Source organism: Pseudomonas fjordensis (genome assembly GCF_976987115.1).
This window is the reverse complement of the sequence record NZ_OZ336860.1, coordinates 516,628-631,970: the sequence shown is the minus strand read 5'-3', so window position 1 is coordinate 631,970 and position 115,343 is coordinate 516,628. Positions and strand designations below refer to the sequence as shown.

The window sequence follows — 115,343 nt, the reverse complement described above, 5'->3', positions numbered from 1 at the left end:
CTGCGGCACCGCCAGGTAGCGCGAGCGATAGGTGATGCTGCTGTTGCCCAGCTCCAGCAACCATTCCAGCCCGGCCTGATCGAACACCGCCACACCACGCAGGAACGCCGCAAGGCTGCTGCTCAGAAACTGCAGACGCTCGATGCGCCGGCCCATCATCAAAAAGCGCCAGCCTTCATCGCGAGTCATGTCGTCCAGGGCAAACCCGGACAGCGCCGCCAGGGACATCACCAGGCGGTTGAGAAAGTCGAGCAGCTCGCCAAAGTCCGCAGTGTCGCTTTCCAGCTCCATGGCTTCACGCTGCAGCTCCACCAGGGCCTGCCAGTTTTCCCGGGACAACTTGCCGCGCACCTGGGACGCCGCCCACTGCAAGCGCTGCAAATTGGCGCGCAGGCTTGAAGGCCAGTCATCACCCAGCAAGGCCGCGAGCAGACGCTCCGGCAGCTCGCCCTCTTCCGGCAACAGGCGCAGGCTTTCGCCCAGTTCGACGGCGGCCTGCAGCGCCAGCGGATCATCGCCATCGACATACCGCGCCAGCACCACGCGCAGCCAGCGCGCACTGTCATCGCAGCGCTCGCAGTAACGCCCGAACCAGAACAGGTTTTCCACCACGCGCGAGGGCAGATAGGGATCGCGGCGCACCAGGTCATAGGCGCCAATGGTGCGTTGGGCGCGCCACTGCTCGCCACCCGGCGCGCGTTCGCCGAGCACCCAGGTGTCCTTGCTCGCCCCGCCGCGCTGCATCGACACCACCTCGGCATCGGCGTCGGCCGCCACGCGGGTCAGGCCGCCGGGCAGTACCCGATAACCGTCATCACTGGCCACGGCGTAGACACGCATGCCGATGGCGCGGTGTTGCAGATGGTCATCCACGGTGTGCCAGACCGGCGCCTGAGACAACTGCGCCAGCTCCTGGGCGACATAGGCATAGGGCCGCGCACGCATGCGTTCGGCCAGGGCCTGGCGCTGTTCGTCATCAAGGTCGCGACCAAACACCGGGGCGAAACTTTGTGAGGGAAATGCCGGCTTGATCAGCAGCTCCGGGAGTTTTTCCAGGGCTTCGGCAAGCACCGGCGCTTCGCCGCACCACCAAGTGGCAATCGACGGCAGGATCAAGGCTTCACCGAATAAAAATTCGTTGATCTTGGGCAAAAAGCCCAGCAACCCCGGCGACTCCAGCACACCGCTGCCCAAGGCATTGGCCACCAGCACATTGCCTTGGCGCACGGCATCGAGCAGGCCCGGCACGCCCAGCGCCGAGTCGGTGCGCAGCTCCAGCGGGTCGCAGAAATCATCATCAAGGCGACGCATGATTGCGTTTACCCGGCGCAGGCCGCTGAGGGTTTTCAGGAACACGGTGCTGTCGCGCACGGTGAGGTCGCCGCCCTCGACCAAGGGGTAGCCGAGCTGGCGCGCCAGGTACAGGTGTTCGAAATAGCTTTCGTTGAAACGCCCCGGCGTGAGCAGCACGATCAGTGGCGGCTGGTCATCACCCGGAGCCTGGCGCGCCAGGGTTTCCTGCAAGGTGCGAAAGAACCCGGTGAGGTGCTGCACCTGCATATCCCGGTACAGGTCCGGGAAGGCGCGGGACACGATGGTGCGGTTTTCCAGGGCATAGCCGGCGCCCGACGGGGCTTGGGTGCGGTCGGCGGTGACCCACCAGCGGCCATCCGGGGTGCGCGCCAGGTCGACTGCGTACAGATGCAGGAACGCACCGTCAGGCGGCTGGATACCCTGGCACGGCCACAGAAAATTGTTATGCCCGAACACCAATTCGGCCGGCAGCAAGCCTTCCTTGATTAGGCGTTGCGGGCCATACAGGTCGGCCAGCACCGCATTGAGCAAACGCGCACGCTGGGCGATGCCGGCCGACAGTTGCTGCCACTCCTCGGCCGCCAGCACATGGGGCAACAGGTCCAGCTCCCAGGGGCGGTCGGCACCCTTGGGGTCGGCGTAGACGTTGTAGGTCACGCCGTTTTCCTGGATCTGGCGCGTCAACAACGCCTGGCGCTGGGCCAGTTGTGCGGGCGTGCTGCGTTGCAGGTGATCGAACAAGCGTCGCCAATGGGCACGCACCGCGCCGCTGGCATCCAGCAGTTCGTGATAGGTGCCCGCGGTGAGCGGGTAACGGTCGAGCAAGTCGGACATGGAACGCTCGGCAGAGGCAAGGGAAGTCAGGTTAACTCAAATTCACTACGATCCAATGTGGGAGCTGGCTTGCCTGCGATAGCGGTGTGTCAGTCACCAGAACTATCGACTAAACCACCGCTATCGCAGGCAAGCCAGCTCCCACACTTGGATCATGTTCATTCCTTATTTTTTGTGAAACGCCGCAAATCCAGGGTCATTGGCAACTCATCGTTTACCGTTACAGTCGGCACTGCCAGCTTGCCCGGGCTATGCCCCAAGCGGAAAAACCGCGCCATGCGCCGGCTCTCCGCCTCATTGGCATTCACCGGCAGGCTGTCGTAATTGCGCCCGCCCGGGTGCGCCACGTGGTATTGGCAGCCGCCCAACGAGCGCTGCATCCAGGTGTCGAGCAGGTCAAATACCAGCGGCGCATGCACGGGGATGGTCGGTTGCAGGCAGTTGGCCGGTTGCCAGGCGCGGTAACGCACGCCCGCCACGAACTCGCCGACGCGGCCGGTGGGTTGCAGCGGCACCGGCACACCATTGCAAGTCAGCAGGTAGCGTTGCGGCGGCAACCCGCTCAACCTCACTTGCAGGCGCTCCAGGGACGAATCCACATAGCGCACCGTGCCCCCCACCGCGCCTTCTTCGCCCAGTACATGCCAAGGCTCCAAGGCCTGGCGCAGTTCCAGTTCGATACCGCTGACGGCGTAGTCGCCCACCTTGGGGAAACGGAACTCCAGATGCGCCGCGAACCATTCGGCCCGCAATGGGTAGCCGGCCGCGTTCAGCTCGACGATCACGTCGGCAAAGTCCTGCTCGATAAAGTGCGGCAACAGGAAGCGGTCATGCAGTTCAGTGCCCCAGCGCGCCAGCTTCGGCGGCGCATAGGGCTCGCGCCAGAACCGCGCGACCAGCGCCCGCAGCAACAACTGCTGAGTCAGGCTCATGCGCGCATGGGGCGGCATTTCAAAGGCGCGCAGTTCCAGCAGGCCCAGGCGGCCCGTGGCGCCGTCGGGTGAGTAGAGCTTGTCGATACAGAATTCGGCGCGATGGGTATTGCCCGTCACGTCGATCAGCAGGTTGCGCAACAGGCGGTCCACCAGCCAAGGCGGGCACTCCTCGCCTGGCTCAGGCATCTGCGCAAAGGCGATCTCCAGTTCATACAGCGCATCGTTGCGCGCCTCATCTACCCTGGGGGCCTGGGAGGTGGGGCCGATAAACAGGCCGGAGAACAAGTAGGACAACGACGGGTGGTTGTGCCAGTAGCTGATCAGGCTGCGCAGCAGGTCCGGACGGCGCAGGAACGGCGAATCCTTGGGTGTCGCGCCGCCCAGCACGAAGTGGTTACCGCCGCCGGTACCGGTGTGGCGCCCGTCGATCATGAACTTCTCGGTGGTCAGGCGGGTTTGCCGGGCCTCTTCGTAGAGGAATTCGGTGCGCTCCACCAACTCATCCCAGGTGGCGGACGGCTGTACGTTGACCTCGATGACACCAGGGTCTGGCGTGACCCGGAAATTGCTCAGGCGCGTATCCGCTGGCGGCTCGTAGCCTTCGAGCAGTACCGGGCAATGCAGCTCTTCGGCGGTGGCCTCGATGGCGGTCACCAGTTCCAGGTAATCCTCGACGCGCTCCAGCGGCGGCATAAACAGGTACAGGCGCCCTTCGCGGGCTTCGGCACACAGCGCGGTGCGGGTCAGCCAGTCGGCGGACTCGTCCACCTTGGGCACACGCTCATCACTGCGTGCGGGCTCGCCATGGTTTTGCAACTGGGCACTGGTCGGTAGCTCCGGCTGATCCTGGTTAGGGTCGGTCGGGTGCACAAACGGATACTCCGCCGCCGTCACCCAGGGCTGGGAAGCGAGCGGCAGGCGATAGCCCAGCGGCGAATCCCCCGGCACCAGGCGGCAATGGTTGTCGCGCAGGTACCAACGCCCACTCTGCCAGCGGTCATTGGCCGCCGTGCGTGCCAGCGGCAGCACCTGGCCGATGACTTTATCCAGGCCCTGGCTGAACACTTTGCGCAGGCGCTCACGCTCCAGGTCGTCGCTCAGGCGCGAGTCCTGGGCGGTGACGTTCTGGGGCAGCGCCCCTTCGCGCCACAGGTAGTAGAAATTGTCCTCGAACGCCGGGAACACGAAGCGCGCCGGCAGTTTCAGGCGCTCGGCGATGCTGGCCAAGAAACGCCCGGCCATCACCCCATCGGCGCCATAGTCCTCTTGCTCATCGGCGATCAGCGCGCTGTTGTGCCAGATCGGCACGCCATCGCGGCGCCAGTAGCAATTGAGCGACCAGCGCGGCAATTGCTCGCCGGGGTACCACTTGCCTTGGCCGAAATGCACCAGGCCCTTGGGCGCATAGTGCTGGCGCAGGCGCTGGAACAGCTCGGCCGACAGGCGTCGCTTGTCCGGGCCCAGGGCAGCGGTGTTCCACTCGGCGCCGTCGGGGTCGTCGATAGAAACGAAGGTGGGCTCGCCGCCCATGGTCAGGCGTACGTCGTCCTTGAGCAGGTCGCTATCAATCTGCCGGCCCAGGGCCTGGATCGCCAGCCATTGTTCTTCGGTATAGGGCTTGGTCACCCGTGGCGCTTCCCAGATGCGCTCCACCGACATCTCGTGGGTAAATTCGCACTCGCACGGCTCCACCAACCCACTGATCGGCGCGGCGGACGATGGATCGGGACTGCAGGCCAAAGGGATATGCCCTTCACCGGCAAACAACCCGGACGTGGCATCCAGGCCAATCCAGCCCGCGCCAGGCAAATACACTTCACACCAGGCGTGCAGGTCGGTGAAATCCACCTCGGTACCGGACGGGCCATCGAGGGCTTTGACGTCAGCGGTGAGCTGAATCAGGTAACCGGAGACAAATCGCGCCGCCAACCCGAGGTTGCGCAGCAATTGCACCAACAACCAGGCCGAGTCGCGGCAGGAGCCGGACGCATTTTCCAGCGTGAATTCCGGCGTTTGCACGCCCGGCTCCATGCGAATCAGGTAACCGATATCGGCGGCCAGGCGCTGGTTGAGGCCCACGAGAAAATCCACGGCGGGTAGCGGCGTGCGGTCGATACCCGCCAGGTACGCAGCCAACCTTGGCGTCAGCGGCAAGGTTTCCAGGTACGGCGCCAGCTCGCGCTGCTCATCGGCGGCGTAGCTGAACGGGATATTTTCGGCGTAGGGCTCCAGGAAAAAATCGAACGGATTGAACACCGCCATCTCGGCGACCAGGTCGACTTCGATGCGCAACTCGTCAGTCTTTTCCGGGAACACCAGGCGCGCCAGGTAATTGCCCTGCGGGTCTTGCTGCCAGTTGATGAAATGCTGCTCGGGCAGCACCTTCAGCGCGTAGGACAGTATCCGCGTACGGCTATGGGCCGCCGGGCGTAGCCGCACGATCTGCGGGCCAAGTTCGACAGCACGGTCGTAGCGGTAATGCGTAACGTGGTGCAACGCGACATGAATCGACACGGCGGCCTCCTGCGAGCCAGGGCATAAGCACAACGCGCGCAAGACTTATGCCACAGCAGCAGTCATTGCACTAAAACGTCGGGCCCGGTGCAGTACAGCACCAAAACGGCGCCAACGTTGTGGCTATGGTGCAGGCGCTGCACACATTTGTAGCGCCGGGCTGAGTGCAGGTGGTGAATCTACCCAGTTAAGGCGTAGTACGCCTGGTATTCAGGGCTTGGCGCAGTTGGCGAATTTGCACAAGTTTTGCGCGCATCTCTCGCTGCCCACTGCTGTTGAGCACCAGCAGGCCGAACAGCGGGAAAATCAGCGACAGGCTATAGAGAACCCTGTGTGGGTTGTACTGAATCATTGGGAGCACAAACAAAAGACAGGCAGCGTAGATGGCGACCATCACCCATGCCCACGAAGGTTTGCCCCGCAGGATCATAAAGTTGCTATGGACCGTCAACACGATAAGCAATGCACCTGCAAGCAGGATCTTGAGCCCGACTTGAGCAAGGGGCGCATCACGAAAATAGGTGACGAAAGCCAGCGCCACTGCAAGCGCTAGTGAAAAGTAGGCAGCAAATACGCCGCCCAGAAACGTCAAAAAGTGATGCCTGAAGAAGTCGCGCAGCGTCATCAACTCACTCATTCGTTTATTTCCTCGTACAACCCTATCGCAATGGTATTGACGTTCCCAGAGTAGGCGCTGCCTGCGAACCCGACGGTCGCGCCCAGGATATCTTTGATCTGAGTACTGGTGCTTTGCTTGAGTTGCGTCGGGGTGAAACGTTTGGAGAGCTCACCCGATGCCTGCCTGAGCTTGAGCATCTTCGCGGTCAGGCTGGGATCATTGATACTCAGTAGTTCCTTGGTCAGCTTGGCCCTCTCCTGACGGTTCAAGCCTCGTAGCACTTCCCGCAGGCTTTTGCCCGTCGATGCCTTGGCGACCTTGACCAGCTTGACCGTCGTCAGGGCTGAAGCGCCCACACCGGCCAACGATGCCGCGTCCAGCACAATGGATGCATTCTGGTACCAACCTTCACTGTCGAGCCAATCGTTTACCTCAGGCTTGGCCACCTCAAGGGTCGTTCGGGCAATGCCATTGAAGCACTGGAGCGAACTCGCGCCTGCGGCCGCGTACCCCACCACCACAATGACCGAGCTCGCGCCGGCACTGAAAGGAACCAGAATAGTGCCGCTGGCAATCGCAGCCCAACTGATGACGGCGCCCAGGCAAGAAATTCCGGTATTTACGGCCTCGCCGATCAGCCTGGATTCCCGGGGATTGTTTACTACGTGATCAGCGAATTGTGTCGGCGCGATGTATTTCTGCGCCTCGCGCAGGATGACACGCTTTGGCTTGATGCTGCAGATGGGCTTGAATTCGCGCAGAGTGACGACATTAAAATCGGCATCGATATACACCACGCCAGCACCTACAACGCCGGGGTCGGCATCGATGGCGGCGAACAGCCGTGGCAGGTTGATCAGGCTCTCGATACGCTGGCGCGCCATAAATTGAGAGCGGTTGGAATCCATGCCGATGTTGAACAAGGAGCTGCCCATAAGTGTTCTTCCTTGAAATTGAAAGTGCCCAGACCGGCCTCATCGCAGGCAAGCCAGCTCCCACACTTGAATGCATTCCCCTGTGGGAGCTGGCTTGCCTGCGATAGCAATCTGATGGGCGCCACCCTAACAAACAGGCCACCTACCGCCAATAAACCTACCTAATCAACGGGCCTTGCGTTGCGCAATCGCCGCCCGACGCAGGTGACGTATTTCGAGTAATCGCTGGCGCATTTCACGATGGCGCTTGCTGTTGAGCAGCAACAAACCCAGCAGCGGAAACAGCACCGCCGAGCCGTACACCAGGGTATTGAGGCCGTATTGAATCATCGGCAACACGAACAGCAGGCAACACACCAGGTAGCCCGCCACCAGCCGGGTCGCCCAGGGGTACCCGCGTGCAATCATTACATTGCCAAACACCAGCACTGCCACCAGCACCAGGATTGCAGCCCCGGAGTAGTTGGCCTTGAGCGCCGGTTCAACCCCACGCAAATAGGTTACGCCTGCGGTGGAGACCGCCACTGAACCGGAAAAGATCGCCATGAAGATGGTGCCCATGAACACCGGAAAATAACGCGCAAGGAAACTGCGCCTATCGGGAAACCCCTTCATTCCGTCAGTTCCTCATACAGGCCAATGGCAAGCGTCGACGCCGAGCCGACGTGGCCGGTTCGATAGCTGCCCCAAATACCCAACATGCCGCCCAAGGCGTCCTTGAGTTGGGTGAGCGTGGCATGGCGGATTTCCGTGGAGCTGTAGCGCTTGGGCAACGTGCCGGCGCGCTGCTGCAACTTGAGCAACTTGGGGGTCAGGCTCGGGTCTTTGAGGCTGAGCAATTCCTGGGTCAACTTCTTGCGCTCCTGGCGATTCAAGCCCTTGAGCAACTCATACCAACTCTTGCCCAACGCAGCGGCCTTTTTGGCCTTGAGCAGCCTTAATGTGGTGAAGGCACCCGTTCCGATCCCCACCAACGACGCGGCATCGAGAATCGGTGACACCGCGCCGTACCACTGGGCGTCGTCCATGCGGTCGTTGGCCTCCGGGTCAAGGATCTCGTTATAGGTACGGGCCACGCCAAATCCGCACTGAGCACTGCTGGCCAGCGCGGCCGTGACGCCAATACCCACCACAAAAGCACTGGCACCGGCGGTGAAGGGTACGGCGACGCTGCCACTGAACACCACGATCCAGCCAATGACTGCCGCCCCGCAGGAAAGGCCCATATCAAAGGCCTCCTTCTGGAGGCGCCCTTCACGGGGGTCGGTCTTCACCTGCTCGACAAACTGCGCCGGCGAGATGTACTTCTGCGCCTCGCGCAAAATGACGCGCTTGGGCTTGATGCTGCAGATGGGCTTGAATTCGCGCAGGGTGATTACGTTGAAGTCGGCGTCGATATACACCACGCCAGCACCGACGATGCTGGGGTCGGCGTCGATGACGGCGAACAGCCGTGGCAGGTTGATCTGGCTTTCAATGCGCTGGCGCGCCATGAATTGGGAGCGGTTGGAGTCCATGCCGATATTGAGCAAGGGGTTGCCCATAAGTGTTCTTCCTTGAAATTGAGAGTGCCCAGACCAGCCTCATCGCAGGCAAGCCAGCCCCACAGGGGAATGCATTCCAAGTGTGGGAGCTGGCTTGCCTGCGATAGCAATCTAATGGGCGCCACCTTACCAAACAGACTCAGCACCGACCAGAAAGCAAAACGCCAGCACGAGGCTGGCGTTTTGCATTTCAGGCGTCGATCAACGCGGCACTACCGGCTTGCGCGTAGGCTTGCCGCCCTTGCCCTTGGCCGCATCACTGCGCTCTTTGGCCGCCTGCTTGTTGCGCGCCTGGGCCGCAGCCTTGGCTTGCTCGCGTTTGTCCCACGGGTTGCTGCCGTCGCTGCCACGAGGCGGCAGGCCGGTGTGCTGGGTGAGGATCTTGGTGGTGGTTTCCTTGGCGACCTTATGGCTGCCCGCCGGCGTCGAGTTCTTGCGCCGGGCACTCTGGTAGCTGTCGGTGGAAGGCTGGTGCAGCGGGATCAACTGGTCCTTGCCCGACCCGATCAGGTCGGCACGGCCCATGCGGGTCAATGCTTCACGCAGCATCGGCCAGCCCTTCGGGTCGTGGTAACGCAGGAACGCCTTGTGCAGGCGGCGCTGCTCCTCGCTCTTGACGATGGTTACCGCGTCGCTCTTGTAGGTGACCTTGCGCAGCGGGTTCTTGCCCGAGTGGTACATCGCGGTGGCGGTGGCCATCGGCGACGGGTAGAACGCCTGCACCTGGTCGGCACGGAAGCCATTGCCCTTGAGCCACAGGGCCAGGTTCATCATGTCTTCATCGGTGGTGCCAGGGTGCGCGGCGATGAAGTACGGGATCAGGTACTGCTCCTTGCCCGCTTCCTTGGTGTACTTCTCGAACATGCGCTTGAACTTGTCATAGCTGCCAATGCCCGGCTTCATCATCTGGTTGAGCGGACCTTCCTCGGTATGTTCCGGGGCGATCTTGAGGTAGCCACCGACGTGGTGGGTGACCAGCTCTTTGACGTATTCCGGCGACTCGACGGCCAGGTCGTAGCGCAGGCCAGAAGCGATCAGGATCTTCTTCACACCCGGCAACGCACGGGCACTGCGGTACAGCTGGATCAACGACGAGTGGTCGGTGTTCAGGTTCGGGCAGATGCCAGGGAACACGCACGATGGCTTGCGGCACGCGGATTCGATCTCCGGGCTCTTGCAGGCGATGCGGTACATGTTGGCGGTCGGGCCGCCGAGGTCGGAGATCACGCCGGTGAAGCCCGGCACTTTGTCGCGGATCTCTTCGATTTCGCGAATGATCGACTCTTCGGACCGGTTCTGGATGATGCGGCCTTCGTGCTCGGTGATCGAGCAGAAGGTGCAGCCGCCGAAGCAGCCACGCATGATGTTCACCGAGAAACGGATCATGTCGTAGGCCGGGATCTTCTCCTTGCCATACGCCGGGTGCGGTACGCGGGCGTAGGGCATGCCGAACACGTAGTCCATTTCTTCGGTGGTCATGGGAATGGGCGGCGGGTTGAACCACACGTCCACTTCACCGTGCTTCTGCACCAGGGCGCGGGCGTTGCCTGGGTTGGTTTCCAGGTGCAACACGCGGTTGGCGTGGGCATAGAGCACCGCGTCGCCGCGGACTTTTTCCACCGACGGCAGGCGGATCACGGTTTTGTCACGGGTCATGCGCGGGCTGGCCAGGATCTGCACAACCTTGGCTTCTTCCGGATCGTCCACCGGGCCTTTTTCTTGCTCAATGGCGCAGGCCTGGGTGTCCTGGGTATTCACGTACGGGTTGATGATCTTGTCGATCTTGCCCGGACGGTCGATGCGCGTGGAATCCACTTCGTACCAACCGGCTGGGGTATCGCGGCGGATGAACGCGGTGCCACGCACATCGGTGATGTCTTCGATCTTGTGGCCCCACGACAGGCGCTGGGCAACCTCGACGATGGCCCGCTCGGCGTTGCCGTACAGCAGGATATCGGCGGTGGCGTCGATCAGGATCGAGTTGCGCACGCGGTCTTGCCAGTAGTCGTAGTGGGCGATGCGGCGCAGGGAAGCTTCGATGCCGCCGAGTACGATCGGCACGTTCTTGTAGGCTTCCTTGCAACGCTGGCTGTACACCAGGCTCGCACGGTCTGGGCGTTTGCCAGCCATGCCGCCGGGGGTGTAGGCGTCGTCGGAGCGGATTTTCTTGTCGGCGGTGTAGCGGTTGATCATCGAGTCCATGTTGCCGGCCGCGACGCCGAAAAACAGGTTCGGCTCGCCGAGCTTCATGAAGTCGTCTTTGGACTGCCAGTTCGGTTGCGCGATGATCCCGACGCGAAAGCCCTGAGACTCCAGCAGCCGGCCGATGATCGCCATGCCGAACGAGGGGTGGTCAACATAGGCATCACCGGTGACGATGATGATGTCGCACGAATCCCAGCCAAGCTGATCCATCTCCTCCCTGCTCATCGGCAGGAATGGCGCAGGACCGAAACATTCGGCCCAGTACTTGGGATAGTCAAATAACGGCTTGGCTGTTTGCATGACGGTGACCGGTGTGAAGATGAAAAATCGCGGGCGCGGAATATAGCACAAAATTTGACCAATTCCGACGGCAGTAGTCGGAATTGTGGTGGCCTCATCGCAGGCAAGCCAGCTCCCACAGGGGAATGCATTCCAAAGGTGGGAGCTGGCTTGCCTGCGATGAGGCCCTTACAGGTGCTTGAAACTACTCGTCGTCGTCGAAGTTGTAGCTACCCGGCGCCAGATTCTCGAAACGCGTGTACTTGCCGATGAACGCCAGCCGGATAAACCCGATCGGGCCGTTCCGCTGCTTGCCGATGATGATTTCGGCAATGCCTTTGTGTTCCGTCTCGGGGTGGTACACCTCGTCGCGGTACACGAACATGATCACGTCGGCGTCCTGCTCGATCGCTCCGGATTCCCGCAAGTCGGAGTTCACCGGACGCTTGTTGGGACGTTGTTCCAAGGAACGGTTGAGCTGGGACAGCGCCACCACCGGGCAGTTGAATTCCTTGGCCAGCGCCTTCAGGGAACGGGAGATTTCAGAAATCTCGTTCGTACGGTTATCGCCGCTGGAACCGGGAATCTGCATCAACTGCAGGTAGTCGATCATGATCAGGGCGATATCGCCATGCTCACGCACCAGGCGGCGGGTACGTGCGCGCATTTCGGACGGGCTGATACCCGCGGTGTCATCGATGAACAGCTTACGGTCGTTGAGCAGGTTGACCGCCGAGGTCAGGCGCGGCCAGTCGTCGTCTTCCAACTGACCGGAACGCACCTTGGTCTGGTCGATACGGCCCAGGGAGGAAAGCATACGCATGATCAGCGATTCGCCTGGCATCTCGAGGGAGTACACCAGCACCGCCTTGTCGCTGCGCAACACGGCGTTTTCCACCAGGTTCATCGCGAAGGTGGTCTTACCCATGGACGGACGGCCGGCGACGATGATCAAGTCGGACGGCTGCAGGCCGCTGGTCTTTTCGTCGAGGTCGGTGTAACCGGTGGAAATACCGGTAATCGCGGCATCGGTGTTGAACAAGGTGTCGATGCGGTCGATGGCCTTGGTCAGCAGGTCGTTGACGCTGACCGGCCCGCCGGTTTTCGGGCGGGCTTCGGCGATCTGGAAGATCTGGCGCTCGGCTTCGTCAAGGATCTCGGCGGCAGTGCGGCCTTCGGGGTTGAAGGCGCTGTCGGCGATTTCGGTGCTGATGCCGATCAACTGGCGCAGCGTGGCCCGCTCGCGGACGATCTGGGCATAGGCCTTGATGTTGGCGACGGACGGCGTGTTTTTCGCCAGCTCACCGAGGTAGCCCAGGCCGCCCACTTGGGAGGTCTGGCCTTCCTTGTCCAGCTGCTCGGCCAGGGTGACCACGTCGATCGGTGAGTTCTGGTCGGCCAGCTTGGCGATGGCGCGGAAGATCAGGCGGTGGTCATGGCGATAGAAATCACCGTCCGAGACTTGATCCAGCACGCGTTCCCAGGCGTTGTTGTCCAGCATCAAACCACCGAGCACGGCCTGTTCGGCCTCGATGGAATGCGGCGGCACCTTCAGGGCAGCGGTTTGCAGATCGTATTGCTCAGGAGCGGAGATTTCGTTCATGGCCACTTGGAATTTGGGGTGTGTAGAAAAACAAAAGGCACGACCTGTAAACAGGATCGTGCCCGATGTTAACCGGCTGACACGCGAGGTGCCAGTCAGTTAGGTGCGACTTAAGCTGCTACCACGACAACGCGTACGGTGGCTTCAACTTCGGCGTGCAGGTGCACGGCTACGTCGAATTCGCCTACGTTGCGGATGGTGCCGTTCGGCAGACGAACTTCGCTCTTCTGCACTTCAACGCCGGAGGCGGTCAGTGCATCAGCGATGTCGTGGGTGCCGATCGAACCGAACAGCTTGCCTTCGTCACCAGCGGTGGCAGTGATAGTCACTTCCAGCTCAGCCAGTTGGGCAGCGCGAGTTTCGGCCGACGCTTTTTTGTCTGCTGCGGCTTTTTCCAGCTCAGCACGACGCTCTTCAAACGCAGCCAGGTTGGCAGCGGTTGCAGCGGTGGCTTTGCCGTATGGCAGCAGGTAGTTACGACCGTAGCCGGCCTTAACGTTCACTTTGTCGCCCAGGTTGCCCAGGTTGGCGACTTTTTCCAGAAGGATCAGTTGCATGTGAAAATCCTCTAACTTTTAACCTTCACCGTTCGCGTTATCGGCGTCTTTCGACGCCAGACGACCGCGAAAATCAATCAGGCTGTCAACAATGGCCAAGACCACGAGTAACGGATAGATCAGCTGCATGAACAGCACCAGCGTGACGTACAACCCCACCAGCCAAAACTTGGCCAGTCGCTTTTGCGCAGCAAGCCCATGAATCAGGGCCAGCCCGGCAAACACCAGCGGTACGCTGCAAATCGGCGCCAGCAAGGCCATCTGTGGGCCGAAGTTCGGCCCGACAACCATGCACGCCAGCAGCAACATCGCCGGCCCCGCTGGGATTCTGATGCTGCGAAACTCGCGACCAAAACCACCCGGGTTGTACAACAACGCCTGCCAATAACGCCCAAGAATCAGGCTCAGCACGCTGACGACCTGCAACAAAGCCGCAATCAGGCCGGTCAGGACCGGAGCAATCAGTGACGCAAACCGCGCTCGCTCATCTACCGACAACTGCTGGTAGAGATCCCCGAGGGCCAACGGCAGGATCTTGACGATCTCCTGCGCCAGCGCCTCGATTTGCGGGCGGAAAGCCGCGCCAAGCATCACTGAGTACACCAACCCCAATGCCACGCTGACCAGCAGCGTGCGGACCCAGGACTCACTTGCGCGCAAAACCAACGCAAGGCTCGATGACCCCAGCAGTACCAGAAGTACCCGTGGATCACCCATTTGCAGCCACCAGATCAAGGCCGGCAACAAACCCAGGGCAAGAACGCCAAGGGCGTCCTTCAAACCGCGCCGCAGCAGCACAAGGCAACCTGCGGCAGCACCCAACCAATAAAGCAACGGCAATGCCGCACATCCAGCCACTACCAGAGTGGCCTGCACGCGACCGCGCATGATGAACTCAGCTAAGGCGCGCATGCATTCAATCCCTTACTACTTGTCGACTGCCCGGTCTCAGCGGCCGTGGCTGTCGGTGTAGGCCAGCAGGGCCAGGAAGCGGGCGCGCTTGATAGCGGTGGCCAGCTGACGCTGATAACGTGCTTTGGTACCGGTGATACGGCTTGGAACGATTTTGCCGGTCTCGGATACGTAGGCTTTCAGAGTGTTGAGATCTTTGTAATCGATCTCTTTCACGTCTTCAGCGGTGAAGCGGCAAAATTTACGACGACGGAAGAAACGTGCCATTTGATAGGCTCCTTAATAAGGTCCGTGGATTACTCGTCAGCGTTATCGCTGCTGTCACTGTCATCAGCGCTATCATCAGCACCTTCTTCAGGACGATCGCGACGCTCACGGCGCTCACTGCGGTTTTCTTCAGCCTTGAGCATCTCGGATTGGCCGGTAACGGCTTCTTCGCGACGGATGACCAGGTTACGGATCACTGCATCGTTGTAGCGGAAGTTGTCTTCCAGCTCGGCCAGGGCCTTGCCAGTGCACTCAACGTTCAGCATCACGTAGTGAGCCTTGTGAACATTGTTGATTGCGTAGGCCAGTTGACGACGGCCCCAATCTTCCAGACGGTGGATTTTGCCGCCGTCTTCTTCGATCAGCTTGGTGTAACGCTCAACCATGCCGCCGACTTGCTCGCTTTGATCCGGGTGGACCAAAAAGATGATTTCGTAATGACGCATGAATGCTCCTTACGGGTTGTAGCCTGCCGCTCAAAAACGGTCAGACAAGGAGTGAATGACACTTATGGATCTTGCCGCAGGGGAGGCACATCGGTGCCTGCCAGGAAGGCAAGGGGCGCAATTGTAGAGAAGGGGGAGAAGCGGCGCAAGGTAATTGGTGATTATTTGAACAACCCCAAGCACCACAAAAACAAATGTAGGAGCGAGCTTGCTCGCGAAAAAATCACAGACACCGCGCTCATTCAGGAAACCCGCGTTATCGTTGACGTTTTTCGCGAGCAAGCTCGCTCCTACATTAGGATTGAGGCATGCCCCACACTGCAATTACTTCTTGGGCTTGGCCTTAGCCTTGGCACCACGCTGACGCTGGGCCTCGAACAGGCAAACACCCGTCGCCACCGATACGTTCAGGCTGCTGACGCTACCGGCCATCGGCAGGTGTACCAGGTAATCGCAATGCTCACGGGTCAGACGGCGCATGCCTTTGCCTTCGGCGCCCATGATCAGGATGGTCGGGCCGGTGAGGTCCTGGTCATAGATGCTGACCTCGGCCTCCCCCGCCGTGCCCACGACCCACAGGCCGCGTTGCTGGAGCTTCTCCAGGGTGCGCGCCAGGTTGGTCACGGCCACCAGCGGAATCACTTCCGCCGCGCCGCAGGCGACCTTGCGCACCACCGGCGTCAGGGTCGCGGACTTGTCCTTGGGCACGATCACGGCCAGCGCACCGGCAGCATCCGCCGAGCGCAGGCAGGCGCCGAGGTTGTGCGGGTCGGTCACGCCGTCCAGCACCAAGAGCAACGGCGCGCCTTCGGTACGGTCGAGCAGCTCGTCGAGCATCGCCTCGCCCCACACCTGGCTCGGGCTGACGTCGGCCACCACGCCCTGGTGAACGCCTTCGACCCACACGTCCATTTCACGACGTTCGGCCTGGCCGATGGCAACCTTGTTTTGCGTAGCCAACTCGACCAGCGCCTGTACGCGCGGCTCGCTGCGACCTTCGGCCAACCACACCTGCTTGACGCGCTTGGGGTGGTGACGCAGCAGTGCTTCTACGGCGTGCACGCCGTAGATTTTTTCCAGACTCATGACTTGGCCTTAGGTTTGCGCGACCCGCCGCTTTTTGCGGGAGCCGAACCCGCTTTTGGCGGGCCTTTACGGTGTTTACTTGGCTTGCTCGACGGTTTTTCCGCCCCTTGGGACTTTCCCCCAGACGCCGCTTTACCACCGCTTTTGGCTTCGTTGAGCAACTGCTGCTTCAACTCGCGGCTCTTGCGCAGCTCGGCGTTTTTCGCCGCGGCGTCGCTTGGGCGGTAGGCTTCAGGGGCCTTGTCCTTGGCGGAAGAGCGACGACCGGCCTTGGCAGGTGCAGGCTCAGCCGTGGTTTTCGCCGCGGCCGTTTTGCCTTTGGACGCAGGCGCTGTGGTTTCACCACGCTTTTTGCGACCCGCAGGCTCAGCTGGTTTGTCAGGCATGCCGAAGTCGATCTTGCGCTCGTCGAGGTCGACACGCATGACCTGCACTTCAACGGTATCGCCCAGGCGGAAGCTGCGACCGGTGCGCTCGCCCGCCAAGCGGTGATGCACAGGATCGAAGTGGTAGTAGTCACCCGGCAATGCGGTGACGTGCACCAGGCCCTCGACGTAGATGTCGGTCAGCTCGACGAACAGGCCAAAACCGGTCACGGCGGTGATCACACCCGGGAACGACTCGCCCACGCGATCCTTCATGAACTCGCATTTGAGCCAGTTCACCACGTCGCGGGTGGCTTCGTCAGCGCGGCGCTCGCTCATGGAGCACTGCTCGCCCAGCTGTTCCAGGGCCGCTTCGTCGTACGGGTAGATCCGTGCCTTCGGAATGGTCATGGCACCGGCGCGCTTGACGTGCGGGGTGTTCTGCTTGGAATGGATCACGCTGCGGATCGCCCGGTGCGTGAGCAAGTCCGGGTAACGACGAATCGGCGAAGTGAAGTGGGTGTACGCCTCGTAATTCAGGCCGAAGTGGCCCTGGTTATCGGCGCTGTACACCGCCTGGCTCAGCGAGCGCAGCATCACGGTCTGGATCACGTGGTAATCCGGACGGTCTTTGATGCTGGCCAGCAGGGCCTGGTAATCCTTCGGCGTCGGGCCGTCCTTGCCTTTGTGCAGGGACAGGCCGAGTTCGCCGAGGAAAGCACGCAGTTTTTCCAGGCGCTCCGGCGGCGGGCCGTCGTGCACACGGTACAACGCAGGAATTTCGTGCTTCTTGAGGAACTCGGCAGTGGCCACGTTGGCCGCCAGCATGCATTCCTCGATCAGCTTGTGCGCGTCGTTGCGAGTGGTCGGGGTGATCGCCGCAATCTTGCGCTCGGAGCCGAAGACAATCCGGGTTTCCTGGGTTTCAAAATCGATCGCGCCACGGGTATGGCGAGCGCCCAGCAACACCTTGTACAGCGAGTAAAGCTGCTTGAGGTGCGGTACCACGCCAGCGTATTCGGTACGCAGGGCCTTGGCTTCGCTGGTCTTCGGTGTTTCCAGGATGGTGCTGACCTTGTTGTAGGTCAGGCGCGCCTGGGAGTGGATCACCGCTTCGTAGAATTGGTAGTCGGTCATTTCGCCGGTTTTGGAGATGGTCATCTCGCACACCATGGCCAAACGGTCGACTTTCGGGTTCAGGGAGCACAGGCCGTTGGACAGCTGCTCAGGCAGCATCGGGATCACGCGCTCAGGGAAATACACGGAGTTGCCGCGCACCTGGGCTTCGTTATCCAGGGCCGAACCGATCTTCACGTAGCTGGAGACGTCGGCAATCGCCACGTACAACTTCCAACCGCCGGAGAACAAGCGCAGCTTGCCTGGCTTGGCTTCGCAGTACACCGCATCGTCGAAGTCGCGTGCATCTTCGCCGTCAATGGTGACGAACGGCAGATGGCGCAGGTCGATGCGTTTTTCTTTGTCTTTCTCTTCGACTTCCGGCTTGAGCTTGGCGGCTTCTTTGAGCACAGCCTCAGGCCAGACGTGAGGAATATCGTAGGTGCGCAAGGCAACATCGATTTCCATGCCCGGCGCCATGTAGTTGCCGACCACTTCAACGATATCGCCCTGGGGCTGGAAGCGCGCCGTTGGCCAGTGGGTGATTTTCACCTCGACGAACTGGCCGACCTTGGCTGCGCCATTGCGGCCCGGGGTAATCAGCACTTCCTGCTGCACCTTCGGGTTATCCGGCACAACGAAGCCGATGCCGCCTTCTTCGAAGTAACGGCCGACGATGGACTCGTGGGCACGGGACACCACTTCGACGATCACGCCTTCGCGGCGGCCGCGGCGGTCCAGGCCAGAAACCCGCGCCAGGGCACGGTCGCCATCGAACACCAGGCGCATTTGCGCAGGGCTCATGAACAGGTCGTCGCTGCCGTCGTCCGGGATCAGGAAGCCGAAGCCATCACGGTGGCCGGCAATGCGACCCAGGATCAGGTCCAGCTTGTCGACCGGCGCGTAAGTGCCACGACGGGTGTAGATCAATTGAGCATCGCGCTCCATCGCACGCAGACGGCGGCGCAGGGCTTCGAGCTGGTCTTCGGTGGTCAGACCGAATTCTTCAACCAACTGCTCGCGGCTAGCAGGCGAACCACGATCGGCGAGGTGCGCCAGGATCAGTTCGCGGCTAGGAATAGGGTTTTCATATTTTTCCGCTTCACGAGCGGCCTCGGGATCGAGGGACTGCCAATCGGCCATTAGAGAGTTTTCACCTTGTCTATATGCGGGTTAGTTTGGCATACGCGTATTGAAACGGGAAATTTCAGGTATCAACAAGCGTTTAAAAGCTCTTTGCGACCCCCGGCGCGCACCTTGCACGACCACTGGCGAAATTTTCCAGGCTTTTTTCATGGCAGGGGTTTACAGCTCAAATATCGCTCCGTATAGTGCGCGCCATCGACGACGGCAACGTTGTTGATGCTGCCCAGGTGGTGAAATTGGTAGACACGCCAGCTTCAGGTGCTGGTGATCGCAAGGTCGTGGAAGTTCGAGTCTTCTCCTGGGCACCAAATTCAGATCAAACCCGCGAAAGCGGGTTTTTTCGTTTCAGGCCTTTGATTTTTAACGGAAAAATTGATTTATATTTTTCGAATCAGGGGTTTACAGATCAAAAGCCCCGCCGTATAGTTCGCCCCATCAACAGCGGCAACGTTGTTAGATAATGCCCAGGTGGTGAAATTGGTAGACACGCCAGCTTCAGGTGCTGGTGATCGCAAGGTCGTGGAAGTTCGAGTCTTCTCCTGGGCACCAAATTCAGATCAAACCCGCGAAAGCGGGTTTTTTCGTTTCCGGGGTTTGAAAACTTCCCCAGTGATTTCCCCCTCATCCGCACTTGAGAAGATTTATCGTTTATCCTTGCAATGATTTGTTGCATATAAGCGAGGAACACTTCGGATGATGATCCGTGACAACCGACTCAAGACATCCCTTCTGCGCGGCCTGACCCTCACCCTACTCAGCCTGACCCTGCTCTCGCCCGCCGCCCATTCTGCCGACAAGGTCTCCCTGACCTTATACAACGGCCAACACAAAGAAGTCGGCGATGAACTCGCCAAGGCCTTCGAAGCCAAGACCGGCATCCACGTCAACGTGCGCAAAGGCAGCAGCAACCAGCTGGCCAGCCAGGTCGTCGAAGAAGGTGAGCGCTCCCCTGCCGACGTCATCTACACCGAAGAATCACCGCCCCTGAATAAACTCGGCGAGCAAGGCCTGTTGGCAAAAATCGATGCCAGCACCCTCGATGTTCTACCCAAGGATTACGTGGGCAAAAACGGCGATTGGATGGGCGTGACCGCACGCACCCGCGTCGTGGCCTTCAACCCGAAACTGGTTGCTGAAAAAGACTTGCCCAAATCGGTGTTGGATTTCGCTGACCCCGAGTGGCAAGGCAAGGTCGGCTTCGTGCCCACCAGCGGCGCGTTCCAGGAACAAGCCGTGGCGATCATCAAGCTGCACGGTCGCGAAGCCGCCGAAGAATGGCTGACCGGCCTGCGCGCCTTCGGCAAGGTGTACAGCAACAATATGGTAGCCCTCAAGGCCGTAGAAAACGGCGAAGTGGCCACCGTGCTGGTGAATAACTACTACTGGTTTGCCCTGAAAAAGGAAAAAACCAATCTGGATTCCCAGCTGCATTACTTCACCGATGGCGATGCCGGCGGCCTGATCACCGTGTCCTCCGCTGCCGCACTCAAATCCAGCAAACATCCCAAAGAAGCTCAGCAATTGTTGGCATTCATGGCCAGCGAAGAAGGCCAGCGCGTGATCACCAACACCTCGGCCGAGTACCCGCTGCGCAAGGGCATGGAATCGAACCGGGGCCTCAAGCCATTTAGCGAGTTGCAGCCGCCGAAAGTCACCCCCGCAGACCTGGGCAACGCCGAAGAAGCCCTGGAACTGGAACGTGACGTTGGCCTGAACTGATGAACCCATCGCTTTCCGTCGCGGGGTTCACCCCCCGTCGCAAACGTCCGTCGATCTGGCTGCTACTGCCCGTGCTGTTGCTGGTTGGCCTGAGCCTGTTGCCGCTCGTCTATGTCGGGCTCAAAACCTGGCAGGCGGGCTGGACGGAGGCGGTGCATCTCCTGTGGCGGCCTTATGTGTTCGGGCTGCTGCGCAACACCCTGGCGCTGATGGTCGGCGTGACTCTGAGCTGCGGCGTGATCGGCCTGTGCCTGGCCTGGCTGCTGGAACGCAGCAACCTGCCAGGTCGGCGCCTCTGGGGCGTGATTCTTTGTCTGCCGTTTGCGGTGCCGGCGTTTGTCAGCAGTTTTACCTGGGTGTCGCTGAGTGCCCAGTTCGAGGGGCTCGGCGGCGCGATCCTGGTGATGAGCCTGTCCAAATACCCGCTGGTGTTTCTGCCGGTGGCGGCAACGCTGCGCAATCTTGACCCTTCCCTGGAAGAATCGGCCCGCACGCTGGGGCTCAACCGCTGGGGTGTGTTCTTTCGCATCACACTCCCACTGCTGTGGCCATCGCTGCTGGCTGGCTCACTATTGATCGCACTGCACATGCTGGTTGAATTCGGCGCGCTGTCGATCATCGGCTTGCAGACCTTCACCACTGCGATCTATCAGCAGTTCGAACTGGAATTCAGCAATGCCAATGCGGCGATGCTCTCGGCAGTGCTGCTGCTGATGTGCCTGACGCTGCTGTGGCTGGAGCTGCGCGTACGCGGCAAAGGCCGGCACGTGCGCATCGGCCAGGGCGCGGCGCGACACGCCGAGCAGGTTCGACTGGGCCAGTGGGCGCCATTGGGCCAGGTGTATTGCCTGGCGCTGGCGATCATTGGCAGCGGCATTCCGCTGGGGATGCTCGGGTATTGGTTGGCAGTCGGTTCGTCGGCAGCGTTTCCGATGGCCGAGATCGGTGAGGCACTGCTGTCATCCCTGGCGCTCTCGCTGGGCGGCGCCGCACTGTGCCTGGTACTGGCCGTGCCGGTGGGGTTGCTGGTGGTGCGCTACAAAGGGCAACTGGCGATCTGGGCCGAACGTTTGCCGTACTTACTGCATGCCCTGCCCGGCCTAGTGATTGCGTTGACCCTGGTGTATTTCGCCCTGCATTACGTGCCGGCGCTGTACCAAACCTCGGCGTTGTTGCTGATTGCTTATGCGCTGCTGTTTTTGCCGTTGGCACAGGCGCCGATTCGTACAGCGCTGAACAAGGCGGCTCCACAACTGGAAGAGGCTGCGCGCACATTAGGCGCATCGTCGTTCAGTGCGTTTTGCAGAGTCACCCTGCCGATCATATTCCCGGCATTGGGTGCGGCGTTTGCGTTGGTGTTCCTGGATGCGATGAAGGAACTGACGGCCACGCTGCTGCTGAGCCCGACCGGGTTGAATACCTTGGCGACGGCCGTCTGGGCGCATACCTCGAATGTGGAATTTGCAGCGGCGGCGCCGTATGCAGCGTTGTTGATTCTGGTGTCGGGGTTGCCGGTGTATCTGCTTACGACGCGGATGTATTTGAGCCGCTGAAACAGCTATCGCAGGCAAGCCAGCTCCCACAGTTGACCGCGCTCCAACTTTGGAATGCAGTTGAATGTGGGAGCTGGCTTGCCTGCGATGAGGCCAGTCCAGGCAACCTCAAGCCCTGAACTGCCCCAAACTCGCCTTCAACTGCGCTGCCAACCCATCCAGCACCTTGCCACTGGCCGTCGTCTCCACCACCGCCTGCGCCGCACGCTCGGCCTGGGCATGGATCACCTCCACGCGCCCACGCACCGCATGCGCGCCCTGAGCCTGATGCTCAGCCGCACGCGTCGCCAGGCCGATGGCAGCATGCACCTGCTCCACCGAAGCCTGTACCGTCTGCTGCAAGCGCACGCTGTCGCGCAGCACCAGCAGCCCCTCATTGGCCTGACGTCCGGCCTTGCCGATGGTTTCCACCGCCTCACGCGCGCCCTGCTGCAACGCGACGATATGCGCCTGGATATCGCCCGTGGAGCTTTGAGTCTTGCTGGCCAGCGCACGCACTTCGTCAGCCACCACCGCAAAGCCGCGCCCAGTCTCGCCAGCCCGCGCCGCTTCGATGGCCGCGTTGAGGGCAAGCAGGTTGGTTTGCTCGGCGATGCCGTGGATCACGGTCAACACCACTTCAATCTGTTCGCTTTGCTGCGCCAGCCGTTCGATCACCTGGGAGCCGGCCTGCACCTGCCCCGCCAACGCCTCGATCAAGCTGCCGACTTCGGCCGAGGTCCGTGAGTTTTCATCCGTGGCCTGGCGAATATCCACCACCTGCTGCAAGGCCGCCTGCATGGCGTGGCTTTCGGCCTGGGCCTCGTCGGCCATTTGCGACAAGGCGCGCAGACTCTCGGCCACTTCATCACGCTGCAAGCCCGCCGCCGCATCGGCGCCGGCATTGCGCAACGTCATGGCGCCGATTTCCACGCCGGTACGCTGGGCCACGTCGCCAGCCTCGCGCACGATGGGCTGCAACTTATCCACAAAGCGATTGACCGCCGAGGCCATATCGCCGATTTCGTCCTTGCTGTTGATCTGCACGCGCTTGGTGAGGTCGCCCTCGCCGGCCGCCAGGTCATCCATCGCGGCAATCAGCAGCTTCAGGCGATTGACCACGCGCCGGCCCAGCACGATAGCGATCAACAGCAATACGCCAAGCCCCACCAGTGCCAGGCCCATGCCGATGCGCCAGCGCAGGGTGCCCGCCGCGTCTTGCACGGCGCTGGCGGTATTGGCCGTCATTTGCGTGGCAGTGGCTTGCGCCGATTGCAGCCGGGCGCCCATGGCGCTGGCGCTGTCAGCTGCGGCGCCCTTGAGGCTGTCACCCACCAGTTGGTCACCGCTGGCGATCAGCGCGGCAAAGCGCTTATCCAAGGCTTGCAGGTCGGCCTCAACCGCTGCGGTCGACACACCCATGCGCACTTTGCCGATTTCCACACCGTTGGGGCTGATGGAGGCTTCGACGTAATACACGGACGGGTCTGTCTTGGCCGCGTCCAGCACCTTATCCAAGGCACGCTCCCCCGCGCCCTTTGCCAGCAGGGCCTGGTTGATCAGGTTTTCGCGGTTCAGGTATCGGGTCAGGTGCTCGCCTGCGGCGTCGTCGTACACCACGAACAGCACATTGGGGTTGCGCTGGGCCCGGCGGGCGAACTCCGACAGCGTGGGAACATCGCTGTCCCACATGGCACGGGGCGCGACCGACGCTAGCAGTTGCGCCATGTCATTGGCGGAGTCCTGCAGGTCTTTTTCCAACGTCGCACGCAACTGCTTTTGCTCTTCCTGCAAGCGCGTGGAAAGCCCGGCTGTCAGACGCTGGCGCGTGCTGGCAGACAGGCTGTCCAAACTCGACGTGACTTCCTTGCCAGCCTGGGCCAGCTCGCCAGACAACTTCTGGCTATCAATGCCCAGGCGATTGCCCAAATCGGCCTCCAGCGCCGTCACCGTGCTCCGCGTCAGCGCGACGGCCACCAGCACTTGCACCAAAAGAGCGATACCAAGGGTAACGAACACCGGCCGCAACAGACGGCTTTGTAACAACGAGAGAACGGCAGACACTGGAAATCCCTCCACCACGGGTGCCACTAATTTGATAGCACCTCGAAAGAGGGAAACACAGCAAGGGTCGTGCCGCTTGCCAGGCAGAAACGACAAAGGGCTCCCGAAGGAGCCCTTTGCCTGTTACATCAACAGCTTATTACGCGAACGGGTGACGCAGAACGATGGTCTCGTTGCGGTCCGGGCCCGTCGAAATAATGTCGATCGGTGCGCCAATCAGCGCTTCGACGCGCTTGATGTAGGCACGAGCGTTGGCTGGCAGCTCTTCCAGGGTCTTGGCGCCCACGGTCGATTCAGTCCAGCCCGGCACTTCTTCGTACACAGGCTGCAGGCCCACGTAGCTGTCAGCGTCGGTCGGGGCAACGTCGTTACCTTCAGCATCTTTGTAGCCGGTGCAGATGTTGATGGTTTCCAGACCGTCGAGTACGTCCAGCTTGGTCAGGCAGATGCCCGAGATGCTGTTCACATCGATAGCGCGACGCAGGATAACGGCATCGAACCAGCCGCAACGACGAGCACGGCCAGTGGTGGCGCCGAATTCGTGACCTTGCTTGGCCAGGTGCGCACCGACGTCGTCGAACAGTTCAGTCGGGAACGGGCCCGAACCTACGCGAGTGGTGTAGGCCTTGGTGATACCCAGGATGTAGTCCAGGAACATCGGGCCAACGCCAGAACCGGTGGCAACGCCGCCAGCGGTGGTGTTGGAGCTGGTCACGTACGGGTAGGTACCGTGGTCGATGTCCAGCAACGAACCCTGGGCGCCTTCGAACATGATGTCTTTGCCAGCGCGACGCAGGTCGTGCAGCTCGGCCGTCACGTCCAGCATCAGCGGCTTGAGCAGCTCAGCGTATTCCTTGCACTCGGCCAGGGTCTTTTCAAACTCGATGGCGGGCTCTTTGTAGTAACCGACCAGCATGAAGTTGTGGTAATCCACCAGTTCACGCAGTTTGTCTTCAAAGCGCGGCATGTTGAGCAGGTCGCCCACACGCAGGCCACGACGTGCAACCTTGTCTTCGTAGGCCGGGCCGATGCCGCGACCGGTGGTGCCGATCTTCAGCTCGCCACGCGCCTTTTCACGGGCCTGGTCCAGCGCAACGTGGAAGGACAGGATCAGCGGGCAGGACGGGCTGATACGCAGGCGCTCGCGCACCGGTACGCCTTTCTCTTCCAGCTTGGTGATCTCGCGCAGCAGGGCGTCAGGTGCGACCACCACGCCGTTGCCGATCAGGCACTGCACGCCTTCGCGCAGGACACCCGACGGGATCAGGTGCAAGACGGTTTTTTCGCCATCGATGACCAGGGTGTGGCCAGCGTTGTGGCCACCTTGGTAGCGCACTACGGCGGCAGCATGTTCGGTCAGCAGATCAACGATCTTGCCTTTGCCCTCATCACCCCATTGGGTGCCCAGGACTACGACATTCTTACCCATAACACTTGTCCTCATTCGCGCAAACTTGGTGCCGGCGATGGCCGGCAGGAAAACTCAAGAAGCCAGTGGCGATACTTGCCAAAGCCCGTTCTGCTGAATCAATTGCCGGTCGCAGTCCGCTTCACGGGCGGCGGCCAATGGCTGCCCAGGCAAGGCCTGGACTACACGCTGACCCTCACGGCGTAACTGGCAAACCTGCTGCCAGAGCGCTGCGTCCGTACTGTCGGGCATCCAGATGCCACCAGACGGCAGCTCGACCTCAGCACGCCCCAGGGTCACCAGGGTTTTCAAATCGGTGGAAAAACCAGTGGCCGGACGCGCACGACCGAAGTCGGCGCCGATATCGTCATAGCGACCACCTTGGGCGATGGCCTGGCCAACACCCGGAACGAACACCGCGAACACCACACCGGTGTGGTAGTGGTAGCCGCGCAATTCACCCAGATCAAAATACAGCGGCAGCTCCGGGAACCGCGCCGACAAGCGCTCGGCAATCGCCAGCACATCATCCAGTGCCGCCAATACCGGTGCCGGCGCATTGGCCAGGCGCTCACGCGCAGCCGCCAGCACTTCACGACCGCCGCACAGGTCTACCAGCGCCCGCAGCATGCCAGCCAGCTCAGCAGGCACACCCTCGGTGAGGGCGATCACTTCATCGATCGCCTTGCGCTGCAGGGCATCGAACAACTGTTGCTCCACTTCACCGGACAACCCGGCGGCGCGCGCCAGGCCACGGTAGATACCGACGTGGCCCAGGTCCATGTGCACATCCGGCACATCTGCCAGTTGCAGCATGGCCAGCATCAGGCTGATCACTTCAACATCGCTGCTTGGGCTGGCATCGCCGTACAACTCGGCGCCCAACTGGATCGGGCTACGGGAAGACGACAAAGCGCGTGGCTGGGCATGCAGTACGCTGCCGGCATAGCACAGGCGGCTCGGGCCTTCGCGACGCAGGGTGTGCGCATCGATGCGCGCCACTTGCGGCGTTATGTCGGCACGGAACCCCATTTGCCGGCCCGATTGCGGGTCGATGACCTTGAAGGTGCGCAGATCCAGGTCCTGGCCCGCGCCGGTCAGCAGGGATTCCAGGTACTCGATATGGGGAGTCACGACAAACTCGTAACCCCAGCTCTGGAACAGATCCAACACCTGGCGACGCGCTACTTCAATGCGCGCAGCTTCTGGTGGCAGTACTTCTTCGATGCCATCTGGCAGCAGCCAGCGGTCTACCGTTGCCATTACGCCATTCCCCTTTGATCCGGGCGGCCAGCCCTCGGCCGAGCCTTGAGTGAAGCAGAAAATACCCGCCCCTTGCATAAACCACGCGCAAGAGCGACGTGACGAACGGCCTGCAAACGGCCTCGTCGGGCACTTTCCTCGAAAAACCTGTCACGCCTGCCGAATCAAACATGCAGACGCAAAAAAGCCGGGAATTTCCCGGCTGCCGCATCATACACCCGTTTTCTGAAAGGATCACCCCGCCAGGCATTTTAGCCGCCCGACGGAGTGCGCCTTACAGAATCACGGGCTGGTTACTTGGACTTTTCCAGGTAGCGGAAGAAGTCGCTGCTCGGGTCCAGTACCAGTACGTCGGTTTTGTTCGCGAAGCTTTCACGGTAGGCGCGCAGGCTACGGTAGAACGCGTAGAACTCCTGGTCCTGGCCGTAGGCCTTGGCGTAGATCGCCGCAGCTTGAGCATCGCCATCACCACGCGCCTCTTCAGACTCACGGTAGGCTTCTGCCAGCAGTACACGACGCTGACGGTCGGCATCGGCACGGATACCTTCAGCCAACTCGTTACCCTTGGCGCGGTGCTCACGCGCTTCACGCTCACGCTCGGTGCTCATACGCTCGAACACGCTGCGGTTCACTTCCTTGGGCAGGTCAATGGCCTTGACGCGAACGTCGACCACTTCAATACCCAATTCTTTTTCCGCCATGGTGTTCAGCGAACGGGTGATGTCAGCCATCAGCGCATCACGTTCACCGGATACCACCTCGTGCAGGGTGCGCTTACCAAACTGGTCACGCAGGCCCGATTCCAGACGACGGGACAAACGCTCGTCGGCAATCTGCTTGAGGCCGGAAGTCGCAGTGTAGAAGCGCTCGGCATCCTTGACGCGCCACTTGGCGTAGGCGTCAACCATCACGGCTTTCTTTTCCAGGGTCAGGAAGCGCTGTGTCGGTGCATCCAGGGTCATCAGGCGGGCGTCGAACTTGCGCACCTGGTTGACGTAGGGGACTTTCACATGCAGGCCCGGCTGGACATCCGCCTGGACCACGCGACCGAATTGCAGCAGCACCGCACGCTCGGTCTGAGCGACGATGTAGAAGCAGTTCCAGGCAGCGATGACCACGACGACGCCCACAATCAGGGCGGTCAGCGATTTATTGCTCATCAACGGCTCTCCCTGGTACGTGTTTGCTGTTGCAGCAAGTCAGCGGCCGCACGGGCGCTCGCTTCGTTGGCAGCGGCATTCGAACCGGTGGACGGTGCGCCAGTGCCGCTACGACCACCTTCGATCATCTTGTCCAGCGGCAGGTACAGCAGGTTGTTCTGCCCACCTTTGCTGCCGGTCACGAGAACCTTGCTGGTGTTGCTGAAGACTTCCTGCATGGTGTCCAGGTACAGACGCTCGCGGGTCACTTCAGGTGCCTTGCGGTACTCGGCGACCAGCTTGGTGAAACGATCTGCCTCACCCTTGGCGCGGGAGACCACTTCATCGCGGTAACCGTTGGCATCTTCAAGGATGCGCTGGGCCTGACCACGGGCTTCCGGCACAACGCCGTTGGCATAGGTTTCAGCTTGGTTGCGCGAACGCTGCTCGTCTTCACGGGCACGGATCACGTCGTCAAAGGCTTCCTGCACTTCACGCGGTGCCGCTGCGCTCTGTACGTTCACCTGGGTAACGGTGATACCGGTACGGTAAGTGTCGAGGAAGCGTTGCAGACGCTCCTTGATTTCGCTGGCCATCAACTCACGACCTTCGGTGAGCACCTGGTCCATGGCGGTGGAACCCACCACGTGGCGCAGGGCACTTTCGGTTGCGTGTTGCAGGCTGATTTCCGGCTGATCAACGTTCAGCACGAAGTCTTGCAGGTTGCTGATCTTGTACTGCACGGTCAGCGGCACTTCGACGATGTTCTCGTCTTCGGTCAGCATCTGGCCCTGCTTGGTGTACGCACGCTCACGCGTCACGTTCTCCATGTACTTCTTGTCGATCGGCGGGAAATAGATATTCAGGCCCGGGCCTACAGTCTCGTAGTACTTGCCGAAGCGCAGCACCACGGCTTGCTCCTGCTCGTCCACCACGTACACGGCACTGTAGAGCCATACGGCCGCCAGCACGACAAGACCCAGGCCCAGCAGGCCATAGCCACCGCCCTTGCTTGTGCGACCGCCGTCGTCACCACCACGTTTTTTCCCACCACCGAACAACCCATTCAGGCTTTCCTGCAGCTTTCGGAAGGCCTCGTCGAGATCCGGTGGCCCCTTGCGGTCGCCATTATTGCGGCGCTTACCACCCCAAGGATCCTGATTATTCGAGTTGCCACCCGGCTCATTCCAAGCCATAGCGCTCTCCATCTGATAAAGCAAAGACGCACCCACGGCGCGCCGACCAATGCTACAGAATGCCTGCTACTGCGGCACAACCGCTTTCTCAGGCTTTTATTGCAAAGTGTGTTGTTCGATGAACTCTGCCGGTACAACACCCTCTCGGCTGACCAGCCGATTGAGTTCCGAGCGTGGCAATCGAACAGCCAGCAAGCTGACACCTTCTTCGTCGTGTTCTTCTTTCTGTACCGCGCCCAGCTCGAAAAACTGTGCACGCAGTCGAGCAAAACGCTGCGGCAAGCGCAAGGTGCCGACGAACAAATCGCTGCCGAGCAATTCGGCAATGGCTTGTTCCAGCAGCTCCAAGCCACTGCCGTCACGCGCCGACAGCCATACCCGCTGGGGCTTGCCGTTCTCGTCGCGCTGGATCTGTGGCTCAACGCCTTCAAGCAAATCGAGTTTGTTATAGACCTCGAGGATCGGCAAGTCCTGGGCACCAATCTCGCCCAGCACCACCATCACCTGTTCAATCTGCAGCATGCGATCCGGTTCGGCCGCATCGATCACGTGCAAGAGCAGGTCGGAATTGCTCGACTCTTCGAGCGTAGACCGAAATGCCTCGACCAGCTTGTGGGGCAGGTGACGAATGAAACCCACGGTATCGGCCAGCACAATCGGCCCCAGGTCGTCGATATCCAGACGGCGCAGGGTCGGGTCGAGGGTGGCGAACAGTTGGTCTGCCGCGTACACGTCCGACTGGGTCACGTTATTGAACAATGTGGATTTGCCGGCGTTGGTGTAGCCCACCAACGACACCGTCGGGATATCCGCACGGGAACGGCCACGTCGCGACTGTTCACGCTGGCTGCGTACTTTTTCCAGGCGGCCCTTGATCTGGCGCAGGCGAACCCGCAGCAGACGCCGGTCGGTTTCCAACTGGGTTTCACCCGGGCCACGCATGCCGATACCGCCACCCTGGCGCTCAAGGTGAGTCCAGCCGCGAACCAGGCGCGTGCTCATGTGGTCAAGCTGGGCCAGTTCAACCTGGAGCTTGCCTTCATGGGTGCGGGCGCGTTGGGCGAAAATATCGAGAATCAGACCGGTACGGTCGATCACGCGACACTCGAAAACACGTTCGAGGTTACGTTCCTGACTGGGCGTGAGGGTGTGATTGAAGATCACCAGATCGGCTTCTTCGGCATGAACCAGGTCGCGCACTTCCTCGACCTTGCCGCTGCCAATCAGGTATTTGGCGGTTGGCCGATGACGCGGTACGTTAAAAAACGCAACGGTCTCGGCGCCGGCCGAATTTGCCAACTCCTGAAACTCCTGCGGATCTTCGCGCGCCTCAGGGTCCTGTCCATCCAAGTGAACGAGGATTACTCGCTCACCACCACCGTGGCGCTCAAAGAACAAAGGAGACTCCTATCAGGCGTTACCTGGCTCAGCGTCACCCTGTTCATCACCTGCTGCGCTAGGCAGACGGATTGGACGAACTGGAACGACTGTCGAGATAGCGTGCTTGTAAACCATCTGGCTGACGGTGTTTTTCAGCAGGATAACGAATTGGTCGAACGACTCGATCGTACCTTGCAGTTTGATGCCGTTGACCAGATAGATGGAAACCCCAACTTTCTCTTTACGTAAAGTATTCAAGTAAGGGTCTTGTAGCGAATGCCCTTTTGACATGTGCCGCACTCCTTTAAGGATCAATAATAAAAAATCGGAAAATAGATAGCTTATGGCCGTCACACCCCCAAGGATAGACGGCAATTGCAAGGACTCAGCTCAATATGGAGACCGTTCCCAAGTATTTCAAGGCGCGTGACAGATTGTCGCTGTCCAGGCTGTCCAACCAGTGCAACTCGCTCCAGCTGCGCAGCCAGGTGAACTGGCGCTTCGCCAATTGGCGCGTGGCAATGATGCCGCGCTCCTGCATTTCGGCTGACGTCAGCTTGCCATCCAGATGATCCCAGACTTGGCGGTAGCCTACAGCACGTATCGAAGGCAGCCCTGCATGCAGGTCACCTCTTGAACGCAATGCTACGACCTCGTCCACAAACCCCTGTTCCAACATTAGTGTGAATCTTTGTGCAATTCGTTCATGCAACACCTGGCGGTTTGCCGGAGCGATGGCCAGATTCGCCACAGTATAGGGCAATTGTGACTGTCCAGATGCGCCTGCGTCAGCACTTTGCGCACTTTGTTTCAGCCGATGTTCAGTCATGGTCTGACCACTGACGCGCCAGACTTCCAGGGCGCGGGTGAGCCGCTGGGGGTCATTGGGGTGAATACGTGCCGCAGACACCGGGTCTACCGCCGCCAACTGGTCGTGCAGGGCTTGCCAGCCAAGGCGCGCAGCCTCTTCCTCCAGCGCTGCACGCACCTGGGCATCGGCAGGCGGCATATCGGCCAGGCCTTCCTGTAGCGCCTTGTAATAAAGCATGGTACCGCCCACCAGCAGCGGGATATTGCCCCGTGCGGTGATCTCGGCCATGGCCGCCAGGGCGTCGGTGCGAAAATCCGCCGCCGAATAGCTCTGCGCCGGGTCGATAATGTCGATCAACTGGTGCGGATATTGGGCCAATAGCGCTTTCGACGGTTTGGCGGTGCCGATATCCATGTCCCGGTAAACCAGGGCAGAGTCGACGCTGATCAGCTCGCAGGGCAGCACCTTGGTCAGCTCGATGGCCAGGTCGGTCTTGCCGGCGGCCGTGGGGCCCATCAGGAAAATGGCGGGGGGCAAGGCGCTCATCAACGGCCGCGCAAGAACAGTTTGTCCAGATCGTCCAGGCCCATCTGGGTCCAGGTCGGTCGGCCATGGTTGCATTGACCGCTGCGCTCGGTGTTTTCCATGTCGCGCAGCAGGCCGTTCATTTCCGGCAGGGCCAGGCGGCGGTTGGCGCGGATGGCGCCGTGGCAGGCCATGGTGCCGAGCAATTCGTTGATATGCGCCTGGATACGATCACTGGTGCCGTACTCCATCAGGTCTGCCAGCACGTCGGCCACCAGGCGGTTGGCCTCGGCCTGCTTGAGCAGCGCGGGAATCTGGCGGATCGCCAGGGTTTCCGGGCCCAGGCGTTGCAGCTCGAAGCCCAGCTTCTGGAACACACTGTGATGTTCTTCTGCGCAGTCGGCTTCACGCTGGCTCACCGCCAGGGATTCAGGCACCAGCAGCGGCTGGCCGCTGAGGCCTTCGCTGGCCATGGCGATCTTCAGGCGCTCGTACATGATCCGCTCATGGGCGGCGTGCATGTCCACCAGCACCAGGCCATGGGCGTTTTCGGCGAGGATATAAATGCCTTTGAGCTGCGCCAGGGCATAGCCCAGCGGCGGAATGTCACCACCGCCCTCGGGCAACGCCACAGCAGCGCCCGGCTCGGCACCCGGCAGCGGCGCAAAAAATTCACGGTACGCCGCCTGGGCCTCGGCCACCGGCACCGTCGATTGCGGGCGCGGCGTGTATTGATACTGATAACCCGCACCGGCACCCGAGTTTGGCGCGGTGTAGGCTGGCTGTGCCTGTGGCGATTGCAGCAGGTTGGCCGCCAGGCTCATCTCACCCTGGGGGCCGAACTCGCCGGCTTCCGGACCGCTCGGGCGTACCACCGCTGTGACAATCGGCGCGGACAGTTGATCATCCGGACGCACGTCGCCCAGGGCGCGGTGCAGTGTGCCATAGAGGAAGTCATGCACCATGCGCCCGTCACGGAAGCGCACTTCGTGCTTGGTCGGGTGCACGTTGACGTCGACCACCGAAGGGTCAACCTCAAAGAACAGCACAAAGGTGGGGTGGCGCCCGTTGAACAGCACATCGCGATAAGCCTGGCGCACCGCGTGGGCCACCAGCTTGTCGCGTACCGCCCGGCCGTTCACAAAGAAATACTGCAAGTCGGCCTGGCTGCGGGAGAACGTCGGCAACCCGACCCAGCCCCACAGCCTCAAGCCATTGCGCTCGATCTCAATCGGCAGCGCCTGCTCCAGGAACCCGCTGCCACACACCGCCGCCACCCGCCGAGCACGCGCGGCGTCGTCGTTGGCTTCGTGCAGGCTGAGGATGGTCTTGCCATTGTGGCGCAGGTGAAAGGCCACATCGAAACGCGCCAAGGCCAGGCGTTTGATGACTTCTTGCAGGTGATCGAATTCGGTTTTCTCGGCCTTGAGGAACTTGCGCCGCGCCGGGGTATTGAAGAACAGGTCGCGCACTTCCACCGAGGTGCCCACCGGATGGGCCGCCGGCTGGACCCGAGGCGCCATGTCGCGGCCTTCGGTTTCCACTTGCCAGGCTTGCTCGGCGCTACGGGTGCGGGAGGTCAAGGTCAGACGGGCCACGGAGCTGATGGAGGCCAGGGCCTCACCGCGAAAGCCCAGGCTCATGACCCGCTCCAGGTCTTCCAGGTCACGGATCTTGCTGGTGGCGTGACGGGCCAGGGCCAAGGGCAGGTCATCCGAAGAGATGCCGCTGCCATCGTCACGTACCCGCAGCAGCTTGACGCCGCCCTGCTCTACGTCGACATCGATGCGTTTGGCACCCGAGTCGATGCTGTTTTCCAGCAATTCCTTGATCACCGACGCCGGGCGCTCAACCACCTCACCCGCGGCGATCTGGTTGGCAAGGCGCGGGCTGAGCAATTCAATGCGCGAGCCGCTGTTCAAGGTGGATTCGCTCATCACTGCGCCGCCAATGAAGTGCCGGGGATGGTCAACACCTGGCCAATCTTCAACTCATCGGTTTTCAGGTTATTGGCGCTGCGCAACGCTGCAGGCGTGACCTGGAAACGTACCGCCAGCATGGCAACGGTGTCACCGGGCTGCACACGATGGTCACGCGGGCCCTGGGCGATTTTGCCGGAGTCGCGCAGCCAGGCGATATAGGTGCCCGGCGGCGGGTTCTGCTGGAAGAACTGGCGCACACCGGCGCTGATCGAGCGCGCCAACGCTTGCTGGTGGCTGGCGCTGGCCAGTTTCGACGCTTCGTTGGCGTTGGAGATAAACCCGGTTTCCACCAGGATCGACGGAATATCCGGCGACTTCAACACCATGAACCCGGCTTGTTCCACGCGCTGTTTGTGCAGCGAGGTCACACGGCCGATATTGCTCAGGACTTTCTGGCCCACGTTGAGGCTGGAGGTCAACGAGGCGGTCATCGACAGGTCGAGCAGTACGCCTGCGAGCATCTTGTCCTTGTCATCAAGAGACACGTTGCCCGCGCCACCGATCAAGTCGGAGCGGTTTTCACTGTCGGCCAGCCAGCGCGCGGTCTCGGAGGTAGCGCCGCGATCAGACAAGGCAAATACCGAGGCGCCAAACGCAGCGGTTGAAGGCGCGGCGTCGGCGTGAATGGATACGAACAGGTCGGCGCCCTTCTTACGGGCAATTTCGGTACGGCCACGCAACGGAATGAAGTAGTCACCGGTGCGGGTCAACTCGGCGCGGTAGCCTTTCATGCCATTGACCTGGCGCTGCAGCTCACGGGCAATGGCGAGCACCACGTCTTTCTCATGCTGGCCGCGGGAGCCGGAAGCCCCTGGGTCTTCGCCACCGTGGCCGGCGTCGATCACCACGATAATGTCGCGCTTGCCGGCCGGGGCGGGCGGCGGCGGTGGCAGCTTGACCTGGGGCTGCGAAGGGTTGACCGGCACCGCAGGCACCGTCGCCACGCTCGGCGTTGGCGCAGGCGGCGGTGCGGCGTCGGCGGGGTTGTCGAACAGGTCGACCACCAGGCGGTTGCCGTACTGGGCGTTGGGGGCCAGGGAGAAGCTTTTGGGGGTCACGGCCTTTTTCAGGTCGATGACTACACGCAGGTCGGTCGGCGTACGCTGGGCCGAGCGCATCGCAGTAATGGGCGTGTTGGCGGTGGAGACTTTCAGCGGCGCGGCCAGGCTGGCACCGTTGATGTCGATCACCAGACGATCAGGCGCCGTCAAGGTAAAGACGCTGTGCTGGACCGGGCCAGACAGGTCGAACACCAGTCGCGTGTTATCCGGCGCTCGCCACAGGCGAACACTTTTCACCTGTGAAGCAGCCAGAGCATTGACAGTCATTGCCGCAAGCAACACCCCCACGACAGCAACCAACGCGCGAAAGCGCATACCTAACCCCACCAATTATTTGAATTCCAATGCCAGAGCAGCACACCACGACTCAGCGCGTGGGCTCTGGGGCAACAACTTCAGCTGACGTCCGTGCTCATGCGGCGTAATGGTAATGGTCAGGTCCGGCTTTGGCAAAAAGCCTGTGCCTTTATTTGGCCACTCGATCAGACACAGCGCATCCTCGTCGAAGTAATCACGGATGCCCATGAACTCCAGCTCTTCCGGATCGACCAGGCGATAGAGGTCGAAGTGGAAGGCGCGTACATCCCCGATCTCGTAGGGCTCGACCAACGTGAACGTCGGGCTTTTTACAGCGCCGGTATGGCCCAGGCCGCGAATAATCCCCCGGGACAGTGTGGTTTTGCCTGCGCCCAGGTCGCCCTCGAGAAAGATCAACCCGGCCCCTTGCGTGACCTGCGAAATACGTTGGCCCAACGCGACCATGGCCTCTTCATCTGCCAGGAAAAGAATTACTTCAGGCACGGCGACTGCTCCTCCAGCAATTGACGAATGGCGGGGATCAGGTCGCTGGCAGCCAAGCCGCGACCAAAACTGCCCTGGCGGTCTCCGGCGGCCGCGTGCAACCACACGGCCAGGCAGCTCGCTTCATACGCGGGCATACCCTGAGCCAATAGTGCGCCGACCAGGCCGGCCAGCACATCGCCGAGCCCCGCTGTTGCCATCGCCGGATGGCCTTGATCACACCGCGACACGCGCCCATCCGGGCTGGCAATCAAACTGCCAGCCCCCTTGAGGATAGCCACTGCATTGAATTTGTGGCTCAACGCGCGCGCCACCTTAAGGCGATCAGCCTGAACCTCGGCTGTCGACAGCCCCAACAAACGCGCAGCTTCGCCCGGATGAGGGGTCATCACACAGTTGGCCGGCAGCACCACGCTGCCAGTGGCCAGTTGATTGAGCGCATCGGCATCCCATACCTGCGGCAGGCTGGCATTGGCCGCGACCGACAACAGGCTCTTGCCCCAGGCGGCATCGCCCAGGCCTGGGCCGATGACGATCACCGAGATTTTTTCCAGCAGGCCCATCAATTGGTTGGCCGAGCTCACGCCAACGGCCATGACCTCCGGCAGCCGAGCCAGAGCGGCCGGCACATGCTCCGGCCGCGTCGCCAGCGAGACCATGCCGGCGCCGCTGCGCAGGGCACTTTCACTGCTCAGTAGCGCCGCGCCGCCGAAGCCACGGTCACCACCGATGACCAGCAAGTGGCCGAACTGGCCCTTATGGGCGTCCGGGGAACGCGCAGCCAGTTGCGGCAAATGGCCGGGCAACAACAGCTGAACGTCGGTAATTGGGTGTTTTGTCTGAGGCATGCGTCTTCAAGCTCCGATGTCTGGCAGAATTATACGCATCTAACCTGTGGTTTCTCGTGTCTCATGCCTGCTATTACCTCCGATCTGCCCGCCCTCGCCCAATCGATCAAAGACTGGGGCCGCGAGCTGGGCTTTCAACAAGTGGGCATCAGCGGCCTCGACCTGGCTGAGCATGAACAGCACCTGCAACGCTGGCTCGACGCGGGCTACCACGGCGAGATGGAATACATGGGCGCCCACGGCAGCAAACGCTCGCACCCGGACGAGCTGGTGCCCGGTACCTTGCGCGTGGTGTCACTGCGCATGGACTACCTGCCCGGCGACACCCACATGGCGCAATTGCTGGCCCAGCCAGAAAAAGCCTACATCTCGCGCTACGCCCTGGGCCGCGATTACCACAAGCTGATCCGCAAGCGCGTGCAGCAACTGGCCGACCGTATCCAGGCGCAGATCGGGCCGTTTGGCTTTCGCGCCTTTGTCGACAGCGCGCCCGTGCTGGAAAAAGCCATCGCCGAACAAGCGGGCCTGGGCTGGATCGGTAAAAACACCCTGGTTCTCAACCGCAAGGCCGGCAGTTATTTCTTCCTGAGCGAACTGTTTGTCGATTTGCCCTTGCCAGTCGACCCACCCCACGCAACCGAACACTGCGGCCGTTGCACGGCGTGCCTGGACATCTGCCCCACCAACGCTTTCGTCGGCCCTTACGTGCTGGACGCGCGACGCTGCATTTCGTACCTGACCATCGAACTCAAGAGCGCCATCCCCGAAGACCTGCGCCCATTGATCGGCAACCGGGTATTTGGCTGCGATGACTGTCAGATCGTTTGCCCGTGGAATCGTTTCGCCCGACCCACCGCCGAAAGCGATTTCAAGCCACGGCACAATCTGGATAACGCTGAACTGGCCGAATTGTTTATGTGGGACGAGGATAAATTCCTCAGCAGCACCGAGGGCTCGCCCCTGCGCCGCGCCGGTTATGAGCGCTGGTTACGCAACCTGGCGGTGGGCCTGGGCAATGCGCCCTCCAGCATTCCAGTGTTGGAAGCCTTGAAGGCGCGGCGGGACTACCCGTCTGAGTTGGTGCGCGAACACGTGGAATGGGCGCTGGAGCAACACGCTGCGCGCTAGTGAACGTCGTCGTTGTAGACGAACTTGGGCATTTCCCAGTGAAAACGGATCGCCAGCAGACGCAACAGGAAGCCACTGAACAGCGTCAACAGAATCGCTTGCTCGCTGGGCAGCTCCAGATATAGGCACAGCAGGTAGAACCACGCGGCCAGGAAAGACACGCTGGCATATAGCTCGCGGCGGAAGATCAGCGGGATGTCGTTACAGAAGATATCCCGGAGGATGCCGCCGAATACCCCGGTGATGACCCCGCTGACCGACGCCACCAACATGCCGTGGCCCATCTCCAGGGCGGTCATGCAGCCGATCAGGGTGAACGCCACCAACCCCACCGCATCCAGTGCCAGGAACAGCGAGCGCAGGTGGCGCATCAAGGGCGCGATAAAGATCGTCACCAACGCCGCAACGGAGGTCAGCACCAGGTATTCGGGGTGTTTGACCCAGGTCAGCGGGTAGTGGCCGAGCAACACATCACGCACCGAACCGCCACCCAAGGCCGTCACGCAAGCGATCAGCACCACGCCAAACCAGTCCATGCCACGCCGACCTGCAGACAGGGCGCCAGTCATGGCTTCGGCGGTGATGGCGACGAGGTAGAGCATCAGCAACATGATGGCGATCCTGACAGAGAGGCCGGCAGTCTAATCATTTGCCGAGGGCACCAAAAGGGGGCACTTAGCGATAAACCGCGTCGCCTGCATCGCAGGCAAGCCAGCTCCCACACTTTGGATTTGCGAATGCAGTCAAATGTGGGAGCTGGCTTGCCTGCGATGGCGCCTCCAATGCCGCCGCAGAATCAAGCCTTGATGAAATGCTTGCGGTAATGCTGCAACTCGGCAATCGACTCGCGAATATCATCCAGCGCCAGGTGCGTGCTGCCTTTATGGAAGCTGTCTTTGACTTTCGGCGCCCAGCGCGCAGCCAGTTCTTTCAAGGTCGACACGTCGAGGTTGCGGTAGTGGAAGTAGCTTTCCAGCCCCTTCATGTGCGTATAAAGGAAGCGACGGTCCTGGCAGATGCTGTTGCCGCAGATCGGCGACTTGCCCTTGGGCACCCATTTTTCCAGGAAGGCGATGGTTTCGGCCTCGGCTTCGGCCATGCTGATGCGGCTGTCGCGCACGCGCTGGGTCAGCCCGGAGTTACCGTGGGTGCGGGTGTTCCACTCGTCCATGGTGGCGAGTACGGCGTCGCTGTGGTGGATGGCGATCACCGGGCCTTCGGCCAAGGTGTTGAGGTTGCTGTCGGTGACAATGGTCGCCATCTCGATGATGACGTCGGTGTCGGGGTTCAGACCGGTCATTTCCAGATCGATCCAAATCAGGTTCTGTGGGTTTTGCATGGCTTGATTCTCTTGGCACCTTGGCGTAGCCGGGCAGTTTAGCAGGCGGGGGCGTGCTAGACTCGCGACCGTTTTACCCAACTTTTGCATTATCGACACGGAACACCAATGGCCAAACGCCAGCTCAACCGTCGCCAAAACTGGCGCATCGAAAAGATTCAAGGTGAACGCGCCGCCCGCGCCGCCAAACGTGAATCCTCCGCCGTGGAAGCGCTCGAGGGCGGCGACCTGGGCCCCGAACAAACGGGCCTGGTGATCGCGCACTTTGGTGTGCAGGTCGAAGTCGAGGCGCTCGAAGGCGAACTCGCAGGCCAGGTGTTCCGTTGCCACTTGCGCGCCAACCTGCCTGCGCTGGTCACCGGCGACAAGGTGGTGTGGCGTGCCGGCAACCAGGGCATCGGCGTCATCGTCGCCCAGTTGCCGCGCAGCACCGAACTGCGCCGCCCCGACAGCCGTGGGCAGCTCAAGCCGGTGGCGGCCAACGTCGACATGATCGTGATCGTGTTCGCGCCGCTGCCCGAGCCCCATGCCAACCTGATCGACCGTTACCTGGTCGCGGCTGAGCATGCCGGCATCCGCCCGTTGCTGCTGCTGAACAAATTCGACCTGATCGATGAGCAGAACGCCCCGGCGCTCAATGCGTTGCTGGCGGTCTACCGCACCCTGGGCTACCCGGTGCTGGAAGTGTCGGCTCACCACGGCAACGGCATGGAACAGCTGCAACAGCAGTTGGACGGGCGGATCAGCGTGTTCGTCGGCCAGTCTGGCGTGGGCAAGTCGTCGCTGGTCAACAGCCTGTTGCCGGAAGTCGAAACCCGCGTGGGCCCGCTGTCGGAGCTGTCCGGCCAGGGCACCCACACCACCACCACCGCGCGGTTGTTCCACTTCCCGGGCGGCGGCGAGTTGATCGACTCGCCGGGTATTCGTGAATTCGGCTTGGGCCACGTCAGCCGCAGCGATGTGGAAGCGGGCTTCATCGAGTTCAACGACCTGATCGGCACCTGCCGCTTCCGTGACTGCAAACACGACCGCGAGCCGGGTTGTGCGTTGCTCAAGGCACTGGAAGATGGGCGCGTGCAGCAGCAGCGGATGAACAGCTATCGGTCGATTATTGCGAGCTTGCCTGAGAGCAGCTACTAAGCGGCCCCCACCTCTGTAGGAGCGAGCTTGCTCGCGAAGGCCTCAAGCGCAACGCGGGCATCCTTGATACACGCGTTATCGTTGACGTTTTTCGCGAGCAAGCTCGCTCCTACAATGCAGCATCGGTATCTATATAACTTTCTAGCTGCCTACTGTAACCACGATGCGGAGCGAGCCGCTCTTGATCTGCTTTTGATCTGCTTGTGATCTTGATCTCAGGCGCCCCGTTAAACCACGCTGGCCGAACGCAGGCTTGAATTCGTGGGTAACCCGGCAGGACGCCGGGTTAGCCGCCCCGCGCCATGGATGGCGCGTGGCGGCGGCCCACGGATTCAAGACTGTGTTCGGGCACACCGAGCCTAAGCGAGGTGCCGAGTGGTGGGGCAAGAGCGTTTTGCTTACTTTTGCGCTTTTCAAAAGTGAGCCGCTGTCAGAGCGGAACCCTAGGTGGCCGTTACCGCAGGAATGGATATGTACATCGGCAAATCGCAATCGCAGGCACGCCAGCTCCCACATTTGGATTGAGGGCGTCAGGTAGATAGGCGCCGGCTGTCAGGCCGTCACGGGAGCAAGCTCTCTCGCCACAGGCCCAGCGTCGCCCCAAAATTGTGTAGATATCTATGACAGCGCAGATACAACAAGGCCGCGATCATCGCGGCCTTGTTGTATCTGGAGCTTACGGCTTCGGTGCAGGCGCCGTAGGATCCTTGACGCCCCCATCATCAAACAGGTTCAGCTTCTGGCGCAGCTCATGGGCTGGCAGCGGTTCCTGCTCCGGCGGCAGCGCGTTCGGGTCGGCCGGCACTTCGCCAGGCGCACCCTCGCCCTGGGTCGGTGCCGATGGCGGTGGTTGATCGCCTTCAATCGCACGCTGGGCTTTTTTGGTCAGCACCACGATGTCGATACGGCGATTGACCGGGTTGAACGGGTCTTTGGGATCAAACAGCTGCGAGGAGGCAAAGCCCACCACGCGCGCCACTTGCGGGTCCGGGTAGCTGCCGGCTACCAGCGCACGCCGGGCGGCGTTGGCGCGGTTGGCCGAGAGTTCCCAGTTGCCGAAATCTCCCTGGCCCGCGTAGGGCTTGGCGTCGGTATGCCCGCTGATACTGATCTTGTTCGGCACCGCCTTGATGGTGTCAGCCATGGCCAGCAGAATGTCTTCAAAGTACGGCTTCAAGCGCGCACTGCCAGAGTCGAACATCGGCCGGTTGGCCGCATCGGTAATCTGGATGCGCAGCCCCTCGGGGGTGATCTCGAAGGAAATCTGGTCCTTGAACTTCAGCAACTGTGGGTTTTCTTCCACCTTGTTCTGCAATTCCTGCAGCAACAGTTCCAGGCGCTCCTGTTCGACCTGTTCGGCCATGGACTCGACAGTGTCGCGCTCAATCGGGATTTTTTCCTGGGGCGACTCCGTTTGCACTTCGGGGTTGATGGTGCGCTCGGGCGCCAGTTCCGGCGAGCCGCCCAGGTCAATCACAAACGGCGTGCCGCTTTCCGAAAAGCCAATCGGGTCTTTGAAGTAGCCGGCGATGGCGATCTTCTGTTCTGGCGTAGCGGTGGACATCAGCCACAGCACCAGGAAGAACGCCATCATCGCCGTGGCAAAGTCGGCGAAGGCGATTTTCCAGGCGCCGCCATGGTGCCCCGCAGCGAAGCGCTTGACGCGCTTGATGATGATCGGCTGGTTGTTTTCCATGGCTTAGCGACCGCGAACCGCTTGTTCCAGCTCGGAGAAACTCGGGCGATGTTTGGGGTACAGCACCTTGCGCCCAAACTCCACGGCCAGCGACGGCGGCATGCCCGAGGCCGATGCCACCAGGCACGCCTTGATCGCTTCGTAGAGGTTGATCTCTTCCTTGGCATCATGGGCCAGGGAAGTGGCGAGCGGGCCGAAGAAACCATAGGCGGCGAGAATACCGAAGAAGGTGCCCACCAGCGCCGCACCTACGTGCATGCCGATGGCCGCCTGATCGCCCTCGCCCAGGGACGCCATGGTCACCACGATGCCCAGTACCGCCGCGACAATACCGAAACCGGGCATGCCGTCGGCGATGCCGGTCACGGCGTGGGACGGATGCTCCAGCTCTTCCTTGAGGCTGAACAACTCCATGTCGAACAGGCCTTCCAGCTCGTGGGGCGCCATGTTGCCGGAGGACATGATGCGCAGGTAATCGCAGATATACGCCGTCATGCGCTCGTCTTTGAGCACGGCCGGGTACTTGGCAAAAATCGGGCTGGCTGCGGCGTCTTCGATATCACCCTCGATCGCCATCATGCCTTCACGGCGGCTCTTGTTGAGGATCTCGTAGATCAGCCCCAGCACTTCCAGATAAAACGTGTGGGAGAAGCGCGAGCTGAACATGCCCAGGGACTTCTTGACCACGTGCATGGTCATATAGCCTGGGTTGGCCTGCAAAAATGCGCCGAACGCGGCACCGCCGATAATCAGCACTTCGAAAGGCTGGATCAGTGCGGCGATTTTACCGTGGGAGAGGACGTACCCTCCGAGCACACTTGCGATGACGACAATGATGCCGATAATTTTAGCCATAGGAGAGGGGTACTTGCGCCGTCGGGTTCATGGACATAGGGGGTGTTGCACAAAACTCTTGTTCTACTTATCGGCAAAACTGCGCCAGACTATAGCCCGTTAAGGCGAAAAGCCAATTAGGCCCGTTCCGGGCGTGTTGAACGCAAGTGATGATCGCGCCCCAATCATGGCAATTGAACCGACAGTCCCAACGAACCGCCCCACTACCCTCGCCGCTTGGATCAAGTGCCTGGACGATGTGCTGCTGCCCGTGCCCCAGGCCAGTCATGAGCGCGTGTGCAAAGCCATTCGCGATAGCCGCAGTTCATTGCGAGATATTGCTGAGCTGATGCACAACAGCCCGGCCCTGGTGTTGAGCGTGATGCGCGAAGCCAACAGCCAAGCCCACGGCAGCCTGGCCGAACCTGCGGAAAACCTTGAAGTCGCGCTTAACCGCCTGGGCCTCAAACGTGCCGAGGAGTTGTTGGCGCGCCTGCCTTCGGTACCCGCCCGCGAAATCCCCGTGGCCTTGCGTCAGCTGCTGCTGATCAGCCAGCACGCATCCCAGCAAGCCAACGGTTTGTTCGGCAGTCGCCTGGCGCGGTTGTGGCAGGACATCCACTGGGGCAGCCTGCTGTTTCTGTCGCCACTGTGGCCAATGGCCGTCGCCTACCCCAAGCTCCTGGAAGAATGGGAATTGCGGGTAATCCATAAAGGCCAATCGGCGCGCCAGGTCGAGCAACAGCTGTTCGGCGTGCGTCTGCTCGACCTGTGCCTGGGCCTGACCGAAGCCTGGCACCTGCCGATCTGGGTTTCACAGGGCTACAAGTTGCTGTTGGCCGAGCAACGCCTGCTGGTCAAGGCGCTGCACATTGCCCGTCAAGACGATGCCCTGCGTCACCAGCAATTGCTCGATGCCGAGCCCAACCTGCGACGCTGGCTGAACCAGCCGGCCAATACCGTGTTGCTGGCCAACGGCCTGGCGATGTCGGCCCAGGAATCCTGGACCTGCCCGCACACCGAGCGCTGGCAATACCTGACGGCGCTGTACCTGCAAACGCCATTGAGCGATGTGCAACAGCAAGCTCACCAGCAAGCGGTGACCAGCGCTCGCACCACCTTGATGCCCGACCTCTGGCACCCGGCGCTGTCGCTGATCTGGCCGTGGCATGTGCAGAAAGTCCATCGCGGCTTGTTGCCTGCACCGCCTCCGACTGCCGAAGCCTTGGCCGTGTGGCGCACGCGTTGCACCGAGTTGCTGGTGGAACCGAGCCGCTTTGCCAACGCCATGCACCTGACCACTTGCGCCAAGGAAGCCCTGGTGGCCAGTGGCATGCAGCGGGTACTGATATTCATGGCCGATCGCGCCTTGAGCACCTTGCGTGTGCACCAGGCCGACGGTCTGCCCAAGGACGCGGCTCACCTGAGCCTGGATGTGGTCAACAGCACGTTGCTGCAACGCCTGCTGGAAAAGTCCGCCCAGGTACGCCTGAACCCCGACAACCATGCGCAGTTTTCCGCCTTGCTGCCACCGATCCTGCGTCGTCTGTTTATTGGCGAGCACCTGCTGCTGCGCTCACTGAGCTGCAACGGCCGCGTGGTCATGCTGATCGTGGCGGACCAGGGCGGCGGGCCGTTCTCGGAAACCACCGTGCAAGCGTTCGGCAAAACCGCCCAATGCATCGAGAAAGCTCTGCACAGCTTTACCAACCGCAGCGCCTGATGCTTGCGCTACAATCACCGGCCTTTATCGCCAACATTTGTGCCCAGGAGACCTCACATGCCTGACTTCTCTGGCTTGCCGCTGGTGATCGAATCCGCCGACCTGTCGAGTCGCCTCGATTCCAAGCACTTGATACTGGTGGACCTCACCAGTGCTGCCCGCTACGCCGAAGGGCATATCCCCGGCGCGCATTTCGTTGACCCCAAGCGCACTCAACTGGGCCAGCCTCCGGCACCCGGCCTGCTGCCGAGCAAGGCCGACCTGGAAAAACTGTTCGGCGAACTGGGCCACACCCCGGACGCTACCTATGTGGTCTATGACGACGAAGGCGGCGGTTGGGCTGGGCGTTTTATCTGGATGCTCGACGTGATCGGCCACCAGAAATACCACTACCTCGACGGCGGCCTGCTGGCATGGCTGGAGGAAAAGCGCCCGCTTTCCACCGATGCACCCCCAGCAGCCGGCGGCCCGGTCAGCCTCACGCTGCACGATGGCCCTACCGCCACCCGCGAATACCTGCAAAGCCGTCTCGGCGCGGCCGACCTGGGGATCTGGGACGCCCGTGGCCCGCTGGAGTATTCCGGCGAGAAAGTGCTCGCAGCCAAGGGCGGCCACATTCCCGGCGCGGTGAACTTCGAATGGACCGCCGGCATGGACAAGGCGCGCAACCTGCGTATCCGCCGTGACATGCCGCAGATCCTCGAAGACCTCGGGCTGACCAAAGACAAAGAAATCATCACCCACTGCCAGACTCACCACCGCTCTGGCTTCACCTACCTGGTGGCCAAGGCGCTCGGTTATCCGCGAGTCAAAGGTTATGCCGGTTCCTGGGGCGAATGGGGCAACCACCCCGACACCCCCGTTGAGATTTAAGGTTTAAGGACAGTTATGAAAAAGCAGTTGTTTATCCTCAGCCAGTACTTGCTGCCGCACCACTTGCTGTCGCGCCTCGCCGGCTGTATCGCCGAGTGCCGCGTGCGCTGGTTCAAGAACGCCTTCACTGCCTGGTTCGCCAAACGCTACCAGGTGGACATGTCCCAGGCCCTGGTGGAAGACCTGAGCGCCTACGAGCACTTCAACGCCTTCTTCACCCGCGCGCTGAAAGACGGCGCCCGCCCGTTGGATCCAACCCCAGGCGCAGTACTGAGCCCTGCCGATGGTGCGGTCAGCCAGCTGGGCCCGATCGAACATGGCCGTATCTTCCAGGCCAAGGGCCACAGCTTCAGCGTGCTGGAACTGCTCGGTGGCGATGCAGCGATGGCTGCGCCGTTCATGGGCGGCGAGTTCGCGACTATTTACCTGTCGCCCAAGGATTACCACCGGGTGCACATGCCATTGGCCGGTACCCTGCGCGAGATGGTGTATGTGCCGGGTCGGATTTTCTCGGTCAACCAGACCACCGCCGAAAACGTGCCGGAGCTGTTCGCCCGTAACGAGCGTGCTGTCTGCTTGTTCGACACCGAACGCGGCCCGATGGCCGTGGTGTTGGTGGGTGCGATGATCGTTGCGTCGATTGAAACCGTGTGGGCAGGCTTGGTGACGCCGCCCAAGCGCGAGCTGAAAACCTTCCGCTACGACGAAGCGGCCCGCGCGCCGATTCATCTGGAAAAAGGTGCGGAATTGGGTCGTTTCAAACTGGGATCGACCGCCATCGTGCTGTTCGGGCCGGACCAGGTGAAGTGGGCTGAAGAACTGGCGGCGGGTACGCCGGTGCAGATGGGCCAGGGTATCGCCTTGCCTAAAGCCTGATATTGCAGTTGATCGTTCCCACGCTCCGCGTGGGAATGCAGCCCGAGGCGCTCTGCGCCCAAAGCGTGACGCAGAGCATCACTGGAGGCGTTCCCACGCGGAGCGTGGGAACGATCAGCTGTGGGGTTATAGCTGACCGTCGCGGTCACGTAAGCCCAGCAGATACAGCACGCCATCCAACCCCAAGGTCGAAATCGCCTGCTTGGCCGATTGCTTGACCAACGGCTTGGCACGGAACGCCACGCCCAACCCGGCAATCGCCAGCATCGGCAAGTCATTGGCGCCGTCGCCGACCGCGATGGTCTGCTCCAGGCGCAAGCCTTCCTTGTGGGCCAATTCCTTGAGCAGGTCGGCCTTGCGTTGCGCGTCGACAATCGGCTCCACCGCCACGCCGGTCACTTTGCCATCCACCACTTCCAGCTCGTTGGCGAATACATAGTCAATGCCCAGCTTGGCCTGCAACTGCTTGGCGAAGTAAGTGAAGCCGCCGGACAGGATGGCGGTCTTGTAGCCCAGGCGTTTGAGTTCGGCGAACAGGGTTTCGGCGCCTTCCGTCAGGCGCAGCGACGCGCCGATCGAATCCAGCACGCCCACGTCCAGGCCCTTGAGCAACGCCAGACGTTCCTTGAAGCTGGCACGAAAATCCAGCTCACCGGCCATTGCCCGCTCAGTAATCTCAGACACTTGCTCGCCCACACCGGCCGCCTTGGCCAGCTCGTCGATGACCTCGGCTTCGATCAAGGTGGAGTCCATGTCGAACACCGCCAGGCGGCGGTTGCGACGGAACAGCGAGTCTTCCTGGAAGGCGATATCGACATTCAGTTCCTGGGCCACGCTCAGGAAGTCGGCGCGCAGCGCTTGCGCGTCAGCCGGCTCGCCACGCACAGAGAACTCGATGCAGCCCTTGCCCTTGTCGGCCGGAGTGTCCAATGGCATGCGACCCGACAGACGGTCGATATGGTCGATATTCAATCCGTACTGCGCGGTAATGGAGCTGACGCGCTGCAACTGCTCGGCCGTTACCTTGCGGGTCAACAGGGTGACAATGTGGCGCTTTTTGCCCTGGCCTTCGACCCAGTGTTGGTAATCGGCTTCGGACACCGGGGTGAAACGTACCTGTTGATCGAGCTTATACGCCGTAAACAGGATGTCCTTGAGTACCGAGGAGGCCTGTTCAGTGCTGGGGATTTCCACCAGGATGCCGAACGACAAGGTGTCGTGGATCACCGCCTGGCCGATGTCGAGAATGTTCACACCACCCTGGGCCAGGACGCCGGTAATGGCTGCGGTGAGACCCGGTCGGTCTTCACCCGTGATGTTGATCAGGACAATTTCGCGCAAAGCGCACCCCCAGGCTGGAAAAAAACCGCATTCTACCCACTTTCAGTGACCATCGGGCACAGCCAGCGCTTTGCCGGCCATGGGCCTGTCGCTATACTGCGCGTCAACTTCACGGACCAAGAGCCGAGCGCAAGTGAACCGGCCCACGCCAGTAAAAACCGATAACTTCTTCCTGCTGATCTTCCGGGCACTGCGCCATCGCCGTGTACCGATTGCATTGCGCATCGCCAGCCATAACGTGATCCTGGTCGCTCTGGCCCTGGTGATCTACGCCTGCGTGATGGGTTTGCAGTTCAAGCAGGCCATGCACGAGCAAGCTGATGCCCTGGGCGCGAGCCTGACAACCCAGACTGCCACTTCGGCGACTGAGTTGCTGGTGTCCAACGACATCCTCAGCCTCAACGTGCTGCTCAACAACCTGACCAAGAACCCGCTGGTGGCCCACGCCGCTATCTATAGCGTGGACAACCGGATCATGGCCGAGGCCGGGCAGCGCCCGAAAAACGGCCTGCTCGGTGAGGCCGAAGGCCTGTACCAGAGCAATATTACGTTCCAGGACGTGAAGGCCGGCCAACTGCGTATCAGCCTCGACATGCAGCAGTTCCAGCAGCCGATGACCATCAGCCTGCAAAGCATGGGAATCCTGAGCGCGATTCTGCTGGCTTTGGCCCTGGCCTTGAGCCTGCGCCTGGGTCGGCATATCTCCACGCCGTTGATGCAACTGCGCATCTGGCTGCGGGATATCGACGAACACACCCCGGCTACCGATCGCCAGGATGAAATCGGCGACCTCGCGCGCCAGCTCCACGCCAGCTTTGCCCCGGAGCCCAAAGCGCCTGAAGTCGAGCCCGAGCCTGAGTACGACGACACCGAGGACTACAACGACGAGCCTGAGTTTGAAGTGCGCGACCCAGGCTTCGACGACAGCGCCCCGGTGGCCGGCCTCAAGCCTGCGCCGCGCCATGTGATCAAGGCCGAGGAAGACGAGCTGGACGATGAAGACCCGTTCGCCGACCTGCGCGACACCTCGGCAGTAGCACCGGTTGCCGCACCGAAACCGGTTGTGGTCAAGAACGCCGAGCCGCAGCACAGCGCCGTACTCGCCGTGCAACTGGGTGCCCAGGAGCAACTGCGCCGCCTGCCCCGTGCCCGCCTGACCGAACTGCTCGAACGCTACCGCGACTGCCTCGACCAGGCCGCTTCGCTCTACCAGAGCGAACTGCACACCCTGAACGATGGCAGCACGCTGATGCTGTTCCACAGCGAAGACAGCGGCGAAGACTACCTGACCAATGCCATCTGCTGCGGCGAGCTGCTGCGCGCCCTGGGCCACGCCCTGCAGATCGAAGTGGCCGACAGCGGCATTACCCTGCAACTGCAACTGGGTCTAACCGTGGGTGACGACCTGTTTGGCATGAGCCAGATCGACCTGCTGCTCACCGAAATCGCCCAGGATGCCCTGGCCTTGTCCCAGCACAGCCGCAACCTGCTGCTGGTGGAGCGCAAGATCAGTGAAGACACACTGATCCGCCAACGCGCACGTATCCGCCCGATTGCCAGCCCTGAAGGGGCCAGCTGTGTAGAGCGGTTGATGGAGCCGTATCCGTCGATGCTGGAGCGCCAGTTGGCGCGGATGCATGAGACCCGTAAGCCCTGAGGCTAAGGCCTTTTGTAGGAGCGAGCTTGCTCGCGAAAAACTCACAGACGCCGCGTTCATTCAGAAAGCACGCGTTATCGTTGACGCTTTTCGCGAGCAAGCTCGCTCCTACAGAACAGCCCAATAAAAAGGCCCGCTTATTCAGCGGGCCTTTTGTTTGTGCGCTATTCAGATCAGAACCTGAACACTTCCAAGTCCGTGCGAATCGGCGTGGCCATCGGCATCTTCGGTTTTTCCGGGGCCGCAGGCTTGGCCTGGGCCGGGGCTTGCTTACGCGGCTGCGCTTCGGCAATCGGCGGCTGGTTGGCCAATGGCTTGAGCGCCACCGACAACTGCTGTGCCAAGTGCTGCAACAGCACACCCTGGGCCTGGACCTGGGATGCGGTGGTGCCGGCATGCTCTTCCTGCAGGTGCACAATGCGGTTGTCCCGCACTTGCCCGCGACGGTCGATCAGGCGCCACTGCGCGTCCAGGATCGCCGGTTGCGACTTGCCGGAGTCCAGCCGCGTAATGGTCAGCAATACCTGTACATCCGGGGTGAACCCGGAAGGTCCTGGTGCCAGGACCACACGTTGGCTGTCCAGCTGGCCGGCGACCTGACGCAACATCAACTGGTTGATATCCGACGACAGGCTACCGGCCCAACGACCATCAGTGGAACCTTGCAGGCTACCGTCGTTCTGACGTTGAAGCAGGGTTTCGCGTTGCAGGTAATCGGCAACGACTACCGGCCCCAGCAATACTGCCATGCCAGCGGTTTGAGCTGGCTGAGCCGGACTTCCGCTGTCCAGCTGGTACAGCGACACCGGTTGGTGTGTGCTGCAACCCGCCAACCCCAAAAGGCCAGCGAGCATCAAAAATAGAGGAAGGCGTGGAGCAGTCATCATCCCATCCAAGTGGCTGCCACAAGGCGAACCACAATGTAATACTAAAAATAACCTGAACACGCTCGGCCACGCCGGCGCTGGAAAGGCCATATCATCCGTGAATATGCGCCATGACTCCAGCGCGAAAGCATCGATCTACGCGTTAAATCGTAGATCGAGGCCTCTAGTACCGCTTAAACCGGCGTTTCGACCAGCAAGGCATCCACTCGCTGGAAGCCTCGCGGCAGTTTGTTACCCCGCCGGCCACGCTCACCCTTGTAGTGTTCAAGGTCGTCAGGGCGCAATGACAACGTGCGCTTGCCGGCCTGGAGCACCAGGGTAGAGCCTTCCGGGACCACGGCGATGTCAGTCACGTACTCCTCGCGACTGGCCACCCGGTCACCGGGAATCCCGATAATCTTGTTGCCTTTGCCCTTGCCCAACTGCGGCAAGTCGCTGATCTTGAACACCAGCAAGCGCCCTTCGGTGGTCACCGACGCCAGCCAGTTGCTTTCACGATCCTCCACCGGCCTTGGCAAAATCACCTTGGCGTTGTTCGGCAGGCTCAACAGCGCCTTGCCCGCCTTGTTCTTGGCCTGCAGGTCTTCACCCTTGACCACGAAGCCGTAACCGGCGTCGGAGGCGATGACATACAGCGAATCGTCATCCGGCAACAGCACGCACTCGAAGTTAGCCCCCGGTGGCGGCGTAAGGCGCCCGGTCAACGGCTCGCCCTGCCCCCGTGCAGACGGCAGGGTGTGGGCCGGCACCGAATAACTGCGCCCGGTCGAGTCGATAAACACCGCAAACTGATTGGAACGCCCGGCGGCAGCGGTCTTGAAGCCATCACCGGCTTTGTACGAAAGGCCGGTGGCGTCAATATCATGCCCTTTGGCGGAGCGAACCCAACCCTTTTCCGACAGAACGACGGTAATTTTCTCGTTGGGCAACAGCTCGGTTTCGGTCAAAGCCTTGGCTTCAGCGCGCTCGACGATAGGCGAGCGACGGTCATCGCCATAGGTTTCGGCGTCTTTGATCAGTTCGCTGCGCACCAGCTTCTTGAGCTTGGCTTCGCTGCCCAGCAGGGCTTGCAGCTTGGCTTGTTCCTTGAGCAGCGCATCCTGCTCGTCGCGCAGCTTCATTTCTTCCAGGCGTGCCAACTGGCGCAAGCGGGTGTCGAGGATGTAGTCCGCCTGGATCTCGCTCAGCTCGAAACGCGCGATCAGCTCGGCCTTCGGATGCTCGGCAGTACGGATGATATGGATCACTTCATCCAGGTTGAGGTAGGCGATCAGCAAGCCATCCAACAGGTGCAAGCGGCGCTCAACCTTGTCGAGGCGGAATTGCAGGCGGCGGCGCACGGTCTGTACGCGGAACTCCAGCCATTCCACCAGCAGGTTGCGCAGGTTCTTGAGCTGCGGCTTGCCGTCCAGGCCGATGATGTTGACGTTGACCCGGTAGCTGGACTCCAGGTCGGTGCTGGCAAACAAGTGCTGCATCAGCACTTCATGGTCCACCCGGCTGTTGGTCGGGATGATCACGATGCGGCACGGGTTCTCGTGGTCGGACTCGTCACGCAGGTCGGCCACTTGCGGCAACTTCGACGGCTTGGCCTGCATCAACGCGGCGATTTGCTCCAGCACCTTGGCACCTGATACCTGGTGCGGCAGCGCGGTCACAATAATGTCGCCGTCTTCGATGTGGTACACGGCGCGCATACGCACCGAGCCCTTGCCGGTTTCGTACATCTTCAGCAGGTCAGCGCGCGGCGTGATGATTTCTGCTTCGGTCGGGTAATCCGGGCCCTGGATATGCTCGCACAGCTGCTCGACCGTAGCTTTGGGCTCATCGAGCAAGCGCACGCAGGCGGTGGCGACTTCGCGCAGGTTATGCGGCGGCACGTCAGTGGCCATGCCGACCGCAATACCGGTGGTGCCATTGAGCAGGATATTCGGCAAACGTGCCGGCAACACCAGGGGTTCGTCGAGGGTGCCGTCAAAGTTCGGCCCCCAGTCGGCCGTGCCCTGGCCCAGCTCGCTGAGCAGCACTTCGGAATAACGCGACAGCCGCGCCTCGGTGTAACGCATGGCGGCGAAGGATTTGGGGTCATCCGGGGCACCCCAGTTACCCTGGCCGTCCACCAGGGTGTAGCGGTAGCTGAACGGCTGGGCCATCAGCACCATGGCTTCATAGCACGCCGAATCGCCGTGGGGGTGGAATTTACCCAGCACGTCACCGACGGTACGCGCCGACTTCTTGTGCTTGGAATCGGCGTCCAGGCCCAACTCACTCATGGCGTAGATGATGCGCCGTTGCACGGGCTTCAGGCCGTCGCCGATATGCGGCAAGGCACGGTCCATGATCACGTACATGGAGTAGTTGAGGTAGGCATTTTCGGTGAATTCAGCCAGCGACCGGCGTTCTACGCCATCTAAACTGTCTGCGAGGATGTCACTCATGCGGGCCTCATCATGGGGTAAGGCGCAGCGGAACTGCCGCTGCGCTGATTCAATTCAAAAAAATCTCGACTCATGGCTGGGCACTCCAGCCGCCGTCCGGGGCGGCAAAACGATAGACCATCGGACGCTTTTCACCATCGGCACGCGGGCCGAAATTGTTGTCGATGCCGACCCAGGCACCGTCGGCATCCACCAACAGGGCTTCAGCCAGGCCATACGACTGTGGGTAACGTCGCTGCGGCGTCAAGGCTTCGTCGGCAAACGACCAGCACCGCTCAACCTTGGCCGTGAGCGGGTCGCGCCGGCAGATCTGGAACGCATTGCGCTCCAGGGTAAACAGCTTGCCGTTGAACAGCGACAAGTCGGCAAAGTCCTTGGACACGGCCTTGGCGTTGGGGAACTGCGCCGGTTGCACTTCCTGGCCGGCCTCGCTCAACAATACACAACGCCCATCGCAATCCCATACGCTCTGCCCACGCTTGATCGAGACCAGGCCACGGCGTTCGCGCTCGGCAGCCAGCCAGATCTGATTGCCTTCAGGGTTTACCGCCAGGCCTTCGAACAAGGCATTAAAGTGCAGCAACATGCCACTGGCCCTGGCTTCACGCACCATGCCCGGCGCGATTTTCAACCATTCAGGCGCGCCCGCCGCCGGCACCTGCAACACCGCGGCATGGGCTTCGCTGACAATGTAGCGGTTGCCTGCGGCATCACAGCTGATGCCTTCAAAGTCCAGGTCACCGCCGCGTATGAACGAAGCGGCCTTGGTACGCGAACGCAAGCCCCAAGGCAGGCCGGACTCGGGCACGGGCGGCACGTCGATCTTCAGCGCCTCGGCGCTCCAGGTCGGCGCACGGGTATCCAGGCGGTAGATCTGGTCGTCATCGCGGTCCGAAACCGTCCACAGCTCGTTGCCACACAACGCCAGGCCCGACAGGTTCCCACCGCGCATGCCGTCCACCGGATGTTCCGAGACCAGCTTGAGCTCTGCCACGCTGGCGGCAGCCACCTGGGTGACCGCCAACCCACTCAACATCAGGATCGCCAGGGCGACGCCTGTGCGCATCAGCCCAGCACCTCGGCCAGGTTGCCTTTGGATTCCAGCCAGGTCTTGCGGTCGCCGGCGCGTTTCTTCGCCAGCAGCATGTCCATCATTTCCGAGGTGGCGGCGAAGTCTTCCAGGGTTAACTGCACCAGGCGCCGGGTGTTCGGGTCCATGGTGGTTTCGCGCAGTTGCGGCGGGTTCATTTCACCCAGGCCCTTGAATCGCGTGACCTGTGGTTTGCCGCGTTTCTTCTCGGCCACCAGGCGGTCGAGGATGCCATCGCGCTCGGCTTCGTCCAGGGCGTAGAAAATTTCCTTGCCCAGGTCGATGCGGTACAGCGGCGGCATGGCGACGTAGACGTGACCGGCATCCACCAACGGGCGGAAATGCTGGACGAACAACGCGCACAGCAAGGTAGCAATGTGCAGGCCGTCGGAGTCGGCGTCGGCGAGGATGCAGATCTTGCCGTAGCGCAACTGGCTCATGTCCGCCGCGCCTGGGTCTACCCCGATGGCCACGGCGATGTTGTGTACTTCCTGACTGGCGAGCACTTCGCTGCCATCGACTTCCCAGGTGTTGAGGATCTTGCCGCGCAACGGCAGGATCGCCTGGAATTCCTTGTCCCGCGCTTGTTTGGCGGAACCGCCGGCGGAGTCACCCTCCACCAGGAACAGCTCGGAACGCATCGGGTCTTGCCCGGCGCAATCGGCCAGTTTGCCGGGCAATGCCGGGCCCTGGGTGATGCGCTTGCGCTCGACCTTCTTGCTGGCTTTCAAGCGACGGCCGGCGTTGTTGATCGCCAGCTCCGCCAGGGCCAGGCCCAGCTCTGGATGCTCGTTGAGCCACAGGCTGAAGGCGTCCTTGACCACACCCGAGACAAACGCCGCCGCCTCGCGGGACGACAGGCGCTCTTTGGTCTGGCCGGAAAATTGCGGTTCCTGCATCTTCATCGACAGCACGAACGCGATGCGCTCCCACACGTCTTCCGGCGCCAGCTTCACGCCGCGCGGCAACAGGCTGCGGTATTCGCAGAATTCACGCATGGCATCCAGCAAGCCTTGGCGCAAACCGTTGACGTGGGTGCCGCCCTGGGCCGTGGGGATCAGGTTGACGTAGCTTTCCTGCACGCTGTCGCCACCTTCGGGCAACCACAGCAGCGCCCAGTCCACCGCTTCTTTATTACCCGACAGGCTGCCGCAGAACGGCTCGTTGGGCAGGCGTTCGAAGTCGCTGACCGAATCTTCCAGGTAAGAGCGCAGGCCGTCTTCGTAGTGCCACTCGACCTTCTCGCCGGTGCCTTTGTCTTCAAAGCTGACCAGCAGCCCCGGGCACAACACAGCCTTGGCCTTGAGCACGTGCTTGAGGCGGCTGATGGAGAATTTGGGCGAATCGAAATACTTGGGGTCCGGCGCAAAGTACACGCTGGTGCCGGTGTTGCGCTTGCCCACGGTGCCGATCACTTCCAGGTCGGTGGCTTTGTAGCCATCGGCGAAGGTCATCTGGTACTCGTTGCCATCGCGCTTGACCTTGACCCGCACCAGGGTCGACAGGGCGTTGACCACGGAAATACCCACGCCGTGCAAACCGCCGGAGAACTGGTAGTTCTTGTTGGAGAACTTGCCGCCGGCGTGCAGCTTGGTGAGGATCAGCTCGACGCCCGGCACACCCTCTTCGGGGTGAATGTCCACCGGCATGCCACGACCGTCGTCGGACACTTCCAGGGAATGGTCGGCGTGAAGGATGACTTGCACCGACTTGGCGTGCCCGGCCAAGGCTTCGTCGACGCTGTTGTCGATGACTTCCTGGGCAAGGTGGTTCGGCCGACTGGTGTCGGTGTACATGCCGGGGCGTTTGCGCACCGGGTCGAGGCCCGAGAGGACTTCGATGGCGTCGGCGTTATAAGAGCTAGCGCTGGGAGTGGCCATGGGGTCTCGTCGTGAGTCGTTCGATTAAAAAGTGACCTGCGATTTTCTACAGTGACGAAAAATCGAAGGATTGAAACTGATCTGCGCCAATACCGGCAAAGCACAACAGTGCCGGCAATTGCTGGGCGAACCCCTGGTAACCATGGTCGCCACCGGCCTGGATGCGCAAGGCACAGGCCCGGTAATACTGTTGGGCCAGGCGATAATCCAGGGTTTCGTCCCCGGTCTGCAACCACACCTGATAACGCCCGGCATCCTGGGGCGCCGGTACTTCCAGCTCGGCCAGCGCCGTGACGTGGTCCTGTGTCAATTCCCAAGTCTCATCGGTGTAGAGGTTCTTCTGGGTGCCCAGGTAACCGTCGAACATCCGATGGGGGCTGACCGCCGGGTTGACCAGCAGCGCCTTGAGGCCATGGCGTTCGGCAAGATGGGTTGCATAGTAGCCGCCGAGTGAGCTGCCGACCAGCAATGGCCGGCCCAGTTGCGCAATCGCTTGCTCCAATTGAAGAATTGCCTGACGAGGGTGGTGATGCAGCGCCGGCACACGCAACTGGTCGGACAGGCCAAGGGCATCCATCACAGTGGTCAACTGGCTGGCCTTGTTGGAAGCCGGCGCACTGTTGAAACCGTGGATATACAGGATCGAAGCGGACATGCCGGGCTCTCCGTGCTGGGGCCAAAGAGGCGCAGTTTACAGGGAATGCAGGCAGAAGCGGACCCATTGTGGGAGCTGGCTTGCCTGCGATCACCATAGGTATCTACATAACTTTGTGGGCTGTAGCCGCAGACGGTAACCACGATGCGAAGCGAGCCGCTCTTGATCTTGCTCTTGATCTGCTTGTGATCTTGATCTCAGGCGCCCCGTTAAACCACGCTGGCCGGAATTCGACAGGGATTTGGGGGGTAAACCGGCAGGGATGCCGGTTTAGCCGCCCCGCGCCATGGATGGCGCGTGGCGGCGGCCCCTCAAATCACTGGCGGATTACGGGCACACCGAGCCCAAGCGAGGTGCCGAGTGGTGGGGCAAGAGCGTTTTGCTTACTTTTGCGCTTTTCAAAAGTGAGCCGCCGTCAGGGCGGAACCCTAAGTGGCCGTTACCGCAGCAATGGATATGTACACAATCCAACTGTGTTGACTGCCAGGCCGCCTTCGCGAGCAAGCCCGCTCCCACATTTGGAGTGCGGGGTGTCAGGTAGATAGGCGTCGGCTGGCAGGCCACAATTGAGACCTCAATAGCCGTTGCTGCCGTAATCGACGGTGAATGCAAAGCCGACCAAACGCTCCACCCCCGTCTCCAACCGTCCGTCGCCATGCAGGCGCAACCAGCGATACCCCGGCGCCTGCTCGCTGACCTGAAAGTCCTCACTCCCCGGCGCAAACTGGATACAGGTAGACGGCGAAGCCAGCAGCCGCACACCGTCGCGCTCGCTGTCGATCTCCTGATGCACATGCCCCCACAGCAATGCCTTGGTCTGCGGAAAGCGCTCAAGCACGGCAAACAGCGCTTCGGGGTTGCGCAGACCAATTGGCTCCATCCACGCACAGCCGATCGGTACCGGATGATGGTGGAAACACACCAGGTGATGGCGGCCCGGCGCTTCGCTCAAGGCCTGCGCCAGCAATTGCAGTTGCGCGTCTTGCAGGTAGCCCGGCACCGAACCAGGTACCGCCGAATCCAACAGAGTGATACGCCAGTTGCCGATATCCACCACCGGTTCGAGCAAATCACTGTGCATGGCAGCCTGGGCCATGACCTGCGGCTCGTCGTGGTTGCCAGGAATCCAACGCGCCGGAGCGCCAAGGGAGGCGGTCAAATCGCGAAACTGCTGATAGGACGCCAGCGTGCCGTCCTGGGACAGGTCGCCGGTCGCCAGTATCAAGTCGATGGCCGGCTGTTGCGCGCGCACCAGCTCGACTACCCGCTGCAGGCTTTCACGGGTGTTCATGCCCAGCAGCGTGGCGTCAGGGTCGGCAAACAGATGGCTGTCGGACAACTGCACCAGCAACACGGCATCAGGATTCACGGCGGATACGCTCGGCAAGGCGCTCTCCCTGGCAATCACAGGAATGGATAGTTAGCGCGATTATGCTGGGGCAGGACACAAAGAGGAAACCCAAGGAAGCAGACGCAGTTCACATCTACCGCACCACTTCAAACTCATGGCCCAAGGCCAGGCAGTGGCTGAGCCATTCGCCGAGGAACACATTGAGCTGTGCTTTCTCATCGGGCTGGTGCATGAACACATTCGGGTAAGGGTAGATGCTGCGAAAGCGTCGCGCATGTTCGGCGCTGATCACTTCGGCCATACGCGCGTCGTGGTACACCTGCACTTCCAATTGCGGCACCGGCAACCACGGCAGGCTGTGCTCCTGGCGTACCCGCAGAGTGGTGGTGTATGGGCAAGTGAGAATGACTTCCAGGGTCAGCACGCCGAGCATCTGGTCGCCATGGGTGACAGCGATGCGCCGCGCCTGGGGAGCGTGGCGCATGTCCGGGAGCAGGCGCATCAGCCGCGCATAGTTGGCCTCGCAGGCCGCTTGCAGCCCGATCAGGTCAACTCGGTATCGTTCCCGTGCCTTTACTGCCATAACCCCCTCACTTCCGCGCGATTAAGCGCAAGCCATTGCAGGGCGATAATGCTGGCTGCGTTGGAAATCTTGCCGTCGCGCACCGCCTGCAAGGCATCTTCGAAGGCCCAAGCGGTGACGCGGATATCTTCTGCTTCTTCTTCCAATCCATGGACCCCACCCGCCCCCGAGCTGTCGCACCGGCCCAGGTACAGGTGGACAAATTCGGTACTGCCGCCAGGTGACGGGAAATACTTGGTGATCGGCCACAGCGCGGAGAACGTCAGCCCAGCTTCCTCCTCGGCCTCGCGGTGTGCAACCTCCTCGGGTTGCTCATCCTTGTCAATCAGGCCGGCGACCATCTCCACCAGCCAGGGGTTATCGGCACGGCCCATGGCGCCGACGCGGAACTGTTCGATCAGCACCACCTCATCGCGCAGCGGGTCGTAGGGCAGCACGCACACGGCGTCATGACGCACGAACACTTCGCGGTTGATCACCCGGCTCATGCCGCCGTCGAATTTTTCGTGGCGCAGTTGCACGCGATCGAGCTTGTAGAAGCCTTTATAGGCATTGTCACGCTGAACAATCTCGATTTTGTTCGGCGTCGACTTCGCGATGTCCGTCATGGTGTCCCTCGTTAAGCTCGTGCAATGGCCGCCATCCTAACGCGCCGACGCCCGTTGATGCAGCCCCTTTGCGGTTGCCGGCAGAGGCGGCGAGCGTCAAACTCACTGCAATCAGTTTAGTGGCGAACTGGCGGCCACGTTGGCAGTCCAAGCGCTACTCTTTTCGCTTTCCATCGATTTACGAAGGACACACATGTCGCTTTTAAGAATCGCCTCCGTGGCCTGTATTGCCTTGACCCTGGGTGCTTGCCAGAGCCTGTTCCAACCGGCCTATCTCAAGCCGCTGGACGTTACCACCGACAAATCGGAGCAGATCAAGCCCGGCTGTGACAGCCCGGCCTGCCCGCTGGTGAACATCGACACCGTGCATTTCCCCGCCGAGCCACAACTGGACAGCCTGGTGGAACAGCGCCTGCTGCAAATGACCCGCACCACGCCTGGCGCCAGTGTACCGGCGAGCCTGAACGCCTACCGCAACACCTTCCTGCGTGAGTCGCCGGACCGCCACGGCATGTACTTGCAAGCCAAGGTACGTGACCAGCATGACGGACTGGTGATCGTTGAAGTGTCCAGCTACCTGGACACCGGTGTCGCCCACGGCGAGCCAGGCCGCGGGTTTATCAACTATTCACGGATTCTGCATAAGGAACTGACCCTGGCCGACATGCTGCTGCCCGGCCAGGAGCAGGCCTTCTGGAATACTGCGAAAGTCGCCCACAACAGTTGGTTGATCAGCACCAAGATGGACCGCGATCCGGAGTTCGTGAAGAGCTGGCCGTTCCAGAAAACCCCGAACGTGGCCCTGACCAGCGGCGGCGTGGTGCTCAAGTACAACGTCAGCACCATCGCCCCATACGCACAGGGGCTGATCGAAATCACCCTGCCCTATACGCGCCTCACCGGTGTGATCAAGCCTGAGCTGGTGCCAGCACGCCGCTAACAGTCGGGTATCGCAACGGCGTGATCTCTGAGGGGTAGTGGTTGTTTAGGCGATCGCCTTCGCGAGCAAGCCCGCTCCCACAGTTGCAATGCATTCCAACTGTGGGAGCGGGCTTGCTCGCGAAGAGGCCAGTACAAGCGCCGACGATCCCGGATCAGACCTTCTTGTAGAGCTGGCTACCTTCCTGCTTGAACCGCTCAGCCTGCTCGGCCAAGCCCTTTGCCACATCCACATCCACCGCATCAATGCGCTGGTTGGCTGCGTACTCACGCACCTCGTGGGTAACTTTCATCGAGCAGAATTTCGGCCCGCACATGGAGCAGAAGTGCGCGACCTTGGCCGACTCCTTGGGCAGCGTCTCATCGTGGAAGGCCCGCGCGGTATCCGGGTCCAGGCCGAGGTTGAACTGGTCTTCCCAGCGGAATTCGAAGCGTGCCTTGCTCAAGGCGTTATCGCGAATCTGCGCGCCAGGGTGGCCTTTGGCAAGGTCGGCCGCGTGGGCCGCGATCTTGTAGGTGATGATCCCGGTCTTCACGTCATCCTTGTTCGGCAGCCCCAAGTGCTCCTTGGGCGTGACGTAGCAGAGCATGGCGCAACCGAACCAGCCGATCATCGCCGCACCGATACCCGACGTGATGTGGTCGTAGCCTGGTGCAATGTCGGTGGTCAGCGGGCCGAGGGTGTAGAACGGCGCTTCGTCGCAGCACTCCAGTTGCTTGTCCATGTTCTCCTTGATCAGTTGCATCGGCACATGGCCAGGGCCTTCGATCATGGTTTGCACGTCGTGCTTCCAGGCAATCTTGGTCAGCTCACCCAGGGTTTCCAGTTCACCGAATTGCGCAGCGTCGTTGGCATCGGCCACCGACCCCGGACGCAGGCCATCTCCCAGTGAGAAGCTGACGTCATAGGCCTTCATGATTTCGCAGATTTCTTCAAAGTGCGTGTAGGCGAAGTTTTCCTTGTGGTGGGCCAGGCACCACTTGGCCATGATCGCGCCGCCACGGCTGACAATGCCGGTGACGCGATTGGCGGTCAGCGGCACGTAGCGCAGCAGCACGCCGGCGTGAATGGTGAAATAGTCCACACCTTGCTCGGCCTGTTCAATCAGGGTGTCGCGGAACAGCTCCCAGGTCAGGTCTTCGGCAACGCCGTCGACTTTTTCCAGGGCCTGGTAGATAGGCACGGTGCCGATCGGCACGGGCGAGTTACGGATGATCCACTCGCGGGTTTCATGAATATGCTTGCCAGTGGACAGGTCCATGATGTTGTCCGAGCCCCAGCGAATACCCCAGGTCATCTTCGCCACTTCTTCTTCAATGGACGAACCCAGGGCGCTGTTGCCGATGTTGCCGTTGATCTTCACCAAGAAGTTACGGCCGATAATCATCGGTTCCAACTCGGTGTGGTTGATGTTGGCGGGGATGATTGCGCGGCCGCGAGCGATTTCTTCGCGCACGAACTCGGGGGTGATGATTTTCGGAATACTGGCGCCGAAGCTATGCCCGGCATGTTGTTGCTTGAGCAGGCCGCTGGCGCGTGCTTCTTCAAGCTTCATGTTTTCGCGGATGGCCACGTATTCCATTTCTGGCGTGATGATGCCTTTGCGCGCGTAGTGCATCTGGCTGACGTTGGCACCGGCCTTGGCACGACGCGGGTTTTGCAGGTGGGCAAAGCGCAAGTAGGCCAGTTCGGGGTTATCCAGACGTTCCTGGCCGTAGCGTGAACTCAAGCAGGCCAGCCGCTCGGTATCACCACGTTCTTCGATCCACGGCGAGCGCACATCGGCCAAGCCTTTGCGCACGTCGATGATGACATTGGGGTCGGTATAGGGGCCCGAGGTGTCGTAGACCACTACAGGGGCGTTGATTTCGCCACCAAACTCCGTAGGGGTCACGTCCAGGCTGATCTCGCGCATCGGCACGCGAATGTCCGGGCGGGAGCCCTGCACGTAGATTTTTTGCGAGCGGGTAAACGGCTGCACGGAGCCGGAGTCGACCTTGGCCGATTCACTCAGGTGCACGGTATTTTTTAGTTTTGTACTTTTTATTTCAGTGCTCATCACAGGCTCTCCAACTTATCCAGGCGGTGGATTTTTGTCGGAGCGAACCTGTGACGGACGGACGCACTGGAACCAGTGCTGTGCTTGGCGCACGAGGGCTGTTCGATTGTCGAACAACATCCCGGACGAAGCACAAGAGGACTCGCCGGGTGACGAGAAATCTTGTTCCCTACGCAGGCGCTAACCTGATCAGGTTCAACGGGATCCGGTATTTACCGATCTCAGCCTTCCAACAAGGCACCCCGACAAGAACGCGGCCAGTCTAGACCATGGCGTGGGCAAATTGCCAATAGCGGTTTATTCAGCGTGATGAATGGCGTGATCGTGGGATTGTTGTGCGCAGGTCCCGCCACTACACTCGGGCACGGCCTCAAGGCTTGACGCCAGGCATGGCCAGCCTTAGCCTTGGGCGCTGAATTATCACCGTAATATTCATACTAGGGATCGCCTCATGCTGCGCAAACTCTCACTGGCTGTTGCCGTGTCTTGTGCGACCAACGGACTGGTCTGGGCAGCTGAAGCGCCCTTGTCCGCCAACACCGACCTGGTCAGCGTGTATCAGGAAGCGGCGAACAACAACGCCGACCTGGCCGCTGCCCGTGCCCAATACGGCGCGCAAAAAGAAGTGGTACCCCAGGCCCGCGCAGGCTTGCTGCCGAACCTGTCCGCCGGCGCCGACAGCAACAACGTGCGCACCCAGATCGACCAGCCGGCCGCCACGGCCAACCGTGACGCCCACTCCTGGCGGGCCACCTTGAGCCAGCCACTGTTCCGCGCCGACCGCTGGTTCCAGCTGCAAGCCGCCCAAGCGGTCAACGAGCAAGCCTCGCTGCAACTGTCGGCCTCCGAGCAGAACCTGATTTTGCAAAGTGCCGAAAGCTACTTCGCCGTGCTGCGCGCCCAGGACAACCTGGCGTCGACCAAGGCCGAAGAAAACGCCTTCAAGCGCCAGCTCGACCAGTCCAACGAACGCTTCGATGTGGGCCTGTCGGACAAGACCGATGTGCTGCAATCCCAGGCCAGCTACGACACCGCCCGGGCCAATCGCATCCTGGCCCAGCGCCAGGTGGACGACGCATTCGAAGCACTGATCACCCTGACCAACCGCCAATACAATTCGATCCAGGGCATCGTCCACACGCTGCCGGTGCTGCCGCCGGCGCCGAACGACGCCAAGGCCTGGGTCGAAACCGCCGGGCGCCAGAACCTCAACCTGCTCGCCAGCAATTACGCGGTCACCGCCGCCGAAGAAACCCTTCGGCAGCGCAAGGCCGGCCACTTGCCGACCCTCGACGCGGTTGCGCAATACGAAAAAGGCGACAACGACGCCCTGGGCTTCAGCAACCCGAATCAGTTGCCTATCCCGTACGGCGGCGATGTGTCGCAACGCACCGTCGGCCTGCGCTTGAACATCCCGATCTACAGCGGCGGCCTCACCAGTTCGCAAGTGCGCGAATCCTATTCGCGCCTCGACCAGACCGAGCAACAGCGCGAAGGCCTGCGCCGCCAGGTGGTGGAAAACACCCGCAACCTGCACCGTGCAGTCAACACCGATGTGGAGCAGGTGCAAGCACGCCGCCAGTCGATCATCTCCAACCAGAGCGCGGTGGAAGCCACGGAAATCGGCTATCAGGTGGGCACGCGCAACATCGTCGACGTGCTGGACTCACAGCGCCAGCTGTACGCGTCGGTGCGCAACTACAACAACAGCCGCTACGATTACATCCTCGACAACCTGCGTTTGAAGCAGGCGGCGGGCACGCTCAACCCAGGGGATTTGCAGGATCTGGCGCGCTATCTCAAGGCCGACTACAACCCGGACAAAGACTTCCTGCCGCCAGACTTGGCCAAAGCCGCTGCCGAACAGCTCAAGGCCCGCCCCGGCTATTAAGCGCACCGCCGAACCCATGTGGGAGCTGGCTTGCCTGCGATGCAGACACCTCGGTACATCTGGTACACCGAGGTGATGCTATCGCAGGCAAGCCAGCTCCCACATTGGGTTGGTGTTGTCAGCAATTGATCAGTCTGTCCAAACCATCCAACAACCGCTTTAACGCGCCCTGGTTGGCCTGCATCACCTTGAGCCCCGCCTGCGCCATCCTGCGTGCGTCCTGGGGCAACTCAAACAACTGTCGCACCGCTTCGGCCAGCCCATCGGCATCGTCCACCTCGCGCAACGCTCCGGCGTCGCGCATCATCGCGGTGATGTCGAGGAAGTTGAAGACATGCGGGCCCATGATCACCGGCTTACCCAACGCCGCCGGTTCCAGCGGGTTGTGCCCGCCGGTCGGCACCAGGCTGCCGCCGACGAATGCGCTGTCGGCCAGGGCGTAGAGAAACAGCAATTCGCCCATGGTGTCGCCAAGCAACACCGAGGTTTGCCCGGTGACCGGCTCACCACTGGAGCGACGCACGGTGGCAAAGCCTTGCTGCACACAGCGCTCAAACGTCGGGCCAAAGCGCTCCTGATGACGGGGCACCAGAATCAGCAGGGCATTGGGGTAGTTCGCCAACAACTGGCGATGGGCTGCCAGCACCACCTCGTCTTCACCTTCGTGGGTACTGGCGGCGATCCAGACCGGACGCTCGCTGGCGCCCCATTGTTCACGCAGGGCGGCGGCGCGAGCCGTTAGCTGGGGGTCGATGCTCAGGTCGAACTTGATCGAGCCGGTCACTTCCACGGTTTCAGGGCGTGCGCCCAGGCTGCGGAAACGTTCGGCCTCAGTCTCGGTCTGTACGGCGAACAAGCTCATTTCTGCCAGCATCGGTGCCGTCAGCTTGGCAAATCGCGCGTACCCCTTGGCCGAACGCGCCGACAACCGTGCATTGGCCAGCGCCACCGGGATACCGCGCTGGGCGCAGGCATGGATATGGTTGGGCCACAGCTCGGTTTCCATGATCACCGCCAGCGTGGGCTGCACGCGGTCGAGAAAACGCTTGGCGGCGCAGGGCAAGTCGTACGGCAAGTAGCAGTGTTGGATGCGCGATTCGTTGGCGAACAACGCCTGGATACGCTCGGAACCGGTGGGCGTCATGCAGGTGACGGTGATCGGCAGCTGTGGATAACGCTCCAACAAGCCGCGAATCATCGGAGCGGCGGCAATGCTTTCGCCCACCGACACCGCGTGCACCCAGATCCCGCCGGGCCGCATCACCGGCAAGCCATAGGAAAACCGCTCGCCCACCCGCTTGGCATAGGCCGGCGCTTTGCGCGCACGCAACCACAAGCGTAAAGCCACCAACGGCAGCGCCAGGTAAAACAGACAGCTGTAGAGAGTTCTATTCATGGCGGCGGAGTTTATCGGCTTTTTCAGTCGATCGCCTGCAAGCACTCGGCAAAACGTTTAGCCAAAAAGCGCGCGGCGGGCCCCAGGTGCTCGTCGCGGCGCCACACCAGTTCCACCACCAGGGCGGGCGGGGTCCATTCGCTGGCCAATTCGACCATCTGTTGCTGGTAGGTCGGGTATTGCACGATGTGCCGAGGCAACCAGGCCCAGCCCAGGCCACTCATCAGCCATTCGGCCAATACGTAGAAGCTGTCGGCGCGCCACACCAGGGGGCTGGCCGCCTCGCTGCCGGGGTAGACGCTGGTCTGGGTCGACATCAGCAACTGCCGAAACTGGGCCAGGTGCTGGCACGTTACGTACTGCTCCTTGGCCAACGGGTGGTTAACACCGCATACCGTGACCATTTCCACACTGCCCACCACCCGACGCTCCAGGGCTTCGGGAATCTGGTCGTGATAGAACAACAGCCCCAGGTCTGCCTTGCGCTCCACCAACTTGCGCGCCACATCGCCCTGGGCCGCGCTGGACAACTGCACCTCCAGCAACGGGTAGTGCACAGCCAGCGCCTCCAGGCTATCGAGTACTGGCTGGAACAACATCGCCTCATCCTGGGCCAGGCGCAGGCAGGCTTCCTCGCCGCGGGTCAACGACAAGGCCCGCCCCGTCAGGCGTTCGCACTGGCGCAGTACCTCACGCGCTTCCTCCAGCAACACACTGCCGGCTTCGGTGAGGCGCGGTTGCCGGCCGCTGCTACGTTCGAATAGGACAACGCCCAGGTCGGCCTCCAGCATGGCAATACCATTGCTGACCGCCGATTGCGCCTTGCGCTGCCCACGGGCCACAGCAGAAAACGAACGCTGTTCGGCGACGCTGACAAACAGGCGCATTTGCTCCAGATCCCATTGCACGCTCATGGTTCAACCTATCTCTATTCCAGATAGGTAATGACTTTACCCCATCTGGCAGACGTCTAAAATGCCGACCACTGTAGGAGCGAGCTTGCTCGCGAAAAACTCCCAGGCGCCGCGTGCATTCAGAAAGCGCGGGTTATCGTTGACGTTTTTCGCGAGCAAGCTCGCTCCTACAGTTCATGAAATCACACCGAGGATTGCCCTATGAATGCCGCCTACTACTACTTGGCCATCGCCATCTGCTCGGAAGTGATCGCCACCGTTTCCATGAAAGCCATCAAAGGCTGGAGCACCCCTATTCCGTTGTTGCTGGTGATCGTCGGTTACGGCGTGGCGTTCTGGATGCTGACCCTGGTGGTGCGTACCGTGCCGGTCGGTGTGGCGTACGCGGTATGGGCTGGGTTGGGCATCGTGATGGTCAGCATCGCGGCGCTGTTCATCTACGGGCAGAAGCTGGATGTGCCGGCGATGCTGGGGATGGGCCTGATTGTGCTGGGCGTGGTGGTGATTCAGCTGTTCTCGAAAACCGCCGGGCACTGACCGCCACTCAACAGCCTGTATACTGCGCCTCTTGTCTTGAACACTGAGGTCGCCGATGCCATCCGTTATTTCCACCGACGTTCTGATTGTCGGCGCCGGGGTTGCCGGCCTCTGGCTCAATGCGCGCCTGCGCAGCCAGGGGTTTTCCACGGTACTGGTGGAAAGCGCCACCCTGGGCGGCGGGCAAAGCCTGAAGTCCCAGGGCATCATTCACGGCGGTGCGAAATACGCCCTGCACGGCGCCCTCACCGGCGCCTCCGAAGCCATTGCCGATATGCCGCGCCGCTGGCGTGACGCCCTGGCCGGCAACGGCGAGCTGGACCTGTCCGGCGTGCGCGTGCTGTCCCAGGCGCACTACTTGTGGTCGCCCGGCACGATTGCCGGCAACCTCACCAGTTTTTTCGCCAGCAAGGCCGTGCGTGGCCGCGTCGATCAGGTCAAGGGCGACGAACTGCCCCTGGCGCTGCAGAACCCTCGCTTCAAAGGCAAGGTCTATCGCCTGGCCGAGCTGGTGGTAGACGTGCCCAGCCTGATCAACCGCCTGGCGCAATTGGCCGGTGACGGTCTGCTCGCAGGTGTGCACATCGAACCGCTGCTGGAAGGTGACACCCTGGTGGGCTTGAAGGTCGATGGCCGTGAGATCCGCGCCCAGCGCATCGTCTTGAGCGCTGGCGGCGGCACAGCGGATTTGCTCGCGGCCCTGGGCCTGAGCCTGCCGGCCATGCAAAAACGCCCGCTGCACATGATCATCGCCAAGGGCCCCGGCCTCAAGCCGCTGTACGCCCATTGCCTGGGGGGTGGCACCAAGCCACGGATCACCGTGACCACCCACCCGGCCGCCGACGGCAACTGGGTGTGGTACATGGGCGGCGATATCGCCGAGGCTGACGGCGTGGCACGTACGCCTGAAGAACAGATCGCCACCGCGCAGAAAGAGCTGGCGCAACTGCTGCCCTGGATCGACATGAGCCAGACCCAGTGGGCCACCCTGCGGGTGGATCGCGCCGAGCCGCTGCAATCGGGGCTGAGCCGTCCCGATAACGCGTTCCTTGCCGAAGATGGCCGCCTGCTGGTGGGCTGGCCGACCAAACTGGCCCTGGCGCCGGACTTCGCCGACCGCGTACTCCACGCCCTGGAGCGCGACGGCATCCGCCCAAGCGCCAGCGCCCCTCTGCCCGAGCTGCCAAAACCGGCAATCGGCCAACCCGCCTGGGAGCAACTGTTGCCATGAGCCTGCCAACCCTGCACGACCTGCATCGCCCGCTGGGCAGCACCGGCCTGCTGGTGTCGCCCCTGGGCCTGGGCACCGTCAAGTTGGGCCGCGACCAAGGAGTTAAATACCCCAGCGGCTTTCAGATCCCTGGCGACGACGAGGCGCGCATGCTGTTGCGCCAGGCCCGCGAGCTGGGCATCAACCTGATCGACACCGCGCCGGCCTATGGCATGAGCGAAGAGCGCCTGGGGCCACTGCTGCGTGATCAGCGCAAGGACTGGGTGATCGTCAGCAAGGTGGGCGAAGAGTTTGCCAACGGCGTGTCCCATCACGATTTCAGCGCGGCCCACACGCGGATGTCGATTGAACGCAGCCTGAAACGACTTGAAACGGATTTTATCGACCTGGTGCTGGTGCATTCCGATGGCAACGACTTGCATATCCTCAATGATTGCGAGGTTTACCAGACCCTGGAGCAGTTGAAGAAAGACGGCAAGATCCGTGGTTTCGGCTTCTCCGGCAAAACCGTCGAGGGCGGTGTGAAAGCACTGGAACAGGGCGATTGCGCGATGGTCACCTACAACCTCAACGAACAGGCCGAGAAGGCCGTGATCGACTATGCCGCCGCCCACGGCAAGGGCATCCTGGTGAAAAAGGCCCTGGCCAGCGGCCATGTGTGCCTGGAACCGGGAATGGATCCAATTCAGGCCAGTTTCACCTTGTTGTTTGCGCAAACGGGCGTCGCCAGTGCTATTGTCGGGACCATTAATCCGCTGCACCTGGCCCATAACGTAGCAACTGCTGCCCGGGTCATTCGTCAACTCTGATGCCGCCCACGCGGCCGACCCCGTCGCAAGAAGGAGCCGACATGCCGCGAACGCTCATAAGAAAGAACCCCAGCAACTTCAAGACACTGCCGCTGCACGTCGAAGCCACCCCCGAAGGCCTGAGCTACCAGAGCGTCGGCATGCCGCTCAACTTCGCCCAGACCCTGCAACGGCGCAAGCCGGTCGAGGTACCAGATGCCGAACGCTTCGCCCTGGAACTGGCGAACCTCGGCGTCTCGGTACGCTTGACCCTGCACTGGCAAAACAAGGACTACTGGGTGCTGGTGCGCCAACGCCGCCAGGACCGTGGCGACGTTGTGCTCAAGCTGATCTCCGGCTACGTCCCGGCCCATGAACTGAACCTGCCGTTGCACACCGCCATCCAGGAAATCGCCGAGGAGTGCCTGCTCGAAACCCCCGAAGGCTGGCTGGGCGGGCGCTTCAACGACACCTGGCTGCCGGCGCCCTACTCCGCTGCCCTGCATTACCGCGAGGCCCTGCCGTTTCGCCTCAGCCCTTTGTCCGGCGCCGCGCGCCCGGTGCGCTGCGCCACCATGCAACTGATCGAGCGCCCACGGGCCTACGTGCACCTGCCGACCGCCTCGCTGCAATTGATTTATGACCTGCGCCTGGAAGTGCCGAAGGAAGCCAAGTCCCTCAGTTTGTTTCATGTGGATGAGCGTTTGGAGGGTGACCAACTGGTGGCGCGCCTGGATCGTCAGCGCCCGGACCTGTACTTGATGCCGCTCAAAGACGGCGAGCCACTGGCAGAGTTGTATACCGTCAAGAAGGATCAGCTGTACCCGGCCAGCACACGCGGCTTGTACCTGGCGGAAAGCTTTGCCCAGCAAGAGGGCTGGCTGGTGCGCGATGAGCGCATTCGTTGGAAGGACTGGCTCAGGCAGCAGGGCCTGGCAGAACCGGAAAAAGACTCCAAGCTCAAGCGCTTGACCGGCAAGGCACGGCAGATGCTGCGCAAGATCGTGCCGAAGAAAAGCTAGGGGCGAGCAGGCTCGCCCCACGGGGTATCACTCGTTGTTGCGGATCTTCTCGACAATCGCCGTGGTCGAGCTGTTTTCAACCAGCCCCAGCACTTTGACCGTACCGCCGTAGGCGCTGACGATGTCCGCACCGACCACCTGGTCGACGCTGTAGTCACCGCCCTTGACCAGCACGTCGGGCTTGACCTGGGCCAGCAGGTTTTCCGGGGTGCCTTCAGAGAAGCTGATCACCCAGTCCACCGCGCCCAGACCTGCGAGTACCGCCATGCGCCGGTCAACACTGTTGATCGGGCGGCCCGGGCCTTTCAAGCGGCTGACCGACGCGTCATCGTTGACCGCAACGATCAGGCGGTCACCTTGGGCGCTGGCCTGTTCCAGGTACGTCACATGCCCGGCGTGCAGGATGTCAAAGCAGCCGTTGGTGAACACAATGCTTTCGTTGTGAGCCCGGGCATCGTCAATCGCCAGCAGCAATTGCTCCAGGCCCAGCACACCGCGCTCCGAGCCTTCGGAACGCTGGATGGCGCGGCGCAACTCAGGAGCGCTGATGGCAGCGGTACCCAGCTTGCCCACCACAATGCCCGCCGCCAGGTTGGCCAGGGCCACGGCGTGGGGCAGTTCCTCACCGGCGGCAATGGAAGCTGCCAGGGTGGAAATCACCGTGTCACCGGCACCGGTGACGTCAAACACTTCACGGGCGCGCGCCGGCAGGTGCATGGCCGGGTGGCCCGGACGCAACAGGGTCATGCCGTGCTCGCCACGGGTCACCAGCAAGGCGCCCAGGTCGAGATCCGCCATTAGCGCCGCGCCCTTGCTCACCAACTCGTGCTCATCGGCACACCCGCCGACGATGGTCTCGAACTCGCTGAGGTTTGGCGTGAGCAGGCTGGCGCCTCGGTAAACCGAGAAGTCCTTGCCCTTGGGATCGGCCAGCACCGGAATGTTGCGAGCCTTGGCGGCCTGGATCAACACCTGGTGATTCTGCAAGGCGCCTTTGCCGTAGTCGGACAACACCAGCACCTTGATACCTTCGAGCAGTGCCTCGACCTGGTCGCCGAGGGCCAGGGCGTCGGTGGCGAAGGGTTCTTCAAAATCGATACGCAGCAACTGCTGGTGACGGCTCATGACCCGCAGCTTGACGATGGTCGGCTGATGGGCAATGCGCTGGAACAACGCACGCACGCCAGCGCCCTGCAGGCTGTTGGCCAGACTTTCGGCCGCTTCGTCGTCACCGGTCACCCCCACCAGGGAAGCCGGGGCGCCGAGCGCGGCAATATTGAGCGCGACGTTGGCAGCGCCACCTGGGCGGTCTTCGATTTGCTCGACCTTGACGACCGGCACCGGAGCCTCAGGGGAAATCCGTGAGGTACCACCATGCCAGTAACGGTCGAGCATGACATCGCCGACCACCAAGACAGCGGCTTGATTGAATCGCGGCATGGACAACTTCATGGAGCAACCCACATACAAAATGAACAGGGGCGCGATATTAGCACAGGGTTTGCGATGGCTTGCGACTGGCGCGATGCCGAATCCACGCTCCCACAGTTGACCGCGCCCGACCACCCACTCCACGATGCGAAGCGAGCCGCTCTTGATCTTGATCTGCTTTTGATCTTGATCTTAAGCGCCCCGTTAAACCACGCTGGCCGGAATTCGACAGGGATTTGGGGGGTAAACCGGCAGGGATGCCGGTTTAGCCGCCCCGCGCCATGGATGGCGCGTGGCGGCGGCCCCCCAAATCACTGGCGGATTACGGGCACACCGAGCCTAGGCGAGGTGCCGAGTGGTGGGGCAAGAGCCCTTTTGGTTACTTTTGGGGCTCTTTTCCAAAAGTGACCCGCTGTCAGAGCCATCCCTTTCAAGGTCTTCGGTAAAATCCCCTGAAATTTCATTCAGGGATCCCAAACGATGTGGGCCGATGTTCTAGCGCGTTTCGAGAAAAAAGCACCTGCCAGCGTCATGGCCAAATTGGCGCTGGAACAAGCTATTGCCCCTGAGTGGGTCGATCAGGTCTTCGAAGAACATCGGCAACGGCAGTATTCTCGTGAACTACTGTTCTCGACCATAATCAAGCTGATGTCCCTTGTTTCATTGGGTTTGAAGCCATCCCTGCACGCCGCCGCGCGGCAACTGGAAGATCTCCCTGTCAGCTTGGCGGCGCTTTACGACAAGATCAGTCGTACTGAACCCGCGCTATTGCGCGCTCTGGTCACCGGTAGTGCGCAACGACTGACTCCAACCATCAAAGAACTGGGCTGCACGACGATGCTGCCGGACTGGCAGGTTCGCGTGGTAGACGGCAATCACCTGGCATCCACTGAGAAGCGTCTGGGGGCTTTACGCCAGGAGCGAGGTGCGGCTCGTCCCGGTTTTTCGGTAGTGGTCTACGATCCCGATCTCGATCAGGTCATCGACCTTCAGGCATGTGAGGATGCCTACGCCAGCGAGCGTGTTTGCGTGTTGCCTCTGTTGGCTAATGCTGAACCTGGCCAGGTGTGGCTGGCTGACCGACTCTACTGCACGCTTCCGGTAATGGAAGCTTGTGAGCAGGTCCAGACGTCCTTTGTCATTCGCCAGCAAGCCAAACATCCACGCCTGATTCAAGAGGGTGAGTGGCAAGAACCCGTGCCTGTGGAAACAGGCTCTGTGCGTGAGCAGATCATCCAGGTCAGAGGCGGTTACCAATGTCGGCGCGTCGAACTGACGCTTCATTCGCCAACAGACTCGGGTGACAGCAGCTTGATGTTCTGGAGCAACCTGCCTGAAAGCGTCAGCGCTGAGCAGATCGCGCAACTCTATCGCCGCCGCTGGAGCATTGAAGGTATGTTCCAGCGACTGGAAGCGATCCTGGAAAGTGAAATCGAAACTCTCGGCAGCCCAAAGGCCGCCTTGCTCGGGTTCACTACGGCAGTGTTGGCCTACAACGTCCTGGCCGTACTCAAGCGAAGCGTGGAGCAAGCCCATCGGGAGACCCAGCCTGATGGCTGGGAAGCCTCGATCTATCACTTGGCGGTCCAGGTCAGGAGTGGTTATGAGGGAATGCAGATTGCACTGCCCTCGGAATATCTTCCCGCCATCCCTGTGGAAAAGTTGGCCCAGCGTTTGTTGGAGCTGGCCAGAAACATCCAACCCAAACAAGTTGCGAAAAGCCCCCGCGGCCCCAAGGTGCCTAAACCCAAGACATGGGTGCAAGGCAAGGCGGTGAATGCGCATGTTTCAACGGACAGGGTAATCAAGGCTGCCAAAACGAAAAGACCTTGAAAGGGCTGGCTGTCAGAGCGGAACCCTAAGCGGCCGTTACCGCAGGAATGGATATGTACACCATCCAACTGTGTTGCCTGCCAGGCCGCCTTCGCGAGCAAGCCCGCTCCCACAGTTGGATCGCGGGGTGGCAGGTAGAGAAGTGTCGGCTGTCAGGCCGCTATCGCAGGCAAGCCAGCTCCCACAGTTGGATCGCGGGGTATCAGGTAGAGAAGTGTCGTCTGGGAGGCCGCCATCGCAGGCAAGCCAGCTCCCACAGTTGGATTGTGGGGTGTCAGGTAGATATGGGGCGGCTGGCAGGCCGTCATCGCAGGCAAGCCAGCTCCCACATTTGGATCGTGGGGTGTCAGGTAGAAAGCCCCCTCCCCCACAGCAGCACTGTGTACACCTGCTGGATCAGGTGATATCAGCCTGCACCGGTGCATCCAGGCCCATGGCATGCAGGCGAGCGTAGTAACCGTTCTGCGCCAACAACTCGCCATGGGTGCCACGCTCAACAATCCGCCCGTCGTCCATCACCAAGATCAGGTCCGCCTTCTCGATGGTGGACAAACGGTGCGCGATCACCAGGGTCGTGCGACCTTGCATGACCTTATCGAGTGCCGCCTGGATATGCCGCTCGGACTCGGTATCGAGAGCCGAGGTGGCCTCATCGAGGATCAGCAACGGCGCATTCTTGAGCAATGCACGGGCAATCGCCAAGCGCTGACGCTGGCCGCCGGACAACAACACACCGTTCTCGCCCACCTGAGTATCGAAGCCCTTGGGCAACTGATCGATGAAGTCCTTGGCATTGGCATCCGCCGCCGCCGCCTCAACGTCGGCACGCGGCGCACCGGCCAGGTCGCCGTAGGCGATGTTGTTGGTCACGGTATCGCTGAACAGAGTGACATGCTGGGTAACCTGAGCAATGTGCTTGCGCAGGTTGAGCAGCTTGTAGTCTTCGATCTCGATGCCATCGAGCAAGATTTCACCGCTTTCATGGTGGTAAAAGCGCGGGATCAGGCTGGCCAGGGTCGACTTGCCACTGCCCGAACGCCCCACCAGCGCAATCATCTGCCCAGGCTCGGCGGTAAAACTGATGTCCTTGAGCACATGGCGTTCGGTGCCAGGGTAGGTGAAGTTCAGATGGCGCACTTCCAGGCGACCGCTGACCTTGTCACGTTCAATAGTGCCGTGGTCGACCTCAACGTCTTCGTCCAACTGTTCGAAGATGCTTTCGGCGCCCGCCACACCTTTCTGGATGGTCGAGCTGACTTCCGAGAGTTGGCGGATCGGCTTGGGCAACAAGCCCGCCAGGGTGATGTAGGCCACCATATCACCCGCCGAGGCGTCGCCACGCAGGTACAGCACCAGAAACATCAGCACGGCCATGGCAGAGTAGATCACCAATTGCAGCGCCGGGGTGTAGATCGCCCCGGTGCGGGTCATGCGCAATTGCTTGTTGGTGTTGCTCTGGCTGGCCTTGAAAAAGCGCTTCTGTTCGTAGACTTCGCCGCCGAAGCTGCGCACCACGCGGTAGCCCTGGATGGTCTCCGAGGCCACGTGGGTCACGTCGCCCATGGCCACCTGGATCTTCTTGCTCTGCTTGCGAAATTTCTTGCTGGCGGTACTGACCATCACAGCAATCAACGGCAGGATCGCGATCATCACCAACGTGAGGCGCCAGTTCATGAACAGCAAGGAGGCGAACAGGAAGATTACCGTCATGCCTTCACGGATCACCACCTTGATGGCATCGGTCGCGGCCCCCGTGACCATGGTCACGTTGAAGGTGATGCGGGAAATCAGATGCCCGGAGTTGTGGTTATCGAAGTAGCGGTTGGGCAGCGTCAGCAGGTTGTTGAACAGCTGCACCCGCAAGTCGTGGACAAGACCCAGGGAGACCTTGGCCAACAGATAGTTGCCCAGGAACGACCCCAGGCCTTGCCAGGCCGCGATCAGGATGATCAGCAACGGCACCGCCTGCAGCAATTGCAGGTCGCGCAAAAAGGGCACGGTCGGGAACAGCACAGCTTCCGGGTTGGAGAGGCCGTCGACAAAGTACTTGAGGATGTAACCCAGCATCGGTTGGGTCGACGCGAAAATCAGAAATCCAAGGATACTCAACGCGAACAAGCCCATATAGGGCTTAACGTAACTGAGCAGGCGGAAGTATATTTTCAAGCTCGAAGGGCTTGCGCTCGGACTGGAGTCGGTCATATCACGCGGCGTTTTGAAAAAGGAGGCTGACTTTAGCACAGCTTCTCTGTTGTACTTGCACCCGGCGTAAGCCGCGGCCCGGTTGGATCCTACCGGCGACATTACTTAGCCACTAGCTTAAGATGGTCGGCTTTCTCTTTCTGGAATGGCTTTACTGTATGCACTCCAAGCGCCTTACCTATGGCTCAAATCGCGTTTTCGACTTCCTGGTCCTATGGATTTTGCCTGTTGGCTTGTTGCTGCTCCTGAGTGCACTGTTCTTTGTCGGCAATCGCAATGTACTGCACCGCATTGTCTACATCCTGTTCAGCGTACCGACCTTGTTTCTGTTGTGCATGCGCCCCCGGGAGTTCAAGGACCTGCTACGCGAGCCCCTGGCGATTGCGTTTCTGGCGTTCTCCGCCTGGGCGTTGACCAGCCTGCTCTGGAGCCCTGAACCCAGTTCCGATACCGACCTGTTCAAGCGACCGCTGAACACCTTCATGCTGTTTGGTGGCTGCGGTCTGCTGCTGCATTACCGTAACGAATTGTTCAAGCCAATCTTCTTCAGCGCTGCGGTGATTGCACTGGTGGTCAGCCTGGGTAACCTGGTGGCGTTCGCCAAAGGCTATCAACCTGGCATGCGCATGATCGGCGGGCTGGGCGCCCTCGACAACCCGCTGCTCAGCTCGCACCTGTTCGGTTTTTTCACGGTGTACTGGCTGTACGTCTGCATGACCACCCAGCGTCTCAACGTGCTGTGGTTCAGCGTACCGGCCCTGGCAATCATGACCGCTGCGGTGCTGGCGACCGGCTCACGCACGCCGCTGGTGGCGCTGACGCTGGCCATACTTTGGATGAGCTTTGTCAGCCGCAACCGACGCGCGGCACTGCTTATCACCGGCATGATCCTGGGTGCCGCCGGACTCCTGCTGTTCTTCCCCGAACTGATCACTGGACGCGGCAGCTCGTTCCGCTTTCAGCTGTGGACCATGACATTGCAGCTTATTGCCGAGCACCCTTGGATCGGGCATAGCTACGATTCCGAACTCTACCTAATGGTGGCCAATGACTACCAACTGCGCGAACCCCACAGCTTCGCCCTCGGCGTACTTTATTATGTCGGTATCATCGGCTTTATCCCGTGGATTTTCATGCTCGGATGGGGCCTGTACAAAGGCCTGAAGGAACGCGCCCAGCCGCTGTTCATCCTGGCATCGTCTCTGCTGGCCTATGGCATCGGTGCCGGCCTGACCGAAGGCGGCGGCATCCTGTCACGGCCCAAGGAGCATTGGTTCCTGCTGTGGATCCCCCTGGCAATCATCACCGGTCTGAGCCTCGCCCAGCGCCATCGCAGCCTGCTGCGCATGCCGGTGCAGAACCTCAAGCCCGCGGCGCTTGAACAGCTGTGCAGCAACGCCCATGTGATTGAAGCCGATGGCCTGGGGCCCAAAGTCCTGCGCCTGGAGGACGGCAGCTTCCTCAAGCTGTTCCGCCCACGCCGCTGGTACACCTCCGGCAGCTTCAACCCGTACTCCGAGCGCTTTGCCAGCAACAGCGAGCAATTGCGCACCCTGGGCATTCCTACGCCGCACATCCTCGGGCTCTACCGCCTGAGCGACGCCAGCAGCGCAGTACGCTACACGCCGTTGCCCGGCCTGACGTTGCGCCAAGCGTTGCAAAGCCTGGACAGCAGCCTGCGTGAATCACTGGTGGAGCGCTTTGGCCGGTTCATGGCGCAACTGCACGAGCGCGGCGTGTACTTCCGTTCGCTGCACTTGGGTAACGTGTTGTTGATGGACGATGGTGAATTCGCCCTGATCGACGTGGCTGACCTGCGCATCTACCCGTCTTCACTGCGTCACGCCCTGCGCCAACGTAACCTGCGCCACATGCAGCGTTATCCCCAGGACCGCAACTGGCTGTTCGAAACGCACTTCGAACAACTGGTCAAAGGTTACGCCTCGGTGGCAAGCCCCGCCGCCACCGCGAAAATCCGCGAGCAGGTCCAGAGCCTGTAAACACCCTCTGTAGGAGCGAGCTTGCTCGCGAAAAACTCACCGGCACCGCGTTTATTCAGCAAACACGCGTTATCGTTGAGGTTCTTCGCGAGCAAGCTCGCTCCTACAGGGTGTGGTGGCGGTTCAGTTTTTGAGTGGTGCCAGATACAACCGCACCAGCCCACGCAAGGTCTTGCGCCCCCAGAACTTCAACGGGATCTGCTTGAGAATCTCCCGCGCCAACGGGCGGTCGCGGTCGGCGGTCTTGAGGAACATCGAGTTCAGGAAGTTGTAACGCACCGCGTCATAGGCCGGGTGTTCGCTGAACTTGGCGTAGGTCTTGAGGATGTTCTGGATCATGTAGCGGTGGTTCTTGTACGTGTTGCTGGCGTGCTGGCGATACTGGGCCATCACCACGTCAAGGGCGTCGATGGTATAGCCCGCCGCAGTGATCTTCAGCTGGATCAGCAAGTCTTCCAGAGGAATCTGCGGATCGAAACCACCGACCTCCTCCAGCACTTGCCGACGAATCAGCATGGTCGGCGCCGGCGGAAACGGCTTGCGGTCCAGGAACAGGTCGTCAAAGTCCAGACGGCGAAACGGCACGTCGCGACGTTGTTTCTTCTCCGGGTGCAGGTTGCCGTCCCCGTCGATCAGCTCGATATTGCCGGCACACATGCCCACCTTCGGCTTGCCGTCCATATACGCTACCTGGGTGGCGAGACGGTCCGGCAACATGATGTCATCCGAGCCGAACGGTGCGATCAGGCTGCCCTTGGCGCGAGCAATCGCACCGTTCAAGGTGGCGCTGAGCCCTTGGTTCTGCTGCACCTGGAAATCAAAGCCGTGCTCGGCCTGCAAACGCCGGATGCGTTCGACGCTGTCATCCTTGGAGCCGTCGTCGACCACCAACAGCTCGATATTGGGGTAGGTCTGCCCCAACACGCTGAGAATGCTTTGCTCGATGTACTGGCCATGGTTGTAGGAGGCGATGATCACCGAGACCAGGGGTTGTGGCTGATTCATGCTCTACCTACTTCACGCAAACCGGTTTCAATCAGGGTCAGGTACTTGTGCTTGAACTCGTCGAGGGTGTGGTTGGCTTCCAGATAGCGGAACACCTCTTCACCCTTGGCGCGTAATTGTTCATCGCTCAAGGCCAGGTATGTATCCAGAGCCGCAGCCAATTGTTCGACATTGCCCGGGTCGTGGGACAAGCCGCCCGCGCCCTGCACCAGCGGCAGCATCGCCGGGCCGTTGGAGGCAATCACCGGCAGATGGCCGCTCATGCCTTCCAGCAGGGCCAGGCCCAGGCCTTCGAACAGCGATGGCATGGTCCAGATATCGAAGCCGCGCACGTACTTCATGCCGTCTTCGCGAAAACCCAGCAAGTGCGCACGGCCGGTTAGGCCCAGGCGCTCGATGTCGGCGCGCAGGTCGGCTTCGGCACGGCCGGAACCAATGATGCCCACCTGCGCCTCAGGGTATTTGTCCTTGAGCGTGGCGAAGGCTTGCAGCAGATGGGTATGGCCTTTGATCGGCACCAGGCGCCCCAGTGCGCCGATCATCCGTGCATCCATGGGCAGGCCCAGGGCCTTGCGCGCGTCCTCGCGGGACAGTTGCAAAGCCTCTGCCTGGGGAATGTCGATCGCGTTGGTGACGTAGGTAGTGTTCTCACGGGTGAAGCCGCAATTGAGATCTACCAGGTAGTCCTTGACCGCTTCGGACACACCGACAAAGCGCCACGCCGGGCTGACCCAGCGCTGGGTCTGACGCCGACGGTAACCACGGGCGTACTCGCCAAAGCCGTGGGAGATGCCGATGCACAGCGGGATCTTCAACCAGCGGTTGAGCGACAGCATCATGTTCACCGACTTGAAGCGGTTACAGATGACCACGTCGAACTTCTGCTCGCGGCAGTACTTGTAGATCTGCCACATGGCGCCAAAGCGAATGCCCTTGAGGGACTTCTCCGGCAGCTCGAAATAATGCGAGTGTTCGGCCACGCTCAGGGGCTGGCCGGGCAGCGGGCGCCCGCTGAGAAATCCGGAGGTCACCTCGAAGCGCTCAGCCGGCAGGGATTTGACGATTTGCTCACCCAAGTCCGCGAAGTCATGGGTCTTGACGTTGTAGTCCGGCTGTAACTGCAAAACCTTGAAACGAGGCTTCATAACTCTCCATGCAGCGATCTGGCTACGGGCACGCAGCCCGGTAAAAGGGCGACAGGCGCATACCGGCCTGCCTTCAATCGGCTCTCAGTCCTGCTTCAGGACCCACAACAGCTCGTGACGGCGCACGGCCTTGCGAAAGAATTCGTTCTCGCCATAGGGCGACGGCCTACGGCCCGCCAGCAGTTGCTGCAACCAGCGGCGCACACGACGCTTGAACGGCGCTGGCGGCTGCAGGTCGTGCATCATGCCCAGGGCCATGGCCTTGTCCTGCTGCTGGCTCAAGGCGAGGGCGAAACTGCACGGCACCAGCTCCACAGCGCCATCGAAACGCGGCGGCAACGCCACGCCAGCGCCGGAATCGCCCATGGGCCAACGGTCGTTATCATGCAGGTGATTGGCGTAGCCGAGCAATGTGTCGGGCCGCCACGCCAGCCCCTGCAAGGCTTCCAGCACTGCCGCGTGGGCGCAGATATGGTCGGCGTGGGGGTCCAGCAACGGCGTGGGCAAGACGATGACCTGGGGCCGCGCCTTGAGCAGCAGCGCCCGCAGGTCGGCAATCAGGTTGTGCCAAGTTGGCGCGCCATCAGCATCGCCAGGCAGGGCAAAACCATTGAACTGGCGAAACAGCCGCGTATCGGCCAAATCGGCTTCGCGGGAGGCTTGCGGCTGATCCGGCGCGGCTTGCATGGCTTGCAACTGCATGCAGAAGTAGCCCAACTGCACGCACTGCGCCTCGGGCACGCCCGCCCAGCGCGGCACCGCGACGCTATCCCAGGCCCGCAAACGGCCCTTGAGGCGCGCAGCTTCAGCCTTGGGCAGGCCCATATGCTGATAATGCTCGGCTTCGATTTCACCCGCCGTCAGCGTGACGATCCAGCTTTCAGCCGCCTGGCTGTAAAGGCTGAACGCAGCCAGTTCGGCATCGTCGGCATGGGGCGCGATCACCATCACACGTTGCTGGCGATAGTCCGGCTGGCGAAAGCGCCACAGCGTCGGCTGGCCCTTGATCCGGCAAAAACGCCCGCGCAAGTTGAGGTTGCCCGCCGCCAAGGCTTCGGCGGCGCCGGTCAGGTTCAGATAACGCCGCCCAGCGACGCCGCGTTCGAAGGCTTGCCGGTCTGGAGTTTCCAGGCCCAACAGATCTATTGCGGGGTCGAAGAAACGACCCAGCCAGGTACTTTTCAACTCAACGCCGACGATCAGGGTTTCATCCGCCGCCAACGGCGCATCCAGCAGCAGCCGGCCCGCCTCCAGGCGCAAGCCGGGCTGTTCGCTGCCGGCAGGGAACGCGTACTCATAGCTGTCTTTGGGCGAGTAAAACAGGTGATCGGCAAACCAGGCCTCATGGGCGGCCCATAGCAGCACCGCAAGGATCAGCGGCAACCACCAGGCCACCAGTACGCCGGTGGCGACCAGCACCAGCACGCCGATCAATAGCGCAATACGCTTGTTACGCCGATGCCGCTTGAGCAGTTGCTGTTTACGGCTCATACACTGAACACCGGCACCGGGTTGCACCAGCGCTCTTTGTATTCGCGGTCGGAACGCCCGAAGGAGAAGCGCAGCGACTTGTTCGCCGCCCGCGCCTGTTCCCAGGCACTTTGGGTATTGAGAAAACTCAGCACGCTGCCGGGGCTGAACGCACGGGTTTCAGGGTCGACGCCGCCGTTGACATACTCGGCGCTGAACCACTCGTTGGACTGCACCTGATACACCAATTGCACCGCAATCGGCGCGTCGTTCAGAAACAGCACCGAGCCGAACAAAAACTCCTTGAGCAACTCCAGCACCTCGGCCAGGCGCGCCGCGCCCGCCGCCGGGAAGCCCCAACGGCGCTGGAACAGATCGCAATAAATCGCCGCCAGTTCTACGCTCGAGAACTCACTGACCGCCCGTACCACGCCGCCCGCCTCTTCCAACAGGCGCAGTTCACGCCGCTGGTTGTAGCGAAACTTCTTCGACAGGTCTTCAGGAGTACGCGCCATGGCCAACTGCTCGGCCTGGGGCTTGAGGGTGCTCACGCGCCCCTCGTTCAGCGCCGAGAGGTAGCGCGCACGATGCCGCAACGGCACCTGCGCATCGGCGGCAATCGGCAGGATGATCTCGGCGTTGCCCAGGTCAAACAGGCCTTTCTTGCCGCTGCGCTTGAGTACGTCCTTGGACAGCGCCAGGTCGCGGCCCCAGGTGGCGATTGCCCCCTTGAGTTCACCACCTTGCTCCCAGCCCAGGTAACGCACGGGTATCTGCGCCAGGCCGGCCAGGCGTTCGATCACCTGGGGATGGGTCGCCACGCTGCCGCCGTAACGCTGCCAGGCCTGGGCGTAAACCTCGGCCTCGACAGGCGCCCAGCCACGTTCACGCCAGCCCTGGAAGCGGTTCAGCATTTAAACCACGGCGTCATAAGGGTCTACGCCGTCCTTGACCACGAGGATGTCTTCCATGATCAGGTACTGCAGGTCCGAACCGAAGAACATGTTCAGCGCGTCGGTCGGCGAGCAGATCATCGCTTCGCCACGACGGTTGAGCGAGGTGTTCAGGGACACGCCGTTACCGGTCAGCACTTCCAGCTCTTTCATCATGTCGTAGTAGCGCGGGTTGTATTCGCGCTTGAGCACCTGGGCGCGGGAAGTACCGTCTTCGTGCACCACTTCCGGTACGCGAGTCTTCCATTCTTCGGCGACTTCAAAGGTGAAGGTCATGAACGGCGCCGGGTGATCGACCTTGATCATCTGCGGGGCCACGGTGTCGAGCATCGACGGACAGAAAGGCCTCCAGCGCTCGCGGAACTTGATCTGGTGGTTGATGCGATCTGCAACGCCGGTCGCACTTGGGCAACCGATGATCGAACGACCGCCCAACGCGCGCGGGCCAAACTCCATGCGGCCCTGGAACCAGGCCACCGGGTTGCCGTCGACCATGATCTTGGCAATGCGCTTAGGCATGTTCTCGATCTTGCGCCAGTTCGGCTTGCTCTCGTGCTTGGCGCACGCGGCAATCACGTCTTCGTTGCTGTAGGACGGGCCGAGGTAAACGTGCTCCATCTTCTCGACCGGTACGCCACGGGCGTGGGACACATAGGCAGCCGCGCCAACAGCGGTACCGGCATCGCCGGAGGCCGGTTGCACGAACAGCTCTTTGACGTCGTCACGGGCAATGATTTTCTGGTTCAGCTTGACGTTCAGCGCACAGCCGCCGGCGAAGGCCAGCTTGCCGGTGTCCTTGAGGATGTCGCCCAGGTAATGGTCGATCATCTGCAAGGCCAGTTTCTCGAACAGCGCCTGCATGCTGGCCGCGTAGTGGATGTACGGCTCGTCGGCGATGTCGCCTTCGCGCTTGGGGCCCAGCCACTCGATCAGTTTTGGCGAGAAGTAGAAACCTTTGCCCTTCTCTTTGTAGCGGCGCAGGCCGATGACGTTGGCGTAGTCGGTGTTGATCACCAACTCGCCGTTTTCAAAAGACGCCAGGCGCGAGAAATCGTACTTGCTGGCATCGCCGTACGGCGCCATGCCCATGACCTTGAACTCACCGTCGAGCATCTCGAAACCGAGGAACTCGGTGATTGCGCCGTACAGGCCGCCGAGGGAGTCCGGATCGTAGAATTCTTTGATCTTGTGGATCTTGCCGTTTTCGCCGTAGCCGAAGAAGGTGGTGGCGTACTCGCCCTTGCCGTCAATGCCCAGAATCGCGGTTTTTTCCTGGAAGCCCGAGCAGTGGTAGGCACTGGAGGCGTGAGCCAGGTGGTGTTCAACCGGTTCGATCTTGATTTTCTTCGGATCGAAGCCCAGTTGTTCCAGGCACCAGACGATCTTGTTGCGATAGCGCTTGTAGCGACGGTTGCCCATCAGGATCGCGTCGAGGGCGCGGTCCGGGGCGTACCAGTAACGCTTGGCGTAGTGCCAGCGCGCCTCGCCGAACAGGCTGATCGGGGCGAACGGGATCGCCACCACGTCAACGTCCGAAGGCTTGATGCCGGCCTGCTCCAGGCAGAACTTCGCCGACTCGTAGGGCATGCGGTTCTTTGCATGTTTGTCGCGTACGAAGCGCTCTTCTTCGGCGGCCGCAATCAGCTTGCCGTCGATATACAGGGCTGCGGAAGGATCATGGCTAAGGGCGCCGGACAGGCCAAGAATCGTCAATGCCACTGGGGTCTAGCCTCTTTTAGTCTGCATGCAGGCGCATCGCGCCTGAAAAAAGTGTGCTTCCCGCACGGGCGGGAAACAGCTAAAGGGCGGGATTATAGCTTAAAAGCAGTGGGAAGCTGTTAGCGGCAAGCGCCGAGAGGGGCTAGCGGAAGATCTCGATGCTGCCGTCCTTGTTCTGGCGGTAGATCGTATAAGGCAGCATCAGGGTGTCCATGACACCAGAGGCGACAAATTCAATTGCGATGATCGGGAAGGCATTACCTTGGCGATCCAGCAGGCTTTGGTCCTTCAGGCTTTTGTCCGGTGCAGGCTCGCCATTGAGGGTACAAAAGCCGTAAATCACCCCACTGTAGATACGCGGCACGTTTTCGCAGTGGCTGCGTGACTCCTTGAGGTTCTGGCTGGCCACGGCATCCGGACGAAAGACGGTATTGATCGTTCCGCAGCCGGAGGCCAATAACAAGGTTGAAACCAGCAGGATTTTGAAACCACGACTCACGGACAACTCCTTTCGCCCAGTAGATGAGCTGGGCAGGTGCTTTTATACCCATAGGCTTATGAACGGCCCGGACGCCAATAGATGCTGATATTACCGTCGGCCGATTGTCGATAAATCGTATAGGGCAAAACCACCGTATCGGCAACCGCGGACACCGCAATATCTACGAGCACGAAGGGTATGAGGAACCCGGTGGGGTCCGGGGCCGCGTGCAGCATGCAGAAATCAAAGGCCACGCCGCTGTAAGCGCGGGGAATGGATTGGCAATAGGTTTTTGCGAGCCTGAGCTCACGCGCCGTGTCGCCCTCTTTGCGCATGACGCTATTAACAGTTCCACAGCCGCTTAATAACAGCACAGCGACACTTACACCCAGTGCAGCCATTATTTTTCTTGTCATATCCTAGCCTCGCAAACGATCAGCCACGCTAGCACCGAGAGATTGGCTCATTCACCCGAGAGACGCCGCTGCATTGAGTAGGAAAAATCCGAAATGGTAAAACCTGCCTGACTGTTTAAACTTGCGCACTTTTTGCGCGCCTTCGCTATGCGTGCCCAAGACTCTGGCTGCCTTATGAAAAAAATGCACGCTCGTTTTTCCCTCTTGCTGCCTGGCCTGCTGGCCTTGAGCAGCACCGTGCAGGGCGATGATTCGCCACTGACCCTCGCCCCCACCGTCGTCAGCGGTTCGCGCAGCGCTAGCCCAACGTTTGATTTACCCTATTCCGTGGATGGCATCAGCCGCGAGCAGATCAGTGACGGCCAACTGGGCATTAACGCCTCCGAAGCCCTGTCCCGCGTACCCGGCCTGGTGGTGCAGAACCGCCAGAACTACGCGCAGGACCTGCAGATTTCTTCCCGCGGCTTCGGCGCCCGTTCGGCATTTGGCGTGCGCGGCATCAAGCTGATCGCCGACGGCATCCCCGCCAGTACCCCGGACGGCCAGGGCCAGGCCGCCACCTTCAACCTCGACACCGCCGAGCGCATCGAAGTGCTGCGCGGTCCGGCGGCGACGCTGTATGGCAGCAACGCCGGCGGCGTGATCCAGATGTTCTCCCGCGACGGCGAAGGCCCGCCGCGTATCGGCGCCGAAACCCTGGTGGGCAGCGACGGGCTGAACAAGAACCACCTGAGCGCCGAGGGTGCGGCGAACGGCGCCGGGTTTGTGCTCGACGCCTCGCGCATGGACACCAACGGCTACCGCGACCACAGCAGCGCGCGCCGCGACCAGACCTTCGCCAAGCTCAATTTCCAGCCCGATGACGACAGCAAGCTGGCCTTGATCTACAGCAGCCTGGAGCAGAACGGTACGCAAGATCCACTGGGGCAGACCTGGGCAGCGTACAAGGCCGACCCGCGTTCGGTAAGCGCCAATGCGCTGAACTACAACACGCGCAAAAGTATCGATCATCAGCAATTGGGGATGAATTACGAGCGGTACTTCGGTGGCGCGACCTTGCAGGTCAATGCCTATACCGGGCGCCGTAGTGTGATTCAGTACCTGTCGATCCCCAAGGGCACGCCCGCCAACGAACGCGGCGGTGGCGTGGTGCAATTTGACCGTAAGTTCTACGGCGGCAGCGTACGCTGGATGCAGCCCATCGAAAGCGCGCCTGGCGAGCTGATGATCATTACCGGCCTGGACTTCGATCAAAGCGAAGACAGCCGCCATGGTTATCAGAACTACAGCGGCAACACCCTCGGCGTGAAAGGCCAACTACGCCGCGACGAAATCGACACGGCTCGCAGCCTCGACCCGTATATCCAAGCCAACTGGGCCCTCGACCGCTGGACCCTGCAAGCCGGCGTGCGCCACAGCACGATGCAGATGGACGTTGAAGATCAGTTCCTCAGCAATGGCGACGCCAGCGGCAACAAGACCTACCAGAAGAACACGCCATCGATGAGCGTGATGTATGCGTTCACCCCCGACCTGCATGGCTACATCAGCGCAGGCAAAGGCTTTGAAACCCCGACCCAGGCCGAGCTGGCCTATGCACCGGGCAACGCCGAGGGCTTCAACTTCGGCTTGAAGCCGTCTGAAAGTACGCAATATGAAATGGGTGTGAAAGCGCAACTGAACAACACACGGATCAACGCCGCCGTTTTCCAGATCACCACCGAGGACGAACTGGTGGTGCAGCAATCCATCGGTGGCCGTACCAGCTACCAGAACGCCGGTCGCACATTGCGCCGCGGCTTCGAACTAGGTGTTGAAAGCCAACTGAGCGACCACTGGAGCACCAGCCTCGCCTACACCCGCCTGCACGCCACCTACGACAGCGATTTTGCCAGCGGCGCCAACACCATCGACAAAGGCAACTACCTCCCCGGCGTGCCACAAACCACCCTGTTCGCCGAACTGAACTGGAAACCACGGGACTGGGTCAGCACGGCCATCGAAGGCCTGTACCGCAGCAAGGTCTACGTGGAAGACACCAACCAGCAACACGCCGCACCGGCCTACAGCGTCTTCAACTGGCGCGCACGGTTTGAGCAGAAGGTCGAGCACTGGACCTTTCACCAGACCTTGCGCCTGGATAACCTGCTGGACCGTCAGTACGTAGGGTCGGTAATTGTGGGCGACGGCAATGGCCGCTATTACGAAGCCGCGCCGGGGCGCTCGTGGTATGCGGGGGCTGGGGCGCAGTACCAGTTCTGAATGCAGCGCCTGGACGGGCGCCATCGCGGGCAAGCCCGCTCCCACATTTTGACTGCGTTCACAGATCAAGTGTGGGAGCGGGCTTGCCCGCGATAGGTTTAACTGCCGACATCCGCCTCTTTGGGCAAGCGCTGGTCAATCACCTGGTACAGCGCACTGCCCTGCGGCCAGTTACGCATAAATCGCGCACGGTCTTTGGCATACGCAGGGGCGAAGCTGGACAGCGAGGCGTGCTGGCACATGGCATCCAGGTCAATCATCGCCCAGCGCCCGTCGTTCCAGAACAGGTTATGGCCTTTGAAATCCCCATGGCTGATGCGCTCGCGGATCAAGTCGGCAAACAACTGGTCCAGCGCCTGCAATTCGCTCTCGGGCGCATCGCCGCTTTCCACATACGGCGCAAAGCGCTCGATGATGTCCGGCCCCGGCAGGTACTCGGTGACCAAGTAGGCACGGCTGCGCAACCACAGGAACCGTTTCTCCAGCACCGCCAACGGCTTGGGTGTGGCAAAACCCAGGAAGGCCAGGCGGTTGCCTTCGCGCCAGGAGTGCCAGGCGCGGCTTGGGCGCCAGAAGCGTTTGAGCCAGTGGGTAAAGCCCTTGATGTTGTAGCGCTTGATCACCAGCGGTCGGCCGGCCACGTCGACCTTGGCCACGCTCGCCGCGCCACCGGTCTTATACAGGTGACCCTGGTCGAGCAACGCATCGGCTTGCTCCAGCACCGGCACCATGGCGGCTTCTTCTTCGCGGCGGATCGCACGCAGGCCAAAAGCGCCGCGCACCACACTGAACAGCGTGCACTCGCGGCCGGTCTTGTCCAGGTAGTCTCTCAAGCGCCAGGCGCTGACTTTATGCACCTGCTTTTCCAGGGCTTGCATTGGCAAGGCGTGTTCGCCGTTGGCCAGCAGGTAATACACCAGCAACTCTTCGGTAAACGGCTCAAGGTTCTTCGGCAGTTGGGCGAAGAACACCCCGAGGTTCTCCAGCACGCGATTGCGCGACAGCGGCTTGCCCGCCTCTTCGACACGAATGCCGGCGCCATCGATCAAGTACAGCTTGCCGTCTTTGCGCAGCAGGTTGTCCAGGTGCAGGTCTTCCTGCCACAGGCCCTTGGCATGCATCTGGGCAATCGCGCCCAGCGCTTCGGCGAGCACGGCGGTTTGTTCGTCCGCCAATGGCGGCAGGTTTTCGACGGCGAGCCAAGCGCCGGACAGGCTTTGGGCCCCCTCGATAAATTCAAACAGCAGCCAACCGCCCTCGCCGTCCTGCAAGCCATCGGCCAACAGCAACGGCGTGGTCAGGCCTTGCTCAGCCAACAGGCGTACACCTGTGAGCTCACGCTGAAAATGCCGCGCCGCCTTGCTGCCCACCAACAACTTGGCCAACACCGGGCGACCACGCCACACGGCGGCGCCCACATAGCGCTGCCCCGGCAACACCCGCAAAAGGCTCAGCAATTGCAATTGCCCAGGGCCGGCGGCATCCGCCAGGTCGAGGGTCAGCGGCAGGCTGGGGGTACGCCCAGCCGTTTTCAGCTCGGATAAGCACATCAGCGGTTCTCCTTGTGGCTGCGGCGTGCGGTCAGGCGCTGGTGCCAAGTGGCGACCAAGGCGCTGTCCTCGGGCTGCTCAAGGTACGCCGCCAGCAGTTGGCGCACCTGCGCATCCGACCATTGCGGCGCGCGGCGCAGCAGCGGTTCCAGGTCCTTGACCCGGTCACGCCAGCCAAACAGCAGCGGGCGGGTTTTCTCCAGGTCGATCAACTGCGCGGCATACCCCTCACCGGCAGGCTGCAGGAAAATATGCTTGGGGTAAAAACAGCCATGCACCTGCCCGACGCTGTGCAGATGACGCGCCAGCTTGCCGCACGCCAACAGGATCGCACTGTGCTGGGCTGCGCTCAATTGCGACCACTGCTCCAGCAACGAGTCCAGGTCATTCCAGCCATCCAGCGCACGGGTGAGCAGCATCGCCCGGCGCTCGCCCTTGACCTTGCGCTCACCGAAGAACGCCGCTTGCAGGGCCGGGATGCCGAGCTTTCGATACAGGCTGATGTTGCGAAACTCGCGGGCAAAACTCGGCTCGCCAAACGGGCGGTGCAAGGTGCGCGTGAGGTAGTTGCTCTGACGCTTGAGGTAGTAACCCTGCCCCTCAAGCTCCAGGCGATACACGCTGCTCCAACCGTCGCCGCTGGTGTTCGGCTCGTCCACCGCATCCAGTTGCTTGGCCCACAGGGCGTCGAAGGTCGCCAGGCCGTTGCGCTCAAGCAGAGCGCGGTCTTCGGCCGCCAGGAAGTCACTCATTCGCGTCCCTCGAAAAACTTCACCACATGGCGAATTCGCTGTTTGTCCGACGCGGTCAGGTGCGCGCGCTGGCGATATTGCAGGTAGAAGCGCAGGCGCTGGGTGGCCGACAAGTGATACTTGGCGACTTTGTCCAGGCAGGCCAGGTCTTTGGTGATGCGGTACTTGAGCCAGAAACCGCGCCAGAAATCACCGTTGGGGCAGTCGATCAGGTACAGCGTGCGCTGGTCGTCCACCAGCAGGTTGCGCCACTTCAAGTCGTTATGGGTGAAGCGGTGATCGTGCATGGTGCGCGTGTATTCGGCGAGCTGGCGGCTGATGCCATCGACCCACCGGGGGTCTTTGAGGCGCTCATCGTGACGCTCGGCCAGCACCGACAGATCTTCGGTCTTGGGCAATTCGCGGGTGATCATCGCGCCACGGTTATAGGCCAGGCCCTTGCGGTCCAGGCCCCAGGCCACCACATCGGCAGTGGGGATGCCCCACTTGGCGAAGCGCTTGAGGTTCTGCCATTCGGATTTCACCCGTGGCCGGCCCAGGTAACGACGCAGGCCCTTGCCGGCGCCTACGTAGCGCTTGACGTAATAATTGACCCCGCCACGTTCCACCCGGATCACTTCCGACAACGGGTCGCGGGTCAGCCGCTCGCCTTGCAGGGCGAACACCGCGTCCAGGCTTCCAAAGTCATCCGCCAGGGCGGCGTAGGCAGGTTCCAGGTTCCAACCCGCCATCAGATCGCATCCCCGTATCGTTGTTTACGCGCATACAGCTTTGCTGCCATGCGTTCCAGCGCAGACAGCAGCGCGGTTTGCTCCGCCAGGATCTGGCGCAGCGGCTGCTGGAAATACGCCTTGAGAAAACGCAGCTTGTCACGCTGGGTCAAGCCGATCTCCAACGCGGAGTAATACAGGCCGGCCAAGTCTTTGTTGCGCCAGCGCACGGGGATCGTCGCACGCACCTGGGCGCGGTGCAGGTCGATCACCGACAGCTTGAGATTGTCGACGCTGATGGGCCGGTCGGTGTGCAGCAGAAAATGGCACAGGTAGCAGTCACGGTGGTTGACGCCGCCGCGGTGCATCGCGCCCACGGTACGCGCCAGCTCAAGGGTCAAGGCATGCTTGATGGCCGGCACGGGCGGTTGCTTGACCCAGTCCAGGGTCAGGTCTTCCAGGCTGATGATGGGGGTCAGTTCCTGGGTGATGATGAACGAGTGCTGGTCGGCCGGGTTGCTGCCTTTTTCACCGAACGCCACGGCGGTCATGGTCGGTACGCCAAGCGCCTGCAAGCGCTGGATCGCCACCCACTCCTGGCCCGCGCCCAATACCGGCAATTTGGCAGTGACCAGGTTCTTGAGGATTTCGCCCCAGCCAATCCCACGGTGGATCTTCACAAAATAAGGCTGGCCCTCGACCACCGTACGCAACGTACGGCGAGCGGCCAGCTCGCGGAACACCTGGCCTTCCAGCTTCTCGACCTCGGCGAACGCATCGCGCCCGTCCCAGAGGGTCTTGAAGGGTTCGGCTAGAATCAACTTCATCGGTTTGGCTCCGCCAGAATCAGGTCCGCAGCATACTGCGGCATGCTAAAGAGGTCGGCCGTCTCTGCGAAGGCCAGACCATTGCGACTCCAGGTCGCACGCGCTTGTGGGTCGTCGAGCATATCGACCAGATACTGGTTGAGCTGGGCTTGCTCGAACGGCTCGTCCAACACCCGGCCGCTCTGGGCCTTGTCGATGTAGAACGCATAGCCGCACACCTGGCTCACCAGTACCGGGAGGCCGGCGACCACCGCTTCGACCAGCACCATGCCGGCCGCCTCGTTGTACGCGGGGTGAATCAACAGGTCGGCCCCCAGCAGGAAGCGCGGGATATCATTGCGGCCCTTGAAGAACTGCACCTGGTCGCCCAGGCCCAGCGCCGCGCTCTGCAATTGGAATACTTTGGGGTCGTCCTGGCCGATTACAAATAGCCGGGTGCGTTTCTTCAGGCGCGAAGGCAGTGCGGCCAGCGCCTTGAGGCTGCGGTCGACGCCCTTGGTCTTGAACCCCGAACCGATCTGCACCAACAGCAGATCATCTTCGGCCAAGCGAAATTCAGCGCGGAACTCGGCGCGGATCTCGGCGGCGTTCGGCGGGGCGCGGCGGTCTCGGGCGATCCCCGGTGGCAACAGGTGAAACCGCTCGGCCTGGGTGCCGTAATACTGGGTGAACAACTGCTGCTGATGCTCGGACAACACCATGATCTGCGTCTTGGCGTTTTTATCGAACACGGCGCGCTCGTATTCGGCAAAGTGCTTGTAGCGCCCGAACCAGCGGTACATCGGGTTGCGCAGGGTCTGGGCCTTGTCCTCGAACACGCCGTCGGCGGCAAAGTACAGGTCCAGCCCCGGCATCTTGTTGAACCCCACCACACGGTCCACCGGGCGCTTGGCCAGGTCGGCCTGAATCCAGGCGTAGAGCTTTTCGTTGCGGCGGTGGTTGACCAAGGCCTTGACCGGCGCTACCAGCACCTCAAAGCCTGGCGGGATGTCGCCTTCCCAGATCAGGGTGTACACCCGAATGCTGTGGCCGCGCTGCTGGCACTCCAGGGCGATGCGCATGAAGTCGCGCTGCAGGCCACCGAAAGGGAAGTACTTGTACAGAACAAAAGCCAGTTGCATCAGTGCTGCTCCTCGGCCAGTAACAACGTGCTCAGCCGGCTTGCGACACGCTCAGGGTTCAAGCGCGTGAAGCACAGGGGCGACTCGCGCGCGATGTCGAACCGCCGCAGGTCGTCGGCAGTGGGTTGATAAGTGCACTGTTTTTGCAGGCAAGGCGCACATGGCCAGTCGCTGGCCAAGTGAATCTGGCCCTTGCCGTAGGCGCCGGTGAGGCCTGGGTTGGTGGGGCCGAACAGGGAAATGGTCGGCACGTCCAATGCCGCCGCCAAGTGGCCGAGGCCAGTGTCGACGGCCACGCAGGCACGGGCGCTTGCCAATATGCGGGCCACGCCCGCCAGGTTGAGCTTGGGCAACACTTCGGCGTTGGGCAGGCCCAGGGCCAGGCGTTCGGCCCGCGCCTTTTCGGCGGCGTTGCCCCACGGCAGCTTTACATCCACGCCCAGACGGCCCATGCGTTCGGCCAGCTCGCGCCAATAGGCTTCGGGCCAGTGCTTGGTGTCCCAGGTGGTGCCGTGCAGCAGCAATACAAACGGCTTTTTTGGCGGCAGGCCGAGCAGTTTTTCAACGCTCAGGCCGTAGTCACCCAGGCGTTGGGGCAGGTCGTAGCCCAGCGCCACGGCGAACAGCTGGCGCAAGCGCTCCACCGCATGCTGCCCACGGGCCACGGCCAGGCGCCGGGAGTAAAAGCGCGCAGCCAGAGGTTCTCGCGCAGAATCTTTATCGAAGCCGGCGATGGGCGCCCGCACATAACGGGTCAGCCAGGCACTTTTAAGCAAGCCCTGGGCGTCGATCACCAGGTCATATTTGGTCGACTGCACCGCCTGCTTGAAGCGCCGCCATTCACCGCTCTTGACGGTTTGCCAGAGGTTCTTGCGCCAGCGGCGAATCGCCACCGGGATGACCTTGTCCACCGCCGGGTGCCAGGTGGGGATTTCGGCAAAGCCTTCTTCCACCACCCAATCGAACCGAATGCCGGGAATCGCCCGCGCTGCGTCGGTGAGGGCCGGCAAGGCATGGATCACGTCGCCCAGGGATGAGGTCTTGATTACCAGAACCCGCAACTCAATGAACCTCGACCACGTCGCCCTGCAAACGCTGCAAGGCATCGGTGACCGGCTGGGGCAGCAACTGGCGCAGGCAGTTGTAGTGGCCGAAACGGCAGGTACGCTCAAAGCACGGGCTGCAATCCAGGCCCAGGCGCACCACCTCGACCTTGTCGGCCAACGGCGGAGTGAAGCCTGGGGAGGTCGAACCGTACACCGCCACCAGCGGACGGTTCAGCGCTGCCGCCACATGCATCAGGCCGGAGTCGTTGGACACCACCGAGTCGGCGCACGACAACAGGTCGATGGCCTCGGCCAGAGACGTGTCGCCACTGAGGTTCACCGCCTCTTCACGCAGGCCGGGAATCAGGCGCTGGCGGATGTCTTCGCCCACCGAGTGATCGTTCTTGGAACCGAACAGCCACACCTGCCAGCCTTCGCGGATCTTCGTCTCGGCAACTTTGGCGTAATGCTCCGACGGCCAGCGCTTGGACTCGCCAAACTCGGCGCCCGGGCACAAGGCCAATACGGGCCGGTCCAGGGTCAGGCCAAACTTGGCCAGCGCCGCGTCGCGGGTCACCGGGTCGATCTGCAAGCTGGGGCGCGGGTACGGCTTGGGCAATTCAGCGCCCGGCTCGTAGGCCAACGCCATAAAGCGTTCGATCATCAACGGGTAGCGGGCTTTATCCAGGGTGCGTACGTCATTGAGCAGCACATAGCGGAACTCGCCGCGCCAGCCGGTGCGCTTGGGGATACCGGCAAAGTACGGCACCAGCGCCGACTTCAGCGAGTTAGGCAGCAGGATCGCCTGGTCGTACTGGCCGGCCATGGATTTGCCGATGCGTCGGCGGGTCGCCAGCTCCAGGGCGCCGTGGCCGAGCGGGAAGCTCAAGGCCTTGCGCACCTCTGGCATACGCTCAAGGATCGGCCGGCTCCACTCAGGGGCGAGCACGTCGATCTGGCAGTCTGGATAGCGCAGGCGCAGGCACTGAAACAGTGTCTGTGCCATCACCATGTCACCGACCCAACTGGGCCCAACGATCAGAATATTCATGTAGTTTCCACAAACGATGCGGGGAGGCTTATGCCTCCCCGCCCTAATAGTGTTTCAGCTCAAGCCCAGCGCTTGCCAGATTCGCATCACCTGTCGCCGCTCGTCGGCGAACTGGTCCCCGGCGACCGTGCCGGCCTCGTTCTGCAAAGCCTGGCGATGCGCGGCTGAGCGGTAGGCCTTGTACACCTCACGCAGCAAATGGGCATCGGCGGCGGGCATCAGCCCGACCTGCTCCAGGCCCTCCAGAATGCGGATATTGTCGGTGTAGCGCAGCAACGATGGATGTTGCGCAGACCACGCCAAAGCCGCGTATTGCACCATAAATTCAATATCGACGATACCTCCGGCGTCCTGCTTGAGGTCGAACAGCGCCGTGGCCTCGAAGGCATTGGCGCCCCTGCCGGCCGTCGTGGCCTTGGTGCCCAGGTTGTCACGCATCTTGGCACGCATCTCGCTGACCTCCTGGCGCAGCTTCTCCAAGTCCCGTTCACGCCCCAACACGTTAGCCCGTACCTGCTCGAACGCCTGGCCCACATCCTGGCTGCCCACCAGCACCCGTGCGCGGATCAGGGCCTGATGTTCCCAGGTCCAGGCTTCATTTTGTTGATAGCGGTCAAACGCCCCCAGGGAACTCACCAGCAAGCCGGAGGCGCCGGAAGGTCGCAGGCGCATGTCCACTTCATACAGCTGGCCAGAGTTGGTCTGGGTGGTCATCAGGTGAATGATGCGCTGGCCCAGGCGTGTAAAGAATTGCGCGCCATCGATCGGTTTGGCACCGTCCGTCTCGGCCTGGGGGTCGCCGTCATGGATAAACACCAGGTCCAGGTCCGAACCATGCCCCAGTTCGATGCCGCCGACTTTCCCATAACCGACAATGATGAAGCCAGGATCGCACAGGGTGCCGTCCAGTCGCTGCGGCGAGCCGTGACGGGCGACCGTCTGGCGCCAGGCCAGGGCCAGCACTTGTTCAAGAATGGCTTCGGCCAGCCAGGTGAGGTAGTCACTGACCTTCATCAACGGCAGGCTGCCGGCGATTTCGGAGGCAGCCACCCGCAGGCGGTGCGCCAGTTTGAAATGGCGCAAGGCTTCCATCTGTTGCTCAAGGTCATCTTCGGGAATGCGCGTGAGGCGCTCGCGCAACTCAGCGGCAAGTTCCGGCGCCAGCGGCGGTTTGAACAAGCGGCCTTCGTTGAGCAATTCATCCAGCAACAGCGGGAAACGGGTGATCTGTTCGGCGATCCACGGGCTGGCTGCGCACAGGGTCAGCAGGCGACGCAGGGCGTCGGGGTTCTCGGTCAGCAGCACCAGGTAGGCCGAACGTCGGGCCACGGCTTCCACCAGCGGCAATACGCGTTCCAGCACCAGGTCCGGGTTGGCATGTTCAACGGCCTGGGCCAGCAGGCGCGGGATAAACGCATCCAGCCGCTCACGCCCCAGGCGCTGCATGGCGCGCAACTGCGGGCTGGCGCGCAGGCTGGCCAAGGCCTTGAGGGCCTTGGGGGCATCGGTGAAACCGCCTTCACTCAATTGGCGACACGCGGCGTCGTCATCCTGGGATTCCTCCCACAGCGGCAACCATTCACCACCGACCACCAATTCGCTTTCTTCGCCCTCTTCTTCATCAGGGTCGGCAATCACTTGGCGAAAGTGCCAGTCCACGCGGCCACGCCAGTACATCAGGCGCTCGTGGAACGCGGCCCAGTCACTGAAGCCCAGCATAAAGGCAATGCGCGCCTGGTCTTCAGGGCTGTCCGGCAGCATTTGCGTCTGGCGGTCGGCAATCGCCTGGATCGCATGTTCGGTGTAACGCAAAAACTCGTAACCGCTGCGCAGCTCGCTGATCACCGCCGCGGGCAAATAACCCTGACCTTCCAGGGTGCCCAGAACGTTCAACAGCGGGCGTTGCTGCAGACTGAGGTCGCGGCCGCCATGGATCAATTGGAAGGCCTGGGCGATAAACTCCACCTCACGAATGCCGCCCGCGCCCAGCTTGATATTGTCGGCCATGCCCTTGCGCCGCACTTCCTGCTGGATCAGTTGCTTCATGGTGCGCAGCGCTTCGATGGCCGAGAAGTCCAGATAACGGCGATAGACAAACGGGCGCAGCATGTCGAGCAGTTGCGCGCCAGCCACCTGGTCGCCGGCCACCACCCGCGCCTTGATCATGGCGTAGCGCTCCCAGTCCCGGCCCTGGTCCTGGTAGTACTGCTCCAGCGCGTTGAAGCTGAGCACCAGCGCGCCGGCCGAACCGTAGGGGCGCAGGCGCATGTCGACGCGGAAGACAAAACCGTCGACGGTCATCGGGTCGAGGGCCTTGATCAGCTTTTGACCCAGGCGAATAAAGAACTCCTGATTATCCAGGGCACGCTTCACGCCTACCGTTTCGCCGCCTTCGGGGTAAGCAAAGATCAGGTCGATATCCGACGACAGGTTCAGCTCCACCGCACCGAGCTTGCCCATGCCGAGGATGACCATGTGCTGCGCCTCGCCACTGCGTGCGCCGGTCGGCGTGCCGAACTGGGCGCAGTGGCGCTGGTACAGCCATTGATAGGCCTGGTCGATGCAGGCGTCGGCCATGTCGGACAGGTCGCGACAGGTTTGCACCAGGTCGGCCTGGCGTGTGAGGTCGCGCCAGATGATGCGCACCTGCTGGCGCGTGCGCTGGCGGCGCAGCACGCGGCCCAGCTCGTCTTCTGTTTCGGCCTGTTGCACGGCACCGGCTATCTGGCTGCACAGCTCGCCGGGCGCAAACCCGCGGTCCAGCTCGCCCCAGGCCGCCAGCTCAAGCAACATCAAAGGGTCACGAACACTCTGTTCAATGACGAAATCACTGGCGGCGCACACGCGGGCAAAGTCGGCCCACCGTTGCGGCGTCCACGCAGAAAGGCCATGATCGTCATCCAGCGCGGCCACCGCGTCACGAAATGACTGCTCGGCCCGGTTGGCGTAAGGCAACAGAATGGCCGGCAGTTCGGCCAGCGTTGGAAGGCTCATGGTCTATCCTTGATCGGCGTGTAAATGGCGTGTAGTTGTGAAGGCAAGAGCCATGCTCGGTGAAGGACTGTCGAACAAAGGTTAGAAATAGCTGAAATTAAATTAATCTTGGCAGGCAACATCAAAGTTTCACCTTTTCTTGTTCGCAATAGACCAACAATAACGATTATGCTCACCAGCAAGACCGAGCCATACGCTCAGTCTTGTGTAGTTTTACTACTCGTATATACATTCGAAAGGCTGAAATGGCCGACGATTTGTAGTAAAACTACAGGACGCCGAAGCAACCTTCGGCCATCCAAGAATTTATGTCGTCTGCCCACAAGGCCAGTCGCAAACTTCAGGCAACCGATTCTGGTAGCCTTTCCGCCCTGGAGCAAGCCATGCAAGACCTCGATCCCGTCGAAACCCAGGAATGGCTGGACGCCCTGGAATCGGTTCTCGACAAAGAAGGCGAAGACCGTGCTCACTACCTGATGACCCGTATGGGCGAACTCGCGACCCGCAGCGGCTCGCAACTGCCTTACGCCATCACTACGCCATACCGCAACACCATCCCCGTTACCCACGAAGCACGCATGCCTGGCGACCTGTTCATGGAACGCCGCATTCGCTCGCTGGTACGTTGGAACGCCATGGCGATGGTAATGCGCACGAACTTGAAAGATTCGGACCTGGGCGGTCACATCTCCAGCTTCGCTTCCAGCGCAACCCTGTATGACATCGGCTTCAACTACTTCTTCCAGGCCCCGACCGACGAACACGGCGGCGACCTGATCTACTTCCAGGGCCACACCTCGCCAGGCGTCTACGCCCGTGCGTTTATGGAAGGTCGCATCAGCGAAGAACAAATGAACAACTTCCGCCAGGAAGTCGACGGTCAGGGGCTGTCGTCCTACCCGCACCCTTGGCTGATGCCTGATTTCTGGCAGTTCCCGACCGTTTCCATGGGTCTGGGCCCGATCCAGGCGATCTACCAGGCACGCTTCATGAAGTACCTGGAAGCCCGTGGCTTCATCCCCGAAGGCAAGCAGAAAGTCTGGTGTTTCCTGGGCGACGGCGAGTGCGACGAGCCGGAATCCCTGGGTGCCATCTCCCTGGCCGGCCGCGAGAAGCTCGACAACCTGATCTTCGTCATCAACTGCAACCTGCAGCGCCTCGACGGCCCGGTTCGCGGCAACGGCAAGATCATCCAGGAACTCGAAGGCGTGTTCCGCGGTGCTCAGTGGAACGTGACCAAAGTCATCTGGGGCCGCTTCTGGGACCCACTGCTGGCCAAGGACGTCGACGGTATCCTGCAACGTCGCATGGACGAAGTCATCGACGGCGAGTACCAGAACTACAAAGCCAAAGACGGCGCGTTCGTTCGCGAGCACTTCTTCAACACGCCTGAACTCAAGGCGATGGTTGCCGACCTGTCCGACGACGAGATCTGGAAGCTCAACCGTGGCGGCCACGACCCGTACAAGGTCTACGCGGCGTACCACGAAGCGGTCAACCACAAAGAACAACCGACCGTCATCCTGGCCAAGACCATCAAGGGTTATGGTACCGGTGCCGGCGAAGCGAAGAACACCGCGCACAACACCAAGAAAGTCGATGTCGACAGCCTGAAGTTGTTCCGCGACCGCTTCGACATCCCGGTCAAGGACGAAGAGCTGGAGAACCTGCCGTTCTTCAAGCCAGAGCCAAACAGCGCCGAAGCCCGCTACCTGAGCGAGCGTCGCAGTGCACTGGGCGGTTTCGTGCCACAGCGTCGCGCCAACAGCTTCAGCGTACCGACGCCAGACCTGAGCACCCTCAAGGCTATCCTTGACGGCTCGGGTGACCGTGAAATCTCCACCACCATGGCCTTCGTGCGTATTCTGGCGCAGTTGGTCAAGGACAAGGACATCGGCCCACGCATCGTTCCGATCATCCCGGACGAAGCCCGTACCTTCGGTATGGAAGGCATGTTCCGTCAGTTGGGCATCTACTCCTCCGTCGGCCAGCTCTACGAGCCAGTCGATAAAGACCAGGTGATGTTCTACAAGGAAGACAAGAAGGGCCAGATCCTCGAAGAAGGCATCAACGAAGCGGGCGCCATGAGCTCCTTCATCGCTGCCGGTACTTCGTACTCCAGCCACAACCAGCCAATGCTGCCGTTCTACATCTTCTACTCGATGTTCGGCTTCCAGCGTATCGGCGACCTGGCCTGGGCCGCTGGCGACAGCCGCACCCGTGGTTTCCTGATCGGCGGTACCGCCGGCCGTACCACGCTGAACGGCGAAGGCCTGCAACACGAAGACGGTCACAGCCACATCCTGGCTGCCACCATCCCGAACTGCCGCACCTTTGATCCAACCTACGGCTATGAGCTGGCGGTGATCATCCAGGACGGCATGAAGAAGATGACCGAAGAGCAGCAGGACGTTTTCTACTACATCACCGTGATGAACGAGTCCTACCAGCAGCCAGCCATGCCGGCCGGTGTGGAAGAAGGCATCATCAAGGGCATGTACCTGCTCGAAGAAGACACCAAGGAAGCGGCGCACCACGTACAGCTGATGGGCTCCGGCACCATCCTGCGCGAAGTGCGTGAAGCGGCGAAGATCCTGCGTGACGAGTTCAACGTCGGTGCCGACGTGTGGAGCGTGACCAGCTTCAACGAACTGCGCCGTGACGGCCTGGCCGTGGAGCGCAGCAACCGCCTGCACCCTGGCCAGAAGCCAGCCAAGAGCTACGTCGAAGAGTGCCTGGCCGGCCGTAAGGGTCCAGTCATTGCCTCTACCGACTACATGAAACTGTTTGCTGAACAAATTCGCCAGTGGGTCCCGTCCAAGGAATTCAAAGTCCTGGGCACCGATGGTTTCGGCCGCAGTGACAGCCGCAAGAAGCTGCGTCACTTCTTCGAAGTCGACCGTCACTTCGTGGTGTTGGCAGCCCTGGAAGCCTTGGCTGACCGTGGTGAGATCGAACCTAAGGTGGTGGCTGACGCTATCGTCAAGTTCGGGATCAACCCGGAAAAACGCAACCCACTGGACTGCTGAGGAGATTTTTTGTGAGCGAACTCATTCGCGTACCTGACATCGGCAGCGGTGAAGGTGAAGTAATCGAGCTGTTTGTGAAGGTCGGCGACACCGTCGAAGCCGACCAGAGCATCCTGACCCTGGAGTCGGACAAGGCGAGCATGGAAATCCCTGCTCCCAAGGCCGGCGTGGTCAAGAGCCTGAAGGTGAAGCTGGGCGACCGCCTGAAAGAAGGCGACGAGCTGCTGGAACTGGAAATCGAAGGTGCTGCTGATGCAGCCCCTGCGGCCGCGGCTCCGGCCGCCGCTGCACCTGCACCTGCTGCTGAAAAACCTGCCGCTGCCGAGGCTGCTCCAGCCCCCGCTGCTGCACCTGCCGCCGCGACCGTCCAGGACATTCACGTTCCGGACATCGGCTCGTCGGGCAAGGCCAAGATCATCGAGCTGCTGGTCAAGGTCGGCGACACCGTCGAAGCCGACCAGTCGCTGATCACCCTGGAGTCCGACAAGGCCTCCATGGAGATCCCATCGCCGGCTGCCGGCGTGGTGGAAAGCATTGCGGTCAAGCTGGAAGACGAAGTCGGCACCGGTGACTTCATCCTCAAGCTCAAAGTACAAGGTGCTGCGCCAGCCGCCGCACCAGCACCGGCTGCTGCTCCGGCGGCCAAGGCTGAAGCGGCACCTGCCGCTGCTGCCCCTGCGCCGGCCGCAAAAGCCGAAGCTGCGCCAGCCCCTGCGGCTGCTGCACCTGCGCCAAGCGGTGCCAAGGTTCACGCCGGCCCAGCCGTGCGTCAGTTGGCCCGTGAATTCGGCGTCGAGCTGAGCGCCGTCGCGGCCAGCGGCCCTCACGGCCGTGTGCTGAAGGAAGACGTGCAGGTTTACGTCAAAGCCATGATGCAAAAAGCCAAGGAAGCTCCGGCTGCCGGCGGCGCTACCGGTGGTTCGGGCATTCCGCCGATCCGTACCGTGGATTTCAGCCGCTTCGGCGAAATCGAAGAAGTGCCGATGACCCGCCTGATGCAAATCGGCGCGGCAGGCCTGCACGCCAGCTGGCTGAACATCCCGCACGTGACTCAATTCGACCAGGCCGATATCACCGACCTGGAAGCGTTCCGCGTTGCGCAGAAAGCCGTGGCCGAGAAGGCCGGTGTGAAGCTGACCGTGCTGCCACTGCTGCTCAAGGCCTGTGCACACCTGCTCAAGGAACTGCCGGACTTCAACAGCTCGCTGGCGCCAAGCGGCAAGGCGATCATTCGCAAAAAGTACGTGCACATCGGCTTTGCGGTCGACACCCCGGATGGCCTGCTGGTACCGGTCATCAAGAACGTCGATCAGAAGAGCCTGCTGCAACTGGCTGGCGAAGCGGCCGCACTGGCTGCCAAGGCCCGTGACAAGAAACTCACCCCGGACGACATGCAGGGCGCCTGCTTCACCATCTCCAGCCTCGGCCACATTGGCGGCACTGGCTTCACGCCAATCGTCAACGCGCCGGAAGTGGCGATCCTGGGTGTGTCCAAGGCCACCATCCAGCCTGTGTGGGACGGTAAAGCGTTCCAACCCAAGCTGATGCTGCCACTGTCGCTGTCCTACGATCACCGCGTGATCAACGGCGCCGCGGCTGCGCGCTTCACCCAGCGCCTGAGCCAGTTGCTGAACGACATCCGCACCATCCTGCTGTAAGGCGCAAGGCCTTCCTGTTACCGGGAAGGCCCTTGCCACACCGATTTCCGAGCGCCACGCTCGTACCTCAACCCCGCCACTTGGCGGGGCTTTTTTTGCCTGTGTTTTCTGTAGGAGCGAGCTTGCTCGCGAAGATCGTCAACGATAACGCAGGTACTCTGGTTAAACGCGGTGTTCTGGCGTTTTTCGCGAGCAAGCTCGCTCCTACAGAGAACAGGTGTGAACCACCGATCACCCCAATTACAGAAATCACCCATGCGGCCGATAACAGGCTTATAGCACTTAGCCTTCATCCTCTCTTGTCACTGCGTGCTGCATGATGCAACCTTGCCGCAGTCGACAGTCAAGAGGGCGTGAGCCCAGCGCAGTGCGCATTTTCCCAAGCGAGTTTCCCCATGAAAAGCCAACCCGATGTCGCCCGTATGGCGGCCGAGGTAGTGACGCAATTACCGGTGCCTTCGCGCCTCGGTATGCTGCGTTTCGAGCGGCTTAATGAGGCAAGCTGGGCCCTGCTCTACCTCGACCCCAATTGCGAGCGCCAGTTTGGCCTGCCAGCGGTTGAACTCTGCGCCTTGATCGGCACGCCCTACGCCAGCCTGATGGAACCCCAGGCGCGCTACCAGTTGCACGATGCGATCCAGCAGCAACTGGCCCACAGCCCCCATTATCTGGTGCGCTACACCCTGCACACCCATGACGGCCCGCTGAGCGTTTTGGAGATGGGCGAAGCCTACAAACAACATAACCGCCACCTGGTGCGCGGCTACCTGATGGTGGTCGAGGGGCTGTTCAGCGAGACCAGCACGCCCGCCCCGACCGTCGACCTGGAAAACCAGAACAGCCGCCTGCAAATCGCCCTGGAGCTCAACCAGCGAGCGCAGCAGGAACAGTTGCAGCACCTGGAGCGAGTACGTGCCCAGCAGGAGTTGATCCTGCTGCTGGCGCGCCAACGCTACACCACGCCCAACTCCCTGCAAGAAGCCGCTGAGCTGATCACGCGCAGCGCCTGTGACATCTACCAGATCGACTGCGCCAGCATCTGGAACCTCGAAGGCCATCACCTGGTACCGATCTCCGCCTATCACCGCGCCGATCAACAACACCACCTGCCCGAAGCCATCGACGCCAGTGGCTTCCCGGATTACCTGGAAGCCCTGCATTCGAGCCGCGCCATCGATGCCACCCACGCCCTGCGCGACCCACGCACCCGGGAAATGGCCGAAAGCCTGCGCGCCAAGGACATCCACGCGATGCTCGACGCCAGCATCCGTGTCGACGGCCAGGTCGTCGGCGTGCTGTGCCTGGAACAAGGCGGCAGCCCGCGCGCCTGGCAGTCCGATGAGATCGCGTTTGCTGGCGAGCTGGCAGACCAGTTCGCCCAGGTCATCAATAACCACAACCGCCGCACCGCCACCAGCGCCCTGCACCTGTTCCAGCGCGCCGTGGAGCAAAGCGCCAACGCGTTTTTGCTGGTCAATTGCGACGGCGTGGTGGAGTACGTCAACCCCAGCTTCACCGCGATCACCCAGTACAGCGCCGAAGAAGTCCACGGCCATCGCCTGGCCCAACTGCCGGCCCTGGAAAACCTCAGCGAGTTGCTGTTCGACGCACCCTCGGCCCTGGCCAAAAGCAACAGCTGGCAAGGTGAGTTCAAGAGCCGCCGCAAGAACCTGGAACCCTACTGGGGCCAGCTGTCGATTTCCAAGGTGTATGGCGACAACCGCGAGCTGACCCACTACATCGGCATCTACGAAGACATCACCCAGACCAAGCTCGCGCAACAGCGCATCGAACGCCTGGCCTACACCGACAACCTAACCAACCTGGGCAATCGCCCGGCGTTCATTCGCAACCTCGACGAGCGCTTTGCCCGCGACAGCGACAGCCCGATCAGCCTGCTGTTGGTGGACATCGACAACTTCAAGCGCATCAACGACAGCCTCGGCCATCAGACTGGCGACAAGTTGCTGATCAGCCTCGCGCGCCGCCTGCGCAACAGCTTGAGCAGCGGCGGCAGCCTGGCGCGTTTCGCCAGTAATGAATTCGCGGTGCTGTTGGACGACGCCGACCTGGAGACCGGCCAGCAGGTGGCCAGCCAGTTGCTAACCACCCTCGACAAGCCGATGTTCGTCGACAACCAGTTGATCAGCGTCACCGGCTCCGTGGGCCTGGCCTGCGCGCCGCTGCATGGCCGCGACCCGCAAACCCTGATGCGCAACGCCGGCCTGGCCCTGCATAAGGCCAAGGCCAACGGTAAACACCAGGTGCAGGTGTTTACCGAAGCCCTGAACGCCGAGGCCAGCTACAAGCTGTTCGTGGAAAACAACCTGCGCCGTGCCCTGACCCAGAACGAGCTGGACGTGTTCTACCAGCCCAAGCTGTGCCTGCGCAGCGGTCGCCTGCTGGGCATGGAAGCGCTGTTGCGCTGGAACCATCCGGAAAAAGGCATGATCCGCCCCGACCAGTTCATCAGCGTGGCTGAAGAGACCGGGCTGATCATCCCTATCGGCAAATGGATCGCGCGCCAGGCCTGCCGTATGAGCCGGCAATTGACCGCCGCAGGCCTGGGCAACTTGCAGGTGGCCATCAACCTGTCGCCCAAGCAATTCTCCGACCCGGATCTGGTGGCGTCGATTGCCACCATCCTCAAGGAGGAAGAGCTGCCGGCCAACCTGCTGGAGCTGGAGCTGACCGAAGGCCTGCTGCTGGAAGCCACCGAAGATACGCGCTTGCAACTGGACCAGCTCAAGAGCTTCGGCCTGACCCTGGCGATGGACGACTTCGGCACCGGTTACTCGTCGCTGAGCTACTTGAAAAAATTCCCCATCGACATCATTAAGATTGATCGCAGCTTTATCCATGAAATCCCGGACAACCAGGACGACATGGAAATCACCTCGGCGGTGATCGCCATGGCCCACAACCTCAAGCTCAAGGTGGTGGCCGAAGGCATCGAGACCGCTGAGCAGCTGGCGTTCCTGCGCCGGCACCGTTGCGACGTGGGCCAGGGCTATCTGTTCGACCGCCCGATCCCGGGTGCCGAGCTGCTGCACAGGCTTAAACGCTACCCGCGCGGGCCAATCGCCTGACAGCGCTGTAACACTCGGGCACACTGGCTGTCTGACAATTTACTGTTACTCAACCTGACGAGAGGACTGATCATGGTCTTGCGCTCGGAAATTCTGGTGAACAAAAACGTGCTGCCTACTCAAGAACAAGCTCTGCCTGGCCGTGAAACCCCGATGAAGTTGCCCGAAACGCACTTCGTCAACGGCAACCCACTGCTGGGCCCGTTCCTGGATGACGTCGGCTTTGCGATCTTCGGCCTGGGCTGCTTCTGGGGCGCAGAACGCAAGTTCTGGCAGCGCGACGGCGTGGTCAGCACCGTGGTCGGCTACGCAGGCGGCTTTACGCCCAACCCGACGTATGAAGAAGTCTGCTCGGGCCTGACCGGCCATAGCGAAGTGGTGCTGGTGGTGTATGACCAGGCCAAGGTCAAGTACGAAGACCTGCTGAAGATGTTCTGGGAACTGCACAACCCGACCCAGGGCATGCGCCAGGGCAACGACATCGGCAGCCAGTACCGTTCGGTGATCTACGCCACTACGCCTGAGCAACTGGCGGCAGCCAAGGCCAGTGCCGCGGCGTATCAGCAAGAGCTGAGCAAGGCCGGCCTGGGTGAGATCACCACGGAAATCGAAGAAGCCCCGACGGTGTACTTCGCCGAGGCGTATCACCAGCAGTACCTGGCGAAGAATCCCCAGGGTTACTGCGGGATCGGCGGAACGGGCGTGACCTGCCCGATCTAGGAAGCTACACAAATCAAAATGTGGGAGCGGGCTTGCTCGCGAAAGCGGAGTATTAGTCAGCAAATTCAGTGACTGACACTCCGCTTTCGCGAGCAAGCCCGCTCCCACATTGGGTCCTGCGTTTGGATTTAGATCGGTTATTCGGCGATGAGCCAATCCATCTGCCAGCCACCCTGGGTCTGGCCCAGTTGCTTGGACAACCACGGCAGCAACTCCCGCAGCTCTTCTTCCAAGCCCCACGGCGGATTGGCAATCGCCAGGCCCGAGCCAGTGAGGGTATTGGGCGTGTCCAGCGGATGCACCAGCAACTCCACACGCAGCAGCTTCGGCGCACCGGTACCGGCCAGGTCCTGGTAGAAACGGCGCAACATGCGCTGGTCTTTCACCGGGTACCAGATCGCCGCCACCGTCTGGCGCATACGGCTGACGGCTTCCTTGAGGGATGCCGCGCAACGCTGCATTTCGTCGAGCTTTTCAAACGGCGGGTCGATCAGCATCAGCGCGCGCTTTTCCGGCACTGGCAGCAAGGCCCGTGGCACATGCCAGCCTTCGCCCAAGTGCACTTTGACGCGGCGATCACCCTTCATGTTGTCCTTGAGCAGCACGCCATCTTGCGGGTGCTTCTCATTGAGCAGCACACGGTCCTGGGGCCGCGTGAGGCGGCGCGCCAGTTCCGGCGAGCCGGGGTAGTAGCGCAACTGGCCATCCGGGTTCATCTCGTGCAGCACGCGCATGTAGTCGGCGGTGAGCGGCGGCAGGTCGCTTGCGCCCCACAGGCGGGCGATGCCTTCCAGATACTCACCAGTGCGGTTGGCCTGGTCGCCCTGCAGGTCGTACAAGCCAATGCCTGCGTGAGTGTCGAGGTAGGCGAACGGCTGTTCCTTGCGCGACATCAGGGCGATGAGGCGGGTCAAGGTCAGGTGTTTGAAGACATCGGCATGGTTGCCGGCGTGAAAGGCGTGACGATAATTCATGGTTGCTCCTGCGCAGGGGGCGAAGTTTACCTTCTACCGACGCAAAGGTGCAGGGCCGCACGGCAGGCGGCACGGATGTCACGCTATCACCAGGGGCTCAACCGAGTTGCGAGGCAAGGTAATCAGCCAATGCGCCATGGCTGATTTGCGGACTGCGTGCGAAGTAAGCGACCTTGTGCTGCAAGGTGGCTGGCGTAAACGCGGTGTAGAGGTCAGGGCGCTGTTCCTGGAGCCATTGCAGCAGATTGTCGACCAGCACCTGCGGTGACTGCTGGGCCATGTGCGTCAGCAAGCACGCCGGTACCTGCCACCAGGGGCTGGCTGGGGCCGCAGCGACTGACCTGGGCGCCACGGACAGCGGCTGGCCGTTGACCAGGTAGCGCTGGAACACCGGAAACACACGCGCCGCCTCGTCGCCTAATGACTGCAACATCGGCAAAAGGTGCGCGCCGTCCCAGAAACGCAAAAACACCGTCTCGTTTTCCGGCAGGTACACATGGGTCAAGCCCTGCAAATGCGCGACCACCACGTCCAGCGGGCTGGATGAGACGGCCAGCCAGCCCCAATCCGTCGCTTGGGTGGTGGCTATCCACTCGAGAAAGGCACTGCCCGGTTCAACGATGCCCACGTAGGGCATGACCTCATCCCAGTTGGCGTAGGCCGTGCCCGCCCAGATCGGTCGCGGCATCTTTGCCGCGGCCGTGGCTTGCCAGACGGCGAGCGGCCTGGAGTCGCTGGCATTGCCCAGCACGGCGTACAGCTGTTCATCTGGCTGCAACGGGTATTGCGCCAGCCAGGCACTGGGCGTCAAGGGTGCAGGCATCAGGACGCACTCCGCACATGGGCGCCGATGTCACACTGGCCGTTCTTGCAGCGCTCGCATTCTTCACAGAACGGCGCGCTGCGTTTCAGGCTGACCACTTGTGCGCGGCTTAACGGCGCGGGCACCACCGTCAATAAAGTCTCGTTCAATCCAGGCATCAACGGCGCCGGTGTCGGGGCAGGCGCGCTGCCGAGCTGAATCGGCACGCTGCTGAATATCCCGCCCGCCGATAACGTGATCGACTGCCCGCCCGCCTGGATCGTCACGCTGGCACCCGCATCAATGATGATGCTTTGCCCGGCGCCCAGCGTAAGGGTCTGCCCGGCCCGCATGTGTTGCGAACCGCCGACCACCAGATGGTCATCCTGCTTGAGTTCCGTCAAACGGTTGCCATGGGTGATGCGCTGCTCCTGGCCCTGCAACTCATGGCGCGACTCGCCGCCTACCCGCACATGACGCTGGTTGTCGACCTGTACCTGCTGGTCATGCAGCACATGCGCGGTCCAGTCCCGCTGGGCGCGCAGGTAGATTTCCTCGGCGCCCTTGCGGTCCTCGATACGCAGTTCGTTATAGCCTCCACCGCCCGGGCTGCTCTGGCTACGCCAGAGACTGCGGGTCTTGTCCGCGGGCAGGTCGAGGGGCACAGGCGTGGCGGCGTTGGGCAGGCACCCCACCACCAGCGGCAGGTCCATGTCGCCATCGACGAACCCCACCAGCACTTCCATCCCGACCCTGGGGATCAGCACCACACCATAACGGTCATGGGCCCAACCAGTGGCAACCCGCAGCCAGCAACTGGAATGGTCGTTGTGCTCGCCGACACGATCCCACGCCAGTTGCACCTTGACCCGGCCGTATTCGTCACAGTGAACCTCACTGTCAACCGGGCCAGTGACCACCGCGCTTTGATACCCCGCTACCGTCGGGCGCGGCTGCTCTGGCAAGGGCGGACGAAACACCGCATCCCATGGCGCGGCCACAAATGCGTTGCGATACCCCTGGCGCAGCTCCCCACCGTCCTCCTCGGTGACTGCCTCCTCCAGCACTTGGGGCTGTTTGCCTTCATGGCGCACCTGCGTCACTAGCCACAAGTCATTCCAGTCCTCGCGGGGGTGCTCACGCAACTGCAAAAACCGGCCACTGGCCAACGCCGGCTCATCGCCCTGACCATGGGCACTGCGATAGTCGCTGCGGTGCCGCTCCAGGCCACGCTGGGCGAGATATTTGCCATGGGTGCGGTCGGAAAAATTACCAGGGTAGTGCTGCGCTTCAAGCTTGGGCAATGACGCGTCGACAGCCGTACTTTCCAGCTCGACATGGGGTTTGCGAAAGTCGTAATCGCGCAGGTTCAGCGCCGTGGTCCGGGTCGCCAATTGCAAGGTGAAGCGCTTGATCGCGGGGGTCTCGGCCACCATTCCCGAACCTGGCCGGTAAGGCGTAGGCTGATCCATCTGGGCAAACACCGTCTGGTCATCGCCAAACACCAGCAGGTGCCCTTCGGGGGAATGCTGGAAGTGATAGTGAATCCCCAGCTCGGCACACAGGCGCTGGATGAACGCCAGGTCGCTCTCGCCGAACTGCACGCAATATTCACGCTCAGGGTAATCACCGCTCAGCCGGAACTCGAAACGGTCACTGTGAATCCCCTGCCCGGCCAGCACCTGGGCAACAATCTGCGGCACCGTCTTATGCTGGAAAATGCGCTGGTGGCTGCTGTGCGCCAGGTACGCCACATGCGGCGCAAGGCTGAGTTGGTAGCGCGTCAGGCGCCGGCCCGAGTCGCCCTGGGCAACCCGATACACCAGGCCATGAACGCCATGCCCCTGCTCATCGAAGCCCAAGTACACCTGGCGATGCAGCAAGCCCTCCAGGTCGATATCCGGCTGCTCGCAGACCAGCTCAAGTTCAAACCGGTAAGGCTGGCTGATGGCCTCGGTGCCGTTGAACGCGAACACCTTGAAGTCACTGGGCGACCCGTCCAGGGCCAGGGTAAATGCAGGTTGGTTGGCAGGAGCGAACATCCGGTGTTTCTCTGCGAAGGGTGGGCGGTCGATTCTGCACCAGCTTACGGCCGGCCTGAGCTCATACCGGGTAAATCAGTAAGGTCCTACCGCCGTCTTCATTTGATGGGGGGGTAGCCGCGTGCTGAAGCCCCATTGCGCTAAAAATCCACACGTCTGACAGAATATTACGGCAGCCCAGTAGCCTGTTTCCCAAACGTAAAAACACCACCCCGAAACGCCCCTCCATAACCACGACACCCTCTCATCACCTGTTTAAATTGCGCAGCCATGTTCATTCAAAAGGAATGTTTTCATGGCAGGCAATCGCCACTCTTCGAGCCGATCACTATTGCTGGGGAATCTGTAATGTCCCAGCCCTATGCGTTTATCAATGACCAGCAACAAACCTCTGTGGAACTCAAGGCCAAATTACGCTTAGGAAAGCACGCCGAAGCCAAGTTCGACGCGCTCAACGCGCACATTCGCAATGTGGTGGTGCTACCGGGGCAACTCGTCATTATCGGCGACGACACTACCGCAGCCTGTACCCTGGAAGAGTCACGCTTGATGCGAGCCGCCTGGGATATTCGCCACAGCGTGATGGCCGAAGGCGGGGATGCCTTTGCAGTGCACAACTATGATTTGCTGCAAAAGCTGCTGGGGTATACCTCACTGGGTATAGGCACGGCAGGTGATGCCTGGAGCAAGCATTTGCAAGACATTGCAAAAACCCTGGAAGAAATTGATGCCCTGCATAAACAGTCACTACGCCGGGGCGGTGGTGCCGCCAGAGAGGAGTTTCTCGCACGACGCCGAACACTGTTTGCAAGGCTGGACGCTCAACTGCGGGGTTTTGCGCGTTATGGCACGGGGCTGCGCAATGAAGGCTCGATCAAGAAAATGCTAGGTGTCTCGACCAGAAGCTATTTGCATACGGGGGAGATAAGCCGGTATCAAGAGACCATCGCACGGATTTCGAAGACGGCGAAGCTGCTTAAAAACGGGACGCCGTTGGGGATAGCATTGAGTACGACGGTGACGGCGCTGGAGATAAAAGAGGCGTGTTCGACCGGGAGAGAGGAGCAGTGCAGGAAAGCCAGATATGTAGAGCTGGGAAAACTGAGCGCAGGAGTTAGTGGAGGCTTAGCGGGTGGTTTTGGCGGGACAGCACTGTGTATTTTTTTATTAGCTCCTAGTACTGGCCCAGGGGCTCTAGCCTGTATGTTAGTTGCCGGGGGCCTCGGCGGGGCAGCAGGAGGGCATTTTGGCGGCACGGCTGGCGAAAAGGTAGGTGAGTTTTTGTATGAGTATTGAGGCGTTCATGAATTGGCCCCCAATCATATTGGTCGCCATTAGCTCAATATCTGCAGCAATCATCTCAAACATACTTATGTTCTTTTTGTGCTACCGAAAACTCGAGACCATGGAAGCGCTCCTGGACAAATGTCGCCTGGTCGCCGTCCACAGCAGTTATTTGAGAAATTCACCAAGGGAAAGGATAGCGAGGCTTTGCGCAGTATATTGCGTCATTGCGCTACCCCGATTTAATGCTTGGCGAGGCGTCGCTGACCTAGAGCAGGCGCGGGCCTTTCCACGTCAAACAAAGCTTCTGCTCCATCTAACGTTCTTTCTCTGCACGCTCGGCTTGTCAGGGATGGTCGCCATCTCCTTTATTGATCCAGTAAAGTAAAAAAGGCCCGCGATCATAATACGCGGGCCTTTTGTTCATCCTCTAAGCGCTGAGCGCCCAGCGAATTACTTGTTCAAGTTGTAATCTTTTTCCGCAGCATCAAAACGCTCGACCATACCCACCGTCGGTGCGCCCATCTTGCTCACGAAGTAGATCGCCAGGCTGGCGAAGATGAAGCCTGGGATGATTTCGTACAGGCCCAGCAATTCAAAGTGTTTCCACACGATCACAGTGATTGCGCCGACCAGGATGCCAGCCAGTGCGCCGTTGCGGGTCATGTGTTTCCAGATTACCGAGATCAGTACCACAGGGCCGAAGGCTGCACCGAAACCGGCCCAGGCGTAGCTGACCAGGCCCAGTACGCGGTTTTCCGGGTTGGCGGCCATGGCGATGGCGATCAAGGCCACGAGCAGCACCATCAGGCGACCGACCCATACCAGTTCACGCTGGGACGCGCCCTTGCGCAGGAAAGCCTTGTAGAAGTCTTCGGTCAGGGCGCTGGAGCACACCAGCAATTGGCAGCTCAGGGTGCTCATCACCGCCGCCAGAATGGCCGACAGCAACACACCGGCAACCCATGGGTTGAACAGGATCTTGGCCAGCTCGATAAACACGCGCTCTGGGTTTTCAGTCACCGGGCCTGCCACTTCCGGGTGCGCCGAGAAGTAAGCGATACCGAAGAAGCCCACTGCCACGGTGCCGCCCAGGCACAGGATCATCCAGGTCATGGAAATACGACGCGCCTTGGCGATCGACTTCACCGAGTCCGCCGCCATGAAACGCGCGAGGATGTGCGGTTGGCCGAAGTAGCCCAGGCCCCAGCCCATCAGCGAAATAACGCCGATGAAGGTGGTGTTTTTCAGCATGTCGAAGCTGGTCGGGTCCTTGGCTTCAATGGCCAGGAAGGTGGTGTCTACGCCGCCGGTGGCCAGCAGCACAATGATCGGCGTGAGGATCAGCGCGAAGATCATCAACGTGGCTTGTACGGTATCGGTCCAGCTGACTGCCAGGAAACCACCGATGAAGGTGTAGGCAATGGTCGCTGCAGCACCGGCCCACAGCGCGGTCTCGTAGGACATGCCGAAGGTGCTTTCGAACAGGCGGGCGCCGGCAACGATGCCGGAGGCGCAGTAGATGGTGAAGAACACCAGGATCACCACGGCGGAGATGATCCGCAGCAGGCCGCTTTTATCTTCGAAGCGGCTGGAGAAGTAATCCGGCAGGGTCAGGGCGTCGCCGTTGTGTTCGGTCTGCACCCGCAGGCGGCCGGCCACGAACAACCAGTTGAGGTAAGCACCGACGATCAGGCCGATGGCAATCCAGCTTTCCGACAGACCGGACATGTAGATCGCGCCCGGCAAGCCCATCAACAGCCAGCCGCTCATGTCGGAAGCACCGGCGGACAGAGCTGTCACCACGCTACCGAGGCTGCGGCCGCCCAGGATGTAATCGGAAAGGTTGTTGGTGGAGCGATAGGCCATCAGGCCGATCAGCACCATTGCTGCGATGTAGATCACGAACGTGATCAGGGTTGGATTACTAACGCTCATAGGAGTGACGCCCTGGCTTTGTTTTTATGTAGCGACGGTCATAGGGACGGCCACCCGTGGATAACCGGATAGACGAACCTGCATGCCGCGCATTTATGACTGGCGTTTCCCCAGGAAAGCCGCCAGCCGATGAACCCACCCACAGGGTTGGTTGCACCTTGGTGCGCGAATGCTATTCAACAAAGCAAATAAGGTGCAACCAGTTTCTGCCGATTAAGTTGCACCCAAGTATGTTTTAGGACAAAAGCGCTTTTTTTGCTCCTTTTCGGAGCAAGAACAGCCGATCTCAGAAGCAAATGCACCAGCGCGGAGCGGATTCGGTCGTGTGTTTATTTTTTTCCGATCAAGCGTCGAACATTTAACCAACAAAAGGGTTGCACCCGGTTGCACCTCGAGATGGGCAAAGCTAATCTTGCCGCCAGCAGATGCCACTCGGTAGTGGCACCCATGAGGATAAAAAAATGGCAACGACCACCCTTGGGGTCAAACTCGACGACCCGACCCGCGAACGCCTGAAGGCCGCCGCGACCTCCATTGATCGCACGCCGCACTGGCTGATCAAGCAGGCGATTTTCAATTACCTGGAGAAACTCGAGGGTGGTGCAACCCTGGCCGAGCTCAATGGCTTGAGCAGCAAGGAGGCCGATGATGCCGGCGAGGTCCAGGCCGACCACGCCCACCAGTGCTTCCTTGAGTTCGCCGAGAGCATCCTGCCGCAATCGGTATTGCGTGCCGCGATCACCGCTGCTTACCGCCGCCCCGAGCCGGAAGTGGTGCCGATGCTGATCGAACAGGCGCGCCTGCCGGCACCGATGGCCGAAGCCACCAACAAGCTGGCCGCGAGCATTGCCGAAAAACTGCGCAATCAGAAGAGTGCTGGCGGCCGTGCCGGTATTGTTCAGGGCCTGCTGCAAGAATTCTCCCTGTCGTCCCAGGAAGGCGTGGCGCTGATGTGCCTGGCCGAAGCGCTGCTGCGCATCCCGGACAAAGGCACCCGCGATGCACTGATCCGCGACAAGATCAGCACCGGCAACTGGCAGCCGCACCTGGGCAACAGCCCTTCGCTGTTCGTCAACGCCGCCACCTGGGGCCTGCTGCTGACCGGCAAGCTGGTGTCGACCCACAACGAAGCGGGCCTGACCTCGTCCCTGAGCCGCATCATCGGCAAGAGCGGCGAGCCGATGATCCGCAAGGGCGTCGACATGGCCATGCGCCTGATGGGCGAGCAGTTCGTCACCGGCGAAACCATCGCCGAAGCCCTGGCCAATGCGAGCAAATTCGAAGCCAAGGGCTTCCGCTATTCCTACGACATGCTCGGTGAAGCCGCACTCACCGAACACGACGCCCAGAAGTACCTGGCCTCGTACGAACAAGCCATTCACTCCATCGGCAAAGCTTCCCATGGCCGTGGGATCTATGAAGGCCCGGGCATCTCCATCAAGCTCTCCGCCCTGCACCCGCGCTACAGCCGTGCGCAGTACGAGCGCGTGATGGACGAGCTGTACCCGCGCCTGCTGTCGCTGACCTTGCTGGCCAAGCAGTACGACATCGGCCTGAACATTGACGCCGAAGAAGCCGACCGCCTGGAGCTGTCCCTGGACCTGCTCGAGCGCCTGTGCTTCGAGCCGCAACTGACCGGCTGGAACGGCATCGGCTTTGTGATCCAGGCGTACCAGAAGCGTTGCCCGTATGTGATCGACTACGTCATCGACCTGGCCCGCCGCAGCCGCCATCGCCTGATGATCCGCCTGGTAAAAGGCGCGTACTGGGACAGCGAAATCAAGCGCGCCCAGGTCGAAGGCCTGGAAGGCTACCCGGTCTACACCCGCAAGGTGTACACCGACGTTTCCTACATTGCTTGCGCACGCAAACTGCTGTCGGTGCCGGAAGTCATCTACCCGCAGTTCGCCACGCACAACGCCCACACCCTGTCGGCTATCTACCACATCGCAGGCCAGAACTATTACCCCGGCCAGTACGAGTTCCAGTGCCTGCACGGCATGGGTGAACCGCTGTACGAACAGGTTGTAGGCAAGGTTTCCGAAGGCAAGCTGAACCGTCCGTGCCGTGTGTACGCACCGGTCGGTACTCACGAAACACTGTTGGCTTACCTGGTTCGTCGCCTGCTGGAAAACGGCGCCAACACCTCGTTCGTCAACCGCATCGCTGACCAGTCCATCTCGATCCAGGAATTGGTAGCCGACCCGGTGGCCAGCATCGAGCAAATGGCAACCCAGGAAGGCGGTTTCGGCCTGCCGCACCCGCGCATTCCGTTGCCACGTGACCTGTACGGCAGCGACCGCGCCAACTCGGCCGGTATCGACTTGGCCAACGAACATCGCCTGGCCTCGTTGTCCTGCGCCCTGCTGGCCACCGCTCACAACAACTGGAAGGCCGCACCGATGCTCGGTTGCGCCGCCAGCAATGAAGCGGCCCAACCGGTGCTGAACCCGTCCGACCTGCGTGATGTGGTCGGCCAGGTACAGGAAGCCACCGTCGAAGACGTCGACAACGCCATCCAGTGCGCCATCAGCGCCGCGCCGATCTGGCAGGCCACCCCGCCCGCCGAACGCGCTGCCATCCTGGAACGCGCCGCCGACCTGATGGAAGGCGAAATCCAGCCGCTGATGGGCCTGCTGGCCCGCGAAGCCGGCAAGACCTTCGCCAACGCCATCGCCGAAGTGCGTGAAGCCGTGGACTTCCTGCGTTACTACGCAGTGCAGGCGCGCAACGACTTTACCAATGACGCCCACCGCCCATTGGGCCCGGTGGTGTGCATCAGCCCGTGGAACTTCCCGCTCGCCATCTTCAGTGGCCAAGTAGCTGCTGCGCTGGCTGCCGGTAACCCGGTGCTGGCCAAGCCTGCCGAGCAGACGCCGCTGGTGGCTGCCCAGGCCGTACGCATCCTGCTTGAAGCTGGCATTCCGGAAGGCGTGCTGCAATTGCTGCCAGGCCAGGGCGAAAGCGTCGGTGCCCGCCTGGTGGGTGATGATCGCGTCAAAGGCGTGATGTTCACCGGTTCCACCGAAGTGGCGCGCCTGCTGCAACGCAATGTCGCCGGTCGCCTGGATGCCCAGGGTCGCCCGATTCCGCTGATCGCCGAAACCGGTGGCCAGAACGCGATGATCGTGGACTCCTCGGCGCTGACCGAACAAGTGGTGATCGATGTCGTGTCGTCGGCCTTCGACAGCGCCGGTCAACGTTGCTCGGCCCTGCGCGTACTGTGCCTGCAGGAAGATTCGGCAGACCGTGTGGTCGAAATGCTCAAGGGCGCCATGGCTGAATGCCGCCTGGGCAACCCGGAACGCCTGTCGGTGGACATCGGCCCGGTGATCGATGCCGAAGCCAAGGCGGGTATCGAGAAACACATCCAGGCCATGCGCGACAAAGGCCGCAACGTTTACCAGGTGGCGATTGCCGACGGTGAAGAGATCAAGCGCGGCACCTTCGTGATGCCAACCCTGATCGAGCTGGAAAGCTTCGACGAACTGCAACGCGAGATCTTCGGCCCGGTACTGCACGTGGTGCGCTACAAGCGCAAAGAGATCGACCAGCT

The 115,343-nt window shown here is 61.4% G+C and carries 86 protein-coding genes, 2 tRNA genes and 1 riboswitch (2 of these 89 only partly in view); of the genes, 25 read left to right on the top strand and 63 right to left on the bottom strand.

The annotated features are described in order from the left end of the window. From ACWHXD_RS02665 to rnr, 14 genes are all read right to left on the bottom strand, one after another. Window positions 1-2,148 carry the 5' portion of a circularly permuted type 2 ATP-grasp protein gene (locus ACWHXD_RS02665; protein WP_098949723.1) on the bottom strand. Its footprint begins 339 nt before the window's first position, so 2,148 of the gene's 2,487 nt are visible here — the first part of the coding sequence; it begins with the start codon at window positions 2,146-2,148; its stop codon lies off the left edge, out of view. Window positions 2,149-2,306: 158 nt separating this feature from the next. Beyond that, the gene (locus ACWHXD_RS02660; protein ID WP_138763130.1) at window positions 2,307-5,597 is read right to left on the bottom strand and encodes a transglutaminase family protein; all 3,291 of its coding nucleotides are present in this window, start codon (window positions 5,595-5,597) and stop codon (window positions 2,307-2,309) included. Between the two features lie 187 nt (window positions 5,598-5,784). Then, complete coding sequence (locus ACWHXD_RS02655; RefSeq protein WP_054918848.1) at window positions 5,785-6,234, bottom strand: hypothetical protein; 450 nt, start codon at window positions 6,232-6,234, stop codon at window positions 5,785-5,787. After that, on the bottom strand, window positions 6,231-7,151 hold the full coding sequence (ssp4, locus tag ACWHXD_RS02650; protein ID WP_138763129.1) for an Ssp4 family T6SS effector: 921 nt from the start codon (window positions 7,149-7,151) through the stop codon (window positions 6,231-6,233). The genes ACWHXD_RS02655 and ssp4 (ACWHXD_RS02650) overlap by 4 nt, the downstream gene beginning before the upstream one ends. A 165-nt stretch (window positions 7,152-7,316) precedes the next feature. Continuing rightward, complete coding sequence (locus tag ACWHXD_RS02645) at window positions 7,317-7,766, bottom strand: hypothetical protein (RefSeq protein ID WP_047712445.1); 450 nt, start codon at window positions 7,764-7,766, stop codon at window positions 7,317-7,319. Continuing rightward, window positions 7,763-8,695 carry an Ssp4 family T6SS effector gene (gene ssp4 / locus ACWHXD_RS02640; RefSeq protein WP_078802395.1) on the bottom strand — a complete coding sequence of 311 codons (933 nt, stop codon included), beginning with the start codon at window positions 8,693-8,695 and terminating at the stop codon, window positions 7,763-7,765. Before ssp4 (ACWHXD_RS02640) ends, ACWHXD_RS02645 begins: the two co-directional genes overlap by 4 nt. Window positions 8,696-8,896: 201 nt before the next feature. Further along, window positions 8,897-11,200: a YgiQ family radical SAM protein gene (locus ACWHXD_RS02635; protein ID WP_003188080.1), complete on the bottom strand. Its 2,304-nt coding sequence runs from the start codon at window positions 11,198-11,200 to the stop codon at window positions 8,897-8,899. A 184-nt stretch (window positions 11,201-11,384) separates the two neighbouring features. After that, window positions 11,385-12,782: a replicative DNA helicase gene (gene dnaB, locus ACWHXD_RS02630; RefSeq protein WP_003188079.1), complete on the bottom strand. Its 1,398-nt coding sequence runs from the start codon at window positions 12,780-12,782 to the stop codon at window positions 11,385-11,387. A 110-nt stretch (window positions 12,783-12,892) separates the two neighbouring features. Further along, window positions 12,893-13,339: a 50S ribosomal protein L9 gene (gene rplI, locus ACWHXD_RS02625; protein WP_003171376.1), complete on the bottom strand. Its 447-nt coding sequence runs from the start codon at window positions 13,337-13,339 to the stop codon at window positions 12,893-12,895. 18 nt (window positions 13,340-13,357) lie between these two features. After that, a complete protein-coding gene (locus tag ACWHXD_RS02620) occupies window positions 13,358-14,251 on the bottom strand; it encodes a YybS family protein (protein ID WP_032893827.1) in 894 nt (297 codons plus the stop codon). A 36-nt stretch (window positions 14,252-14,287) separates the two neighbouring features. Then, on the bottom strand, window positions 14,288-14,518 hold the full coding sequence (gene rpsR / locus ACWHXD_RS02615) for a 30S ribosomal protein S18 (protein WP_002551829.1): 231 nt from the start codon (window positions 14,516-14,518) through the stop codon (window positions 14,288-14,290). A gap of 29 nt (window positions 14,519-14,547) precedes the next feature. Further along, window positions 14,548-14,964, bottom strand: a complete 417-nt coding sequence (rpsF, locus tag ACWHXD_RS02610; protein ID WP_098949725.1) for a 30S ribosomal protein S6 — start codon at window positions 14,962-14,964, stop codon at window positions 14,548-14,550. Window positions 14,965-15,288: 324 nt separating this feature from the next. Beyond that, the gene (rlmB, locus tag ACWHXD_RS02605) at window positions 15,289-16,050 is read right to left on the bottom strand and encodes a 23S rRNA (guanosine(2251)-2'-O)-methyltransferase RlmB (protein ID WP_003188074.1); all 762 of its coding nucleotides are present in this window, start codon (window positions 16,048-16,050) and stop codon (window positions 15,289-15,291) included. Next, window positions 16,047-18,674, bottom strand: a complete 2,628-nt coding sequence (gene rnr / locus ACWHXD_RS02600; RefSeq protein ID WP_003188072.1) for a ribonuclease R — start codon at window positions 18,672-18,674, stop codon at window positions 16,047-16,049. The genes rlmB and rnr overlap by 4 nt, the downstream gene beginning before the upstream one ends. 224 nt (window positions 18,675-18,898) lie before the next feature. Between rnr and ACWHXD_RS02595 the strand changes: the two genes are divergently transcribed. The 4 genes from ACWHXD_RS02595 (at window position 18,899) to ACWHXD_RS02580 (ending at window position 21,949) form a co-directional block, all read left to right on the top strand. Next, a tRNA-Leu gene (locus ACWHXD_RS02595) sits at window positions 18,899-18,985 on the top strand. Window positions 18,986-19,139: 154 nt separating this feature from the next. After that, window positions 19,140-19,226: transfer RNA gene (locus ACWHXD_RS02590), tRNA-Leu, on the top strand. 144 nt (window positions 19,227-19,370) lie between these two features. Next, window positions 19,371-20,396 carry an iron ABC transporter substrate-binding protein gene (locus tag ACWHXD_RS02585; protein ID WP_098949726.1) on the top strand — a complete coding sequence of 342 codons (1,026 nt, stop codon included), beginning with the start codon at window positions 19,371-19,373 and terminating at the stop codon, window positions 20,394-20,396. Next, the gene (locus ACWHXD_RS02580) at window positions 20,396-21,949 is read left to right on the top strand and encodes an ABC transporter permease (protein WP_138763127.1); all 1,554 of its coding nucleotides are present in this window, start codon (window positions 20,396-20,398) and stop codon (window positions 21,947-21,949) included. Before ACWHXD_RS02585 ends, ACWHXD_RS02580 begins: the two co-directional genes overlap by 1 nt. A 108-nt stretch (window positions 21,950-22,057) precedes the next feature. On the opposite strand, the gene ACWHXD_RS02575 is transcribed toward ACWHXD_RS02580, so the two are convergent. The 12 genes from ACWHXD_RS02575 to ACWHXD_RS02520 all read right to left on the bottom strand — a co-directional run bounded on the left by ACWHXD_RS02575 (window position 22,058) and on the right by ACWHXD_RS02520 (window position 36,406). Continuing rightward, window positions 22,058-23,992, bottom strand: coding sequence for a methyl-accepting chemotaxis protein (locus ACWHXD_RS02575; protein WP_138763126.1), 1,935 nt, complete (start codon window positions 23,990-23,992; stop codon window positions 22,058-22,060). Between the two features lie 139 nt (window positions 23,993-24,131). After that, complete coding sequence (locus ACWHXD_RS02570) at window positions 24,132-25,421, bottom strand: adenylosuccinate synthase (RefSeq protein WP_003188067.1); 1,290 nt, start codon at window positions 25,419-25,421, stop codon at window positions 24,132-24,134. A gap of 54 nt (window positions 25,422-25,475) precedes the next feature. Continuing rightward, window positions 25,476-26,663 carry an ATP phosphoribosyltransferase regulatory subunit gene (locus ACWHXD_RS02565; RefSeq protein WP_044270992.1) on the bottom strand — a complete coding sequence of 396 codons (1,188 nt, stop codon included), beginning with the start codon at window positions 26,661-26,663 and terminating at the stop codon, window positions 25,476-25,478. A 293-nt stretch (window positions 26,664-26,956) separates the two neighbouring features. Further along, complete coding sequence (hflC, locus tag ACWHXD_RS02560; protein ID WP_003188064.1) at window positions 26,957-27,823, bottom strand: protease modulator HflC; 867 nt, start codon at window positions 27,821-27,823, stop codon at window positions 26,957-26,959. Next, on the bottom strand, window positions 27,823-28,998 hold the full coding sequence (gene hflK / locus ACWHXD_RS02555) for an FtsH protease activity modulator HflK (RefSeq protein WP_032893838.1): 1,176 nt from the start codon (window positions 28,996-28,998) through the stop codon (window positions 27,823-27,825). Before hflK ends, hflC begins: the two co-directional genes overlap by 1 nt. A gap of 96 nt (window positions 28,999-29,094) precedes the next feature. After that, window positions 29,095-30,396, bottom strand: a complete 1,302-nt coding sequence (hflX, locus tag ACWHXD_RS02550; RefSeq protein ID WP_138763125.1) for a ribosome rescue GTPase HflX — start codon at window positions 30,394-30,396, stop codon at window positions 29,095-29,097. 12 nt (window positions 30,397-30,408) lie between these two features. After that, a complete protein-coding gene (hfq, locus tag ACWHXD_RS02545; RefSeq protein ID WP_003188059.1) occupies window positions 30,409-30,669 on the bottom strand; it encodes an RNA chaperone Hfq in 261 nt (86 codons plus the stop codon). A 94-nt stretch (window positions 30,670-30,763) separates the two neighbouring features. Beyond that, on the bottom strand, window positions 30,764-31,735 hold the full coding sequence (miaA, locus tag ACWHXD_RS02540) for a tRNA (adenosine(37)-N6)-dimethylallyltransferase MiaA (protein WP_138763124.1): 972 nt from the start codon (window positions 31,733-31,735) through the stop codon (window positions 30,764-30,766). After that, window positions 31,735-33,651: a DNA mismatch repair endonuclease MutL gene (mutL, locus tag ACWHXD_RS02535; RefSeq protein WP_032893843.1), complete on the bottom strand. Its 1,917-nt coding sequence runs from the start codon at window positions 33,649-33,651 to the stop codon at window positions 31,735-31,737. Before mutL ends, miaA begins: the two co-directional genes overlap by 1 nt. Next, window positions 33,651-35,072: an N-acetylmuramoyl-L-alanine amidase gene (locus tag ACWHXD_RS02530; protein ID WP_003188054.1), complete on the bottom strand. Its 1,422-nt coding sequence runs from the start codon at window positions 35,070-35,072 to the stop codon at window positions 33,651-33,653. The genes mutL and ACWHXD_RS02530 overlap by 1 nt, the downstream gene beginning before the upstream one ends. A 15-nt stretch (window positions 35,073-35,087) precedes the next feature. Further along, window positions 35,088-35,558, bottom strand: a complete 471-nt coding sequence (gene tsaE, locus ACWHXD_RS02525) for a tRNA (adenosine(37)-N6)-threonylcarbamoyltransferase complex ATPase subunit type 1 TsaE (RefSeq protein ID WP_032893846.1) — start codon at window positions 35,556-35,558, stop codon at window positions 35,088-35,090. Continuing rightward, window positions 35,546-36,406, bottom strand: coding sequence for an NAD(P)H-hydrate dehydratase (locus ACWHXD_RS02520; RefSeq protein ID WP_138763123.1), 861 nt, complete (start codon window positions 36,404-36,406; stop codon window positions 35,546-35,548). The genes tsaE and ACWHXD_RS02520 overlap by 13 nt, the downstream gene beginning before the upstream one ends. 63 nt (window positions 36,407-36,469) lie before the next feature. Between ACWHXD_RS02520 and queG the strand changes: the two genes are divergently transcribed. Beyond that, a complete protein-coding gene (queG, locus tag ACWHXD_RS02515) occupies window positions 36,470-37,534 on the top strand; it encodes a tRNA epoxyqueuosine(34) reductase QueG (RefSeq protein WP_003188049.1) in 1,065 nt (354 codons plus the stop codon). Here the strand turns inward: queG and ACWHXD_RS02510 are convergent. Together ACWHXD_RS02510 and orn are read right to left on the bottom strand one after the other, a co-directional pair. Further along, a complete protein-coding gene (locus ACWHXD_RS02510; protein ID WP_169913170.1) occupies window positions 37,531-38,148 on the bottom strand; it encodes a trimeric intracellular cation channel family protein in 618 nt (205 codons plus the stop codon). The two genes, queG and ACWHXD_RS02510, sit on opposite strands and share 4 nt — an antisense overlap. A 182-nt stretch (window positions 38,149-38,330) precedes the next feature. After that, on the bottom strand, window positions 38,331-38,873 hold the full coding sequence (orn, locus tag ACWHXD_RS02505; protein ID WP_138763122.1) for an oligoribonuclease: 543 nt from the start codon (window positions 38,871-38,873) through the stop codon (window positions 38,331-38,333). A gap of 108 nt (window positions 38,874-38,981) precedes the next feature. Between orn and rsgA the strand changes: the two genes are divergently transcribed. Further along, window positions 38,982-40,013 (top strand): small ribosomal subunit biogenesis GTPase RsgA, encoded by a 1,032-nt coding sequence (gene rsgA / locus ACWHXD_RS02500; protein ID WP_003188044.1) that lies wholly within the window; start codon window positions 38,982-38,984, stop codon window positions 40,011-40,013. Window positions 40,014-40,689: 676 nt separating this feature from the next. On the opposite strand, the gene motB is transcribed toward rsgA, so the two are convergent. Both motB and motA read right to left on the bottom strand, forming a co-directional pair. Continuing rightward, window positions 40,690-41,709 carry a flagellar motor protein MotB gene (motB, locus tag ACWHXD_RS02495; RefSeq protein WP_138763120.1) on the bottom strand — a complete coding sequence of 340 codons (1,020 nt, stop codon included), beginning with the start codon at window positions 41,707-41,709 and terminating at the stop codon, window positions 40,690-40,692. Between the two features lie 3 nt (window positions 41,710-41,712). Continuing rightward, a complete protein-coding gene (motA, locus tag ACWHXD_RS02490; RefSeq protein ID WP_003188041.1) occupies window positions 41,713-42,564 on the bottom strand; it encodes a flagellar motor stator protein MotA in 852 nt (283 codons plus the stop codon). A gap of 166 nt (window positions 42,565-42,730) precedes the next feature. Here motA and ACWHXD_RS02485 point away from each other — a divergent pair, with 166 nt between their 5' ends. The 3 genes from ACWHXD_RS02485 to asd are packed head-to-tail and all read left to right on the top strand — an operon-like array spanning window position 42,731 to window position 46,015. Continuing rightward, window positions 42,731-44,266, top strand: a complete 1,536-nt coding sequence (locus ACWHXD_RS02485; RefSeq protein ID WP_032893857.1) for an HDOD domain-containing protein — start codon at window positions 42,731-42,733, stop codon at window positions 44,264-44,266. A 57-nt stretch (window positions 44,267-44,323) separates the two neighbouring features. Beyond that, window positions 44,324-45,139, top strand: coding sequence for a rhodanese-like domain-containing protein (locus tag ACWHXD_RS02480; protein WP_098949731.1), 816 nt, complete (start codon window positions 44,324-44,326; stop codon window positions 45,137-45,139). 15 nt (window positions 45,140-45,154) lie between these two features. After that, entirely contained in the window at window positions 45,155-46,015 is an 861-nt protein-coding gene (gene asd / locus ACWHXD_RS02475) for an archaetidylserine decarboxylase (protein WP_003188035.1), read from the top strand. 126 nt (window positions 46,016-46,141) lie between these two features. Here the strand turns inward: asd and serB are convergent, their stop codons facing one another. Continuing rightward, a complete protein-coding gene (gene serB, locus ACWHXD_RS02470; RefSeq protein ID WP_003188034.1) occupies window positions 46,142-47,356 on the bottom strand; it encodes a phosphoserine phosphatase SerB in 1,215 nt (404 codons plus the stop codon). Window positions 47,357-47,489: 133 nt separating this feature from the next. On the opposite strand from serB, the gene ACWHXD_RS02465 reads away from it, so the two are divergent. Beyond that, window positions 47,490-49,013, top strand: coding sequence for a HAMP domain-containing protein (locus tag ACWHXD_RS02465; RefSeq protein WP_138763119.1), 1,524 nt, complete (start codon window positions 47,490-47,492; stop codon window positions 49,011-49,013). A gap of 173 nt (window positions 49,014-49,186) precedes the next feature. Here ACWHXD_RS02465 and ACWHXD_RS02460 read toward each other — a convergent pair whose 3' ends face one another. The 8 genes from ACWHXD_RS02460 to ACWHXD_RS02425 all read right to left on the bottom strand — a co-directional run bounded on the left by ACWHXD_RS02460 (window position 49,187) and on the right by ACWHXD_RS02425 (window position 58,505). Then, complete coding sequence (locus ACWHXD_RS02460; RefSeq protein WP_032873461.1) at window positions 49,187-49,900, bottom strand: PqiC family protein; 714 nt, start codon at window positions 49,898-49,900, stop codon at window positions 49,187-49,189. 173 nt (window positions 49,901-50,073) lie between these two features. Further along, window positions 50,074-52,338: a DNA topoisomerase IV subunit A gene (gene parC / locus ACWHXD_RS02455; protein WP_020301636.1), complete on the bottom strand. Its 2,265-nt coding sequence runs from the start codon at window positions 52,336-52,338 to the stop codon at window positions 50,074-50,076. A 70-nt stretch (window positions 52,339-52,408) separates the two neighbouring features. Beyond that, a complete protein-coding gene (locus tag ACWHXD_RS02450; protein WP_138763118.1) occupies window positions 52,409-53,404 on the bottom strand; it encodes an esterase-like activity of phytase family protein in 996 nt (331 codons plus the stop codon). Beyond that, window positions 53,404-55,308 (bottom strand): DNA topoisomerase IV subunit B, encoded by a 1,905-nt coding sequence (parE, locus tag ACWHXD_RS02445; protein WP_003188026.1) that lies wholly within the window; start codon window positions 55,306-55,308, stop codon window positions 53,404-53,406. Before parE ends, ACWHXD_RS02450 begins: the two co-directional genes overlap by 1 nt. A gap of 46 nt (window positions 55,309-55,354) precedes the next feature. Next, window positions 55,355-55,963: a YqiA/YcfP family alpha/beta fold hydrolase gene (locus tag ACWHXD_RS02440; protein ID WP_047712437.1), complete on the bottom strand. Its 609-nt coding sequence runs from the start codon at window positions 55,961-55,963 to the stop codon at window positions 55,355-55,357. A 574-nt stretch (window positions 55,964-56,537) separates the two neighbouring features. Next, window positions 56,538-57,350 (bottom strand): 3',5'-cyclic-AMP phosphodiesterase, encoded by an 813-nt coding sequence (cpdA, locus tag ACWHXD_RS02435; RefSeq protein WP_138763116.1) that lies wholly within the window; start codon window positions 57,348-57,350, stop codon window positions 56,538-56,540. 97 nt (window positions 57,351-57,447) lie between these two features. Further along, entirely contained in the window at window positions 57,448-57,897 is a 450-nt protein-coding gene (locus ACWHXD_RS02430) for a DUF1249 domain-containing protein (RefSeq protein ID WP_003188022.1), read from the bottom strand. Then, on the bottom strand, window positions 57,888-58,505 hold the full coding sequence (locus ACWHXD_RS02425; RefSeq protein WP_032893869.1) for an NUDIX domain-containing protein: 618 nt from the start codon (window positions 58,503-58,505) through the stop codon (window positions 57,888-57,890). Before ACWHXD_RS02425 ends, ACWHXD_RS02430 begins: the two co-directional genes overlap by 10 nt. A 193-nt stretch (window positions 58,506-58,698) precedes the next feature. On the opposite strand from ACWHXD_RS02425, the gene ACWHXD_RS02420 reads away from it, so the two are divergent. After that, a complete protein-coding gene (locus ACWHXD_RS02420) occupies window positions 58,699-59,445 on the top strand; it encodes an RsiV family protein (RefSeq protein WP_003188019.1) in 747 nt (248 codons plus the stop codon). A gap of 154 nt (window positions 59,446-59,599) precedes the next feature. Here ACWHXD_RS02420 and thiC read toward each other — a convergent pair whose 3' ends face one another. Beyond that, complete coding sequence (gene thiC, locus ACWHXD_RS02415) at window positions 59,600-61,504, bottom strand: phosphomethylpyrimidine synthase ThiC (RefSeq protein ID WP_138763115.1); 1,905 nt, start codon at window positions 61,502-61,504, stop codon at window positions 59,600-59,602. Between the two features lie 149 nt (window positions 61,505-61,653). Then, window positions 61,654-61,759: riboswitch (TPP riboswitch) on the bottom strand. A 196-nt stretch (window positions 61,760-61,955) separates the two neighbouring features. Here thiC and ACWHXD_RS02410 point away from each other — a divergent pair. Then, window positions 61,956-63,395: a TolC family outer membrane protein gene (locus tag ACWHXD_RS02410; RefSeq protein WP_032893875.1), complete on the top strand. Its 1,440-nt coding sequence runs from the start codon at window positions 61,956-61,958 to the stop codon at window positions 63,393-63,395. 118 nt (window positions 63,396-63,513) lie between these two features. Here the strand turns inward: ACWHXD_RS02410 and waaA are convergent, their stop codons facing one another. Further along, window positions 63,514-64,791, bottom strand: a complete 1,278-nt coding sequence (gene waaA, locus ACWHXD_RS02405) for a lipid IV(A) 3-deoxy-D-manno-octulosonic acid transferase (RefSeq protein ID WP_138763114.1) — start codon at window positions 64,789-64,791, stop codon at window positions 63,514-63,516. A 23-nt stretch (window positions 64,792-64,814) separates the two neighbouring features. Then, window positions 64,815-65,705 (bottom strand): LysR family transcriptional regulator, encoded by an 891-nt coding sequence (locus ACWHXD_RS02400; RefSeq protein WP_098949737.1) that lies wholly within the window; start codon window positions 65,703-65,705, stop codon window positions 64,815-64,817. A gap of 201 nt (window positions 65,706-65,906) precedes the next feature. Between ACWHXD_RS02400 and ACWHXD_RS02395 the strand changes: the two genes are divergently transcribed. From ACWHXD_RS02395 to ACWHXD_RS02380, 4 genes are read left to right on the top strand one after another with little or no spacing between them, the layout of a single operon-like run. Continuing rightward, window positions 65,907-66,242 (top strand): DMT family transporter, encoded by a 336-nt coding sequence (locus tag ACWHXD_RS02395; RefSeq protein WP_098949738.1) that lies wholly within the window; start codon window positions 65,907-65,909, stop codon window positions 66,240-66,242. Between the two features lie 55 nt (window positions 66,243-66,297). Further along, entirely contained in the window at window positions 66,298-67,473 is a 1,176-nt protein-coding gene (locus ACWHXD_RS02390; protein WP_138763113.1) for an NAD(P)/FAD-dependent oxidoreductase, read from the top strand. Continuing rightward, window positions 67,470-68,282: an aldo/keto reductase gene (locus ACWHXD_RS02385; RefSeq protein ID WP_032893881.1), complete on the top strand. Its 813-nt coding sequence runs from the start codon at window positions 67,470-67,472 to the stop codon at window positions 68,280-68,282. Before ACWHXD_RS02390 ends, ACWHXD_RS02385 begins: the two co-directional genes overlap by 4 nt. A 41-nt stretch (window positions 68,283-68,323) precedes the next feature. Continuing rightward, on the top strand, window positions 68,324-69,283 hold the full coding sequence (locus ACWHXD_RS02380; RefSeq protein ID WP_003188010.1) for a hypothetical protein: 960 nt from the start codon (window positions 68,324-68,326) through the stop codon (window positions 69,281-69,283). A gap of 27 nt (window positions 69,284-69,310) precedes the next feature. On the opposite strand, the gene hldE is transcribed toward ACWHXD_RS02380, so the two are convergent. After that, window positions 69,311-70,735 carry a bifunctional D-glycero-beta-D-manno-heptose-7-phosphate kinase/D-glycero-beta-D-manno-heptose 1-phosphate adenylyltransferase HldE gene (hldE, locus tag ACWHXD_RS02375; protein WP_038448616.1) on the bottom strand — a complete coding sequence of 475 codons (1,425 nt, stop codon included), beginning with the start codon at window positions 70,733-70,735 and terminating at the stop codon, window positions 69,311-69,313. 510 nt (window positions 70,736-71,245) lie between these two features. Between hldE and ACWHXD_RS02370 the strand changes: the two genes are divergently transcribed. Then, a complete protein-coding gene (locus ACWHXD_RS02370) occupies window positions 71,246-72,547 on the top strand; it encodes an IS4 family transposase (RefSeq protein WP_098952559.1) in 1,302 nt (433 codons plus the stop codon). Window positions 72,548-72,943: 396 nt separating this feature from the next. Here ACWHXD_RS02370 and msbA read toward each other — a convergent pair whose 3' ends face one another. Continuing rightward, window positions 72,944-74,749 carry a lipid A export permease/ATP-binding protein MsbA gene (msbA, locus tag ACWHXD_RS02365; protein ID WP_138761692.1) on the bottom strand — a complete coding sequence of 602 codons (1,806 nt, stop codon included), beginning with the start codon at window positions 74,747-74,749 and terminating at the stop codon, window positions 72,944-72,946. Window positions 74,750-74,907: 158 nt separating this feature from the next. Here msbA and ACWHXD_RS02360 point away from each other — a divergent pair, with 158 nt between their 5' ends. Beyond that, window positions 74,908-76,749: an O-antigen ligase family protein gene (locus tag ACWHXD_RS02360; RefSeq protein WP_138761693.1), complete on the top strand. Its 1,842-nt coding sequence runs from the start codon at window positions 74,908-74,910 to the stop codon at window positions 76,747-76,749. Window positions 76,750-76,872: 123 nt separating this feature from the next. Here the strand turns inward: ACWHXD_RS02360 and ACWHXD_RS02355 are convergent, their stop codons facing one another. The 7 genes from ACWHXD_RS02355 to ACWHXD_RS02325 all read right to left on the bottom strand — a co-directional run bounded on the left by ACWHXD_RS02355 (window position 76,873) and on the right by ACWHXD_RS02325 (window position 83,923). Beyond that, entirely contained in the window at window positions 76,873-77,754 is an 882-nt protein-coding gene (locus ACWHXD_RS02355; protein ID WP_138761694.1) for a glycosyltransferase, read from the bottom strand. Next, window positions 77,751-78,899: a glycosyltransferase family 4 protein gene (locus ACWHXD_RS02350; RefSeq protein WP_014716637.1), complete on the bottom strand. Its 1,149-nt coding sequence runs from the start codon at window positions 78,897-78,899 to the stop codon at window positions 77,751-77,753. Before ACWHXD_RS02350 ends, ACWHXD_RS02355 begins: the two co-directional genes overlap by 4 nt. Window positions 78,900-78,983: 84 nt before the next feature. Beyond that, a complete protein-coding gene (locus tag ACWHXD_RS02345) occupies window positions 78,984-80,390 on the bottom strand; it encodes a PIG-L deacetylase family protein (protein WP_138761696.1) in 1,407 nt (468 codons plus the stop codon). Further along, a complete protein-coding gene (locus tag ACWHXD_RS02340) occupies window positions 80,387-81,283 on the bottom strand; it encodes a GNAT family N-acetyltransferase (protein ID WP_032893887.1) in 897 nt (298 codons plus the stop codon). Before ACWHXD_RS02340 ends, ACWHXD_RS02345 begins: the two co-directional genes overlap by 4 nt. After that, entirely contained in the window at window positions 81,284-83,041 is a 1,758-nt protein-coding gene (locus tag ACWHXD_RS02335; protein ID WP_014716634.1) for a carbamoyltransferase family protein, read from the bottom strand. Between the two features lie 142 nt (window positions 83,042-83,183). Then, window positions 83,184-83,540, bottom strand: coding sequence for a YceK/YidQ family lipoprotein (locus ACWHXD_RS02330; RefSeq protein ID WP_032893888.1), 357 nt, complete (start codon window positions 83,538-83,540; stop codon window positions 83,184-83,186). Window positions 83,541-83,596: 56 nt separating this feature from the next. Continuing rightward, window positions 83,597-83,923 carry a YceK/YidQ family lipoprotein gene (locus ACWHXD_RS02325; RefSeq protein ID WP_084570981.1) on the bottom strand — a complete coding sequence of 109 codons (327 nt, stop codon included), beginning with the start codon at window positions 83,921-83,923 and terminating at the stop codon, window positions 83,597-83,599. A gap of 189 nt (window positions 83,924-84,112) precedes the next feature. Here ACWHXD_RS02325 and ACWHXD_RS02320 point away from each other — a divergent pair, with 189 nt between their 5' ends. Beyond that, complete coding sequence (locus ACWHXD_RS02320) at window positions 84,113-86,200, top strand: TonB-dependent receptor family protein (RefSeq protein WP_098949747.1); 2,088 nt, start codon at window positions 84,113-84,115, stop codon at window positions 86,198-86,200. A 98-nt stretch (window positions 86,201-86,298) separates the two neighbouring features. Here the strand turns inward: ACWHXD_RS02320 and ACWHXD_RS02315 are convergent, their stop codons facing one another. From ACWHXD_RS02315 to glnE, 8 genes are read right to left on the bottom strand one after another with little or no spacing between them, the layout of a single operon-like run. Next, window positions 86,299-87,750: a lipopolysaccharide kinase InaA family protein gene (locus ACWHXD_RS02315; RefSeq protein WP_499083512.1), complete on the bottom strand. Its 1,452-nt coding sequence runs from the start codon at window positions 87,748-87,750 to the stop codon at window positions 86,299-86,301. Continuing rightward, complete coding sequence (locus ACWHXD_RS02310) at window positions 87,750-88,502, bottom strand: lipopolysaccharide kinase InaA family protein (protein WP_032893894.1); 753 nt, start codon at window positions 88,500-88,502, stop codon at window positions 87,750-87,752. Before ACWHXD_RS02310 ends, ACWHXD_RS02315 begins: the two co-directional genes overlap by 1 nt. Next, window positions 88,499-89,233 carry a lipopolysaccharide kinase InaA family protein gene (locus ACWHXD_RS02305; protein ID WP_003187993.1) on the bottom strand — a complete coding sequence of 245 codons (735 nt, stop codon included), beginning with the start codon at window positions 89,231-89,233 and terminating at the stop codon, window positions 88,499-88,501. Before ACWHXD_RS02305 ends, ACWHXD_RS02310 begins: the two co-directional genes overlap by 4 nt. Then, complete coding sequence (gene rfaP, locus ACWHXD_RS02300; protein ID WP_003187992.1) at window positions 89,233-90,039, bottom strand: lipopolysaccharide core heptose(I) kinase RfaP; 807 nt, start codon at window positions 90,037-90,039, stop codon at window positions 89,233-89,235. Before rfaP ends, ACWHXD_RS02305 begins: the two co-directional genes overlap by 1 nt. Further along, complete coding sequence (locus ACWHXD_RS02295; protein WP_138761697.1) at window positions 90,036-91,160, bottom strand: glycosyltransferase family 4 protein; 1,125 nt, start codon at window positions 91,158-91,160, stop codon at window positions 90,036-90,038. Before ACWHXD_RS02295 ends, rfaP begins: the two co-directional genes overlap by 4 nt. After that, on the bottom strand, window positions 91,160-92,221 hold the full coding sequence (gene waaC, locus ACWHXD_RS02290) for a lipopolysaccharide heptosyltransferase I (protein WP_032893895.1): 1,062 nt from the start codon (window positions 92,219-92,221) through the stop codon (window positions 91,160-91,162). The genes ACWHXD_RS02295 and waaC overlap by 1 nt, the downstream gene beginning before the upstream one ends. A gap of 1 nt (window position 92,222) precedes the next feature. Further along, window positions 92,223-93,257 (bottom strand): lipopolysaccharide heptosyltransferase II, encoded by a 1,035-nt coding sequence (gene waaF, locus ACWHXD_RS02285; protein WP_032893896.1) that lies wholly within the window; start codon window positions 93,255-93,257, stop codon window positions 92,223-92,225. 54 nt (window positions 93,258-93,311) lie between these two features. Next, window positions 93,312-96,251 (bottom strand): bifunctional [glutamate--ammonia ligase]-adenylyl-L-tyrosine phosphorylase/[glutamate--ammonia-ligase] adenylyltransferase, encoded by a 2,940-nt coding sequence (gene glnE / locus ACWHXD_RS02280; RefSeq protein ID WP_138761698.1) that lies wholly within the window; start codon window positions 96,249-96,251, stop codon window positions 93,312-93,314. A 383-nt stretch (window positions 96,252-96,634) separates the two neighbouring features. On the opposite strand from glnE, the gene aceE reads away from it, so the two are divergent. The 4 genes from aceE (at window position 96,635) to msrA (ending at window position 104,747) form a co-directional block, all read left to right on the top strand. Next, window positions 96,635-99,280 (top strand): pyruvate dehydrogenase (acetyl-transferring), homodimeric type, encoded by a 2,646-nt coding sequence (gene aceE / locus ACWHXD_RS02275; RefSeq protein ID WP_003187985.1) that lies wholly within the window; start codon window positions 96,635-96,637, stop codon window positions 99,278-99,280. Between the two features lie 11 nt (window positions 99,281-99,291). After that, window positions 99,292-100,938 carry a dihydrolipoyllysine-residue acetyltransferase gene (aceF, locus tag ACWHXD_RS02270; RefSeq protein ID WP_054918893.1) on the top strand — a complete coding sequence of 549 codons (1,647 nt, stop codon included), beginning with the start codon at window positions 99,292-99,294 and terminating at the stop codon, window positions 100,936-100,938. 395 nt (window positions 100,939-101,333) lie between these two features. Next, window positions 101,334-104,027: a putative bifunctional diguanylate cyclase/phosphodiesterase gene (locus ACWHXD_RS02265; protein WP_032893899.1), complete on the top strand. Its 2,694-nt coding sequence runs from the start codon at window positions 101,334-101,336 to the stop codon at window positions 104,025-104,027. 72 nt (window positions 104,028-104,099) lie between these two features. Next, on the top strand, window positions 104,100-104,747 hold the full coding sequence (gene msrA, locus ACWHXD_RS02260; protein WP_032893900.1) for a peptide-methionine (S)-S-oxide reductase MsrA: 648 nt from the start codon (window positions 104,100-104,102) through the stop codon (window positions 104,745-104,747). A gap of 137 nt (window positions 104,748-104,884) precedes the next feature. On the opposite strand, the gene ACWHXD_RS02255 is transcribed toward msrA, so the two are convergent. The 3 genes from ACWHXD_RS02255 to ACWHXD_RS02245 all read right to left on the bottom strand — a co-directional run bounded on the left by ACWHXD_RS02255 (window position 104,885) and on the right by ACWHXD_RS02245 (window position 108,565). Then, entirely contained in the window at window positions 104,885-105,721 is an 837-nt protein-coding gene (locus ACWHXD_RS02255) for a 23S rRNA (adenine(2030)-N(6))-methyltransferase RlmJ (protein ID WP_138761700.1), read from the bottom strand. Between the two features lie 97 nt (window positions 105,722-105,818). Continuing rightward, window positions 105,819-106,544, bottom strand: coding sequence for a DUF4123 domain-containing protein (locus tag ACWHXD_RS02250; protein ID WP_032893902.1), 726 nt, complete (start codon window positions 106,542-106,544; stop codon window positions 105,819-105,821). Further along, entirely contained in the window at window positions 106,544-108,565 is a 2,022-nt protein-coding gene (locus ACWHXD_RS02245; protein ID WP_138761701.1) for a type VI secretion system Vgr family protein, read from the bottom strand. The genes ACWHXD_RS02250 and ACWHXD_RS02245 overlap by 1 nt, the downstream gene beginning before the upstream one ends. Window positions 108,566-108,913: 348 nt before the next feature. Here ACWHXD_RS02245 and ACWHXD_RS02240 point away from each other — a divergent pair, with 348 nt between their 5' ends. Further along, window positions 108,914-109,861, top strand: a complete 948-nt coding sequence (locus tag ACWHXD_RS02240) for a hypothetical protein (protein WP_032897632.1) — start codon at window positions 108,914-108,916, stop codon at window positions 109,859-109,861. Window positions 109,862-110,302: 441 nt separating this feature from the next. Here ACWHXD_RS02240 and putP read toward each other — a convergent pair whose 3' ends face one another. Further along, window positions 110,303-111,787 (bottom strand): sodium/proline symporter PutP, encoded by a 1,485-nt coding sequence (gene putP, locus ACWHXD_RS02235; RefSeq protein WP_032893906.1) that lies wholly within the window; start codon window positions 111,785-111,787, stop codon window positions 110,303-110,305. A gap of 461 nt (window positions 111,788-112,248) precedes the next feature. On the opposite strand from putP, the gene putA reads away from it, so the two are divergent. Beyond that, on the top strand, window positions 112,249-115,343 hold the 5' portion of the coding sequence (gene putA / locus ACWHXD_RS02230; RefSeq protein WP_499083508.1) for a trifunctional transcriptional regulator/proline dehydrogenase/L-glutamate gamma-semialdehyde dehydrogenase. Its footprint extends 859 nt past the window's final position; the window shows 3,095 of its 3,954 coding nt (coding positions 1-3,095); the start codon lies at window positions 112,249-112,251; its stop codon lies beyond the right edge, outside the window.

Excerpts from the sequence above, each read along its gene's own strand:
- ACWHXD_RS02655 (WP_054918848.1), bottom strand. The coding sequence starts at position 6,234 with ATGAGTGAGTTGATGACGCTGCGCGACTTCTTCAGGCATCACTTTTTG.
- ssp4 (WP_138763129.1), bottom strand. The coding sequence starts at position 7,151 with ATGGGCAGCTCCTTGTTCAACATCGGCATGGATTCCAACCGCTCTCAA.
- ACWHXD_RS02645 (WP_047712445.1), bottom strand. The coding sequence starts at position 7,766 with ATGAAGGGGTTTCCCGATAGGCGCAGTTTCCTTGCGCGTTATTTTCCG.
- ssp4 (WP_078802395.1), bottom strand. The coding sequence starts at position 8,695 with ATGGGCAACCCCTTGCTCAATATCGGCATGGACTCCAACCGCTCCCAA.
- ACWHXD_RS02635 (WP_003188080.1), bottom strand. The coding sequence starts at position 11,200 with ATGCAAACAGCCAAGCCGTTATTTGACTATCCCAAGTACTGGGCCGAA.
- dnaB (WP_003188079.1), bottom strand. The coding sequence starts at position 12,782 with ATGAACGAAATCTCCGCTCCTGAGCAATACGATCTGCAAACCGCTGCC.
- rplI (WP_003171376.1), bottom strand. The coding sequence starts at position 13,339 with ATGCAACTGATCCTTCTGGAAAAAGTCGCCAACCTGGGCAACCTGGGC.
- ACWHXD_RS02620 (WP_032893827.1), bottom strand. The coding sequence starts at position 14,251 with ATGCGCGCCTTAGCTGAGTTCATCATGCGCGGTCGCGTGCAGGCCACT.
- rpsR (WP_002551829.1), bottom strand. The coding sequence starts at position 14,518 with ATGGCACGTTTCTTCCGTCGTCGTAAATTTTGCCGCTTCACCGCTGAA.
- rpsF (WP_098949725.1), bottom strand. The coding sequence starts at position 14,964 with ATGCGTCATTACGAAATCATCTTTTTGGTCCACCCGGATCAAAGCGAG.
- rlmB (WP_003188074.1), bottom strand. The coding sequence starts at position 16,050 with ATGAGTCTGGAAAAAATCTACGGCGTGCACGCCGTAGAAGCACTGCTG.
- rnr (WP_003188072.1), bottom strand. The coding sequence starts at position 18,674 with ATGGCCGATTGGCAGTCCCTCGATCCCGAGGCCGCTCGTGAAGCGGAA.
- ACWHXD_RS02585 (WP_098949726.1), top strand. The coding sequence starts at position 19,371 with ATGATGATCCGTGACAACCGACTCAAGACATCCCTTCTGCGCGGCCTG.
- ACWHXD_RS02580 (WP_138763127.1), top strand. The coding sequence starts at position 20,396 with ATGAACCCATCGCTTTCCGTCGCGGGGTTCACCCCCCGTCGCAAACGT.
- ACWHXD_RS02570 (WP_003188067.1), bottom strand. The coding sequence starts at position 25,421 with ATGGGTAAGAATGTCGTAGTCCTGGGCACCCAATGGGGTGATGAGGGC.
- ACWHXD_RS02565 (WP_044270992.1), bottom strand. The coding sequence starts at position 26,663 with ATGGCAACGGTAGACCGCTGGCTGCTGCCAGATGGCATCGAAGAAGTA.
- hflC (WP_003188064.1), bottom strand. The coding sequence starts at position 27,823 with ATGAGCAATAAATCGCTGACCGCCCTGATTGTGGGCGTCGTCGTGGTC.
- hflK (WP_032893838.1), bottom strand. The coding sequence starts at position 28,998 with ATGGCTTGGAATGAGCCGGGTGGCAACTCGAATAATCAGGATCCTTGG.
- hfq (WP_003188059.1), bottom strand. The coding sequence starts at position 30,669 with ATGTCAAAAGGGCATTCGCTACAAGACCCTTACTTGAATACTTTACGT.
- miaA (WP_138763124.1), bottom strand. The coding sequence starts at position 31,735 with ATGAGCGCCTTGCCCCCCGCCATTTTCCTGATGGGCCCCACGGCCGCC.
- mutL (WP_032893843.1), bottom strand. The coding sequence starts at position 33,651 with ATGAGCGAATCCACCTTGAACAGCGGCTCGCGCATTGAATTGCTCAGC.
- ACWHXD_RS02530 (WP_003188054.1), bottom strand. The coding sequence starts at position 35,072 with ATGCGCTTTCGCGCGTTGGTTGCTGTCGTGGGGGTGTTGCTTGCGGCA.
- ACWHXD_RS02520 (WP_138763123.1), bottom strand. The coding sequence starts at position 36,406 with ATGCCTCAGACAAAACACCCAATTACCGACGTTCAGCTGTTGTTGCCC.
- queG (WP_003188049.1), top strand. The coding sequence starts at position 36,470 with ATGCCTGCTATTACCTCCGATCTGCCCGCCCTCGCCCAATCGATCAAA.
- orn (WP_138763122.1), bottom strand. The coding sequence starts at position 38,873 with ATGCAAAACCCACAGAACCTGATTTGGATCGATCTGGAAATGACCGGT.
- rsgA (WP_003188044.1), top strand. The coding sequence starts at position 38,982 with ATGGCCAAACGCCAGCTCAACCGTCGCCAAAACTGGCGCATCGAAAAG.
- motB (WP_138763120.1), bottom strand. The coding sequence starts at position 41,709 with ATGGAAAACAACCAGCCGATCATCATCAAGCGCGTCAAGCGCTTCGCT.
- motA (WP_003188041.1), bottom strand. The coding sequence starts at position 42,564 with ATGGCTAAAATTATCGGCATCATTGTCGTCATCGCAAGTGTGCTCGGA.
- ACWHXD_RS02485 (WP_032893857.1), top strand. The coding sequence starts at position 42,731 with ATGGCAATTGAACCGACAGTCCCAACGAACCGCCCCACTACCCTCGCC.
- ACWHXD_RS02480 (WP_098949731.1), top strand. The coding sequence starts at position 44,324 with ATGCCTGACTTCTCTGGCTTGCCGCTGGTGATCGAATCCGCCGACCTG.
- asd (WP_003188035.1), top strand. The coding sequence starts at position 45,155 with ATGAAAAAGCAGTTGTTTATCCTCAGCCAGTACTTGCTGCCGCACCAC.
- ACWHXD_RS02460 (WP_032873461.1), bottom strand. The coding sequence starts at position 49,900 with ATGATGACTGCTCCACGCCTTCCTCTATTTTTGATGCTCGCTGGCCTT.
- parC (WP_020301636.1), bottom strand. The coding sequence starts at position 52,338 with ATGAGTGACATCCTCGCAGACAGTTTAGATGGCGTAGAACGCCGGTCG.
- ACWHXD_RS02450 (WP_138763118.1), bottom strand. The coding sequence starts at position 53,404 with ATGCGCACAGGCGTCGCCCTGGCGATCCTGATGTTGAGTGGGTTGGCG.
- parE (WP_003188026.1), bottom strand. The coding sequence starts at position 55,308 with ATGGCCACTCCCAGCGCTAGCTCTTATAACGCCGACGCCATCGAAGTC.
- ACWHXD_RS02440 (WP_047712437.1), bottom strand. The coding sequence starts at position 55,963 with ATGTCCGCTTCGATCCTGTATATCCACGGTTTCAACAGTGCGCCGGCT.
- ACWHXD_RS02430 (WP_003188022.1), bottom strand. The coding sequence starts at position 57,897 with ATGGCAGTAAAGGCACGGGAACGATACCGAGTTGACCTGATCGGGCTG.
- ACWHXD_RS02425 (WP_032893869.1), bottom strand. The coding sequence starts at position 58,505 with ATGACGGACATCGCGAAGTCGACGCCGAACAAAATCGAGATTGTTCAG.
- ACWHXD_RS02420 (WP_003188019.1), top strand. The coding sequence starts at position 58,699 with ATGTCGCTTTTAAGAATCGCCTCCGTGGCCTGTATTGCCTTGACCCTG.
- thiC (WP_138763115.1), bottom strand. The coding sequence starts at position 61,504 with ATGAGCACTGAAATAAAAAGTACAAAACTAAAAAATACCGTGCACCTG.
- ACWHXD_RS02410 (WP_032893875.1), top strand. The coding sequence starts at position 61,956 with ATGCTGCGCAAACTCTCACTGGCTGTTGCCGTGTCTTGTGCGACCAAC.
- waaA (WP_138763114.1), bottom strand. The coding sequence starts at position 64,791 with ATGAATAGAACTCTCTACAGCTGTCTGTTTTACCTGGCGCTGCCGTTG.
- ACWHXD_RS02400 (WP_098949737.1), bottom strand. The coding sequence starts at position 65,705 with ATGAGCGTGCAATGGGATCTGGAGCAAATGCGCCTGTTTGTCAGCGTC.
- ACWHXD_RS02395 (WP_098949738.1), top strand. The coding sequence starts at position 65,907 with ATGAATGCCGCCTACTACTACTTGGCCATCGCCATCTGCTCGGAAGTG.
- ACWHXD_RS02390 (WP_138763113.1), top strand. The coding sequence starts at position 66,298 with ATGCCATCCGTTATTTCCACCGACGTTCTGATTGTCGGCGCCGGGGTT.
- ACWHXD_RS02385 (WP_032893881.1), top strand. The coding sequence starts at position 67,470 with ATGAGCCTGCCAACCCTGCACGACCTGCATCGCCCGCTGGGCAGCACC.
- ACWHXD_RS02380 (WP_003188010.1), top strand. The coding sequence starts at position 68,324 with ATGCCGCGAACGCTCATAAGAAAGAACCCCAGCAACTTCAAGACACTG.
- hldE (WP_038448616.1), bottom strand. The coding sequence starts at position 70,735 with ATGAAGTTGTCCATGCCGCGATTCAATCAAGCCGCTGTCTTGGTGGTC.
- ACWHXD_RS02370 (WP_098952559.1), top strand. The coding sequence starts at position 71,246 with ATGGCCAAATTGGCGCTGGAACAAGCTATTGCCCCTGAGTGGGTCGAT.
- msbA (WP_138761692.1), bottom strand. The coding sequence starts at position 74,749 with ATGACCGACTCCAGTCCGAGCGCAAGCCCTTCGAGCTTGAAAATATAC.
- ACWHXD_RS02360 (WP_138761693.1), top strand. The coding sequence starts at position 74,908 with ATGCACTCCAAGCGCCTTACCTATGGCTCAAATCGCGTTTTCGACTTC.
- ACWHXD_RS02355 (WP_138761694.1), bottom strand. The coding sequence starts at position 77,754 with ATGAATCAGCCACAACCCCTGGTCTCGGTGATCATCGCCTCCTACAAC.
- ACWHXD_RS02350 (WP_014716637.1), bottom strand. The coding sequence starts at position 78,899 with ATGAAGCCTCGTTTCAAGGTTTTGCAGTTACAGCCGGACTACAACGTC.
- ACWHXD_RS02345 (WP_138761696.1), bottom strand. The coding sequence starts at position 80,390 with ATGAGCCGTAAACAGCAACTGCTCAAGCGGCATCGGCGTAACAAGCGT.
- ACWHXD_RS02340 (WP_032893887.1), bottom strand. The coding sequence starts at position 81,283 with ATGCTGAACCGCTTCCAGGGCTGGCGTGAACGTGGCTGGGCGCCTGTC.
- ACWHXD_RS02325 (WP_084570981.1), bottom strand. The coding sequence starts at position 83,923 with ATGGCTGCACTGGGTGTAAGTGTCGCTGTGCTGTTATTAAGCGGCTGT.
- ACWHXD_RS02320 (WP_098949747.1), top strand. The coding sequence starts at position 84,113 with ATGAAAAAAATGCACGCTCGTTTTTCCCTCTTGCTGCCTGGCCTGCTG.
- ACWHXD_RS02315 (WP_499083512.1), bottom strand. The coding sequence starts at position 87,750 with ATGTGCTTATCCGAGCTGAAAACGGCTGGGCGTACCCCCAGCCTGCCG.
- ACWHXD_RS02310 (WP_032893894.1), bottom strand. The coding sequence starts at position 88,502 with ATGAGTGACTTCCTGGCGGCCGAAGACCGCGCTCTGCTTGAGCGCAAC.
- ACWHXD_RS02305 (WP_003187993.1), bottom strand. The coding sequence starts at position 89,233 with ATGGCGGGTTGGAACCTGGAACCTGCCTACGCCGCCCTGGCGGATGAC.
- rfaP (WP_003187992.1), bottom strand. The coding sequence starts at position 90,039 with ATGAAGTTGATTCTAGCCGAACCCTTCAAGACCCTCTGGGACGGGCGC.
- ACWHXD_RS02295 (WP_138761697.1), bottom strand. The coding sequence starts at position 91,160 with ATGCAACTGGCTTTTGTTCTGTACAAGTACTTCCCTTTCGGTGGCCTG.
- waaF (WP_032893896.1), bottom strand. The coding sequence starts at position 93,257 with ATGAATATTCTGATCGTTGGGCCCAGTTGGGTCGGTGACATGGTGATG.
- glnE (WP_138761698.1), bottom strand. The coding sequence starts at position 96,251 with ATGAGCCTTCCAACGCTGGCCGAACTGCCGGCCATTCTGTTGCCTTAC.
- aceE (WP_003187985.1), top strand. The coding sequence starts at position 96,635 with ATGCAAGACCTCGATCCCGTCGAAACCCAGGAATGGCTGGACGCCCTG.
- ACWHXD_RS02265 (WP_032893899.1), top strand. The coding sequence starts at position 101,334 with ATGAAAAGCCAACCCGATGTCGCCCGTATGGCGGCCGAGGTAGTGACG.
- msrA (WP_032893900.1), top strand. The coding sequence starts at position 104,100 with ATGGTCTTGCGCTCGGAAATTCTGGTGAACAAAAACGTGCTGCCTACT.
- ACWHXD_RS02255 (WP_138761700.1), bottom strand. The coding sequence starts at position 105,721 with ATGAATTATCGTCACGCCTTTCACGCCGGCAACCATGCCGATGTCTTC.
- ACWHXD_RS02250 (WP_032893902.1), bottom strand. The coding sequence starts at position 106,544 with ATGCCTGCACCCTTGACGCCCAGTGCCTGGCTGGCGCAATACCCGTTG.
- ACWHXD_RS02245 (WP_138761701.1), bottom strand. The coding sequence starts at position 108,565 with ATGTTCGCTCCTGCCAACCAACCTGCATTTACCCTGGCCCTGGACGGG.
- ACWHXD_RS02240 (WP_032897632.1), top strand. The coding sequence starts at position 108,914 with ATGTCCCAGCCCTATGCGTTTATCAATGACCAGCAACAAACCTCTGTG.
- putP (WP_032893906.1), bottom strand. The coding sequence starts at position 111,787 with ATGAGCGTTAGTAATCCAACCCTGATCACGTTCGTGATCTACATCGCA.